Annotated in this window: 110 protein-coding genes, 2 tRNA genes, 1 rRNA gene and 3 riboswitches (1 of these 116 running past the window's edge); of the genes, 30 read left to right on the top strand and 83 right to left on the bottom strand. The window is 46.9% G+C overall.

All coding sequences use genetic code 11. From position 1 onward, the window contains the following. The 4 genes from KNQ11_RS15060 to KNQ11_RS15045 all read right to left on the bottom strand — a co-directional run. On the bottom strand, positions 1-706 hold the 5' portion of the coding sequence (locus tag KNQ11_RS15060; protein ID WP_214772510.1) for a hypothetical protein. 230 nt of this gene lie to the left of the window's left edge; 706 of the gene's 936 nt are visible here — the first part of the coding sequence; the start codon lies at positions 704-706; the stop codon falls past the left edge of the window. Between the two features lie 112 nt (positions 707-818). Then, a complete protein-coding gene (locus tag KNQ11_RS15055) occupies positions 819-1,178 on the bottom strand; it encodes a hypothetical protein (protein ID WP_050678267.1) in 360 nt (119 codons plus the stop codon). A 29-nt stretch (positions 1,179-1,207) separates the two neighbouring features. Beyond that, positions 1,208-1,693: a GNAT family N-acetyltransferase gene (locus KNQ11_RS15050; RefSeq protein ID WP_214772508.1), complete on the bottom strand. Its 486-nt coding sequence runs from the start codon at positions 1,691-1,693 to the stop codon at positions 1,208-1,210. 15 nt (positions 1,694-1,708) lie between these two features. Then, positions 1,709-2,224, bottom strand: a complete 516-nt coding sequence (locus KNQ11_RS15045; RefSeq protein WP_214772506.1) for a GNAT family N-acetyltransferase — start codon at positions 2,222-2,224, stop codon at positions 1,709-1,711. A gap of 248 nt (positions 2,225-2,472) precedes the next feature. On the opposite strand from KNQ11_RS15045, the gene murB reads away from it, so the two are divergent. Next, on the top strand, positions 2,473-3,384 hold the full coding sequence (gene murB / locus KNQ11_RS15040) for a UDP-N-acetylmuramate dehydrogenase (protein WP_035398835.1): 912 nt from the start codon (positions 2,473-2,475) through the stop codon (positions 3,382-3,384). A gap of 55 nt (positions 3,385-3,439) precedes the next feature. Here murB and KNQ11_RS15035 read toward each other — a convergent pair whose 3' ends face one another. Beyond that, a complete protein-coding gene (locus KNQ11_RS15035; RefSeq protein WP_035398837.1) occupies positions 3,440-4,663 on the bottom strand; it encodes an aminopeptidase in 1,224 nt (407 codons plus the stop codon). Between the two features lie 98 nt (positions 4,664-4,761). On the opposite strand from KNQ11_RS15035, the gene KNQ11_RS15030 reads away from it, so the two are divergent. Next, on the top strand, positions 4,762-5,181 hold the full coding sequence (locus tag KNQ11_RS15030; protein WP_023467198.1) for a YkvA family protein: 420 nt from the start codon (positions 4,762-4,764) through the stop codon (positions 5,179-5,181). 36 nt (positions 5,182-5,217) lie between these two features. On the opposite strand, the gene KNQ11_RS15025 is transcribed toward KNQ11_RS15030, so the two are convergent. Further along, on the bottom strand, positions 5,218-6,054 hold the full coding sequence (locus tag KNQ11_RS15025; protein ID WP_214772504.1) for a formate/nitrite transporter family protein: 837 nt from the start codon (positions 6,052-6,054) through the stop codon (positions 5,218-5,220). 183 nt (positions 6,055-6,237) lie between these two features. Further along, on the bottom strand, positions 6,238-6,840 hold the full coding sequence (locus tag KNQ11_RS15020; RefSeq protein ID WP_214772502.1) for a hypothetical protein: 603 nt from the start codon (positions 6,838-6,840) through the stop codon (positions 6,238-6,240). A 136-nt stretch (positions 6,841-6,976) separates the two neighbouring features. Here KNQ11_RS15020 and KNQ11_RS15015 point away from each other — a divergent pair, with 136 nt between their 5' ends. Then, the gene (locus KNQ11_RS15015; RefSeq protein ID WP_029340819.1) at positions 6,977-7,843 is read left to right on the top strand and encodes a YitT family protein; all 867 of its coding nucleotides are present in this window, start codon (positions 6,977-6,979) and stop codon (positions 7,841-7,843) included. 193 nt (positions 7,844-8,036) lie between these two features. Then, positions 8,037-8,675 carry a CHASE3 domain-containing protein gene (locus KNQ11_RS15010; RefSeq protein ID WP_214772500.1) on the top strand — a complete coding sequence of 213 codons (639 nt, stop codon included), beginning with the start codon at positions 8,037-8,039 and terminating at the stop codon, positions 8,673-8,675. Positions 8,676-8,720: 45 nt separating this feature from the next. On the opposite strand, the gene KNQ11_RS15005 is transcribed toward KNQ11_RS15010, so the two are convergent. The 7 genes from KNQ11_RS15005 to KNQ11_RS14975 form a co-directional block, all read right to left on the bottom strand. Then, a complete protein-coding gene (locus KNQ11_RS15005) occupies positions 8,721-9,089 on the bottom strand; it encodes an ArsR/SmtB family transcription factor (RefSeq protein WP_050678101.1) in 369 nt (122 codons plus the stop codon). Positions 9,090-9,144: 55 nt separating this feature from the next. Then, positions 9,145-9,588: a hypothetical protein gene (locus tag KNQ11_RS15000; protein ID WP_353049205.1), complete on the bottom strand. Its 444-nt coding sequence runs from the start codon at positions 9,586-9,588 to the stop codon at positions 9,145-9,147. An 11-nt stretch (positions 9,589-9,599) separates the two neighbouring features. Next, positions 9,600-10,238, bottom strand: coding sequence for a thiamine phosphate synthase (thiE, locus tag KNQ11_RS14995; protein ID WP_214772498.1), 639 nt, complete (start codon positions 10,236-10,238; stop codon positions 9,600-9,602). After that, positions 10,228-10,995 carry a hydroxyethylthiazole kinase gene (thiM, locus tag KNQ11_RS14990; protein WP_149426833.1) on the bottom strand — a complete coding sequence of 256 codons (768 nt, stop codon included), beginning with the start codon at positions 10,993-10,995 and terminating at the stop codon, positions 10,228-10,230. Before thiM ends, thiE begins: the two co-directional genes overlap by 11 nt. Next, positions 10,976-11,779, bottom strand: a complete 804-nt coding sequence (gene thiD / locus KNQ11_RS14985; RefSeq protein WP_214772496.1) for a bifunctional hydroxymethylpyrimidine kinase/phosphomethylpyrimidine kinase — start codon at positions 11,777-11,779, stop codon at positions 10,976-10,978. Before thiD ends, thiM begins: the two co-directional genes overlap by 20 nt. Positions 11,780-11,894: 115 nt before the next feature. Beyond that, a riboswitch (TPP riboswitch) is annotated at positions 11,895-12,005 on the bottom strand. A 63-nt stretch (positions 12,006-12,068) separates the two neighbouring features. Beyond that, a complete protein-coding gene (locus KNQ11_RS14980) occupies positions 12,069-13,346 on the bottom strand; it encodes a murein hydrolase activator EnvC family protein (RefSeq protein WP_149426831.1) in 1,278 nt (425 codons plus the stop codon). A 203-nt stretch (positions 13,347-13,549) separates the two neighbouring features. Further along, entirely contained in the window at positions 13,550-15,001 is a 1,452-nt protein-coding gene (locus KNQ11_RS14975) for a murein hydrolase activator EnvC family protein (protein ID WP_214772494.1), read from the bottom strand. A gap of 263 nt (positions 15,002-15,264) precedes the next feature. On the opposite strand from KNQ11_RS14975, the gene KNQ11_RS14970 reads away from it, so the two are divergent. Further along, positions 15,265-15,675, top strand: coding sequence for a VOC family protein (locus KNQ11_RS14970; protein WP_149426829.1), 411 nt, complete (start codon positions 15,265-15,267; stop codon positions 15,673-15,675). Between the two features lie 46 nt (positions 15,676-15,721). Here the strand turns inward: KNQ11_RS14970 and KNQ11_RS14965 are convergent, their stop codons facing one another. The 6 genes from KNQ11_RS14965 to KNQ11_RS14940 form a co-directional block, all read right to left on the bottom strand. Then, a complete protein-coding gene (locus KNQ11_RS14965) occupies positions 15,722-16,234 on the bottom strand; it encodes a type 1 glutamine amidotransferase domain-containing protein (protein WP_029340809.1) in 513 nt (170 codons plus the stop codon). 26 nt (positions 16,235-16,260) lie between these two features. Further along, positions 16,261-16,434 carry a hypothetical protein gene (locus KNQ11_RS14960; protein ID WP_023467179.1) on the bottom strand — a complete coding sequence of 58 codons (174 nt, stop codon included), beginning with the start codon at positions 16,432-16,434 and terminating at the stop codon, positions 16,261-16,263. 32 nt (positions 16,435-16,466) lie between these two features. Then, the gene (locus KNQ11_RS14955) at positions 16,467-16,901 is read right to left on the bottom strand and encodes an organic hydroperoxide resistance protein (protein WP_023467178.1); all 435 of its coding nucleotides are present in this window, start codon (positions 16,899-16,901) and stop codon (positions 16,467-16,469) included. A gap of 176 nt (positions 16,902-17,077) precedes the next feature. Further along, the gene (locus tag KNQ11_RS14950) at positions 17,078-18,415 is read right to left on the bottom strand and encodes a hemolysin family protein (protein ID WP_047395079.1); all 1,338 of its coding nucleotides are present in this window, start codon (positions 18,413-18,415) and stop codon (positions 17,078-17,080) included. Between the two features lie 192 nt (positions 18,416-18,607). Further along, the gene (locus KNQ11_RS14945) at positions 18,608-19,090 is read right to left on the bottom strand and encodes a DUF456 domain-containing protein (RefSeq protein ID WP_214772492.1); all 483 of its coding nucleotides are present in this window, start codon (positions 19,088-19,090) and stop codon (positions 18,608-18,610) included. A 37-nt stretch (positions 19,091-19,127) separates the two neighbouring features. Next, on the bottom strand, positions 19,128-20,357 hold the full coding sequence (locus tag KNQ11_RS14940) for a DUF2254 domain-containing protein (protein ID WP_149426828.1): 1,230 nt from the start codon (positions 20,355-20,357) through the stop codon (positions 19,128-19,130). A gap of 181 nt (positions 20,358-20,538) precedes the next feature. On the opposite strand from KNQ11_RS14940, the gene KNQ11_RS14935 reads away from it, so the two are divergent. Both KNQ11_RS14935 and KNQ11_RS14930 read left to right on the top strand, forming a co-directional pair. Next, entirely contained in the window at positions 20,539-22,023 is a 1,485-nt protein-coding gene (locus KNQ11_RS14935; protein ID WP_023467170.1) for an aldehyde dehydrogenase family protein, read from the top strand. A gap of 55 nt (positions 22,024-22,078) precedes the next feature. Further along, positions 22,079-22,468: a tautomerase family protein gene (locus KNQ11_RS14930; RefSeq protein WP_029340806.1), complete on the top strand. Its 390-nt coding sequence runs from the start codon at positions 22,079-22,081 to the stop codon at positions 22,466-22,468. Between the two features lie 107 nt (positions 22,469-22,575). Here KNQ11_RS14930 and yidD read toward each other — a convergent pair whose 3' ends face one another. Then, positions 22,576-22,860 (bottom strand): membrane protein insertion efficiency factor YidD, encoded by a 285-nt coding sequence (yidD, locus tag KNQ11_RS14925; protein WP_058703741.1) that lies wholly within the window; start codon positions 22,858-22,860, stop codon positions 22,576-22,578. A 104-nt stretch (positions 22,861-22,964) separates the two neighbouring features. On the opposite strand from yidD, the gene KNQ11_RS14920 reads away from it, so the two are divergent. The 3 genes from KNQ11_RS14920 to KNQ11_RS14910 all read left to right on the top strand — a co-directional run bounded on the left by KNQ11_RS14920 (position 22,965) and on the right by KNQ11_RS14910 (position 26,941). Further along, positions 22,965-23,930, top strand: coding sequence for a quinone oxidoreductase family protein (locus KNQ11_RS14920; protein WP_214725328.1), 966 nt, complete (start codon positions 22,965-22,967; stop codon positions 23,928-23,930). Positions 23,931-24,081: 151 nt separating this feature from the next. Then, the gene (locus tag KNQ11_RS14915; protein WP_214772490.1) at positions 24,082-26,400 is read left to right on the top strand and encodes a YhgE/Pip domain-containing protein; all 2,319 of its coding nucleotides are present in this window, start codon (positions 24,082-24,084) and stop codon (positions 26,398-26,400) included. Then, on the top strand, positions 26,387-26,941 hold the full coding sequence (locus tag KNQ11_RS14910; protein WP_029340803.1) for a TetR/AcrR family transcriptional regulator: 555 nt from the start codon (positions 26,387-26,389) through the stop codon (positions 26,939-26,941). Before KNQ11_RS14915 ends, KNQ11_RS14910 begins: the two co-directional genes overlap by 14 nt. Before the next feature lie 16 nt (positions 26,942-26,957). Here the strand turns inward: KNQ11_RS14910 and KNQ11_RS14905 are convergent, their stop codons facing one another. Continuing rightward, positions 26,958-27,593, bottom strand: coding sequence for a sterol desaturase family protein (locus KNQ11_RS14905; RefSeq protein ID WP_064300847.1), 636 nt, complete (start codon positions 27,591-27,593; stop codon positions 26,958-26,960). A 127-nt stretch (positions 27,594-27,720) separates the two neighbouring features. Here KNQ11_RS14905 and KNQ11_RS14900 point away from each other — a divergent pair, with 127 nt between their 5' ends. Then, a complete protein-coding gene (locus KNQ11_RS14900; RefSeq protein ID WP_050678090.1) occupies positions 27,721-27,999 on the top strand; it encodes a hypothetical protein in 279 nt (92 codons plus the stop codon). Positions 28,000-28,034: 35 nt separating this feature from the next. On the opposite strand, the gene KNQ11_RS14895 is transcribed toward KNQ11_RS14900, so the two are convergent. After that, positions 28,035-28,769: a metallophosphoesterase family protein gene (locus KNQ11_RS14895; protein ID WP_214772488.1), complete on the bottom strand. Its 735-nt coding sequence runs from the start codon at positions 28,767-28,769 to the stop codon at positions 28,035-28,037. Positions 28,770-29,129: 360 nt separating this feature from the next. Here KNQ11_RS14895 and KNQ11_RS14890 point away from each other — a divergent pair, with 360 nt between their 5' ends. Further along, a complete protein-coding gene (locus tag KNQ11_RS14890) occupies positions 29,130-30,152 on the top strand; it encodes a PTS sugar transporter subunit IIC (protein ID WP_214772486.1) in 1,023 nt (340 codons plus the stop codon). Between the two features lie 95 nt (positions 30,153-30,247). On the opposite strand, the gene KNQ11_RS14885 is transcribed toward KNQ11_RS14890, so the two are convergent. Then, positions 30,248-30,320 (bottom strand) — tRNA-Val (locus KNQ11_RS14885). 185 nt (positions 30,321-30,505) lie between these two features. On the opposite strand from KNQ11_RS14885, the gene KNQ11_RS14880 reads away from it, so the two are divergent. Next, the gene (locus tag KNQ11_RS14880) at positions 30,506-33,646 is read left to right on the top strand and encodes an efflux RND transporter permease subunit (protein ID WP_214772484.1); all 3,141 of its coding nucleotides are present in this window, start codon (positions 30,506-30,508) and stop codon (positions 33,644-33,646) included. A 60-nt stretch (positions 33,647-33,706) separates the two neighbouring features. Here KNQ11_RS14880 and KNQ11_RS14875 read toward each other — a convergent pair whose 3' ends face one another. Continuing rightward, positions 33,707-34,183 (bottom strand): hypothetical protein, encoded by a 477-nt coding sequence (locus KNQ11_RS14875; RefSeq protein ID WP_023467153.1) that lies wholly within the window; start codon positions 34,181-34,183, stop codon positions 33,707-33,709. Positions 34,184-34,248: 65 nt separating this feature from the next. Further along, positions 34,249-35,076, bottom strand: coding sequence for a M15 family metallopeptidase (locus tag KNQ11_RS14870; protein ID WP_149426824.1), 828 nt, complete (start codon positions 35,074-35,076; stop codon positions 34,249-34,251). Between the two features lie 217 nt (positions 35,077-35,293). On the opposite strand from KNQ11_RS14870, the gene KNQ11_RS14865 reads away from it, so the two are divergent. Together KNQ11_RS14865 and KNQ11_RS14860 are read left to right on the top strand one after the other, a co-directional pair. Further along, positions 35,294-35,839, top strand: coding sequence for a methyltransferase family protein (locus tag KNQ11_RS14865; protein ID WP_058703732.1), 546 nt, complete (start codon positions 35,294-35,296; stop codon positions 35,837-35,839). A gap of 16 nt (positions 35,840-35,855) precedes the next feature. After that, complete coding sequence (locus KNQ11_RS14860; RefSeq protein WP_069940308.1) at positions 35,856-37,343, top strand: phytoene desaturase family protein; 1,488 nt, start codon at positions 35,856-35,858, stop codon at positions 37,341-37,343. Positions 37,344-37,401: 58 nt separating this feature from the next. Here the strand turns inward: KNQ11_RS14860 and KNQ11_RS14855 are convergent, their stop codons facing one another. The 3 genes from KNQ11_RS14855 to KNQ11_RS14845 are packed head-to-tail and all read right to left on the bottom strand — an operon-like array spanning position 37,402 to position 39,986. Continuing rightward, positions 37,402-37,968, bottom strand: a complete 567-nt coding sequence (locus KNQ11_RS14855) for a histidine phosphatase family protein (protein WP_149426823.1) — start codon at positions 37,966-37,968, stop codon at positions 37,402-37,404. 16 nt (positions 37,969-37,984) lie between these two features. Continuing rightward, the gene (locus KNQ11_RS14850; RefSeq protein ID WP_023467148.1) at positions 37,985-38,635 is read right to left on the bottom strand and encodes a response regulator transcription factor; all 651 of its coding nucleotides are present in this window, start codon (positions 38,633-38,635) and stop codon (positions 37,985-37,987) included. A 1-nt stretch (position 38,636) separates the two neighbouring features. Then, positions 38,637-39,986, bottom strand: a complete 1,350-nt coding sequence (locus tag KNQ11_RS14845) for a HAMP domain-containing sensor histidine kinase (RefSeq protein WP_214772482.1) — start codon at positions 39,984-39,986, stop codon at positions 38,637-38,639. A 147-nt stretch (positions 39,987-40,133) separates the two neighbouring features. Between KNQ11_RS14845 and KNQ11_RS14840 the strand changes: the two genes are divergently transcribed. Continuing rightward, complete coding sequence (locus tag KNQ11_RS14840) at positions 40,134-40,685, top strand: YdhK family protein (RefSeq protein WP_133208512.1); 552 nt, start codon at positions 40,134-40,136, stop codon at positions 40,683-40,685. A gap of 46 nt (positions 40,686-40,731) precedes the next feature. Here KNQ11_RS14840 and KNQ11_RS14835 read toward each other — a convergent pair. Next, positions 40,732-40,804, bottom strand: a tRNA-Val gene (locus tag KNQ11_RS14835). 140 nt (positions 40,805-40,944) lie between these two features. Beyond that, complete coding sequence (locus KNQ11_RS14830) at positions 40,945-41,571, bottom strand: nitroreductase family protein (RefSeq protein WP_214772480.1); 627 nt, start codon at positions 41,569-41,571, stop codon at positions 40,945-40,947. A gap of 185 nt (positions 41,572-41,756) precedes the next feature. On the opposite strand from KNQ11_RS14830, the gene yhfH reads away from it, so the two are divergent. From yhfH to KNQ11_RS14810, 4 genes are all read left to right on the top strand, one after another. Then, positions 41,757-41,903, top strand: coding sequence for a protein YhfH (gene yhfH / locus KNQ11_RS14825; RefSeq protein ID WP_064505459.1), 147 nt, complete (start codon positions 41,757-41,759; stop codon positions 41,901-41,903). Between the two features lie 411 nt (positions 41,904-42,314). Then, entirely contained in the window at positions 42,315-42,941 is a 627-nt protein-coding gene (locus KNQ11_RS14820) for a polysaccharide deacetylase family protein (protein WP_353049820.1), read from the top strand. Between the two features lie 15 nt (positions 42,942-42,956). Next, positions 42,957-43,598, top strand: a complete 642-nt coding sequence (locus KNQ11_RS14815) for a YkyA family protein (protein WP_214772476.1) — start codon at positions 42,957-42,959, stop codon at positions 43,596-43,598. A gap of 100 nt (positions 43,599-43,698) precedes the next feature. Then, positions 43,699-44,601, top strand: coding sequence for an EamA family transporter (locus KNQ11_RS14810; protein ID WP_214772474.1), 903 nt, complete (start codon positions 43,699-43,701; stop codon positions 44,599-44,601). A 21-nt stretch (positions 44,602-44,622) separates the two neighbouring features. On the opposite strand, the gene nagE is transcribed toward KNQ11_RS14810, so the two are convergent. From nagE to KNQ11_RS14795, 3 genes are all read right to left on the bottom strand, one after another. Beyond that, entirely contained in the window at positions 44,623-46,131 is a 1,509-nt protein-coding gene (gene nagE, locus KNQ11_RS14805; protein WP_023467140.1) for an N-acetylglucosamine-specific PTS transporter subunit IIBC, read from the bottom strand. Between the two features lie 217 nt (positions 46,132-46,348). Further along, positions 46,349-46,546 carry a CsbD family protein gene (locus KNQ11_RS14800; protein WP_149426819.1) on the bottom strand — a complete coding sequence of 66 codons (198 nt, stop codon included), beginning with the start codon at positions 46,544-46,546 and terminating at the stop codon, positions 46,349-46,351. A 151-nt stretch (positions 46,547-46,697) separates the two neighbouring features. Beyond that, the gene (locus tag KNQ11_RS14795) at positions 46,698-47,900 is read right to left on the bottom strand and encodes an ornithine--oxo-acid transaminase (protein WP_029340787.1); all 1,203 of its coding nucleotides are present in this window, start codon (positions 47,898-47,900) and stop codon (positions 46,698-46,700) included. 186 nt (positions 47,901-48,086) lie between these two features. Between KNQ11_RS14795 and KNQ11_RS14790 the strand changes: the two genes are divergently transcribed. Further along, complete coding sequence (locus KNQ11_RS14790) at positions 48,087-50,114, top strand: sensor domain-containing protein (protein ID WP_149426818.1); 2,028 nt, start codon at positions 48,087-48,089, stop codon at positions 50,112-50,114. Between the two features lie 57 nt (positions 50,115-50,171). Here KNQ11_RS14790 and KNQ11_RS14785 read toward each other — a convergent pair whose 3' ends face one another. Then, on the bottom strand, positions 50,172-51,569 hold the full coding sequence (locus KNQ11_RS14785; RefSeq protein ID WP_208796388.1) for a basic amino acid/polyamine antiporter: 1,398 nt from the start codon (positions 51,567-51,569) through the stop codon (positions 50,172-50,174). A gap of 110 nt (positions 51,570-51,679) precedes the next feature. On the opposite strand from KNQ11_RS14785, the gene KNQ11_RS14780 reads away from it, so the two are divergent. Both KNQ11_RS14780 and KNQ11_RS14775 read left to right on the top strand, forming a co-directional pair. Continuing rightward, positions 51,680-52,363, top strand: a complete 684-nt coding sequence (locus KNQ11_RS14780; protein WP_149426816.1) for an MgtC/SapB family protein — start codon at positions 51,680-51,682, stop codon at positions 52,361-52,363. Positions 52,364-52,472: 109 nt separating this feature from the next. Then, positions 52,473-54,107: a peptide ABC transporter substrate-binding protein gene (locus tag KNQ11_RS14775; protein ID WP_029340783.1), complete on the top strand. Its 1,635-nt coding sequence runs from the start codon at positions 52,473-52,475 to the stop codon at positions 54,105-54,107. 116 nt (positions 54,108-54,223) lie between these two features. On the opposite strand, the gene KNQ11_RS14770 is transcribed toward KNQ11_RS14775, so the two are convergent. Both KNQ11_RS14770 and ade read right to left on the bottom strand, forming a co-directional pair. Then, the gene (locus KNQ11_RS14770; RefSeq protein WP_023467133.1) at positions 54,224-54,481 is read right to left on the bottom strand and encodes a hypothetical protein; all 258 of its coding nucleotides are present in this window, start codon (positions 54,479-54,481) and stop codon (positions 54,224-54,226) included. A 262-nt stretch (positions 54,482-54,743) separates the two neighbouring features. Beyond that, positions 54,744-56,477, bottom strand: a complete 1,734-nt coding sequence (gene ade, locus KNQ11_RS14765) for an adenine deaminase (RefSeq protein WP_214772472.1) — start codon at positions 56,475-56,477, stop codon at positions 54,744-54,746. Positions 56,478-56,601: 124 nt separating this feature from the next. Between ade and KNQ11_RS14760 the strand changes: the two genes are divergently transcribed. Then, positions 56,602-57,141 (top strand): gamma carbonic anhydrase family protein, encoded by a 540-nt coding sequence (locus tag KNQ11_RS14760; RefSeq protein ID WP_050678069.1) that lies wholly within the window; start codon positions 56,602-56,604, stop codon positions 57,139-57,141. A 111-nt stretch (positions 57,142-57,252) separates the two neighbouring features. Next, on the top strand, positions 57,253-57,438 hold the full coding sequence (locus KNQ11_RS14755; RefSeq protein ID WP_050678068.1) for a hypothetical protein: 186 nt from the start codon (positions 57,253-57,255) through the stop codon (positions 57,436-57,438). A 145-nt stretch (positions 57,439-57,583) separates the two neighbouring features. Here KNQ11_RS14755 and KNQ11_RS14750 read toward each other — a convergent pair whose 3' ends face one another. Both KNQ11_RS14750 and KNQ11_RS14745 read right to left on the bottom strand, forming a co-directional pair. Then, positions 57,584-59,167, bottom strand: coding sequence for an ABC transporter permease/substrate-binding protein (locus KNQ11_RS14750; RefSeq protein WP_029340779.1), 1,584 nt, complete (start codon positions 59,165-59,167; stop codon positions 57,584-57,586). Further along, a complete protein-coding gene (locus tag KNQ11_RS14745) occupies positions 59,164-60,291 on the bottom strand; it encodes an ABC transporter ATP-binding protein (protein ID WP_029340778.1) in 1,128 nt (375 codons plus the stop codon). Before KNQ11_RS14745 ends, KNQ11_RS14750 begins: the two co-directional genes overlap by 4 nt. Before the next feature lie 192 nt (positions 60,292-60,483). On the opposite strand from KNQ11_RS14745, the gene KNQ11_RS14740 reads away from it, so the two are divergent. Further along, positions 60,484-61,479: a LysM peptidoglycan-binding domain-containing protein gene (locus KNQ11_RS14740; protein ID WP_214772470.1), complete on the top strand. Its 996-nt coding sequence runs from the start codon at positions 60,484-60,486 to the stop codon at positions 61,477-61,479. Positions 61,480-61,604: 125 nt separating this feature from the next. Here KNQ11_RS14740 and lysA read toward each other — a convergent pair whose 3' ends face one another. The 12 genes from lysA to KNQ11_RS14680 form a co-directional block, all read right to left on the bottom strand. Further along, positions 61,605-62,921 carry a diaminopimelate decarboxylase gene (gene lysA, locus KNQ11_RS14735; RefSeq protein ID WP_149426811.1) on the bottom strand — a complete coding sequence of 439 codons (1,317 nt, stop codon included), beginning with the start codon at positions 62,919-62,921 and terminating at the stop codon, positions 61,605-61,607. 13 nt (positions 62,922-62,934) lie between these two features. Next, on the bottom strand, positions 62,935-63,993 hold the full coding sequence (alr, locus tag KNQ11_RS14730; protein WP_214772468.1) for an alanine racemase: 1,059 nt from the start codon (positions 63,991-63,993) through the stop codon (positions 62,935-62,937). Further along, complete coding sequence (locus KNQ11_RS14725; RefSeq protein ID WP_029340775.1) at positions 63,990-64,922, bottom strand: branched-chain amino acid transaminase; 933 nt, start codon at positions 64,920-64,922, stop codon at positions 63,990-63,992. Before KNQ11_RS14725 ends, alr begins: the two co-directional genes overlap by 4 nt. A gap of 25 nt (positions 64,923-64,947) precedes the next feature. Next, entirely contained in the window at positions 64,948-65,655 is a 708-nt protein-coding gene (gene dapD / locus KNQ11_RS14720; protein WP_029340774.1) for a 2,3,4,5-tetrahydropyridine-2,6-dicarboxylate N-acetyltransferase, read from the bottom strand. Beyond that, positions 65,642-66,388, bottom strand: coding sequence for a 4-hydroxy-tetrahydrodipicolinate reductase (gene dapB / locus KNQ11_RS14715; RefSeq protein ID WP_047395015.1), 747 nt, complete (start codon positions 66,386-66,388; stop codon positions 65,642-65,644). Before dapB ends, dapD begins: the two co-directional genes overlap by 14 nt. Next, positions 66,385-67,266 carry a 4-hydroxy-tetrahydrodipicolinate synthase gene (gene dapA, locus KNQ11_RS14710; RefSeq protein ID WP_023467119.1) on the bottom strand — a complete coding sequence of 294 codons (882 nt, stop codon included), beginning with the start codon at positions 67,264-67,266 and terminating at the stop codon, positions 66,385-66,387. The genes dapB and dapA overlap by 4 nt, the downstream gene beginning before the upstream one ends. A gap of 17 nt (positions 67,267-67,283) precedes the next feature. Beyond that, a complete protein-coding gene (locus KNQ11_RS14705; protein WP_214772465.1) occupies positions 67,284-68,276 on the bottom strand; it encodes an aspartate-semialdehyde dehydrogenase in 993 nt (330 codons plus the stop codon). Positions 68,277-68,289: 13 nt separating this feature from the next. Next, a complete protein-coding gene (locus KNQ11_RS14700; protein ID WP_047395005.1) occupies positions 68,290-69,489 on the bottom strand; it encodes an aspartate kinase in 1,200 nt (399 codons plus the stop codon). A 113-nt stretch (positions 69,490-69,602) separates the two neighbouring features. Continuing rightward, positions 69,603-69,780: riboswitch (Lysine riboswitch) on the bottom strand. 70 nt (positions 69,781-69,850) lie between these two features. Beyond that, on the bottom strand, positions 69,851-71,221 hold the full coding sequence (argH, locus tag KNQ11_RS14695) for an argininosuccinate lyase (RefSeq protein ID WP_214772457.1): 1,371 nt from the start codon (positions 71,219-71,221) through the stop codon (positions 69,851-69,853). Further along, a complete protein-coding gene (locus KNQ11_RS14690) occupies positions 71,218-72,423 on the bottom strand; it encodes an argininosuccinate synthase (protein WP_050678063.1) in 1,206 nt (401 codons plus the stop codon). The genes argH and KNQ11_RS14690 overlap by 4 nt, the downstream gene beginning before the upstream one ends. Positions 72,424-72,541: 118 nt before the next feature. After that, positions 72,542-72,970, bottom strand: a complete 429-nt coding sequence (locus KNQ11_RS14685) for a GNAT family N-acetyltransferase (protein ID WP_023467111.1) — start codon at positions 72,968-72,970, stop codon at positions 72,542-72,544. Next, positions 72,967-74,115: an alanyl-tRNA editing protein gene (locus tag KNQ11_RS14680; RefSeq protein WP_214772455.1), complete on the bottom strand. Its 1,149-nt coding sequence runs from the start codon at positions 74,113-74,115 to the stop codon at positions 72,967-72,969. Before KNQ11_RS14680 ends, KNQ11_RS14685 begins: the two co-directional genes overlap by 4 nt. Before the next feature lie 128 nt (positions 74,116-74,243). Here KNQ11_RS14680 and phnF point away from each other — a divergent pair, with 128 nt between their 5' ends. Beyond that, the gene (gene phnF / locus KNQ11_RS14675; RefSeq protein WP_029340766.1) at positions 74,244-74,978 is read left to right on the top strand and encodes a phosphonate metabolism transcriptional regulator PhnF; all 735 of its coding nucleotides are present in this window, start codon (positions 74,244-74,246) and stop codon (positions 74,976-74,978) included. Positions 74,979-75,034: 56 nt separating this feature from the next. On the opposite strand, the gene KNQ11_RS14670 is transcribed toward phnF, so the two are convergent. The 5 genes from KNQ11_RS14670 to KNQ11_RS14650 all read right to left on the bottom strand — a co-directional run bounded on the left by KNQ11_RS14670 (position 75,035) and on the right by KNQ11_RS14650 (position 82,456). After that, positions 75,035-76,147 carry an LCP family protein gene (locus KNQ11_RS14670; protein WP_231681811.1) on the bottom strand — a complete coding sequence of 371 codons (1,113 nt, stop codon included), beginning with the start codon at positions 76,145-76,147 and terminating at the stop codon, positions 75,035-75,037. A 299-nt stretch (positions 76,148-76,446) separates the two neighbouring features. Beyond that, positions 76,447-77,208, bottom strand: a complete 762-nt coding sequence (nagB, locus tag KNQ11_RS14665) for a glucosamine-6-phosphate deaminase (protein ID WP_050679000.1) — start codon at positions 77,206-77,208, stop codon at positions 76,447-76,449. After that, positions 77,205-78,362: an N-acetylglucosamine-6-phosphate deacetylase gene (gene nagA / locus KNQ11_RS14660; protein WP_214772453.1), complete on the bottom strand. Its 1,158-nt coding sequence runs from the start codon at positions 78,360-78,362 to the stop codon at positions 77,205-77,207. The genes nagB and nagA overlap by 4 nt, the downstream gene beginning before the upstream one ends. Positions 78,363-78,545: 183 nt before the next feature. Then, positions 78,546-81,104, bottom strand: a complete 2,559-nt coding sequence (gene mprF / locus KNQ11_RS14655; protein WP_214772451.1) for a bifunctional lysylphosphatidylglycerol flippase/synthetase MprF — start codon at positions 81,102-81,104, stop codon at positions 78,546-78,548. Next, positions 81,101-82,456, bottom strand: a complete 1,356-nt coding sequence (locus KNQ11_RS14650) for an MATE family efflux transporter (RefSeq protein WP_023467101.1) — start codon at positions 82,454-82,456, stop codon at positions 81,101-81,103. Before KNQ11_RS14650 ends, mprF begins: the two co-directional genes overlap by 4 nt. Before the next feature lie 92 nt (positions 82,457-82,548). On the opposite strand from KNQ11_RS14650, the gene KNQ11_RS14645 reads away from it, so the two are divergent. Next, positions 82,549-83,337 carry a CHAD domain-containing protein gene (locus KNQ11_RS14645; protein ID WP_149426803.1) on the top strand — a complete coding sequence of 263 codons (789 nt, stop codon included), beginning with the start codon at positions 82,549-82,551 and terminating at the stop codon, positions 83,335-83,337. Here KNQ11_RS14645 and glsA read toward each other — a convergent pair. From glsA to KNQ11_RS14630, 3 genes are all read right to left on the bottom strand, one after another. Then, positions 83,328-84,260: a glutaminase A gene (gene glsA / locus KNQ11_RS14640; protein WP_023467099.1), complete on the bottom strand. Its 933-nt coding sequence runs from the start codon at positions 84,258-84,260 to the stop codon at positions 83,328-83,330. The genes KNQ11_RS14645 and glsA overlap by 10 nt on opposite strands. Positions 84,261-84,387: 127 nt before the next feature. Further along, positions 84,388-86,964: an ATP-dependent chaperone ClpB gene (gene clpB / locus KNQ11_RS14635; protein ID WP_214772449.1), complete on the bottom strand. Its 2,577-nt coding sequence runs from the start codon at positions 86,962-86,964 to the stop codon at positions 84,388-84,390. Positions 86,965-86,970: 6 nt separating this feature from the next. Then, positions 86,971-87,828: a DnaJ C-terminal domain-containing protein gene (locus tag KNQ11_RS14630; RefSeq protein ID WP_050678995.1), complete on the bottom strand. Its 858-nt coding sequence runs from the start codon at positions 87,826-87,828 to the stop codon at positions 86,971-86,973. A 195-nt stretch (positions 87,829-88,023) separates the two neighbouring features. Here KNQ11_RS14630 and KNQ11_RS14625 point away from each other — a divergent pair, with 195 nt between their 5' ends. Beyond that, complete coding sequence (locus KNQ11_RS14625; protein WP_023467094.1) at positions 88,024-88,218, top strand: YwbE family protein; 195 nt, start codon at positions 88,024-88,026, stop codon at positions 88,216-88,218. A gap of 56 nt (positions 88,219-88,274) precedes the next feature. Here the strand turns inward: KNQ11_RS14625 and KNQ11_RS14620 are convergent, their stop codons facing one another. From KNQ11_RS14620 to KNQ11_RS14610, 3 genes are all read right to left on the bottom strand, one after another. After that, complete coding sequence (locus tag KNQ11_RS14620) at positions 88,275-89,450, bottom strand: M20 metallopeptidase family protein (protein WP_214772441.1); 1,176 nt, start codon at positions 89,448-89,450, stop codon at positions 88,275-88,277. Positions 89,451-89,463: 13 nt separating this feature from the next. Further along, positions 89,464-90,318, bottom strand: a complete 855-nt coding sequence (locus tag KNQ11_RS14615; RefSeq protein WP_023467090.1) for a MurR/RpiR family transcriptional regulator — start codon at positions 90,316-90,318, stop codon at positions 89,464-89,466. Positions 90,319-90,589: 271 nt separating this feature from the next. Continuing rightward, complete coding sequence (locus KNQ11_RS14610; protein ID WP_047394974.1) at positions 90,590-91,768, bottom strand: CamS family sex pheromone protein; 1,179 nt, start codon at positions 91,766-91,768, stop codon at positions 90,590-90,592. Positions 91,769-91,902: 134 nt separating this feature from the next. Here KNQ11_RS14610 and KNQ11_RS14605 point away from each other — a divergent pair, with 134 nt between their 5' ends. After that, positions 91,903-92,484 (top strand): class D sortase, encoded by a 582-nt coding sequence (locus KNQ11_RS14605; protein ID WP_214772434.1) that lies wholly within the window; start codon positions 91,903-91,905, stop codon positions 92,482-92,484. 470 nt (positions 92,485-92,954) lie between these two features. Here KNQ11_RS14605 and ligA read toward each other — a convergent pair whose 3' ends face one another. The 21 genes from ligA to rrf all read right to left on the bottom strand — a co-directional run. Next, complete coding sequence (ligA, locus tag KNQ11_RS14600; protein ID WP_047394971.1) at positions 92,955-94,949, bottom strand: NAD-dependent DNA ligase LigA; 1,995 nt, start codon at positions 94,947-94,949, stop codon at positions 92,955-92,957. A 14-nt stretch (positions 94,950-94,963) separates the two neighbouring features. After that, a complete protein-coding gene (gene pcrA / locus KNQ11_RS14595) occupies positions 94,964-97,189 on the bottom strand; it encodes a DNA helicase PcrA (RefSeq protein ID WP_050678990.1) in 2,226 nt (741 codons plus the stop codon). Positions 97,190-97,234: 45 nt separating this feature from the next. Further along, the gene (gene pcrB, locus KNQ11_RS14590) at positions 97,235-97,930 is read right to left on the bottom strand and encodes a heptaprenylglyceryl phosphate synthase (RefSeq protein WP_214772432.1); all 696 of its coding nucleotides are present in this window, start codon (positions 97,928-97,930) and stop codon (positions 97,235-97,237) included. 62 nt (positions 97,931-97,992) lie between these two features. Then, on the bottom strand, positions 97,993-98,217 hold the full coding sequence (locus KNQ11_RS14585; RefSeq protein ID WP_214772430.1) for a hypothetical protein: 225 nt from the start codon (positions 98,215-98,217) through the stop codon (positions 97,993-97,995). Positions 98,218-98,229: 12 nt separating this feature from the next. Then, entirely contained in the window at positions 98,230-99,609 is a 1,380-nt protein-coding gene (locus KNQ11_RS14580; RefSeq protein WP_029340750.1) for a TrkH family potassium uptake protein, read from the bottom strand. Between the two features lie 37 nt (positions 99,610-99,646). Next, positions 99,647-99,961, bottom strand: coding sequence for a YerC/YecD family TrpR-related protein (locus KNQ11_RS14575; RefSeq protein WP_023467078.1), 315 nt, complete (start codon positions 99,959-99,961; stop codon positions 99,647-99,649). 68 nt (positions 99,962-100,029) lie between these two features. Then, complete coding sequence (locus KNQ11_RS14570; RefSeq protein WP_064300875.1) at positions 100,030-101,769, bottom strand: adenine deaminase C-terminal domain-containing protein; 1,740 nt, start codon at positions 101,767-101,769, stop codon at positions 100,030-100,032. Between the two features lie 210 nt (positions 101,770-101,979). Continuing rightward, on the bottom strand, positions 101,980-103,242 hold the full coding sequence (gene purD / locus KNQ11_RS14565) for a phosphoribosylamine--glycine ligase (protein WP_214772428.1): 1,263 nt from the start codon (positions 103,240-103,242) through the stop codon (positions 101,980-101,982). Between the two features lie 15 nt (positions 103,243-103,257). Next, positions 103,258-104,778, bottom strand: a complete 1,521-nt coding sequence (gene purH / locus KNQ11_RS14560; RefSeq protein WP_214772426.1) for a bifunctional phosphoribosylaminoimidazolecarboxamide formyltransferase/IMP cyclohydrolase — start codon at positions 104,776-104,778, stop codon at positions 103,258-103,260. Further along, positions 104,775-105,350 (bottom strand): phosphoribosylglycinamide formyltransferase, encoded by a 576-nt coding sequence (purN, locus tag KNQ11_RS14555; RefSeq protein WP_214772424.1) that lies wholly within the window; start codon positions 105,348-105,350, stop codon positions 104,775-104,777. Before purN ends, purH begins: the two co-directional genes overlap by 4 nt. Next, positions 105,347-106,381 (bottom strand): phosphoribosylformylglycinamidine cyclo-ligase, encoded by a 1,035-nt coding sequence (gene purM, locus KNQ11_RS14550; protein WP_214772422.1) that lies wholly within the window; start codon positions 106,379-106,381, stop codon positions 105,347-105,349. The genes purN and purM overlap by 4 nt, the downstream gene beginning before the upstream one ends. Positions 106,382-106,397: 16 nt before the next feature. Beyond that, on the bottom strand, positions 106,398-107,807 hold the full coding sequence (purF, locus tag KNQ11_RS14545) for an amidophosphoribosyltransferase (RefSeq protein WP_214772414.1): 1,410 nt from the start codon (positions 107,805-107,807) through the stop codon (positions 106,398-106,400). Continuing rightward, a complete protein-coding gene (gene purL / locus KNQ11_RS14540; protein WP_214772413.1) occupies positions 107,783-110,002 on the bottom strand; it encodes a phosphoribosylformylglycinamidine synthase subunit PurL in 2,220 nt (739 codons plus the stop codon). The genes purF and purL overlap by 25 nt, the downstream gene beginning before the upstream one ends. Next, a complete protein-coding gene (purQ, locus tag KNQ11_RS14535; protein ID WP_050678983.1) occupies positions 109,983-110,666 on the bottom strand; it encodes a phosphoribosylformylglycinamidine synthase subunit PurQ in 684 nt (227 codons plus the stop codon). The genes purL and purQ overlap by 20 nt, the downstream gene beginning before the upstream one ends. Continuing rightward, positions 110,663-110,911, bottom strand: a complete 249-nt coding sequence (gene purS / locus KNQ11_RS14530; RefSeq protein WP_023467069.1) for a phosphoribosylformylglycinamidine synthase subunit PurS — start codon at positions 110,909-110,911, stop codon at positions 110,663-110,665. Before purS ends, purQ begins: the two co-directional genes overlap by 4 nt. Next, positions 110,908-111,615, bottom strand: coding sequence for a phosphoribosylaminoimidazolesuccinocarboxamide synthase (gene purC / locus KNQ11_RS14525; protein ID WP_058704942.1), 708 nt, complete (start codon positions 111,613-111,615; stop codon positions 110,908-110,910). Before purC ends, purS begins: the two co-directional genes overlap by 4 nt. Before the next feature lie 59 nt (positions 111,616-111,674). Next, positions 111,675-112,970: an adenylosuccinate lyase gene (gene purB / locus KNQ11_RS14520; protein ID WP_214772411.1), complete on the bottom strand. Its 1,296-nt coding sequence runs from the start codon at positions 112,968-112,970 to the stop codon at positions 111,675-111,677. Then, positions 112,967-114,070, bottom strand: coding sequence for a 5-(carboxyamino)imidazole ribonucleotide synthase (purK, locus tag KNQ11_RS14515; RefSeq protein WP_214772409.1), 1,104 nt, complete (start codon positions 114,068-114,070; stop codon positions 112,967-112,969). Before purK ends, purB begins: the two co-directional genes overlap by 4 nt. Next, positions 114,067-114,558 carry a 5-(carboxyamino)imidazole ribonucleotide mutase gene (gene purE, locus KNQ11_RS14510; RefSeq protein ID WP_050678980.1) on the bottom strand — a complete coding sequence of 164 codons (492 nt, stop codon included), beginning with the start codon at positions 114,556-114,558 and terminating at the stop codon, positions 114,067-114,069. The genes purK and purE overlap by 4 nt, the downstream gene beginning before the upstream one ends. 89 nt (positions 114,559-114,647) lie before the next feature. Beyond that, a riboswitch (purine riboswitch) is annotated at positions 114,648-114,749 on the bottom strand. A gap of 209 nt (positions 114,750-114,958) precedes the next feature. Continuing rightward, positions 114,959-115,156, bottom strand: a complete 198-nt coding sequence (locus KNQ11_RS14505) for an NETI motif-containing protein (protein ID WP_023467064.1) — start codon at positions 115,154-115,156, stop codon at positions 114,959-114,961. Between the two features lie 99 nt (positions 115,157-115,255). Beyond that, positions 115,256-115,343: ribosomal RNA gene (rrf, locus tag KNQ11_RS14500) — 5S ribosomal RNA — on the bottom strand; the annotation flags it as partial.

Raw genomic sequence — 115,343 nt, 5'->3', positions numbered from 1 at the left:
ATAAAGATTGGAACAGTACGGTTTGTCGTCCGATCAGCGCATAAAACGGGAAATAATGTTTAGCATAAACAAACGTCGGCAAATAGGCATCCGCCTCAATCGTCTTTAGTAACAATGGTGAAGCGGGACGTTGTAATCGTTCTGCAAGTCCAACGGTCGCCTTGCATTCGCACAGCTGATCAAGCACTCGAACCGTCAACTCTTCTTCGATATCGAGCAATAAGACGAGATCCAGCAGATTCAATTCATGCGTCTCCATGAATTGATCACTGCGTTGAAGATGCATCGTATAAGTAAAGTCCAGCTTTTCAGCAACAAGTACCCACAACTCGGAATGGCGCGCCGCATATAGACCTACCGGAAAGTGAAGGGGTTGGCGGACGATCGATCGATGCCCTTCAAGTGTATAGACTTGATTGACGTCCAGACCGTATGCTAGCAGCATTTCGAGTAACTGCTGACGATTTTGACACGTGACGAGTGTTTGAAACAGACGATCGACTTCGACGAGTGGTTGTTTCATTTCAAGCGCTATTTTTAAATGAGCAGGTGAATCCTGCTCTAGCGCCCGCTTAATGAATTGTAAGGCCTGTTGTTCCGCATCGTTCAGTTGGGCAACATGTGTCCGAAACATTTCGATGTCAAGTTCCCGGAAGGCTTGTAACGCCGGTGCAATTGATTGATTTTTTATAAAGGGTTTCCACATGATTCCCTCGACCTCCTCATTCCAGTATCTCTTCGTAGTGTACGCAATATCCTACCGTCTTGAAAGCAAAAAATGGAGAATCTTCCGTCGTTTCAGGAAGATCCTCCATTTTTTATTTTTTACCGACTTTTAAATGAGCGTTTCGAAAGACGGCATCTTGTTTTCCTGTCTTTTCAACACTTGTTCCGACAGACCCCAGGTATTCGATTTCATCCTTTGGTTGAATGAACTCGTATGTGATGGCAGGTTCACCCCGAAGTCGAACGTGTATGATTTGTCGATGTCGTAAAGAGAATGATGCGCGCACTTCAAGAAAGGAGGAAGCTGATAAATCATGTTGCCGCTCTAAAATCGTCATCAACTCTTTTTCCGAGTCACGATAGTTTCCCTGCAATTGAGCATACGAAATACCGACTCCTAAAGATAGGATACCGATTAGACTAAGAGCGAAAATGACCAGCACTTTCTTCATGACTGATCCACCTCCGAAAAAAGTTCATTCTACTTATTCATCGGTTCATCCATCGTTGACGTGAAGTCTTTTTTCGAATCCTTTACGTGAAACTGCATGTCCACATGTGGAATATCATCTTCTAAATAAGGGTCGGATACGGTTTCGAAACCAAACGATCCGTAAAACCCTTCTAGGTGTGCTTGTGCCTGTAAGTAGATCGCAGCTTCTTTCTGCAAATGTACCATCGCTTTCTCCATCATTTGTCTCGCTAACCCAACCGATCGGTGATCACGATGAACAGCTACCCGTCCAATCGCTACTCCTTTTGTCGGATGATCATACATCCGAAGGCATCCGACGATTTGACCGCTCTCACTCCGTACGATTAGGTGTGTCGCTTGTTGATCTTGATCATCTAGCTCCGGATACGCGCACTCCTGCTCGACGACGAAGATATCCGTTCGTAATTTCAAAAGTGCATATAAGGTATCAGGTGTCATGTGATGAAAAGACTCGAATTCAAATTCGTACATAAAAAGCTCTCCTCTTTAGTTACGACAAAGTCGTGATAATTGTCCTGCGTAGATCGTGACGGGAATACCTCTAAAAATCGTATCTTTTTCCCAGTTCAGCCCGTTGGCACGAGCGACATTTTGCGAAGCACGATTATCGGGATGAATGATCGAGATGATTCGATCATGCCCTCGATTGAACGCCTCCATCATTAATCGTTTTGCTGCTTCGCGACCATAACCGACTTTCCAGTGCTTTGGTTCGAGCCAATAACCGACTTCTAACTCTTCTTTCCCATCCACTTCCTGCATCAATAATCCGGCAAAGCCAATCGGTTCATTCGTTTCTTTTATGAACAACAGTAAAAAACCAGTTTGTCGCTCATCCGAATATCGCTCCAACTGCCGTTCGAACCACTCTCGTGCCTCATCTTCACTTAAGGCAGTGCCTCCATTGATATAACGCATGACTTGCTCATTTTGGACAAGTGACTTATAAAAACTAAAATCCTCTTCTTCGAACGGTCGCATCCATAAACGTTCACTTTCCATCGTCATCGCCTCCTTCTATACTTCTCTTTTCCCGAGTTCTTTTCGCTTCATTCCTCTTCCTGATCCTGCTTTTCCTGTGACATTTTTCATTACTAATCGATGACATTCACTCCCTAGTGCTTGCAATTCCCGGCATAAGTCGGTATTTTGGGAACAGTATGTTGAACAACGACCGCACGATTAATGTTAAAATATATTTTGAGCGCATGAGCGCTGGGTAGGAATTCACGAAAAGGACTGAGACCATAATGACTGAACAAGTAATGACGGGACTGTATGAAGGCATTTCAAAAGAGTCCGTACTAATCAATGAACCTTTAAAATATCATACGTATACAAAAATGGGAGGAATCGCGGATTTATTCATCATCCCAACTTCTTATGAAGAAACAGCTTTTGTCGTCCGATATGCTTACGAACAAGGTATTCCCTTGACGTTGCTTGGAAACGGATCGAATCTTGTCGTACGTGATGGCGGCATTCGCGGCATTGTCCTCTCCTTTGAGAAGTTAACCGATATCTCGGTCGAAGGACATGAGCTCGTCGCTCAAAGTGGCGCAGCAATCATCGAAGCGTCTCGTGTAGCTTACGCGCATCAGCTCAGCGGTCTTGAATTCGCTTGTGGGATTCCAGGAACGATTGGTGGCGCATTGATCATGAATGCGGGAGCATACGGTGGTGAAGTCAAGGATTGTCTCCATAGCGCTACTGTATTGACACGACAAGGAGAACTATTGAACATTTCACATGATGAGCTCGAACTGGGATACCGGACGAGTTGCTTCTCAAAGAAAGAATACATCATCCTCGAAGGTCGATTTGCGTTAACAGAGGGTGACCCAGCATTGATCAAGGAAGTCATGGATGATTTGACGCATAAGCGAGAAACGAAACAACCACTCGAGTACCCTTCTTGTGGTAGCGTCTTTAAACGTCCAGAAGGCTATTTTGCAGGGAAGCTGATTCAAGATAGCAACTTACAGGGAACACGCATCGGTGGCGCTGAAGTGTCCAAGAAACACGCTGGTTTCATCGTCAACGTCGAGAATGCGTCAGCATCCGACTATATCGCGCTTATTCGTCATGTCCAAGAAACGGTTCAAGAAAAATTCGGTATCTTACTTGAGACAGAAGTGAAAATTATCGGTGAAGAAGCATAACAAGAATCTTACAAGAAAAGGTGAGTTCCGTATTCGGACTCACCTTTTTGTTCGTTTAGATTGACCAGTTTCCGTCACGCATGACTGATTCACGCGTTCCGTCTGCAAGTTCTCCTTCAATCGACAGATCCGCTGATCCAATCATGAAGTCGACATGCGTCATCGAGTCGTTCGCGCCTTGTGCTTCTAATTCTTCTGCTGAAAGGCTTGGACCATTTTCGAGACACGTCGAGTACGCACGACCAATCGCTAAGTGGCACGAAGCATTTTCATCAAACAATGTATTATAGAATAGGATACCCGAGTCAGAAATCGGCGAACGGTGCGGCACGAGCGCAACTTCTCCGAGATAACGTGCACCTTCATCAAGTGAAATCAAGTCATCTAATGCTTCTTGACCCTGTTTCGCTTCCGCTTTAACGATTTTTCCGTTCTCGAACCAGAGTGTGAACTCATCAATCAAGTTCCCACTATAGCTAAGCGGTTTTGTGCTCGAGACGTGTCCGTTGACACCTGTCTTTTTCGGTAACGTGAACACTTCTTCTGTCGGCAGATTCGCGATGAAATCAACACCATCTGCATTCGGACCACCGCCACCTAACCAAACATGACGTTCTGGTAATTCGATTGATAATTCTGTTCCTGGAGCTGTGTAGTGCAATGTTTTGTATTTCTTCTCTGTCAGGAATTTTGCTTTTGAACGCAGATTATGATCATGATCCGCCCATGCAGCGACCGGATCCGCTTGATCGGCACGTGTAGCCTTTAAAATAGCTGACCAGAGCTCTTCAACAGCATTCTCTGAATCAGGGAACACTTTCTTCGCCCAGCTTTCAGAAGGTGCTGCTACGACACACCAGCTGACATTGTCACTCATGACGAACTTCCGCCAATTAGCAAGAGCGACACCGGCTGCTTTATTCGCACGTGCGATTCGGCTCGAGTCCACGCCATTCAATAAATCTGGATCTTCACTGACGACCGATAAGAACGCTGTCTTTTCTTCTGCCAGTTGGTCGTAACGTGCTTTTAACCAATCCGGGAACGTATCAAACGACTCTTCCGGTGCATCGAAATAACGGATTTTCGTCATCTCATCATCTGACCACTGTACATATACTTGCGTAGCTCCTACTTCGTAGGCGACACGCGTGATTTCACGAACGAGCGGCAAATTTTCGATTCCTGCACGCACCTCGAGTTGTTGTCCTGGTTGTAGATTAATTCCCGTACGCACGGCTAAAGACGCGTATTGTTGTAATTCTGCTTGTGTCGGCATTATGTAATCCCCTTTCTTGTATCTTTATTTTCACGAAATAGTTGCAATTTTGCAAGAAATAAGGCGAAACTAGAAAGAGAAGAGAAGGAGGCATCACCATGGAATTCACACCCGGCGATTTTAAATCGGCTTATACGTATTTTCACCGACAGGCACTCGACCTCGTTGGTGATGAAAAAGCACAGCAAGAATTGTTAGTTCGAGCAGAAATCGGACTTGCGCACTTGACGCAAGATATCGCGTCTACAGAAAGCTCGGACATCGAACGCGAGGCAGAACTCGTCCTTTATTTTCAATTAAAACAACTGCTTGAAATGCTTCGTGCTCTCTATCAGAAAAAATTCGAAATGCATGCGGAGCAGGAACAATTGTTATTGACGGCCGTTCTGTACTTCACGTCTCCTGTTGACGCCTTACCGGACGATAACGTCCTCGGGCTCTTCGATGATGCACAAATCGTCGAGACGATTTACGAAGAACTGGCTGCAGACGTCGATCGCTTTCAACATATGGAATGAATGAAAAAAGCAGCTGTCGCGACAGCTGCTTTTTGATTATGCATTTTGTTTCGAAGCAATATGAACAGTTGTCGTGGATTGACGTGATTCATCTACTTCTAATTTTTCTTTATTCAGCCACGTATAGATCATTCCCATGAAGACTGCTCCACCAATGATGTTCCCAGCTAAAGCTGGCAACAGGTTATGCATCGCTCCGGCAAATGTGATCGTATCCGGATGTGGTACGACTAACGCAATGGAGAACAATGCCATATTGGCGATGACGTGATCAAATCCAGAAGCAAAGAATACTGCGACGAGTACCATCATCATCATGATCTGCGCCAACTCATTCTTCATGTTCTTTGGAATGAAAATCGCTAAACAGACCATCCAGTTACAGAAGATAGCTCGTGTGAAGATTTCCCACGTCGTATGGTGGATCTTCGTTTCTGAGACAGAAAATAACCAGTTGTTCATACCAAGCTCTTGGATGATTCCTGTTTGAGAAAAGAGTAGCGCAAACGCTAATCCTCCAAGTCCATTTCCAATCAGACAGATCAACCAGACCTTCATCGTATCCATCTTCGTCGTATAGCCGCGCATCGTCGCCGTCGTGAAATACATCGTATTTCCTGTGAACAGCTCTGCCCCACCGTAAACGATCAGGACGAGTGCCACTCCGAAGGTCAGTCCACCGACAAGTGTCGCAACAGGTGACTCCGCCATATATAGACCGTTAATTGCTTTTAAGGTAAAAATAATTGCAAATCCAATGAAAATTCCTGCTAGCATGGCACGAACTAAGTACTCGAGAGGACGCATTTGTAGCATGCGCGTCGACTTGATTGCTTTATTCCGTAATCCTTCTAATGCTTCTACCTCGTTCATCGTAGAAACCTCTCTTTCTTTTGTTCAACACTTCACAATGTTTGTTCATTTATTATCATACTTCCATCTTAAAAGATGTTCAAGTATTGAATAGACCTGTTTTATCGTTTTTATAAAAGAACGAGATGTAAACGATATCATTGTGTCGAGATTGTGAAAAATGCCTTTTCTTGCTTTATACAACTAATTAGTTTGAATTCGTAGTCGTGATGCGAAGCGTTCAAAGAACGTGTTTCGCCTTGATGCATCGAGCACATAACCATCAATGACAACCCGATTAAAGCGTCTAGAAGATGAAGTAGCTCGTTCGATATCGGTCGGAGTGTAGGCGTCGAATGTTTTCCGGTCCATCGTAAAATCTGCACCTGAATACGGATCCGTGTAGTGAATTTCAAGATCGGTTAAATCAGGAATCGTTGAAAATAAAACAAGCGTATGATGCATCAGAACTTTAGATAACCGAGCCTTCAAAAAATCCTGATTCACTTGTAGTGTTCCGGTATCGGTACCAATCCAAGCTTGTCGCTCTTTTCCTGTCACTTCATAGGCAAGACGTAACGATTCTCCTTCGACATCTACCTGTTTTAATTCTGATGAGAACGGAAGTTGTTCGGCTAATTGACGAACCGCTACCGTATTCATCATCGAGGCACCTACTTGTCTCGCTACAAGATCACCAGCATGCCAAATGGATGATTGATTTTTTTCATTGGGTTGTTCGAAAAGACGAATCCCAACTAGTATTCCTAAGCAGATACAACCAAGAATCCATAACATTTTCTTCATTTTCATCACCTTCCTAAAAAAACGTACCCTTTTTCATCTTTTTTCATAAGAAGGGTTGAAATTTTATGCATATGAGCGTACTCTTGCATGCAGATACTCACAGAAGGAGGAGCATGAGGTCACTCATCATATTGCCATGACTACAACACACCCACAGAAAAAGAGAGTTGAAAAAATCAGTTTCTTAATCATTGGTACGTTGCTGTATTCCCTTTACATCAGCCTACTACTATCTCCAAATGATATCGGATCAGGCGGTATCATGGGGATCACGCTCATTATTCAAGAGCTCTTCCACACGCCAATTGGATTAACGCAATTGCTCTTAAACATTCCCCTCTTCCTTTTAGGTTTCCGTTTCCTACGCAAACGATTCATGTTCTTATCTGGAATTATCGTCATTGCTTCTTCCTTTTTAATTGACTGGATTCCGACTCAAATCGTTCCGGAATCTTTAAACGATCCACTCGTCGCTTCCATCTTTGCTGGTCTAGTCTCTGGTCTTGCAATGGCATTGATCTTCTTCGGTGGTGCTTCAACTGGAGGGCTTGATATTCTCGGAAAGTTTTTCTTTGCTCGTTTTCATAACTGGCCACTTCCTCGTATATTTCTGATGCAAGATCTTGTCATCTACATCCTTGTATGGTGGGTATTTGATCTTAAACACGTTATGTATGCTCTCATCATGAGCTTTGTTCGTGCCAAAGCCCTTCAGACGGTTTACAGTTTCTATTCTGCTTCTAAGCAATGTATCATCATTTGTGAGAAAGCAGATGAAATCAATGAAGTCATTACAAAAGAACTCGGTCGTGGTGTCACGATTCTCGATGCACGTGGAGGATATTCCAACCGAACGAAAAAAATGGTATATGTCGTCGTTCAAAATAATGAAATCGTCCGTTTGCAAGAAATCGTCTCTTCTGTCGAACCGAATGCATTCGTTACATTTTCGGAAATCCACACTGTCTTCGGCAATTACAAGGAACATTCGTATTCGTTTTAACACCAAGCGCAGCTTAGCTGTGCTTTTTTCATCTTCTTAAAACAGCTTCTCGTATTGCATCATCTTTCCTGCTTTTTTATGAGTATTATTCACTTTTTCAGTCATTATCCCTATTCAAAAAATAGACAGGCTTCACTTTTTTTACGATAGTAGTTAAGCTTATGACATGTCTTTTATTTAAAGGAATGATTGCATGCACTCTCTTTGGCGTCAGCGTATTCTGCTGATTTTCTTGGTCAGCTTATTCGCCTCTATCCCGATCATCTATGCGTTATCCGGTTATCGGACGATTGCAACGATGACCGAGCAAATGAAGGATCATGATATACCGTTAATCAATCAGGTAGATCAGTTGGTCGAACACAATCGAGATCGTGCTAATGCGGTTCGTGGTCTCTTATTGTATGAAGATAATCGTTATATCGAACAATATTACTTTTCAACGTCTAAAATCCATGATTTGCGCAATAGTCTGAACCAATCGTCGACTACTCCAGGGACGATTAAAGATCTTCTTCGTCGCAACAATGTCTGGGAGTCCGAGATTGAACGCGTGTTTGTTGTCTATGAACGTCAAAGTCCAACAGCCGCAAAACGTCTTGCTAGACAGTCGACTCAGACGACTCAAACGATTCTCGAAGACTTATCCCGTGTGAAAGATGATTTGTATAAAACGCTTCAAGCCAAATTACAACAATCAGATACTTTAATCGCTACATATAAATGGATGTGTCTTGGTCTCTCCATCCTGTCCTTTTTATTGATTAGTGCCACGGTCTTTTTCTTCCACCACTTCGCTCCAAAAGGATCAGAACAATCGTCTTTAGAATAAACGAAAAGCGCAGCTAAAGCTGCGCTTTTCGTTTATTCTAAAGACTCATTCAGGCATTGCTTTTCCCTCTTGTACATGTTCCATCGCCATATGTACAAGCGATGACACATGATGGTCATCCAAGGAATAATAGACGACTTTACCGTCTTTTCGAAACTTGACGAGTCCTTGTTTCAACAAAGATCGAAGATGATGCGACGCTGTCGCGATCGAACAGTCGACAGAGGCCGAGACATCACAAACGCATAGTTCTTCTTCGATCGTCAGCGCATAAACGATTCGCAGTCGTGTCGCATCCGAAAGAATCTTAAATAGCTTTCCGATTTCAAGCGTCGGAATCGTATCAACGATATGTCCGATTTCAGACGCACGTTGTTCATCAATCGCAATCGTTTCACAACGGGGAATGTCCATGTCCGTCACCTCGTTTCTACTTATATTGCACCATGAGAAACGGGACATTGCAAGTTCAGCGCATTCGTCTGCGAATGAGCCAAAACACGAACCATCCTCCTACGTAATCTCCAATATCCCAGACAATTCGATTTTGATCGACAGCGCGTACGCCGATGTCAATGACTTTCGTGCTTTCTAATCGATTCGTATAACGTTGACGAAGTCGCGTCGGAATCGGTAGATGAAGAAGTGCCCGGTAATAAATATCTAAATGAGTATGTCCCCAAATTTCCGTCGCAATCGAGCTCGTTTTAATATACAACGGACGTTTGTAGCGTCTTTCATACTTTTCTTTCAATAAAAGGGCCATCTCATAAGATATACGATTAGGATGTGGAAATAAGACTTTTCCTAGATGGTAGATCCCCTGATTATCGACTCGAATGATTTGTGGTTCTAACCGATATCGAATCCAATAGCCGCGAAAACGGATCGTCTGCCATTTCAATACAATCACCTCTGAACGGATTATACCCTGTTCTGAAGTGATTGATGCCATTCACGCACAGCATCTGTCATTTGCTGCGCAGCGAGTTGCCGATCTTCTTTAGCAAAAATTTCTGAGATGACGGCATACCCTTCTAGCGGGATAGGCAGAGAAGAGACATTCGTTGCTGTGATTCCACCAATACCGATTAGGGGTAATCGTACAGCTTCCCGAATCGCCTGAAGCATCGTATGCGACATGGAATCAGCGTCCGCTTTGGATGACGTCGTAAATAGAGACCCCACGCCTAAATAAGATGCTCCGTCTCGTTCTGCTTCAATCGCTTGTGCAACGGTTGCTACCGACACACCAATCACGGCATCTGGTAAAAGGCGACGTGCTGCGGTTAAAGGAATGTCTTCTTGTCCGATATGCAAACCAGCTCCGACGAGTAACGCGATATCGATCCGATCATTGATGATCAAAGGAATGTCGTGCCGATCCGTGAGTGCTTTCAACCGAACTGCCTGATCAAAGAATTCCTTTCCTTGCGCTGTTTTTTCCCGTAATTGCACGATCGTTGCACCACCTAAAATGGCTTCCTCAACGACCGTCTCGATCGCGACTTCAGGATGGTACCGACGATCCGTCACTGCATAGATGGAGTAATCAATTGACACGTTCTGTCACCTCCACAAGATCTTGTACCGTCATGAGGCTGATGGCATTGAACAACTCTCGTTTAAAATCACCAAGACCTTGCGCGGAGGCTGCTTGTTCTCCTGCTTTTCCCATGACGAATGTTCCGTGAACAGCCGCCTCAAACGCTGTATATCCTGCACCGAGGAAGCTCGCAATCAAGGAGGCCGTCATGCAGCCCGTACCCGTGATATCTCCTAGACGAGGTGTTCCTACATGTAATTCCATTTCGCGCGTTCCATCCGTGATATAGTCGTTCGGACCTGTCACGACGAGGACAGATTTGTGTTTGCGAGCGAATGCACGAATGCTTTCTCGATCCATCATTGTATCTCCCGCAGCATCGACTCCCTTAGTTCGCCCATCTTCCCCAAGTAACGTCTTGATTTCAGAAGCATTTCCTTTAATGACCGTACACCCGAGATCAATGAGTTCTTTAGAAAAGGCAGTACGTAATGTCGTTGCCCCTGCTCCAACTGGATCAAGAACGATCGGGACATTCAAACGTCCCGCTTCACGTGCTGCGAGTCGTTGAGCTGCTTGCATGTCTGCATCGATCGTACCAATGTTTAAGACAAGAGCTTGTGCGAGTCTAACCATCTCTTCTACTTCACGAATGTCTTCCGCCATGACGGGTGATGCTCCAACAGCGAGTGTGACGTTTGCGCAGTCGTTGATCGTAACCGTGTTCGTCAGATGGTGAATGAGTGGTTTGTGTTCAAGAATGGTCGTAAACATGTGTATCCCTCCAAAGTGAGTGAAAATGATGTGTCGGTCCAATACCTTGTCCGAGAGCAAATCCATGACGAATTGCCTCCGTGACATAGTTTTTCGCCTGTCGTACACTATCTTGTAAATCTTCTCCAAGCGCCATCCGTGCTGCAATCGCTGCAGATAAGGTACAACCAGTTCCATGAGTATGTTGATTGTCTAACCGTTCCGATGTGAAACGGTGTTCCACTTCCCCATCAAACAATAAATCCGTTGCAGCTCCTGAGAGATGTCCACCTTTTAGTAATACTGCCCCTGTCTGTGTAGCCAATTGATGCATCGCCAGTTGCATTTCCTCTAGATTGGTCACTGATTGTCCTGTTAACCGCTCCGCTTCCGGTAAATTCGGTGTAACGAGTGTCGCAAGCGGCAGAAGTTCTGAAATCAATGCTTGTTCAGCTTCCGTCCGCAACAGGGCATGACCACCTTTAGCGACCATGACGGGATCTAATATGATAGGAACTGTCTGTTTGCGGAGATGTCTAGCAATGACTCGAATCGTCTGCGCATTCGAGACCATCCCGATTTTGATCGCATCGACACGAATGTCTGAAAAAATCGACGTTAACTGGGCATCTACGATTTCTGGGGATAACTCTTCCACCGCTTGAACACCCAACGTATTTTGCGCCGTGACGGCTGTCAGGACGCTCATTCCATAAACCCCTAAAGCCGAAAAGGTTTTTAAATCTGCTTGAATCCCAGCTCCACCACCGGAGTCGGATCCTGCAATCGTCAGTACATGTTTCATGTTCTTTTCACCTTCCCATCGAGCAATGTAAGGGAGTCGTGACCGACAAAAAAAGCGTCGACCGCTGTAAAAAAGCAGTCGACGCTATACGAAAGCGTTATATACGCATTCCGGTATCCGTTCGGCTCAACTTTCCTACGCTGGTATTATCCAGTTCAGGTAATAGGGTCGAAAACAGATTGGTTTTCCTCTCAGCCGGATTCCTCCAGCTCCCCTAGTTGCTCAAGTATTCGTTTCGCCTTTACTGTAGCATAGAGAAGAAAAAAAAACGAGCCGAAGCCCGTTTTGATTACAGATATGCTAATGGATTGACTGCATTTAGAGGAGAAGAGGCACTGTATTGATAGCCTCCGACATGTAGTTCGAAATGTAAGTGTGGTCCTGTTGAATTCCCTGTACTACCAAGTGTCCCGACTTGCTGACCTTGAGAGACCGTTTGTCCTGCACGAACCGATAATGAACTCATATGTGCGTAGACAGTCGTGTACACTTGTCCATCGAGGAAGTGAGAAATCATGACATGATTGCCGTAAGGTCCACCACCTGATGCTGTAATGACCGTTCCAGCTGCTGCAGCGACGATTGGAGATCCGACCGAACCACTGAAATCAACACCGTTGTGGAACGTATAACCGTTCGCGCCGCTTGCTGGTCCGAATCCTTGTGACACTCCACCAGAAGACGGTCGAACGAATTTCCCTCCACTCGAAACAACCGGCGGGGCAACAGAATCAGTTGATTCTGAACTCTTACCTGCTTGTTTTGCTGCTTGAGCATTCGCTTTAGCGGCTTTTTCGGCTGCCGCTTTCTCCGCTGCTGCTTTTTCAGCCGCTGCTTTAGCAGCTGCCTTCGCTGCCGCAATTGCACGTTCTTGCGCTTCGAGAGTCGCTTGAAGTTCTTTTGCGTCTAACAGTTCTGTCGTGAACTTCGTCTTCCCTTTTCGTAATTTCTTCAGCGTGGCACTACGTTCTTTCATTTGAAGCTTTAACGCTTTCTTTTGTTCAAGCAATACTTTCTTTTCTTGCATTTGCTCCGCTTTTTTCTCAACGAGCGCTTGTTTTGCTTCTCCTAATTTTTGTTGCGTTGCGATGTAATCCGAAATCATTTTATCGTCTTGCTCAGCGATTTTTTTCCCCGCCATGACACGGCTGAATAAATCACCTAAATCCTTCGATCCAAAAATGACTTCTTCCCATTTAATCGAATTTCCATCGTTCTCTTGGAAAACACGCAAACGATCACCGAGTAGTTCTTCCTGTTTCTGTAACATTTCTTCGTAACGGACGATGTCTGCCTTTAACTCATCGATTCGAACGTTCAACTGTTCGATTTGTTTATTTTTTTCAGAGACTTGGAAAATCTTTTCGTTGATTGCTGCGTCAATTTGATTGATTTGACGTTGCTCTTTTGAGATTTTAGCTTCTTGTTTTTTGATCGCTTTTTCAAGTTTACGTTGTTCAGCGGCATTTTCAGCTTTTTTTTCTTTAATGGTCGCTGCTGCGATCGGTTGTGTTCCTGTTATAAGTAATGCTCCTAAAACAATGGTAGAAATTAGTTTTTTTAGCATATATCGTTTTCCTCACTTATGTTTTTTTCATATTTTATTATAGTATTCAAGTTTCTCTCATATCTGAAATAGATTATAGCACCGTAATCGTTTCAAAAAAATTTCATTTACATTTCAAATGAAAACGGTTTTTTGTAATATACGATTTGTTTTTTGAAAATGACAAAAAAAAGAACCGTTGCATACGCAACGATTCTTTACGATTAAAGCATCGACAATGGATTGACTGAGTTAGCTGGACCAGTTGCACTATAGCTGTATCCACCAACGTGAATTTCGAAGTGGAGGTGTGGTCCTGTTGAATTTCCTGTACTACCTAACGCGCCAATTTGTTGACCTTGGCTGACACGTTGACCAGCACGGGCATTGAGTGAACTCATGTGAGCATATACTGTCGTATATGTCTTCCCGTTCAATTGGTGAGCGATCATGACATGATTTCCGTAAGGTCCGCCACCTGATGCTGTAATGACTGTACCTGTTGCAGCTGCCACGATCGGCGTACCGACTGGACCACCAAAGTCAATTCCGTTATGGAACGTATATCCGTTCTCTCCGCCTGCAGAACCATAACCTTGTGTAACAGTTCCAGCAGTTGGATGAATGAACAGACCACCTGATGATGGTGCTGGTTTTGGTGCAGCTGGTTTTGGTGCAGCTGGTGCTGGAGCAGGCGCAGCTGGTGCTGGTGTAGATGGTTTTGGTGCTGATTGTTTCGTCGAACCAGAAGGTTTTTCCGATTGTGCCGCTTTCTCTTGTGCTGCTTGCTGAGCTGCTGCTTCTTTAGCAGCTTGCTCTTCTGCTGCTTTTTGTGCTGCTGCTTGCGCTGCTTCAGCCTCTGCTCGTGCTTTCGCTTCACGTGCCGCTTGAGCTTGACGCTCTTTTTCGAGTCGAGCTTCACGTTCACGTGCTGCTTTTTCAGCAGCAATCGCTTTTTCTTGCGCAATCAGAATTTGTTGGACTTCTTTTGCATCCATCAATTGTGTTTCGAACTTTTCTTTTTTCTTACGTAGTTCTTTTAAGCGTTTATTCCGCTCTTTTAATTGTGATTCAAGGTCCGCTTGTTGACGTTTTAATTCTTTTTTCTCAACTACCAACTGCGCTTTCTTTTCTTTTACTTCTTGCTGCGCATCCGCTAATTGCTTTTGCGTATTCTGGTAATCCGTGATCATTTTATCATCTTGTTTTGAAATGGATTTCCCTGCCATGACACGGCTTACGAGATCACCAACGTTTTTAGCACCAAAGATGACTTCTTCCCATTTAATTGAGTTTCCATCATTCTCTTGCATGACACGAAGACGATCACCGAGTAGTTTTTCTTGGCGTTTTAGTTTCGCTTTATATTTCTCGATTTCTTTTCCAAGTTCAACGATTTCACGTTCTGTTGCTTTGATTTGACGATCCTTTGTTTCGACAGCAAAGATTTTTTCGTTCAACGCTTCGTCTAGTCGATTGACTTCTTGTTGTGTTTTAGAGATTTTTTGACCTTCTTGATTAACAGAAGACTCTAAGTTTTTTTGCTTTTTAGCATTGTCTTGTTGCTGTTGTTCGTTTTTGGCTTTCTGTTCACTTAAATCGTCAGCTGCTGCAAAATGAGGTGCTGATGAAAGAACCAGTGCGGAAACGATGAGCGACGCGAACGTTTTTTTCATGTAGTATTCCCTCTTTTTCTGTAGTGTATGTTTTATGATTTATCGTAGAGTATTTAAGTTAAATTTAAATTCTGTAATAGTTTTTCTTTTTTATAAGAACGTTTTTGATTATAGCATTCATTCCTCTTCCATAATATTTCAGTGATATTTCATTTTAAATAAATCTTTCCTCTTCTATGTAATAGAAACATTTGGAAGGTAACTCATCGTTGCAACTTTGGAGTGTTTTTGGGAAACTGAAGCGAACAGAAGGAGGATATCATATGAAATTAGACCACACTGGAATTGCCGTTCGCGACATGCAGGAAGCCATTTCATTTTATACAAACGTACTTGGAGGAATTTTAACAAAAGAGTACTCGAATCCTGCGCCTGGTGTCGCTTCCAATATTGCGGTCATCGAGTTCGATGATGCGCACATCGAGTTGTTAACGCCAACAAGTCCGGATAGTCCGATCGCTCGTTTTTTGAAACAACGTGGGAAAGGTGTCCACCACATTGCTTATCGTGTAGAGAATTTAGATCAAGCGATTGAAGAAGCAAAACAACAAGGCTTAACATTTTTAGAAGATACGTATCGAACGACGCCATTCGGACGACGATTGATTTATATGAATCCTCGTCATTCACACGGCGTCATTACGGAACTCTGTGATTATCCAGAAAATCTATAAAAAATCAGCACTGCGTTATCGCAGTGCTGATTTTTGTTCTATACCATTAGCCAAGTTTTGCAACGATTTCCCGATTGAATGCAGGAATATCATCTGGTTGACGACTTGAGACGAAATTATCGTCAACGACGACTTCTTCATCTGCAAAGTCCACACCAGCATTTTCTAAATCGATTCGAATCGATTTATAACCTGTCATTTTTCTTCCTTTGACGATTTTTGCATTAATCATCAATTGTGGTCCATGGCAGATCGAGAAAATCGGTTTTTTCGACATATCGAATTCTTCGACGAATGAGACGAAACGCTCATCTTCTCGAAGTAAATCTGGTGAAAATCCGCCTGGAATCAGGAGAGCATCGTAGTCTGCTGCTGAAGTCTCATCAATCGAGAGATCAACATTTACTTTTGCCTCTTCCTGTTTGCCGACGAGTTCTGCACCTTTCTTAGCACCAATGACCGTGATCTCGTGCCCTGCTTCTTTTAATGCATCAACCGGTCCTGTGAATTCTACATCTTCAAAATGATCGGCGAGTACGACTGCTACTTTTTTAGACATGTGATTCATCCCCCAAGTTGTTTGATTTAAATCGGATCTTCTCCGCGATCTCGTGGAGAAACCGTATCATCTGGCATTTCGTCTTTTCCTTTTAGGATTTCCTTTTGTTGCTCCTCTGTCAGTTTCCGTTCTTTATCCGACAGACGATCCCGTTCATCTTCAAACTCTTCATTTGGACGATCGGTTTCTTTCGGTGCCATGGAAAACCCTCCTTATGATTCGTCGATTATGCTTATAGTGAATCGACGACTTTAACAGAAAGATCGACATCAATGTTGCCACGTGTCGCTTTCGAGTACGGGCAGAAATTGTGTGTCTTCTCTAGTAAATCTTCGGCTTCTTCTTGCGATACGCCGACGACCTCGACGACGAGTTTCGCTGCAATTTTTACACCGTTATCCGCTTCGTCCTGTAAGAGGCTGACTTCTGAATTCGTCCGCGTCTCGACTCGTTTTTTTGCTTGGCGCGCCATCAAATTATAGGCACCATCAAAACAAGCGGCATATCCTGCTGCGAATAACTGTTCCGGGTTTGATGTCGGAATGTCTTCTTTGCCTTTTGTTCCTGGCATGACTAAATCGAGATTGATGACGTTATCGTCTGAAGCGACTTTCCCGTCGCGACCACCGACTGCAGATGCACGTGAAGTAAGAATGACGTTTGACATAATAAAAAACCCCTTTTCCTGTTGAATTAAAAAATGCTTTTTTGCCACATAGACAGTAATACCCGTCAGTGAGGGAGATAAACACAAGAGGTGTCTATCACCTTAGCTGATTCATTTTTTTAGTAGACAAAAAAAGACGATGAACTCGAAGTCCATCGTCTTGCACATTCTATTTCTTATCCGATCTCTTCTGTTGCAGTTTCTTCTCGATCAGGCAATTGAAGATAAATTGATTTGACTTGATGATTATCGACTTCCATGACTTTGATCGTGTATTCCTGATAGCGGAATTCTTGGCCACTCGACACTTCCGTATCCTGTGCCATGACCCAGCCACCAATCGTATCGATGTCTTCTTCTTCGATTCCTAGGTTAAAGCGTTCATTTAGGTCATCAATCAAGACACGGCCTGAGATCCGGTATAATCGCTCATGAATTTGTTCGATATCTGCTTTCTCATCCTTATCGAATTCATCTCGGATTTCTCCAACGATTTCTTCCAATATGTCTTCCATCGTAATCACACCGGCTGTACCACCATACTCATCAATGACGAGTGCCATTGGCGTCCGTTCCACCTGCATTTTCAACATAGCGTCTTGAAGCGGTGAATACTCGGATACAATCGGCAAGTTGTGGATGTAATAGCTTAATGCTTTTCCTTTGTTAGCCATATGATCCGTAAATAATTGTTTTGCATTGATGAAGCCAAGGATTTTATCCTTATCTCCTTCTTCCGCTACTGGGTAACGTGTGAACTGATACTCTTCAACGAGACGAATGATGTCCTCCATCGATGCATCGTTCGAGATCGTGATTAAGTCCGTCCGCGGTAACATGATATCTTTCGCGATCCGCTCATCGAACGAGAAGATGTTCTGCATGTAGGAAAGCTCAGTCTGGTTGATTTCTCCACTCTTATAACTCTGTGTCATGATGATTTTAATCTCTTCTTCAGAATGGACTTCTTCGTGTCCCGCTGGCTCGACGCCAAACAACCGAAGAATGATTCGTGCTGAACCGTTCAATGTCCAGATGAAAGGTTTCATGATTTTACCGAACCAATATAGTGGTGGCGCGAGTAACATCGTGATCGCTTCCGTTTTTTGAATCGCTAAAGATTTTGGAGCAAGTTCTCCAAGCACGACATGAAGAAACGTTACAATCGAGAATGCAAGAACGAACGAAATGATCGTCGAGACGGAGTTCGGAATGTCAATCTCTTCGAACAACATACCGAGAATCGCACCTACCGTTGATTCTCCTAACCACCCGAGACCAAGCGCTGTCACGGTAATTCCAAGTTGACAGGCCGATAAATAATAATCCAAATTCTCAAGTAGCCTCTTCGCCACTTTCGCAGTCTTGCTTCCTTCTGTAATCAACTGATCGATTCGAGACATTCGCATTTTGACGACCGAAAATTCGGCAGCTACAAAAAAAGCGGTTAAGACGATGAGTAGTGCAATGACGAGTAGCCGAATGATGATCGTCGTCGTGTCGAATGTCTCCATTGAGTGTGTACTGTCCAATCGTTTCCCCGAAGAAAGGGGATTCACCTCCATTAATATAAAGCCAGATGCCGAGGCATCTGGTGGTTTACAGCAAAAAGAAGCTTCAGACTTTCAAAGCTTCCCTACTTTTTCATATTCATACTATAACGGAACTTTCATAAAATGTGTACTTGAAGACATCATTTCAGACCGTCAGACGACATAGAGAATAAAGATTACGATCATGAGTAACATCGCGATTCCCTTTAACAAGGCACTTGATAAGATACCAAGGACTGTTCCGATCCCAACTGAAACCGAGGTTTGCCACGTCTTTTTACTAATGATTTTTTCCGTCAAGATGGCAAAGACAAACGGGAAAATTAATAATCCGATACCCGGCAAAATAAATGGTCCCGCAATCAATCCGACTGTCGTTGCAACCTTAGCCGCTTGTGAGCCTCCCCGTCGATCGACGGTGTAGGCGCTAACGAGATAATCGAGTGTAAATAAGAGAATGATGAAAATCGCTTGAATCACCCAAAAACTAATCGATAGTTCAGAGAACCCAAATCCGAATCCATAAATCAAAAAACCAACTACTAAAATCGGCGCACTTGGGATGATCGGATACACGAGACCTGCAAAAGCGACTAGAAAACAGACGACGATCAGACTCCATAACAAGATTGTCACTTTCTATTCCTCCCTTCTTTTGATTCTCTTGCCCTTTTTACGTCGAAGGGGAGACAAAAGTTTCATTCAACGCCCGATGGATTTGATTTTGTAAAAAATCACGATCCCAGTCGTTCATTGTTTCAAAACGTACTTCCGAACAGATGTATGGAATGAACCGTTGAATCGTTTCATAGTGAGCTGGTAAGGCTTGCCGCTTCATCGTTCCAAGCGACTCAAGCATCGTCGCGAGAACTGAAATATCTTCTGCTCCGTAATGTCGTAGTTGATAAAACGTCGTGTATAACAATTGTTGGTAAGTTTCCCTGACGACGATGTGTTGCTGGTCCTTTCCAACAACTAGCACACCATCTGGTATTACGGCATACTGTCGCATTAAGTCACCAATAATCCGAACCGCATGTCTCGCTGTATTCGGATCATTGATTCCTGGAGAAATCGCACGTAAAGCAACTTCACTTAATTTTTCAAGAACAAATGCAAAATCCTGTTCTGAAGATTTCGTCGGTCCAATCAAGATACTTTCATTGATATCCCGGCAAGTTGCCCGTCCGATGGCTTCTCCCTCTGTTACGAATGAGCCGACCGTTCGATCAATATACACGCGGTCTTTCTGATCAAAAACATCATAATCGACTGCTTGAATATATCCGGTTCGAGTTGCCTGAATAAGATGTGGATAATTTGTCGTCATCTTTCTTTCAGTAATCTTTTGTTCTCCTGATCCTAGATGTTCGACTTGTCGTTTCAATAATTCGTTCCCTTCTTCGTGTAATCGATCGAGTAATGTCGTCACGCGAATCGACTGACTGACGATATGAATGAATGCGACGAATGCCACGATCGATATCAACACGACGAGAACGGCTACTGTCGAAGCGACGACGCTCGTCTTCAACGCCGGACGAAGAAAAAAGAGCATCGTCATCGAGTAACTGACCGCTCCAATGAATATGCCGAAAATGTGTTGCACTTGCCGATTCTCGATGAAGTTAGGCAATGTCCGTGGTGAGAATTGTGATGAATAGGTCGTCAATACGACAAGAATGGTTGAGAATGTGAACGTCATCATGGCGAGCAGTCCGGTAAAGACAGAACTATGGATTGTCTGCGCTAAGCCAAGCGTCGTTTGCCAGTCTTTTGGAAACCAGTTTGATATATACACATCTAACCACGTCACGATTCCCGTCAAACCAATCCCAATGAGACCATATAACAATGGCCACCACCAATTGATTTCTCGAGACAGGACTTTCAGCTTCTTCAAAATAAAATTCCTCCTTTTTATAGCACTATATTGATTGAATTCCTGATTTAGAGCGCTTTAAAACCCATCTGACTGACTGACTTTGAGCAATATGTTTGGTCGAAGTGCACGGATGTGTTTTACTTCTTTTCATAACGTGAATAACTTAATTGTTATGAAAACGAATGGGAGATGAAATGATATGGCTCAACAAAACGAAGCAACATTGCATACAGATTTCACGAAGATTTACATTGATGGTCAGTGGCGCACAGGCGCAAGTGACAGCAACATGACGAACACGAATCCTTTCACGGGTGAAGAGCTCTTTACAATCTCTGCAGCGAATCAACAAGATTTAGATGACGCTTATGAAGCGGCTCAAGTCGCTCAAAAAGACTGGGCGAAAGTTCCTGCCTTAAAACGTCAAGGTCTCATCGAAAACTTCTTGAAAGTCTTGTACGAAGAGAAAGAAACGATCATCGAATGGTTGATCAAAGAGTCCGGAAGTACACGCATCAAAGCGGAAGGTGAATTCCTTGCTTCTGTCTTGATCGTCAAGGAAGCTGCGACATTCCCACTTCGGATGCACGGTGAAATTCGTCCATCGGTCGTACCAGGCAAAGAAAACCGGATTTACCGTAAAGCACTTGGTGTCATCGGTGTCATCAGTCCATGGAACTTCCCGTTCCACTTAGCTGTACGGTCGATCGCTACTGCCATTGCCATCGGGAACGCAGTCGTTGTTAAACCGGCTACGGACACACCTGTTTCAGGTGGATTGATTTTTGCTAGTCTATTTGAAAAAGCTGGATTGCCAAAAGGTGTCTTGAATGTCATCGTCGGTCGCGGTTCAGAAATCGGTGATGCTATCGTCGAACATCCTGTACCACGCTTGATTTCATTCACAGGATCCACTGAAGTTGGTCGTCATATCGGTGAACTTGCTGGTAAACACCTGAAGAAAACAGCGCTTGAACTTGGCGGAAACAACGTCTTCGTCGTACTTGATGATGCTGATCTCGATCGTGCGGTCGAATCTGCTGTCTACAGCAAGTTCTATCACCAAGGTCAAATTTGTATGTCGACGAACCGAATTCTCGTCGCTTCTTCGATTCATGATGAATTCGTCGAGAAATACGTCGCTCGTGTAAAAGAGCTACAATACGGTGATCCATCACATGATCGGACACAAGTCGGACCACTCATCAACCAATCACAAGTTGAACGGATTCTTGAAGATCTCGAGAAAACAAAAGCTGCGGGTGCAACCGTTCGTGTCGGTGGCGAAGCAAAAGATAACGTCATCGCACCTACTGTCGTCACTGGTGTTACGAATGATATGCCACTCGCTAAAAATGAAATCTTCGGACCGGTCGCTGTCATCATCCCGTTCGATACGGATGAAGAGGCACTTGAAATCGCGAACTCGCTTCCGTACGGATTGAGCGGCGCTGTCCATGGTTCTTCTATTGAACGCGCGACTGCCTTTGCGCTTGAAGTCGAGACAGGTATGATTCATATCAACGATCAATCGGTCAACGATGAGCCACATATGCCATTTGGTGGTGAAAAAGATTCAGGGCTCGGTCGCTTTAACGGCGAGTGGGTACTTGAAGAATTCTCGACTGTCCAATGGTTATCTGTCATGCACGATCGTCGTCAATACAAACCATTCTTTGAGTAATATAAGAGTAGGGTTTTCCCCTACTCTACATAATTTTGTGAAGGAGTGATTTCACATGCCGTTATTACGATTCGACGTCATTGAAGGACGTTCAGAAGAAGAGTTAAAAACGTTACTCGATACCGCACACGATGCGATGGTCGAAGCATTTGATGTGCCGGAGCGCGATCGTTATCAAATCGTGCATACGCATAAAGCACATGAGATGGTCATTCAAGATACAGGACTCGGATTTGAACGGAGTAAAGATATCGTTCTTATTAGTGTGACGAGTAAAACGCGGACGGAAGAGAAAAAACAACGTCTCTACCAATTACTCGCCGAACGCTTACAAGCAAACTGCGGACTCGCACCGACTGATTTGATGGTGTCGATCGTCGAAAATGATGCAGCCGACTGGAGCTTCGGTCTTGGCGAAGCACAGTTTTTAACGGGTAAACTATGATCGTCTGTAAGTAGAACAAAAGGGAAGTATGTTATCGGTAATTTCCGGTAACATACTTCCCTTTATTTGTTCTTACTTCATTAAACAAGAGAGAACCTTCACATGACTTACTCCTTCGTTTCTTCCGTCTTCTCCCGTGGATTTTCCCGTTGCAGCGGTGCTTTCCAACTAAATTGATCGGGTTCTGGAACGAAGTCAAGGCCTCCTGGGTGGAACGGTTGGCACCGTAACAATCGACGCGTCGTCAAATAACTACCTTTTACCGCACCATGACGTTCAATCGCCTCCATCCCGTAATGGGAGCATGTTGGATAGAATCGACATGTAGCTGGTTTCATGGGAGAGATGACTTTTTGATAAAAACGAATTCCTCCCATTAAGACACGCTTCATACTGTCCCTTCTTTCGTCTTTTTTTCTAGTGTAACGCATCTGTCCATCATTTTCAGATGTTCTGCCTTATACTAAAAGCAGATTTAAAAGAAGGATGTGTTGAGATGAAGGCATTAACTTTCCACGAATTCGGAGGTTCTGATGTATTACGCTTCGAAGACGTACCAACGCCAACAATCACTGAACAGGAAGTTCTGATTGAAATGAAAGCGATCGGTCTGAATTTTGCAGACATCTATCGCCGAAAAGGAAACTATCATTTAGAAGGACAGCCTCCCTATATTTTAGGGTATGAAGGTGCAGGAGTCATCACCGCAATCGGTGCTGCTGTTTCAACGTTCCACGTAGGTCAACGAGTTGCTTTTGCGGACGTTCCGCTTGCGAACGCGGAGTACGTCGCAGCACCCGTCGATAAATTGATTCCGCTTCCTGATGGTATCTCATACGAAACAGCAGCTTCTGTCTTATTACAAGGGTTAACAGCGCATTATTTAACTCGAGATAGCTATCATGTCCAACCGGGAGATGTCGTCTTAGTGCATGCAGCCGCCGGTGGCGTTGGTCAGTTGTTGACACAGCTCATTCGTTTACTTGGCGCAACCCCGATTGGATTGACGTCTTCTCCTGAGAAAGCACAGATCGCTAAAACTGCTGGCTGTGAATCTGTCTATTTATATTCCGAGAACTGGGTCGAGCACGTGCTCGCGCAAACTTCTGGTAAAGGAGTTGATGTGGTCTACGAATCCATTGGTTCTACCTTAATGGATAGTTTCCATGTGACAAAAGTCCATGGAACGGTTGTCTTCTATGGTATGGCAGGCGGCGATCCCGTATCTGTCGATCCTCGCTTTTTGATGGATACGTCCAAAACATTGACGGGTGGTGACCTTTGGAACGTATTAACATCTTCTGAAGAACGAATCCGTAGATCTGGTGAATTATTTGATTGGATTCTATCCAATCATCTCACCCTGTCTTCTCCTACAACATTCAGATTATCTGATGGCAAAGCAGCACATGACTTTTTAGAAAGTCGACGCAGTACAGGAAAACTACTTTTGCTTCCTTAACTCGTTTTTCCAAGACGGCTCCCTGCGAGTCGTCTTTTTTATGTGAAATTAGAATTATCGATTGATTTTTTTTAATGAAGAGAGTAAAGTAAATCTCATCAAAACCTAAAACCCAAATAAGTTTTGAGTTTTAGAAAGGGGATTTGTATTTATGTTTCGCTCAGAATGGAAGAAATTGAAGAGTCCGATGATGATTGTTGTCATTCTCGCCCTCATCCTCGTACCGTTTCTCTACAACTCCATCTTCTTATCTGCATTCTGGGACCCATACGGTCAAACAGAAGATATCAAGGTCGCTATCGTCAACGAAGACAAGGCGACGAAGTTTAAAGGAGAGAAAGTCGACATCGGGGATCAATTCGTCGACAAACTCAAAAAAAATGATGATTTTGATTGGCAGTTCTTATCTAAGGACAAAGCCGAAAAAGAATTACGTGACGGCAAAATCTATATGACGGTCGTCATCCCGAAGAACTTCTCTAAAAATGCAACGACACTACTCGATGATCATCCGAAGAAGATTGAGTTGGAGTATTACTTGAATCCAGCCAAAAACTACTCGGGCACACAAATTTCGAGTACGGCTGCAAAACAATTAAACGAAAAGATCCGAAAATCCGTGACGAAACAATACAGTAGTGCGATTTTCGGTGCGTTAAAGAAAATTGCAAACGGTATGGAAAAGGCATCGGACGGTTCTTCTAAACTAGAAGATGGCAACCATAAAACAGCGGATGGTGCCAAAACACTAGCAACGAACCTTGGAAAACTTGCGGATGGCAGTCTGACACTGTCCGAAAAACTGGGGGAAGCCAATCAAGGTTCGAAAAAACTCAGTGACGGCGTCACGACACTCGACGAAAAGACTGCCCTCTTCGCCCAAAAAACGGGTGAGTTGTCTTCTGGGTTGAACACGCTAGACGAAAATGGTGGCAAATTACAAGCCGGTGCTGCACAACTAGAAGACGGAGCAACGAAACTCAGCGGTGGCTCGACACAAGTCCGTCAAGGGGCAGAACAACTGGCTGCAGGTACGGCTCAGCTTAATGAAAAAATTCCTCAATTGACGGATGGATTAAATCAATTGGATGAAAAAGCACAAGCTGCCAACGCCTTTTTAACGCAACTTAATCAAGATGCTGAAAAAGCGAAACAAGATTTACGAGCACGTCGTGAGGCCCTTGAAGCAAACGTTGCGCAACTAAAAGAAGTCATTTCTGCTTCTGAACAGTTATCGGATGAAGAAAAACAAACGTTACTCGGTTCTATCGGTTCATTAGAAGAAAACATCCAAAATCTCGCCGCCCAAGAAGGCGCGATTGATCAGAGTCTTGCTCAAGCAACGGACGCGACGAAGAAGATTGGTCAACTGGCTGCAGGTGGTCAACAAGTCGAATCAGCTGTATCACAACTGAACGCAGGTCAAGTGAAACTCGTCGACGGTGCGAAACAAGTCGAGTCTGGTGCACAACAATTAGCAAGTGGTCAACAAACATTCAATGAAAAACTCGGTCAATATACTGCGGGTGTGCATAAAGCTGCAACAGGTGGCGCACAACTGGCTGACGGGGCTAATCAGCTTTCAGATGGCACACATCAACTCCAAACAGGTGCTAGCGCGTTAAATAACGGGTTAGGACAATTGGCTTCTGGTTCAACTACGATTACGGACGGAATCGGCAAAACGACCGATGGGGCTTCGAAAATCGCGGATGCCAATACAAAACTTGAAGATGGTGCTAAAACATTGAAGGATGAGCTCAGCAAAGGGGCTAAAGACGCAACCGTCAAGCCGACGAAAGAGCGGGATAATATGCTGGCAGAACCCGTCGTCTTAAAAGAACATGACTATTCGACGGTCAACAACTACGGTTCTGGTTTATCAGCTTACATCCTTAGTATCGCCTTGTTCGCAGGTGCCTTGATGTTCTCGTCTGTCTATCAGATTCGTCCAGAACATGGCGAAAGTCTGACATGGCGCTTCCTTGTCGGTAAATTATCACTCATCTTACCGATTGGAGCCTTACAAGGTGTCGCAGCGGTCACAGCCATCGTCTATGTCCTCGATGCTGATGTCGCGAGTGTTCCTGCGCTCTATGGATTTGCTGCCTTAACAGGTATGACGTTCATTACGATTCTGTTCACGCTCGCGATGCTACTCGGTCGCGTCGGACAGTTCCTTGCCTTCCTACTACTTCTGCTTCAAATCGGTGGTAGTGGTGGTACGTTCCCAGTCGAGATGACGCCAAGCTTCTTCCAAGCCATTCATACGTTCTTACCAATGACGTATTCAGTCGGCGGATTCCGTGAAGCGCTTGGACTTGGTGTGACAGACGCCCTCATTTCAAACAGTCAAGTCCTTGCGACCATCTTAGTCGTCGCGTTGATCATCAGCTTCGTTGGAGGGCTCGGAGCCAAGCGAATTTTACTCTCAACGAAAGTGAGACGAAAACAACATGACACAGTCTGATAAAGAAACATTGATACTGGACTCAGCGATGGCTTGTTTTTCTGAACTTGGTTATAAAGGTACGACGATTGAGCGTGTCGCCCGACGCGCTCATGTCGGGAAACCGACCGTCTATCAATTGTTCGAAAGTAAACTCAACCTGTTCGAATCACTCGTAACACGTGTGCTGCAAGAGATGAAAGAAGAAGCAGAACGCGCTTACGTCGAACATGCGACGGTAGAAGAAAATAAGCAAGCAATGATCGACGCTATCGTCTATCATCAGCAACAACATTTGTTCATTCTTCAAATCATCGAAGAAACACGTAATCTTAAATTACAAGAAATGCAAGAACTACGGACACGTATCGAACGACATGTCGTCGAATATCTTAAAACGCTACTCGAGACTCGCCTTGGACAAGATGATCGTGACGTACCAGTCGATGTCACCGCCTTTCTGATTTTCCGGACGTACATTGCGTTAATTGCCGAATGGCCATTGATTGCTCGACCGTTAGAATTAGATACGATTCGTCGTGCCATGCTACGCATTTTATGAATCAAAAAACCGCCGGTCAGCTGATTGGCGGTTTTTCATATTCTCGATTTTTTTCTAAATTCCGTGCCGTTTGACTAGAAGTAACTGTTTTCTCATCTTTCAAAGTGCCAAACAACCAGTCCCCCATCGGATTTGATACACCAAACCAATAGTGTTCATTTTTGAAATGATGTAGTAGATGCGTCTTTTTCATCCATTTTCCAAAGCGTGTTCTCGGTTTCAGCGGAACGTGTGCCACGTAATGTTTCCATTCATACACAAGCAACATGACGATCAATCCACTCGCGGCTGCAGCTGTCGAAACGACAGATTGCGTCAGAAGATAGGTCAGAGCCGCAAAGAAACCAAGATTCGGCAAGGAATACCAGACCGGTAAAAACAACAGATGCAGTTCATTCGGATGCGCATGATGATCGTAATGAAGTCGCTTCAACAACTTTCGTCCAAGCATATTTTTAGGCGGTGGTAAATGGAACAAAAAACGATGCGTCAGGTATTCACTGAAACTAAAGACGATCAGTCCAAGACAAAAGAACAGTAAAATCGACCAATGAAAAGGCTGAGCAATGGTATAACTACTTATTCCAATCAGTAGTACGAGCATGATCAAAATATCCGGAAATAGAAAAAAACGGCGATAGATGTCTGACATAGATGCCCTCTCCTTTCTTTTTTCGTTACAGCGTCTAATCGTACGTTCATCGATTCGTCATGTTTTTTTACTTCAAGTCGTGTAATCATTCTCACTCTTTCCCTTATACTAAATAGGGAATGGAGTGATGATCGCTTTGAGTTTATCGACCGGAATCATCTTCGTGTTACTCGCCTATACACTCATGTCGCTCTACGACATGTGGCAGGTATATCGGACAACTAGCAAGCTTTGGATGTTTGTATTATTTCTTGCAACATTGATCAGTCTCATCGTTGCCTTTTTTGTGGCCCCTGTCCTTGCGCTATTCTTTTACTGGTCACGCCATCCATTGAAACGAAACATCGGTATCGTGTTACTGATTGTCGTGTGCCTCATCTCAATTACGACGAAGCTATCTGCTTAATCGACTTCCTTCATGAACTACTCATGAAGGTTTTTTCATGTCCTACTACCGAAGAAGAGACGGCGCATCAACTCACGTTCCGGCATCTCCGTCGTATTGAGGACGTCTAAAAATGGTCGATCATCATATAGAATCTTCAGGATTTCTGAACGGACTTGATCCTTCTCCCAATCGATAATTGCTACTGGAGCAATAGCTGTTTCCTGACATCCAAGTGCACCTGGATTAATAAAGAGCGTTTGCTCTGTCTCGACTTGTTGCGCTGGATGATGGTGACCGAATCCAATGATCCGCGCCTCACTTCCAGCAAACAGGACGGATAAGTTTTCTTTCGTTCCATCCACCGCTTGCTTTAACGGCTCTTCACCAATCTTCTTCGTCTGGTCGGCATAAGCATAGTGCGTCAGGTGCATCGTTTGTTCCTGATGCATGATATTTAAGACACGCGGTAATCGTTCCAAATACTTTTGATTTTCTTGCGTCAACGTATCCGCAATCCATTGGTGGTGCTCTTTAGCATGGCGGTAACTATCGGGATAGTTCTCCCCATGGATTAAAGCAAGGACACATTCATCATGATTCCCAGAAATCGTTTGAATATCAGGTCGTTGCTTCAATAGATCAATGACTTCATTATGCTCTGGTCCAATGCCGACAAGATCACCGAGACAATAGACGGCATCGATATCTGGTTGTTGATCAAGATAGGACAATACCGCACGTAATGCTGATGCATTGCCATGAATATCTGTAAAAAGCATCACTTTCATGTAAACGCCTCCATTGTTGTTAAATTAGGATTTCCCGATGATACCGTGAATTCCTGTCAGATTTCAGGAAAAAATAAATTGTCAGAAAATATTGATTATTATTCAAGAGCGTGTTAGGCTTAGAAAAATTCACAGAGAGGGGCACGATCGAATGATTCCGACGCAACAGCCATTTAACCAAGTTGGACGACTGATTATTCTATGCATGAGGGACTGAAAACTTTTCCGATGATGAAACGGAAATGATTTTTGGGCCCTTCTTTCGATGCATCGAATGAGGCGCCCGCACAGAATGAGTGGCGCCTATCCCAAAAACGGATAGGCTTTTTTCATGGCAAAAAATAGAGATAGATAGAGAGGATGACAACGTTGAAAGAATATGCGATGGATCGAATGGTAAAAGTATCAGCTGGAATGGCAAATGCCGTTCTTGTAACACTCGGTGTCGGACTCCTGATTGAGACGCTCGGAAATCTTCTACATATCCAAATGCTACTGACGATTGGTGGTGTCGCAAAAGTACTACTCGCACCTGCGCTTGGTGCCGGTATTGCCTTTCAGCTCGGAGGAAACACACTTGTCCTGTTCAGCGCGATGATCGCAGCGACGATCGGTGGTGCCGCTCTTCAATCGACTGCTTCTGGACTCGTTCTTGTACCCGGTCAGCCAATCAGTGCGTTACTCGCAGCTGCTGTCGCTGTATACGTCGGAAAACGCATGACTGGAAAAACGAAATTTGACATGATGGCCATCCCGATGAGTGCTGTCCTTGCTGGTGGCGTGACTGGAATCGGTGCTGCTGCTGTCACGACACCACTCCTTACAAAATTCAGTGCCATGATCACGGCTTCAGTCGAGTCTTCTCCTATTGCTACATCTCTTGTCATTGCACTCATCTTTAGTGTCTTATTGATGTCTCCTGCTTCGTCCGCTGCACTGGCTATCGCTTTGCAACTTGATCCTGTAGCAAGTGCCGCTGCGCTCATTGGCTGTTCCGCTCAATTCGTCGGCTTTACGTTGATGGCATATCGTCAGACGGATCCAGGTGGTTTGATTGCTTCATTCTTTGTAACACCTAAAGTACAATTCCCGAATATCGTTAAAAATCCACGTCTTGTCGTTGCACCGTTTCTCGCAGCGATGATTTCAGCTCCTGTCGCGACGCTTCTACTCTCTTTGAAAGTACCGTACGAACTCGCAGGACTTGGATTAAATTCGATGATTGCTCCACTCAATATCTTCGTCAACCAAGGTCCTCAGGCGTTCCTCGTCTTCTTCTTGACTGGTGTCGTTCTACCTGGCGTCTTGACGCTCGTCTTCTATCGATTGACGACCGTCGCAGGGTGGACGAAGCGCGGCGATCTTCATCTCGAAATTCAATAAAACAATTTACCTCCCTTCCAACTATTCCTGATTGATTTCGGGAATAGTTTTTTAACGCAAAAAAATCGCTCCTTCGAAAAGGAACGATTTCGGTATGATTCTGACTGGGCTCGAACCAGCGACCTCTACCCTGTCAAGGTAGCGCTCTCCCAGCTGAGCTACAGAATCATGCTGTGTTGTTACTGGGTATGTTTTTATTATAGCAGCATATCGAAAAGTGTAAAGCCTTTTTCATAAAAAAATTTATCTTTTTTCAAAAAGATCTTTTTAAATAAAAACAGTTTTAAAGTTGCGGGTTCTATGAGTGTCCTCTACTATGTAAATAAGCACATATAAAAGAAAGGAGCGTTCATATGAACTTTTTAACCCGATTTAGTTTGAAGAACTCGGTTGCTGTCTTCATCATTGCAATCCTATTGATTTTAGGAGGCGTGTATTCCTTCTCACAATTAAAAGTCGACCAGTTCCCGGAAATCGAGTTTCCTCAGATTTCAATCGAAGCGGTTTACCCTGGTGCATCACCTGACGATGTCGATAAACAAGTCGTCTCAAAGCTTGAAACTTCTCTAAAAGGAATTGAAGGGGCTACCAAGCTAACAAGTTCTTCTTATGAAAGTATCGGTATCTTAAACATCGAATTCCCGTTCAATACTGATATGGATAAGGTCGAACAACAAATCGATGCTGCCATCCAAGATGCGAATCTACCGGAGGAAGCAACGACGAAATTGAATCGTTTGTCATTTGGTTCATTCCCGATCTATAACATCTCTTTCTTTAGTAAGGATGGTAAAGACATCGAAAAAATCCTAAAGGAAGATATCGAACCTGAACTTAATAAGATTCCAGGAATCAACAGCGTTTCGGTTGGTGGCTATAAGGATGATCTCGTTCAAATCACCGTCGATAAGGAGAAAGCGACGGAAGCGGGTCTCTCGCTCTCGAGCATCAAGGAACAAATCAATGGAAAGTATGTCTCGTTCCCATCTGGTCAGCTATCAGAAAACGATTCGAAAATTCCGATTCGCGTTGAGGAAAAACTAGAAAATCTAGATAAACTCAAAAATCTACAATTGACACCTGCTGCAGGTGCGACTAGTTCATCAAGTAACGGTCAAACAGGTGGTTCATCTGCTGGCGGTCCACCACAAGGTGCAACGCAAGGTCCACCAAGTACAACAGGTGGAGCAGCTGCAGATCAGGCGTCTGAACCTGCAGAACCGATTCGCCTAGAGGATATCGCAAAAATCGAAGCCGTCTCACAACAAAGTGAAAAAACGCGTTACGATTTAAAAGATTCCTTATCGATGGCAATCACGAAAAAACAAGATGCCAATACAGTCGAAATCGCAGATGAAGTCACGAAGATTCTCAATAAATATGACGACCAAGTCGACTATACGATTGGGATTGATTCAGCGAAGGATATCGAGGAGTCCGTTGCGACACTCGTCAAAGAAGGATTACTTGGTGCCCTCTTCGCATCACTCGCTGTTCTGTTATTCTTGCGGAATATCCGCGCGACGATCATCGCCATCGTCTCGATTCCATTATCATTACTCATCGCCGCTATCTTCTTGAACTGGCAAGATATCTCCCTGAACATCATGACACTTGGTGGGATGGCTGTTGCAGTCGGTCGTGTTGTCGATGATAGTATCGTTGTCATCGAGAACATCTTCCGGCGCGTCCGAAAATCCGAATCCGGTATGACGGATGAGATCATCGAACAATCGACAAAAGAGATTCTAAAAGCAATCACGTCATCTACGCTGACGACCGTCGTCGTCTTCCTACCGATTGGATTTGTCGGTGGTATTACTGGTAAGTTCTTCTTACCGTTCGCTTTGACGATTATTTTCTCATTACTTGCTTCACTACTCGTTGCGATCACGATCGTACCGATTCTCGCGAAGTTTGCATTCAAGAAGGTACCAGCGGAAGAAAAAGAAGGCGCTCTCCAACGTTGGTATGGCAAGCTGATTGAAAAATCACTCTCGCACAAGGCGATCATCTTGGTCGTATCGTTCATCCTTCTCGGTGGTTCCCTTGCGATCGTACCGCGTCTCGGCTTTACGTTCATTCCGAACGAAGCATCGAAGACCTTGACGGCATCGCTTGAACTTCCGGCTGCCACATCACTTGAAAAAACAAGTGACGTCTCGTTTGAGATGGAAAAAATGTTTGATAAAGAAAAAGCCATTGCTGACGTGACGACTTCTGTCGGAGCGCGTGACTTCACGACAGGCTTACGTCTCGATAATAAAGCAAGTTACTTCTTGAATCTAAAAGACGGTGTAAACGTCGAGAAAACGATCAAGTCACTTGAAACACAGATGGAAGACATCGCTCAAGATGAAAACGTCGATGTCAAAATCAGTGTGGCTGAACTATCAACAGGTGGTCCTCCGTCGAATAACAACGTCGATGTCGACTTGTTCTCGAACGACCTCGAAGCCCTTCAAGAGGCGGCAAAACTCGTCGAGGATAACATGTCGAAAAATAATGATTTGAAATATATCACGAACAACTTCAGCGAAAAACAAAAGCAGTATCTCGTAGAAATCGATCCTGAGAAAGCAAGTGATCGCGGACTATCTGGTTTCCAGATTCTCGGTACCGTTAACGATCAAACGAAGCCAGTTACGGTCGGAACGCTCAATCTCGACAATAAGGATCAAGACGTACAATTATCTTATGAAGAAGGACTCGTCTCGAAAGAAGATCTCGAAGACGTCCAACTCTTCTCAGCAAACGGTCCTGTCGCATTGAAAGATGTCGCGAACGTCAATGAAGTCGAGACTTTCACATCGATTCAGAAACTCGACGGAAAAGTATATGCTCGCGTATCTGGACAAGTCAAAGGAGACGACGTTCAAAACGTATCGAATTCCGTAAAAGCTGACGTCGAAAAAATCGATTTACCAGACGGTGTCTCATTGACAAGTGGTGGCGGAAATGACGATACGGTTGAAATCTTCCAATCACTTGGAATTGCGATCGTCGTTGCAATCGGACTTGTTTACCTGACAATGTTGATTACGTTCGGAAAAGCTCGGATTCCATTCATCATCTTGTCTTCTCTGATCTTTGTTCCGATCGGTTCACTCGTCACGCTCTTCCTTGCGAATGAACCATTGTCTGTCAGTGTCATGATCGGCTTCCTGATGTTGATCGGAATCGTCACCACGAACGCAATCGTTCTCGTAGACCGCATCGGTCAAAACGTCGGACGTGGTATGCCGATTCGCGAATCATTGATTGAAGCTGGTAAAACGCGATTACGCCCAATCCTGATGACCGCATTTGCAACAATCATGGCATTGGTACCACTCGCATTAACCACTTCTTCAGGAACATTGATCTCAAAAGGTCTTGCCTTGACGGTCATCGGTGGATTAACGACCTCTACGTTGTTGACACTTATCATCGTTCCTGTCGTCTATGAATTGTTCTTCTTCAAAAAAGCAAAAAAAGAACGTACGACTAAGTAAATGCACATGAAAGAAGCCTATCGCTTGGATCGCGATAGGCTTCTTTTCATTCTATCAGGCTTACGACTCTAACTGTTCATCCGTTCGTTCCAACGTACCATCATGTTGCGCCACTAATCCGTCGAGGACGGATGGTTCAAACTCTTCACCGATCGCGATGATTCCTGTTTGCCCAGGCGGAATGACGCCGAGTGTTCGTTTGAATGTTTCTTGGATTTCTTGATTTTCCTTCATGTCTTTCGATCCACCAATCAGCATACCCGTCATCGAACCAAGCAAGATGCCAAACGGTCCACCTAAGATACCAACGGCCATTCCGATCAATGAACCTTTGACGGCACGATTCGATCCACTTAGGTCTACAGCATCTTCAAACGAAAAAGCACCATTCTCATTTCGCTTGATGACGGCAATCTGTTCGAAATCGACTTGACCTCGCGCATGATATTTCTTCAATTCACTGAACACTTGATAGGATGTCGCTTCTTCTTTGAACGTAAACGTCATGATGTGATGTTTCGCATCTTTTTTTGCCATTCGTTCCACCTCTTTCACCTGAGACGAATAACCGACTAAGCCAACATCCTCTATTTACCATGTTTTTAAGGAGTCGAAACCTTTACTGGTTTCCATGGTGCGAGGTGGAAATACTCCTCCATTGTTAATCCACTGACTTTTAGACGAGCGGCAAGCGTTGCTCCGACATACCGATAGTGCCAGCTCTCATACGTATACCCCGTCCAAGATTCTTTACCAGATGGATAGCGGAGATGGAAACCGTAGCGGTGAGCATTCGCAAACAACCATTTTGCCTCTTTTGTTTTGGAAAAGCTAAACGTGGCGTATTTTGTTGAATCAGCGCCTCCGATATCAAACGCAAGACCTGTTTGGTGTTCACTTTTCCCAGGTTCTGCACTATACGTACTCGCCTTCTCATAACCATCCCGCGCAACATATTTATCAAACAACGTTTTTTGATAGGCATAGGAGCGATATGTACTAAACGCAACGAGCGTAATTCCCTCTTTTTTAGCCGCTACACGCATTTTCTCAAACGCTGCTCTTGCTTGTTGATTCTCACCAGGAGCGTACGTCGCGCGGAGCGCTAAGTTCTTATTCGCGATGAGGGTCTTACCGATCCGTTTCCCACCGATTTGTTCATCCGTCAGTAGATACTTCGTACTCGCATAACCAATCTTCGTACCATATTGTACTTTTGACCACGTACCGACTTTTGAAAGTTCCGTCACATAGATCCCCGTCGGAATAACCGCAAGACTCGGTTGATCAATCGATGCTCCTTTACGCAAATGAAGAGATGTCTTTGCTTGCCGATAAGTAGAAGTCGATGCTTCGACTGTTGGTATATACACTGATGTACAGGCCGCTGTTAATGTCAACGTCGTGATGAGTGTCGTGATGTATTTCATGAATCGTATATCTCCTTTAATGCATGTTCTAATCTGCATCCATATTTTAGATTAGAATACCATTCTTTTTTTCAAACAGGGTTCTTTCGGAATGCTTGTCATGAAAATGAAGTATTTCTGAAGTTTTCTAAATGTAGCTTAAGGACGAATTACAATGGGTAAATAACGATGTATGCGTTTTCGAAACATGATTCTGATGTAGAAAGGAGTAGCGTACGTGTCACTTTGGGAATGGATTTTCAGTATTGGTAGCATCTGCTGGATTGGTGAGATGATTCGTTTCCGGAATCGCTCCGAGTCTAAGTCAGGCGCAGCAGAACAAGTGAGTTTTTATTTGATTTTCCTTGTCCTAAGCGGAACGATCGTCTGCGCTTTCCTCTTTGCGAATGAAACCGTTTCTTCTGTCATGCGCATCTCTTCATGCATTTTGTTATGGTGTGGTGTTTCCTTGCGCTTATGGGGAATTCTCCACTTAAAGCAACAGTTCACTCGTCATGTCGTCGTGGCGTCTGGTGATCAGCTCGTCAGTAGCGGTCCTTATCGCTTTTTACGTCACCCGTTATACAGTGGATTGTTGTTGATTACGATGAGCTTCCCCCTGTTCACCGGTCAGTCCGGACTCTTCATTCTCTCTGGACTTCTGATGTTCATTTTCTTGCTCTACCGGATTCGAATCGAGGAAGCGATGTTAACGAAAGGTTTTGGACCTGCCTATACGGTATGGGCTGCGAAACGAAAACGATTGATTCCATTCATCTACTAAAGGAGAAGTGATTCATTTGAAGAAACGCGCAATTGTCATTGGAGCAGGTCTTGCTGGTATGTCTGCTGCCATTCGTTTGGCTGGAGATGGTTATGCAGTCACGATGCTTGAAAAGAATGCAAACGTCGGAGGGAAACTGAATCAACGGAGTGGAAAGGGATTTACTTTCGATACCGGTCCTTCCATCTTAACGATGCCTTGGGTACTCGAACAACTCTTCTCAAGCGTTCATCGTAACTTGGATGATTACTTAGAAATCGAGCGCATTGAACCGCAATGGCGTACATTCTTTGAGGATGGAACAAAAATCGATGTCAAAGGTGACTTACCTGGAATGCTTGAAGAAGTCGAACAAGTCTCGTCACGGGCTGATTTCGTTGAATTGTTCCGGTACTCCAAACAAATGTACGACTTGTGCCTCGACAGTTTTTATAAATACAGTCTCGAAGATTTAAAGGACTTAAAAAAATACCATACGATGTCTGATTTATTAAAGATGGACCCGATGAATACGGTCGCGACCGGAACAAAGAAACATCTCAATGATCCGTATCTCGAACAGCTGTTCAACTATATGGTCATGTATGTTGGTTCCAACCCGTATCAGGCACCTGCTGTCTTCAATCAGATGATTTACGTTCAAATGGGACTCGGCATCTATTATGTCAAAGGTGGTATGTACCAAATCGCGCGTGCCATGAAACGGTTGCTTGATGAGCTCCGTGTCACGGTTCATCTCAACTCACCCGTTGAACAAATCGTCCTTGAAAATAAAAAAGCGGTTGGCGTCTTATCAAACGGAACGTTTCATGCAGCCGACATCGTCGTTTCAAACCTTGAGGTCATCCCGACTTACGAACGGATCGTACCGGAGAAAAAAGCTCGAAAACAGGCAAAAAAATTACAAGCGTCGTTTGCCCCTTCCGTTTCAGGTCTTGTCCTGCTGCTCGGTGTAAATCGTGAGTATCGCGGGCTAGCGCATCATAATTTCTTTTTCTCGGAAAATCCAGAGCGTGAATTCGCCCAAATGTTCAAAGAAGGTACCCCTCCTGAGGATCCGACGATTTACGTCGGAGTCTCGTCAAAATCCGACGCCTCCCAAGCTCCTGAAGGGAAGGATAACTTATTCGTCTTGACACACGTTCCACCGCTAACACTTCAAAAAGGTGAGGTCGACTGGGATGCGTACCGTGAAGTCGTTCTCGATAAACTGGAGCGGATGGGACTTCATGGACTTCGAGAATCGATCGAGTTTGAATATCGCTTTACCCCAGAAGATTTGAAGGAATTATACGGTCCAAACGGTGGATCGATTTATGGTGTCGCAGCCGACCGGAAGAAAAATGGTGGATTCAAGATTCCATCGAAGAGTGACTTGTACGAAGGACTTTATTTCGTCGGTGGTTCGACACACCCAGGCGGCGGTGTACCGATGGTCACATTGTCCGGTCAACTGACGGCTGACTTGATCCGAAAACATGAAGGTGCTGTTCCTACACCTTAAGATTTCTCCAATTACAAAAGAGACGGAAACTGATTCACGCATCAGTTCCGTCTCTTTTTTACTTTGTATTCGTCAAAAGTGGTACGACGTGAATGTCCGCCTTTTCTCCTGATTTCACATCCATTCGACATACGGCTGGCATCGGTAAGGACTTCCAAAATGCGTAATCGAATGTCGGATCAAATGTTTCTAAAAGTAGCACCATGATATTTCCGTGTGTTCCAAGAACGACTGTTTCGTCAGGATGCTTCTCCACTAATTCGTCGATGAATGGTCGAATGCGTTGCGACGCTTCTTTGTTCGTTTCGCCTCCATACGGATTTTCATTCGGATGTTGCCATACATATGTGACCGCTCCTTGAAAATCGTCAAGCTCTCCCGGTGCCAACAATCGCTCTCGTAGTTCCTCTACCTCAATGATTGGTTGTTGACGTGCCTCCGCGAGCGGTGCAATCGTCTCGATTGCCCGTTGATACGGGCTACTGTAGAATCTGTCGATTGGAATCCCTTTAAACGTTTCAAGTAAACGTATCGCATCTGCCTGTCCTGCATCGGAAAGTGACCGCTTCCGTTCATCTGGTGAATATGTCGAGTGTGCGTGCCGTACGAAATAGAGTGTCGTCATGTTTTGATTTTCCCCTTTATTGGTGTGTCCAGCGGTATCCGATTCCGCGAACTGTTTCGAGATGCTGTTCAATCGGAAAACCGCAAACACGTAGTTTTTCTCTTAAATGTCTGATATGCGAGTCGATCGTCCGCTCGTCTACAGACGCTTCCGCTCCCCATAACATCGTCGTTAGTTGATCGCGCGTCCAAACACGTCGTGGAGAATCTAAAAATACACCTAACAACTCAAATTCCGTTTTCGTTAACGAAATCTTTTGTTGGAGGTAACTACAACGATAGCTTTCCCGGTCATAGGATAGACCATCATACTGTTGCTGTAATAAAACTTCCATTCGCCCGATCAGTTCCCCTTCTTGAATCGGTTTTGATATGTAATCATTCGCTCCTACTTCTCGTGTCCGAATGATGTCTTCCCGTTGATTCCGAGCCGTAACCATCAAGATCGGGATGTTAGAGTGTTCTCGAATGAGACGACAACATGTCCAGCCATCCATATCCGGCATCATGACATCTAGTAAAATCAGGTCGAATACGTGCTGACGGCAGAGATCAAGAGCTTGTTGCGCAGAATCCACAAGCTGACACGTGTACCCATACGGCTGAATATACAGTTTGAGCAGTTCAAGCATTCTTGGTTCATCATCTACGATCAATACATGCGGCATTTTATTTCTCCTTCCACTGCAGTGTCACTTGTGTTCCATGTCCAAGTTGACTCTTGATGTTCAATTCTGCACCATGTGTCTGAGCAATTGCTTCAACGATGGAGAGTCCGATTCCAGTTCCTCCATGTTTTCGAGAACGAGATGCTTCCGTTCGGTAGAGCCGTTTCGTTACATGAGGTAAAGATTCTACAGCGATCCCTTCTCCTGTATCTTCGATTTGAATGAAAGCCCCTACTGCGTTGACACCATAACGAACGATAATTTTTCCCGACGTCGTATGTCGCCGTGCATTTTCAATGATATTCACGATCATCTGACGGAGCTGCTGAGCGTCACCCATCACTTCTAATCGCTCACCTTCTATCTCGAACGAAACATTTTCTTGTTCGATGTCTGGACGCATCAATCGTATCACTTGATGAATCAAGTCTTCGACATCGACAGGTTTTCGCTCCATCATAAAAGCATTGGCGTCAATTCGTGCTAGCCAAAACAATTGCTCAATCCATTCATTCATTTGCTGACTTTCTTCTCGAATGATCGTAATGTAGCGTTGTTGTTCATCCGGCGTCAACGTTTGGCGTTCGAGAATATCCGCGTATCCCTTTATATATGTCAAGGGTGTTCGTAGTTCATGAGATACGGTTGCTAAAAATTCGGATCGTTCCCGATTCAAAAAATCGAGATCTTGTTTTAATTGCTGAATCGAACACGCCAATTGTCCCAGTTCATCTTTTCGATCAATCGGCAACTCTCCACCTTCCCCATCCAATAGACGCGCTGTCGCTTTTTCCATCTGAATCAACGGACGAGAAATGAGTCGGGTCGTCCAAATGCTTGCCGCACCTGCTAATAAAAGCGCTAGCAGACCCACTTGGAGAAACTGCTGTTTCAACGGATCAAGTACGTGATCTACGATTGCTTTAGAAGCGAACATGAAGACATGACCACGATGTTCCCCGTCAATGTTGATGGGACTGTCCGTCATTAAAAAGTCACGCATCGTCACGATTTTTCCTTGTTGACGGTAATCAAAATCCGTATGCTCTAACATGCTCTTCATCTCATTCGACAAAGGTCGTGACGCTTCGAGTTGTTTTCCATCTGCATCAGTGATCACCACAGTAAACGATGAATCTGCTTCCATCATGCTGACATGGCGCATCGTCGTTTGGTCATAGGAATCGACAAGGACATCACGGTGTGTATTTCCTCGGTTCAGTAAACCGTCTACTACTTCCTGCGTTCGTGTTTGAGACAACTGATAATACAATGTCCCAAACAACACACTGCCACAAATTAAAAATGCCGCAAGCACGATTCCTCCGACTGAGTATGAAATACGACGCATGACGATTCCTCCTTTTTCTCTCCACTTTTAGTATAGCTAAAAAAAACGCGATCGACGCAGGCAAACGAAACTGTCACCTCATCTGCACACGATTTGCATATACGCTGGGTATAGTAAAGAAGACTAGTGACTTCAGGAGGGTTTTATATGAAAAAATCATTGACATTAACCGCACTTGCTCTTAGTTCTACGCTTTGGCTCGGTGCATGTGGATCCGCCAATAACGATGGAAGTAATAGTGACTCACACGATATGTCTCATGGAGATATGATGCATTCGAGCGACGGAAAGCTACCATCCGGTTTAAAGGAAGCCAGTGATCCGACTTATCCGAAAGGAAGCAACGTCACGTTGACGACGGATCATATGGACGGTATGGACGGAGCTAAAGCAACGATTGCGGGAGCTTACGATACCGTCGTCTATGCGATCAGTTACAAACCGACTACTGGTGGAAAGATGGTGAAGAATCATAAATGGGTCATTCAGGAAGAACTCGATCCCGTTCCAACTAAACCACTGCAAGTTGGTGATGAAACGACTGTCAAAGCGGATCATATGAAAGGTATGGATGGAGCAAAAGCGACGATTGATGAAGTAAAGGAAACGACGGTCTACATGGTGAACTATGAACCGACGGACGGTGGAGAGATGGTGAAAAACCATAAATGGGTCACAGAGGATGAGATAAAGAAATAATAAAAAAAGCCCGCTTTTCCTATAAAGGAAAAGCGGGCTTTCGGTATGATTCTGACTGGGCTCGAACCAGCGACCTCTACCCTGTCAAGGTAGCGCTCTCCCAGCTGAGCTACAGAATCATGTTTGCAGTACGTTATGTACTTGCTAGGACATGTATTAATATATCAAGAAACTAAAAGGCTGACAAGTCTTTTTCCGAAAAAAAAATAAAAAAATTTAAAATGGGGGAATCAACCCCGCTTCCCCCATTTTGAATGACTTACAGGAAGGTTGATACTCGATCAATCGGTAAACGTAGTGCCGGACGTTTTTTCGCATCTTCAACCGCTTTTCCGACAGCAATTAGCATGACCGGTACATACCGTGACTCGGTGATGAACGTTTCCGCAAAACGTTGATGATCAAATCCACCCATTGCGAGTGTTGATAATCCACGCGCTTCTGCCGCAAGCATCAATTGCATCGCAGCAAGGCTCGCATTCGACATAGCCGCGTCGCGTCCATACGCCTCACTTTGATAAGCGCCTTCTACCTGTGCCTTGATCGAATCAAACAGATCCTCTGTCATGCCACCTGCTTCCACTGCTGGCCCGTACACCGGATTGTAGTTTCGATTAGCTTGAACATCACCTAAGATCGCAATGACTGCTGAAGCCGAAGTGATAGCCGGCTGATTGTATGCGATCGGTGCAAGCTGCTGCTTCGCTTCTTCCGAATGAAAGACCGTGAAATGCCAGTGTTGCAAATTCCAAGCACTCGGCGCGGCTGTCGTCCATTCTAATAGTTCTTCTACTTCCTGTTTTGAAAGCTTGAACGTTTCGTCGTAATGACGAACGGAACGTCTTTCTGTTAAGACACGTATTGTATCAAGTGTTGCCTGTGTCATGTGTAAATCCCCCTTATCATTATCAGATTACTTAGATATCGTAGCATGTCTCTTTTTCATTGTCCTCTATCAGTACTTCAAATGAATTAACTGTTATAAAACAATAGTTGACATTCAATTTCTGTACTAATACAATAAAATCAAGAAAAAAGATCATTGCGTTTACTTTGAAGGAGGAAAAACACATGGAACAACCCCTTTACCAAGAAGCATCTGCTGCATTCTATCGTGAGCTTCCCGTCAAGACGTGTGCCCATTGCGGAAAAGAGATGGATGAACAATGTGAATCCTATCAAACGGAATGCGATGAGTGTGCTGTAACAGAACACTAATAACACATGAAACAATCACTTACTTAGTGGTTGTTTTTTTATTTCTTTTAAACTCTTTCTAAATAAATCGATATTTTTTAGAAAAATCGATTTTCCGTCATCTTTTTGTCATCTGTTTGTTACAAAAGAAACAGTCAGAATGTTACATTATCTGTATATGATATTTTTTGACAAAAGGAGCGACAGACAACGATGGATCCATTTACCTCAAGCCACGCTAGCGAACTCGGTCCACGACCGCGTACAAAAAAAAGAAAGTTTTTCCCTCGATTTTTCTTACTTCTCACACTTGTTTTTCTCGGAGTTGGGGGATATGTCGCTTATCGATACGTTTTTACTCCTGAACAGCAATCCATTACGACAGGTAAATCCATTACTGAAGTACCTGTCGTCAATATGGAAAAAGCACGCGTGGAAAAATGGAATGGTGTGACGAAAAAAGTCGCTTATTTAACATTCGAGGATGGTCCATCCGCATTAACACCGGACTTACTTCGAACATTGGATCAACTTCAGACTCGTGCCACTTTCTTTTATCTCGGATCACAAGTAGATGCTTTTCCGCAAGAAGTCAAAGCTGCTGCTAAAGCTGGACACTATATCGGATTACACGGGGAAACACACGATTACGATACATTGTACGAAAAAGGAAAGTATGTCTCAGAGATGCAAAGTGTTCAGAAGAAAATCCATGAGTTGACGAAGCTAACACCACATTTGACACGACCACCTTATGGCTCTGATCCCGGCATCACGAAAAAAATGGCATCTGCCATTCATTCAGCAGACTTCCGTGTGTGGGACTGGTCAATCGATTCAATGGACTGGTATTACAAAGATAGTGCAAAAGAAGTAGCGAATACGGTCATTCGGCGAGCAGAGCGTCCGTTTGAAATCATACTCTTACATGAACAACCACAAGCCATCAAGGCACTTCCAGCCATTGTTACCGGACTTCAGAAAAAAGGCTATCAATTCGCGATTTATGATGAAGATTTCCATATTCCGTACAACTTCGCGCAACACTCGAATTTATAAGGAGTTACTATCCAGATGAAAAAAACATTCGTAGCAGTACTGTTCCTGTCGAGCTTTGGACTCGCTGCCTGTTCCAACGATTCACCAGCCTCTCTTCATGAACAGCTAGAGCAACAAGTGAAAGGTGAAGAGAAGGCATTCACGCTAGCTGATCAACGTGCTCGTAAGGATGAAATTTCAGTTAATACGTACCAAGCCGTTCTTGATGCAGGTGCTGAAGAAATCAAACGCTCTCAAAATGAACGAGAGGAATTAGAAGCCTTAAATGACGAACGGCTTGTTTTATTGAAACAAGAAGAAACGTTACGTAAGGAAACGTACGCTGCACTCGATCTTGAAGAATTGAAGGATGCTGTCAACCAACTTGATGGTAAAGCAAAAACAGAAGGAACTGCCTTAGTGACAATCATCAAGGAACGCCAGCAGACATTTCAAACGTTCTCGAAAACGTATCGACAAGCGATGGACGCTGAAAAGAAAGTGCTTTCACGCTTGACGAAAAAACCGGATTTCGTTAAGATTGATGAGTCAACAGCGGATTTAAATCGTTTAACACGGAAAGCTACCGCGTCATTAAAGAAGTGGAATGCGCTGACCGTTCAGTATAATCAAACGAAAACCCAGCTGTATCGTTTGCTCGACACATCAACTCAATAAATCACACAGGTTGCAACCAAACCCTGTCCAAAAAACCTGGACAAGGCCCTGTTGCAACCTTTTTTGTGTGGTTTTTATTAAAAATGGAGGGAATTTATTCATGCATCGTTCAAAAGCAACCTTATTCGTTCTGATTGGCGCTATCAGTTATGGTGTCCTCTCAACGATCGTCAAACTCGCTTATGCCGCTGGATTTAACTCAGCAGCCGTTTCAGGTAGTCAATTTTTCTTCGGCTGGCTCATGATTTTCGGACTTGCCTTATTTACGAAAAATCTTCGTCTCGATCTCAAGACAGCTGGTCTGCTCATGCTGATCGGTATCTCAAGTGGTACAACCGGTTATCTGTACTATCAAAGTCTTCAGACTGTATCCGCATCCGTTGCGATCATTCTCTTATTCCAATTTACTTGGATCGGTGTCGTCATCGATGCGCTCGCATTCAGACGTTTACCTACTCGCGCGCATTTCCTGTCCGCGATTCTACTGATTGGCGGAGCCATTCTTGCGAGTGCCGCTTACTCGAGTCCACTCGATTTACGTGGAACATTATTCGGTCTTGGAGCAGCTGTCAGCTTCTCAATTTTCTTACTCGCTAGTGGACGCATCGCCAATCATTTACCCGTCATCAAGAAAAGTTTTTATATGATGACAGGTGGTCTTGCTTTCGTCATGACCATGTATCCACCGACGACATTCTTGTCCTCTGCGAACTTCGAAAATGGACTTCTGTTATACGCGATTCCGCTCGGTCTGTTCGCGTTGATTTTACCACCACTCTTATTTGCTGCTGGCGCCCCTCATCTTTCCCCAGCAAGCGTTTCTTTACTTGGAGCGGCTGAACTACCGACAGCAGTCATCTGTTCTGTCTTAATTTTAGGAGAACATCTGATGAGTTCCCAATGGATCGGGATCGTCATCATCTTGATCGGAATCTTTTATCCAATCTATCGCTCAAGCAAAACAGCAGCTGTTGCGAACGTACAGCAAAACGACCTTTCCTGAGCTCAGGAAAGGTCGTTTTCTTTACTTCTGTCGTTTCATCGCATCCGCAACGAACTCGACGTCCGTGCCGATGATGATTTGCACGCTAGTCGCCCCCATCTTCATGACACCTTTTGCTCCAGCCGCTTTAATCGCTGCTTCGTCAATGATGCTTGGATCTTTGACTTGAAGACGTAAACGTGTCGCACAGTTGTCAATCGACGTGACATTTTCTGTTCCTTTTAGTCCCGCAAAGATGCGTGCTGCTTGTTGCTCATATTTATCGTCTGAATCTGTCAAAACGACTCCCGTGTCTGTGACGAGCGATTCATCTTCACGACCTGGTGTCTTCAGATCAAATTTCGTGATCATGAAGTAGAACAGGAAGTAATAGACGACCGCGAACGCGAGACCAACCGGGATGAGAAGTAATGGTTTTGTGGCAATCCCGAAGTTTAAGGCGTAATCAATGAAACCAGCCGAGAAGGAGAAGCCATGTAAAATACCGAGTAAGTTAACGATTGCCATCGATAGACCAGTTAAAACCGCATGAATGACATATAAAACAGGTGATAAGAACATGAACGAGAACTCGATTGGTTCCGTGATCCCTGTCAAGAAGGACGTCAGTCCAAGACCAATCATCGCTCCAGCAACTGCTTTTCGATTTTCTTTACGCGCAGCCATAACGATCGCAAAAGCTGCAGCCGGTAAGGCGAACATCATGATTGGGAAGAAGCCTGCTTGATAAATCCCAGCTGTCGGATCTCCAGCGAAGAAGCGCGCGATGTCACCGTTCGCGACCGTACCATCTGCTTTTTCATATGAACCGAAGACGAACCAGAAAATATTATTTAAGACGTGGTGTAAGCCGACAGGAATCAAGAGACGGTTAAAGAATCCAAACAGAGCAGCGCCTCCTGCACCAAGACCAACCATCCATTCACCAGCACCGTTGATGCCTTGCTCGATGAACGGCCAGACATAACCAAAGATGAAAGCAAGTACGAGCATGACCGCTGATGTAATGATTGGAACGAAACGACGACCACCAAAGAATGCTAACCAATCCGGTAACTTAATGTTATAGAACCGATTGTATAGAAGTCCTGCGACGATACCCGCGATGATTCCACCGAATACCGCCATATTAACGGTCGAACCGAGTGTCGCCTGATTCGCGATCGAACCAAGTGTCGCTCCGTCGACCTTAGTCGAGGAATCATTGACGATCGCAGCGATCGCATCATACTTCGCCTGAATCTGTGCGCTGGAATAATCCTTGTTCATCGAGTCGACGCCATTTTTTAAGACAAGATACCCGATGGCCCCAGCAAGACCCGCTGCTCCACTCGCATCGATCGATAGACCAATCGCGACACCAATGGCAAAAATCAATGGCAGGTTATCAAAAATAGCCCCTCCTGCTGCTACCATCAACGGAATATCAAGCATATCCGCCGAACCTAACCGGAGCACGATTCCCGCAGCCGGTAGTACTGCGATTGGTAGCATCAAGGCTTTACCAATTCGTTGTAGAAACTGCAACATACCTTTCACCCTTTCCTGAATAAAACGATAATGACAGAACAATGTAAACGCTTTTACGTTTTTTATTATTCCACATAAACAACTAAATGACTAGACCTTTATACAAATTATTTCTCATCTTTTTAGGTGATATAAAATTTCATTATAGCAGACACTAAAAACCGGACTAGAGTGATTACTCAGTCCGGATTTATTTATTTATTTAGTTAAGACAGTATTAGCGACGATTCGTATCTTCGAAATTTTGTTGGACGTTACCGACGGTTTTCTTCGCCTCACCTTTTACTTGATCTTTTTTACCTTCGCGTTCTGTTGATTTATCACCTGTTGCTTTCCCGAGCGCTTCTTTCGCTTTACCTGCTACTTTATCGACGAGACCATCTGCTTTTTTATTGAGACCACTGTTGTTTGACATAACCATTACCCCCGTTTAAAAGTTTTTTTTGCGATAGTTGTCTGTTCCCTTGTCACTGATTTTCAAACGTTTCCTGAAGAAAAACCAACACTCATCCAAACAAAAACAACAGTGAACATCTCGTCCACTGTTGTTCGATGAATCTATTCATTTACTGGGCGACGGAAACACCTAACACTTGTTCAATCCGTTCGAACGCCCAATCCAATTCTTCTTTTGTAATGACGAGCGGTGGTGCAAAGCGAATGACTGTCTCATGTGTTTCTTTACAGAGCAAGCCTTTTTCTTTCAACGCTTCGCAATATGGTCGCGCTGCTTCTGTCAACTCAACACCAATGAATAATCCACGACCACGTACTTCTTTGATCATCGGGTTGTTGATTTGTTTTAGTTTCTCCATGAAGTACGTACCGAGTTCGAGTGAACGTTCCGGTAACTTTTCGTCTTCTAATACTTCAAGTGAAGCAATCGAGACGGCACACGCAAGTGGATTACCACCAAATGTCGAGCCGTGTGAACCTGGATTAAAGACAGAAAGGACATCTTTATTCGCGGCAACACACGAGATTGGGAATACACCACCACCCAGTGCTTTACCAAGAATGTACATGTCTGGTGTTACCTCGTCCCAATCAGAAGCAAACCATTTACCGGAACGACCGAGTCCAGACTGAATCTCATCCGATACGAGCAACACATTCTGCGCACGACAAACTTCTTGTGCGTCCTTCAAGAAACCATCATAAGGAATTAAGATGCCCGCTTCGCCTTGAATCGGTTCCAAGATGAATGCCGCTGTATTTTCAGTGATCGCCTGTTTTAATGCCTCAAGATCGCCATATGGAATCGTCTTGATTCCAGGAAGAAGCGGTCCAAATCCCCGTTGGTATTCTGCTTCCGTTGACATCGAGACGGCTGTCATCGTCCGACCATGGAAGTTTCCTTCACAAACGATGATTTCAGCATCACCTGGAATTTGTTTGACTTCATATGCCCAGCGTCGTGCTGCTTTTACTGCTGTCTCGACAGCTTCCGCACCTGTATTCATTGGTAACACCATGTCTTTACCCGTCAATTGTGCTACTTTTTCATAGAAAAAGCCAAGTTGATCATTGTGGAAAGCACGTGACGTCAATGTAATCTTGTCTGCCTGACGTTTTAAGGCGTCGATGATCTTTGGATGACGATGTCCTTGGTTAACGGCTGAATAGGCACTTAGCATATCCATATAGCGACGTCCTTCAGGATCCGTAACGAAGACACCCTCAGCCTCTGAGATGACGATTGGGAGTGGATGGTAGTTATGTGCTCCGAACTGTTCTGTCTGTTGAATGATTTTCTCTGTTTGATTCATCGAAATTCCCCCTCATAACTCTTTAGAAAACGCTTTCAATGTTATTATAGCAGATTCTTTCACAGAATCTTCATCTAAAAAGTATCCGAGCGAAAGGATTCTAATGCGTAAGAATTGAATATATTGGGAAAAGACAAGAGAAGTGAACCGTCATCTCTTTTCAATATAAAGGAGCGTGCGCACGTAATGGACCGTTCGACCATTGATTCCTATGAAGTCGTCATTCAAGAATTCCCTTTACCCGCTTTCATATTGAATACTGACTTGACCATCCGCTCTTGGAATGAGCTAGCCGCACAGCAATGGGGCTGGACACAACAAGAAGTCGTGGGTCAGACTGTTCCACTTCTTGAACGGGAAGACATGGCATTCAGCCAGCAGATTTGGCATGCCTTCTTGGAGCGCCGTCAATCCGTCCAATTACCGAATGCCTCCTTATTGCATAAGACGGGCACTTCTGTAACGTCAACTCTCCTTTTGTCTCCTTTACTTGATGATACAGGAACTGTCATTGCCGCTTTTGCTTGCTGTATCCCTTCAGCTGAGCAACAAACGAATATGAAACCACTCTTCCAAGGATTGATGGATTTGCGTCATGCCTTCGATCAGATTGCTTCTGTCGCCGTCTTCGACGCACGAGGAACGATCACGTACGTGAATGATCAACTCATCGATGTGACAGGATATTGCTCTGAGATGCTTCTCAACCAGCCTTGGTCACTCATCCTAGATCCATCCAGTCCCGTCGTTTCGGGGATTCGTGCACAACTTCGTGAACGAAAAGCATGGTCTGGTCGCCTTAGCCTCACTTCGCAAACGGGCGAACGAAAACATCTCCAAGCGACGCTCATTCCGATCTATGATGCGAACGGCGTTCGCTTCCAACATTTGTTCATCGGGAACGACATCACGGAAACAACAGCACTTGAAGAAGAACTCGATTTTTTAGTACATCATCATGAGATGACGCATTTATTAAATAAACGAGGATTTTTACGCGAAGGCGAAGCATTATTCCGTTCTGCCGCGTCGCATGATCCGATTGCGCTCATCTTGTTCGATATCGATCGTTTCAAAGTCATCAACGATTCGTTTGGAACACATGTCGGCGATCAACTACTTCAAGCGATGGCAACACGCCTTTTGCAACATACGACAGGTGTACTCGCCTTTCATCCGACGAGTGATCTATTTGGTGTCTTGTTACCTGCACCGTCGAGCAATCTGCTTTTCCAATATGCTCGAAAACTACAACAAGCACTGCAGCGTCCTTATTATATCAACGGTCATTCATTGATCGTTTCTTGTACGTTCGGGATCACGGTCTATCCGTCCGAAGCCAAAACATTGGAAGATTTATATCGCCGGTCGGAAACAGCTCTATACGCAGGAAAATCGATTGGTACTGGAACGATCCAGTATTTAACGCACGAGATGGACACACAATTCACACGGAAAATCCAACTCGAGCGCTCCCTTTTCACAGCACTCGAAGATCAATCCCTTTATCTTGCTTATCAACCAATCATTGAACTTCAGACACAAGCCGTCAAAGGCTTCGAAGCGTTATTACGCTGGAATCACACGGCACTCGGGAGCATTCCACCAGATGAGTTCATCCCACTCGCTGAAGAAGCTTCACTGATCACACCTATCAACAACTGGGTCATCATCGAAGCATGTGAACAGCTCGCAAAATGGCAACAGACGATTGACCCTGAACTGACGATCGCAATCAATATCTCACCGCATCAGTTCCAAAGCGACTCCTTTATTCGAACGCTGCAACATATCGTAACGGAGCGACTCGTTTCACCATCTTCCGTTACGCTGGAGATGACAGAGAATATTGCAATCTTACAGACACAACGAACGGTCGAACGCATGCACCTCATCAAGTCGCTCGGCTTCCGTTTATCAATCGATGATTTCGGTACTGGTTATTCTTCTTTACAGTATCTCAGTGCTTTTCCAATCGACGAATTAAAAATCGATAAAGTATTCATTGATGGTCTGGCGACAAATGATCATGCTTTGCTCGATTCCATCATTCAACTCGGTCGCAATCTAGAGTTGAATCTTGTCGCTGAAGGTGTTGAGACAGAACACGCGTTAGATTATCTAAAAACGACATCATGTCAGCATATGCAAGGATTTATTTTCTCTGAACCTCTATCTGTACAGGATGTCGAAAAGAGATTCTTAACACCTTAATCAAAAAAGAAGTCACGGTGGATAACAATCACCGTGACTTCTTTTGCATAGAGTTTCTTACAATTGAATTTCTCCTACAACCATTCCGTAAACAGCTACTCCTGCTAAGACAACGAGAATCATACTGGCAATCCACTCATAACGTGACATGCCCGTCCGTTGCTGTTCTCGCTCTGCTAACGCATATGCGAGAATCCCTGGCGCATAGACTAATGCCGCGATGACGATGTACCAGATACCCGACGCATAGACGAGCCAAATTGAATACGCTGATGCGATGACAGAGAAAAGTAACATTTTCTGATTGCGCTCTTCTCGCGATGTCCGAATGCTATACAACGCTGACAATAAATATGGCAATAACGCACAAATCCCAGCGATACTCGACAGGACAAGATAGGTTTGTGCTGAGAAGAGTGCGATTCCAGCGACGACCTGTGTCGCGATTTGTGTAATCAACAGCGCACCGACTGGAGCACCTTTCCGGTTCGTTTTTGCGAATGCTTTCGGAAATGCGCCGTCTTTTGCAACGAGATACGAAATCTCCGATGCGAGAATCGTCCATCCGAGAAGTGCGCCGGATAGTGAGATAATCAAACCAATCATGATGATCGTCGCACCGACCGGTCCGATCGCTGCCTCTAATACATACGCCATCGTCGGTTCTTTTAATCCAGCTAGTTGTTCTTGACTGAGCACTCCGAGTGATAAAACGGAAATTAAGATATAGATGACAAGAACGCCAACAAGTCCTGTTACTGTCGCCTTCCCGACATCACTTCGGTTTTTGGCACGGCTTGATAAGACGACAGCACCTTCGATACCGACGAAAGCCCATAGTGTGACGAGCATCGTTCCTTTTACTTGATCAAAAATCGAACCGAGTTCTGTTCCCTCTCCCCAGATATCCAAATTAAACGTTTTGATATTAAAAGCAATTCCTACTAGAAGAATGAAAATCAAGATTGGAACGAGCTTTGCGATCGTCGTAATCAAATTGACCAGCGTCGCTTCCTTGATTCCGCTCGAGACGAGCCAGAACAATCCCCAGATGACGACTATACTCATCAAAAGAAGGAATATTCGATTTTCTGCTGCGAAAATCGGGAAGAAATAACTAATCGCATTGAACACGAGCGTGATATTCGCAACTGTTCCGATCCACGCCGATACCCAGTATCCCCAAGCGCTGTTAAAACCGACGAAACGTCCGAACCCTTCACGCGCGTAGGCATAGATACCGCCTTCAAGCTCTGGTTTACTATTGGCGAGATGTTGGAATACTAGCGCGAGCATGATCATGCCAATCCCCGTTATACTCCACCCGATGAGGATAGGCCCTGCACTTGCACTTTGGGCCATTGCACCAGGAAGGTTAAAAGCTCCTCCACCGACCATGGAACCGATGACCATTGCAGCGAGCGCAAAGAATCCGATTTTTTGTTGATTCATGATGAGACACTTCCTTTTTCGTATATCTATTACATCTTACGTATATTCATTCGAAAGACACAAAAGTCATTATAACAAATCACCTTTTAAAGTAAAGAAAGGATTTGAGACAAATGAACTGGATTCATGTATTTCAGCTCGAAGACCTTCTAAAACTCCTGTTAGCCGCTACGCTTGGAATTTTCATCGGATTCGAGCGTGAAATCAAAAATAAACCGGTTGGTATACGCACTAGCCTCGTAATTACCCTGATCAGTTGCTTGTTAACCATCGTTTCCATCAAATCGGTCTTACTCTACCATGACATGGCGACGAATGTTCAGATGGATCCGATGCGTCTCGTCGCCCAAATCATTACCGGAATCGGTTTTATCGGCGCTGGTGTCATCTTACGTCGACCGCATGATATCGTCAGCGGATTAACGACTGCCGCTATTATTTGGAGTGCAAGCGGGATTGGAATCGCTGTCGGTGCAGGTTTCATCTGGGAGTCGATTTTTCTCGTTCTCTTTCTCTTCCTCTTACTGGAAGGTTTAACTCGGATGATGGGACGTATCAACAATAGTCGGTTCGAAGCAAATGTCCTCGTTGCGCATCTCTTACTTCCTTCCGGACTTGATCCGACGGACATCGTTCTTGCTCTTGAGCGTAAAGGTGTCCGTATTACGAATATGCGTTTACGTGGTAATCCCGTTCGATTGACGTTACGAATGTATTCCCCGCATAAGCTGACCTTATTCCTACTTTATGACTATTTGAAATCGCTTGGAATTGAGGATATAGACCTTGATCAGTGAGAATTATCTGAAAATTTATGTTGCATTTTTAATCACTTTCACTTAAATTAACAATATGTTCACATTTTTCTGAAATATTTAACACTAACTCTCGGGGGGTCATCGTTCCATGAATAAACCATCGAAAATCGCTTTTGCTGGACTTTCCAGCATCGCGCTTCTTGCTGTCGCTGCATGCGGGCAAGGAAATGACGAAAACACAAGCGGATCAGATTCGAAAAACAAAAAAAAGGAAGTCACACTCGTTTCGACGACGGATGTACCTCAGCTAGATCCGACGAAAACGACGGACTCGACTTCCATCATCGTCACGAACAACGTCTTTGAAGGGCTATATCGTCTTGATGGAGATAACAAACCAACACCTGGAATCGCGGAAAGCGTCGAAGTGTCGGAAGATAAAAAAACATACACATTCAAACTGCGTAAAGATGCGAAGTGGTCAGATGGATCAGCCGTCACAGCAGATGATTTCATCTATGCTTGGAAACGCGCACTTGATCCGAAGACAGCAGCAGAATACGCGTACATTTTACAAGATTTAAAGAACGCCAACAAAATCATGGCTGGCGACGCTGAACTTGATGAGCTCGGTGTCAAGAAAGTCGACGATCAAACACTTGAAGTCCAACTTGAAGCTCCAGCACCTTATTTCCTTGGTTTGACAAGTTTCCCAACTTACTTACCATTAAAACAATCATTCGTCGAAGATAAAGGCGATAAGTTCGCGACAAGTGTTGATACAATGGTCTTCAACGGACCTTTCGTCCTCGATAAGTGGCAAGCAAATGCTGGCTGGACATACAAGAAAAATCCAGATTACTGGGATAAAGCGAATGTCAAGATGGATAAAATCGATGTCAAGGTCGTCAAAGAAATCTCAACTGGCGTCAACCTGTTCGAAGCGAAAGAAGTCGACTTCGCACCAATTACGTCTGAGTTCGTTTCGCAGTATGAAAAATCAGATGATTACAAGACACGTCCAGATGCTCGGATCAACTTCCTTCGCTTTAACCAAAAGAATAAAGCTTTGAAAAATAAGAACATCCGAAAAGCGCTCGCGCTTGGTTTTGAAAAGCAAGGGATTACAGATGTCATCCTAAACGATGGATCAAAACCAGCAAACTTCATCGTCGCGAAAGACTTCACGTTTACACCAGATGGGGAAGACTTCCGCGCGAAATATCCAGATCTTCAAAGCTACGATGCTGACGCCGCGAAAAAAGCTTGGGATGCTGGCTTGAAGGAACTTGGTGTGAAAACAGTTGAACTCAGCATGCTCTCACGAGATGAAGATGCCTTTAAGAAGGTTTCTGAGTACTTAAAAGGAGATCTTGAGAAGCACCTGCCTGGTTTGACGATCAAAATCAAACAACAACCATTCAAAAACTTCCTCGAACTCGAATCGAAGGGAGATTACGATATCTCTGCGGCTGGTTGGGGACCTGACTACCAGGATCCAATGACGTTCCTCGATATGTGGTTAACGGATGGAAGCTTCAACCGGATGGAATACTCGAACAAAAAGTTCGATGATCTCATTAAAGGAGCAAAACAACAAGCAGATGAAGCGAAACGTTGGTCGGACATGCAAGAAGCTGAAAAAATGCTGTTGACAGAAGACTACGCCATCGCACCAATCTACCAAAAAGGGGAAGCTTACTTACAACGGACAAACATTGATAAATTGTACCGTCACCCATTCGGTGCCGATATGAGCTTTAAATGGATGGAAGTAAAATAACCCTTTAAAACATTGATGAACAAGTAGCGGACCTCGTTCCCTACTTGTTTTTTTATTTCCAGACGACATTCTCAAAAAACAACAAAGACCCCTTCTGACGGAGCCATCGGGGGTCTTTACTGTGCAATTTGTTTGTAAAAAGCAATCTCTTCATCCTGTCCTTCCTCAACTGCTCGGAAGAATTCAGCGAAGTATGCATAAAGAACGGTGCGTTCCTCATATGTCGGTCGAGCTTGACGAATGACGGAGAATGCAAGATTTCGCAACTGACGTTTCGTTCGTCGATGTGTCGGTAGGGCATGAAATTGACGCGTGAATGAACGGTAGACATCCGCAATCAAGGCTTCATGTCCTTCAAAATAGGTCTTATCCATAATGATGATCTCCTTTCTAACCTTGTTGTCCTACTGTTTTCTACGACCCTTCTAGATAAAAGTTTCATAGAAAGTGAGATTTCTCACAAACGATATAGAACTTACTATAACAAGCTTTCCAAAATGATTCAACATCCAAACTATTAAGTTTCATTAAGGAATTTTAGCTGTTTTGTAAAGTGGCTTTTTTTGATTTTATCGTAACTCGATTGATAGAAAAACGGTCTGAGTCCCGGAATGAGACTCAGACTCGCGACGGACATCAGTCTGCTTGTACTGAAATATGCTGAAAGTGTTTTACGTCGAATAATCCACTGTCGGTCAGCTTCAACTCCGGAATGACCGGTAAGCAAAGGAATGACATCGTCAAATAGGGATTAAAGGAGCGATCCGCCTCTAACACATCGAGGGCATCATTCAATGCTTCGAGTGTATCTCCAACTTCTTGGAAGGGACGATTCGTCATCAGTCCAGCGATTTCAAGCGGTAACTCAGCAAGTACCTCTTGCCCATTGACAGCAATGACTCCTCCACCCGCTTGGACGAGACGTTCCGCAGCCAGTTGCATTTCCTCATCCGACGCGCCAACGATGACGAGGTTGTGCGAATCATGGGCAACAGTCGCCGCAATCGCTCCGCGTTTCATCTTGAAACCTTTGACAATCCCGACTGCCGAGAAGGATGTGCCGTGATGCCGTTCAATGACAGCGATCTTTAAGAGATCCTGCTCCGGCACAGGCATGAAATGCCCGTCTTGAAGTGGAACGTCGAGAATCAAGTGCTCGGTGACGATGCTTTTTGGAATGACTCCGATCACATGCGCCCGTGCTGATTCAAGTGGCAGCGCAAATACTTCCGGCGTAATCGGTTTTGTATTCAATGCACCTCGTAACGATTCTGGAACATGCGCGCGCCGTACTGTTCGGGTCGTTTTTCCTGCTCGTGCGACACACTCACCTTGAATATAAACCTCGTCAATCACGACGTTATCGGCATCGGATAACAGGACGAAGTCCGCCCGGCGTCCCGGCACGATAGCTCCACGATCGTCCAGACGATAGGCATTCGTCGCATGCAACGATGCCATCGCATATGCTGTCTCGCGTTTAATCCCATGACGAATCGCATAGCGGATATTATAGTCGATCGTACCTTCGCGTAATGTATCGTCCAAATGTTTATCATCCGTACAGAAGAGGAAACGGCTCGCATTGCTTTCCGTCACAGCATCGAGTACTTCTTTTAAGTTTCGAGCTGCCGAACCTTCCCGTACTTCGACATACAGACCACGACGTGCTCGGGCGATCGCATCTTCCTTACTGACAGATTCATGATCCGTTCGAATTCCGGCGACACCATAAATGTTAATTTCGCGTGGTCCGAGTCCCGCCGCATGACCATCGACCAGTTTTCCTGCGTCTTCGATCTGTTTAATTTTTTTGAGCATATCGTGATCGGCTCGTTCGACCGCTGGATAATCCATGACTTCTCCCAAACCATGGACACCAGGATGATCGACGAACGGTGCAAGTGCCGCCGCATCAAGAGATGCTCCCGCGTGTTCAAACGAAGTGGCCGGTACGCAGCTCGGTAGCATCATGCGGACATCAAGGGCGAGACCTTCAGCATCGTCTAGCATGAAGGATAATCCTTCCGCTCCTTTGACATTCGCGATCTCATGCGGATCGGCGATGATCGTCGTGACACCTAATGGTAGAATCGCTTGCTCATACTCACTCGGTGGCACCATCGATGATTCAATATGGACGTGGGCATCGACGAAACTTGGTGCGATGAAAAGTCCTTCTCCCGGACGATTCTCGATTCCCTCATACCCCTCTCCGACAGCAGCAATATAGCCTGAATCAATCACTACATCTGCTGTATATGTCTCACGTGTCATGACATCAATGACTGAAATATTCTGATAGACGACGGCTGCTTTCTCTTTTTTTGCAGCAATCGCGATCAATCGTTCACGCACTGTTTGTTCCATCCTGTCTCCTCCTGTTGTAAGCGTATTTTTACCATCTTACAATTAGTTTGGAAGCTGTTGCAATTTATTTTTTGTAACGTCAAGATGAAAGAGTATCGATTTAATGTCTGAGGGGGAAAAACGCATGAAATATCGTGTCGGTTCACTTGTTCCAAACATCGATCCATCCGTTTATTTAGCAGACGGATCTAAAGTCATCGGAGAGGTCACGATCGGAAAAGACTCATCTGTCTGGTTCAATACGGTCATACGCGGAGATGAAGGTCCGATTCACATCGGGGAACGCGTCAACATCCAAGATGGTTCGATGATTCATCAGTATGAAGGATATCCGACCATCATTGAAGATGAAGTGACGATTGGTCATATGGCGATGATTCACGGCGGAATCATTCGAAAAGGAGCGTTAATCGGAATGTCGGCGACGATCCTCGATGAAGCCGAAATCGGAGAAGGAGCATTCGTTGCTGCGGGGAGCCTTGTTCCGCCAAAAATGAAGGTACCTGCCGGCGCGATGGTCATGGGTGTTCCTGCAAAAATCGTCCGGGATATCAGTGACCATGATCGATTCATCATGGAACGAACAGTCCGAAAATACGTGAAACGAGGTCAGCAGTATGCTGACAGTTGTGAAGCTATTACAGAGGATATGACAAGTTTGTGAGAACGTTTACAAAGTTCACAGGTTCTTAATACCTCCCCTCTTCCGTCTTTACAATTCTTTCGTACACTAGAGGTGTAAGAGATGAATCAAGACACAGAGAGGGGATTTTACATGATTCCAGTATACGAAGAACGCATCATGTCTGATTTGTTTTCATCTACGAATAACCCAAGTTACGGTTTGCCGACGTTACCCGAATCAGAAACAGATTGGTTGACAGTCGAGATTCAAGCACGTATCGTTAAAGATGCCGAGCACCGCCTTGGAACATTAAACCGAGAGGAAGAACGTGTATGATTCAGCAACGCACTGTTCGCGCTTGGCTCGCTAGTCGCATCAAAAAATAATTTAATCACTTGATTACGTATTTTCCAAAACGATATAGCGCGTCAGCGCGCATACCAAAAGAGCCGAAGCGGATTCCCGCCTCGGCTCTATCTGTTTATTTTGAAATTAATCCTTCTTCGATCAAGAAATCACGCGCGACTTTTTCAGGACGCTGTTTCTCGACATCTGCTTTGTAATTCAATTCTTGCATCTTCTCATCCGTAATCTTATCTTTTAACGTGTTGAGGACTTTCTTCAGCTCCGGATGTTCTTCAAGTGTTTCTTGACGAACAAGCGGTACCGCATAGTATGGTGGGAAGAACTTTTTATCGTCTTCTAGCACTGTTAAATCGAATTTTTGTAACAAACCATCTGTTGAGAAGCTATCGATGACGTTCGTTCGACCATTCGTCAATGCTGTATAACGGAGTCCTCCATCGACTGGTTGTACATCTTGGAATTTCATGTCCGGATACTTTTTCTTCAGACCAAGATAACCATCTTCCCGGTTCGCGAATTCGATTGTTGATCCGAGAATCAAACGATCACTGACTTTTGACATGTCTGATACCGTCTTCAAGTCATATTTTTCGATATCTTCTTTCGTCATGGCGAGGGCGTACGTATTGTTGAAACCGATTGGGTCCAGGACGTCGACCTGACTTTTCTCAGGAATCATCTTCCCGACTTTTGCATAGACTGTTTCTGGATCCGTCTCGACGTCTTGCTTGAGCACGTCGATCAACAAAGTACCTGTGTACTCGACATACGCGTCGATTTCCCCTTTTTCAAGCGCCCCGTAAGCGACTTTCGTCCCCCCGAGGTTCAATTGACGTTCGACTTCTAAATCCGTTTTATCTTCGATTAAATCCGCTAACATATTTCCAAGAATCAATTGTTCCGTAAAGTTCTTCGATCCGATGACGATCTTATCTTCCTTGAGGAAAGAGTAAGCGACCGTTCCACCGATTAATAAGAAGACGATACTTGCAATCGCGATCTTACGTCCAGCTGGCATCGCCTTACGACGCTTCCGTGCCTTATTCTTGATCCGACCATCTGCAAGTGGAATCCCATTTGGCGCCACGGAGTATTCAATCCGACTGACGACGAAGTCGATGACGAGTGCTAAAATACCGGCTGGAATTGCTCCGGCAAGAATCTGGTTATTATCAACTGTTTGAATACCTGAGAAGACAAGGTAACCAAGACCACCGGCACCGATGAATGCTGAGATTGTCATTAAACCAACAGCTGTAACGGCTGAAATTCGAATCCCTGCCATCATGATCGGCAAGGCAAGTGGAATCTGAACCTTACTGAGGATTTGCCGATCCGTTAAACCAATTCCTTTGGCTGCTTCGAGCGTGTCCCCTGGAATGCTCGACAGACCCGTGTACGTATTTTTAACGATTGGCAAGAGTGAATAGAGCACGACCATGATGATCGCTGGTGTCGATCCGATACCAATGAACGGAATCAAGAAACCAAGTAAGGCAAGACTCGGAACGGCTTGCACGACACTCGTCAGCGCAAGGACAGGTTTCGCGAACTTTTGGTAACGGGTGATCAGAATTCCGATCGGAATCCCGAGAACGACCGCGATGACGACGGCAAAGACCGTCAGCTGTAAGTGCTCTAGCAATAAATCACCGATCTGATCGGTATTATTTTTTACATAATCAAAGAATCCGTTCATTGGACTTCCTCCTCATGAATGAATTGCTCACTCAAGACGGAAAGTAAGCTACTACGTGTAATCAACCCTCTGAGTTTTCCTGTTGCATCCGTTACTGGTAGATAACCAGTCTCTTCCTGATTCATGACTTCAAGAACATCGAGTAATGAATCGTGTTCATTGACGGCGATGATTTCGCCCTCCATCACTTCTTCGATCCGTTGGCTCTTATCCGGAATCGTCTGGATGTTCTTCAACTTAATCAGCCCTTGTAAGACGCGGTCACGATCGGTGATCAACAGGCTGTCGACTTTGCGTCCACGCATGATTTCAATTCCCTGCAACAACGTCCGTTTGCCACTGATTGAAACTGGGTCCTCGATCATGATATCTTCTGCCTTGATGAATTCTGGACTACTCCAGATTTTATTTTTTCCGATGAACGATTCGACATATTCATCTTTTGGATGACGCAAGATTTCTTCTGGAGTATCGAACTGGACGATTTCCCCATCACGCATGATACATATCCGATCCGCTAACTTGATCGCTTCATCCATATCATGGGTGACGAAAACGATCGTCTTTTTCACTTCTTCCTGCAAGTTAAAAAGTTCTTCCTGTAGATCGTTACGGGTAACGGGATCGAGTGCACTGAACGGCTCATCCATCAAAATGACATCAGGATCATTCATTAAAGCTCGTGCGAAACCAACACGCTGTTGCTGCCCACCACTGAGTTCGCTTGGATAACGATCGATGAATTGCTTTGGATCAAGCCCGACCATCGTCAACAGTTGTTCTGTCCGTTGATCCATCTCATCGTGGTTCTTCCCCTCAAGCCCAGCAATCAATTGAATGTTTTCCCGGACCGTCATGTGAGGGAACAAGCCGGTTTGCTGAATGACATATCCCATATGACGTCTTAATTCGATCGTATCCGTCTTCATGATGTCCTTCCCGTTGACCAAAATCGTGCCTGAAGAAGGTTCGATCAGTCGATTGATCATCTTAAGTGACGTCGTTTTCCCACAGCCACTTGGTCCGATGAAAACAACGAGTTCACCCTTTTGAATCTCGAGCGATAAGCCTTTCAAGACGACATTGTCCTTAAACTGCTTACCGACGTTTTTGAATTCGATCATTCCTTCTCACTCCTTTTTACTATTTCCATATATTATGGTTTCCCAAAAAGATTACGGTTTAAACAAATTTTCTGTAATTTAGTTTTATTTCTTTGCAAAACGGGAATTTCTTAGTTCTTTTTTTAAAATAAAGGGAATACCTTAATAAAGAGTACTTGTAAAGCATGTTTTTGATGAAGGAGGTACTAGACGATGAACATCAAGAAACCTACCATCATGATGATCGGATTACTTCTCCTTAGTCCACTTTCGATTCCTTCACAGGTTAATGCGGCGAGCTCTACGTTTGTGACGAAAGGAACGACGACACAAAAAGTCGTCGCATTGACGTTTGATGACGGTTCAGATGGGACGAACATTGCAAAAATCTTAAGTATCTTGAAAAGTAACCAAGTGAAAGCGACTTTCTTTTTGACAGGCAGTGGTGCAAACAATCATCCTCAATCGATCAAGAACATCACAACCGCCTCTCCTACACACCAAATCGGCAATCACTCGTATTCGCATCCGGATTTTACGACCTTAACAGCAAGCCAGATGACGAGTGAATTATCCCGAACAGAATCTCTCATCCGGTCCTTGACCGGAAAAACGACGAAACCAATTTTCCGAGCGCCGTTCGGTGCAAGTAATAGTAACGTATTGAGTGCCGTTGGGGCGGCAGGTTATACGAAAACGATTCAATGGAATATCGATACGACGGATTGGAAAGGCATCTCTTCAACAGCCATCTTGGATCGTGTATTACCAAAAGTCGTTCCCGGATCGATTATTCTGATGCATACCGGTGCTGGTGCGAAAGGAACACCGACCGCCTTGCCGACGATGATTTCAAAACTAAAAGCAAAAGGCTATTCGTTCGTCACGATTTCAGAACTGTTACGGTCACCGACTTCAACCGGTACGACGTATACCGTCAAAGCTGGCGATACACTCTATTCCATCGCCCGCAAATACAACGTCTCGGTCTCTGCCCTCGCGAGTGCGAATAACATCACGAACTGGAATCTGTTGAACGTCGGTCAAGTCTTGAAAATTCCAACAACGACTTATACGGTTAAAGCCGGTGATACACTTTACTCGATTGCGACACGATATGGTGTCACCGTCACAGCATTGATGCAGGCAAACAACATTACGAATCCGAACCTCTTGCTCGTTGGACAAGTCTTAAAAATTCCAAACTGAATCTGCTGATCACAACAAAAAAAAACGATCCCTCTCTATTCAAGAGAAGAATCGCTTTAGATCGTATGCATGAAACCGGCGCGATAGCGTCGGTTTTTTTGTCCTTTCGTTTGACCCCGCACCTCTTACGACTCTGATCGGACACCGTTGATCCCAAGATCACACTGAATCAAATCCGCATACGTTTGTCGACGGACGACTTCACGGGATTCCCCGTCCCGAACGAAAACGAGTGCCGGACGTAAGAACTGGTTATAGTTGCTTGCCATCGAAAAGTTATATGCTCCTGTCCCAAAGACAGCAAGTGTATCGCCACCGTTCGGTGTGACCAACTGTGCTTTTTCAGCGACGAGATCCCCTGATTCACAAGCTGCTCCAACGACCGTCACTTCGGTCGTCTCACCACTCATCCGGTTTGCGATGACCGTTTCATACACGGCACCGTAAAGTGCTGGGCGAATGTTATCTGTCATTCCGCCATCGACCGAAAGATATGTTCGGACGCCTTCAATTTCTTTGATGGCCCCGACCGTATACAGTGTCGTTCCTGCATTCGCAACGACCCAGCGCCCTGGCTCGATCCCGATTCGCGGACGTTCGATGCCGAGTCGCTCCGTTTCCGTCTCGATGACATCCATGACGCGTGCAATCGTCGCTTCAAAATCAAGCGGCTGATCGTCCTGTGTATAGGCAATACCGAAGCCACCGCCAACATTGACTTCGCTGACTGTGAAGCCATGGTGCGCACGAATCGTTTCGACAAAGCCCATCATCGTCCGAGCTGTCTGTTCGAACAGTGACGGATCTTGGATTTGCGAACCAACATGACAATGGATGCCAAGTAACGACAGATGTTCCGATGCTAAAATTGCCTCGATCGCGTCCAAGTAATCTGACGCATGTGTTGAGAAACCGAATTTCGTATCGACGCCACCTGTCTGGATTTTCGCATGCGCTCCCCCGATGACTTGTGGCACGATCCGGATCAGGACATGGACCGTTTGACCAGCTTGCGCTGCGATGGCTTCCAGTTGTGCAATTTCGGCAAAGTGATCGATGACGATCCGTCCGACACCTTGCTCAACGGCATATTGAAGATCAGCCGTCGATTTATTCGAACCATGGAAATAGATCCGTTCTGCCGGAACCCCGGATTGACGGGCGATGAAGAGTTCCCCGCCTGTGACGACATCGATTCCAAGACCATGACGAACGACTTGTTCATATACGGCACTGACAGTCAGAGCTTTAGAAGCAAAGGAAGCATACGTGTTCGGATACTTATCAAGGAAGTGTTCCCGGACGGTCGCTAATCGATCCGTCAGCTCCCGCTCTGCCATCACGTACAATGGTGTTCCGTACTGTGCTGCAAGATCGGTCGCTGCGACACCATCGATGTGCAACGTGTTGTTTTCTTCTGTCAGGTATTGACTTCCATACATAATAAGTTCCTCCTTATAGATACTGATGCGTCAAACGCCACGACCGGGCGCACATCTGCTCTGAATTGTTCGCTGCTCCTGTCCGGGTGATATCGTCAATTTCAACGCCATCCCCGTATAGCACGACCTCGTCTCCGACCTCAATCGTCCCATCGACAGCGACGAACGTATGACTCATGAATAATTTATTGATGACCGGATAAGGTTTTTCTTTAATATGAACAGGCAACGCGGCACGCCCACGGACTACACCGTCTCCATATCCGACGGGTAAGATAGCAATCCGCATCGGTTCTGTACTCGTAAAGTTCGTCCCGTATCCCACATGCTCACCCGGTCCAATTTCGCGAATTTCAACGACCTCCGTCGTCATCCGTAGCGAAGGAACGAGCCAGTCCATCTTTTCAATCGGTGAATAGCCGAATAAGAAGATGCCAGGGCGGACATAGTTACAAAATGCGAGACGCGGATCGTGTTTGACGATCGTCGCACTGTTTTCCGAGTGCATATACGTAAACGTATGGCGCTTTCGTAACACATCGGCAATGGCGACGAAACGTTCGACTTGTCCATCGTGATCCGCATCCGGTTCATCGGCAAGTGGAAAGTGTGTATATAAACCTGTTAAATCAAGCGAATCTGCTTGCGCAAGCGCAAGGACAGCTTCCGCCTCTTGAAGCGAACTGACACCAAAACGATTCATCCCGACGTTGATCTTCAAATGTAACTCGATTCCCTGCAGCTGTTTACTGTTTAGGGCGAGCCATTCTAGCGATGAGACACCGAGTGCGATTCCGAAACGTCGTGCTGTTTCAAAATCCTCCGTCGGATTCATCACCAGTACATAACTGTCTGGAAAATTCGTTTTGATTTCAATGGCTTCATACAACTCAGCGACAGCAAAGTGATGCACATCAGACGCCGTCAGCGTTTCGACCATCTCGAGCATGCCTAAGTTGTACGCATTGTTCTTGACCACGGCAAAAATACGTTTACGTGATCGAGCGAAGACCGATGCGACGTTCTGTCGCACCGCCTTCCGATCGATCGTGACGAGTGTACGCGTCGTCATTCTGCGACAGCTGGTGTCACGTACGTCAACCAATCCGCGTATTGCGGCAATTGACCTGTGACGGCTTGACGGTAAAGACCGAGCAACTCATCTGCGACGTTCCGTGTTCCGCCGTTGATTGAGATGTGATCGATTTCACCGACACTCGTGATTTCAGCAGCTGTTCCTGTTAAGAAGATCTCATCTGCGACATACAACTCATCGCGTCCGATGTGACGTTCAACAACAGGATAGCCTTGATCTTGTGCCAAACGGATGATAACTTGGCGTGTGATACCGTCGAGTACTGAACAATCAAGTGACGGTGTATGAATCGTTCCGTTTTTAAGAAGGAAGAGGTTCGCAACACTCGCTTCACTAACGTTTCCGTTCATGTCGAGCGCGATTGCTTCGTCAAATCCATCACGAATCGCTTCACCTTTTAAGAGTTGTGAGTTCATATAGTTCGCAGCCGCTTTCGCTTGCATCGGCATCATCGTTGATGAGACACGGCGGTATGACGCGACTTTGGCACGGATGCCAGCGCCTTTATCGAAGTATTCCCCAAGCTCCCAGCAAGAGATCCCGACATGAACCGTCGTATCTTTCGCCATCAATGCTTGCCATGGCGTACCGAGGAACACGAATGGACGGATATAACAAGATTCGAATCCGTTTTTCGCAACTAGATCAATCGTCGCCTGGACGAGTTCATCAACCGTATACGGAATCGTGACGTGGTAATACGCACAACTGCGGAAGAGACGTTCGATATGTTCCTTCAATTGGAAAATCGCCGGTCCGTCCGGTGTCGCGTAAGCACGAATTCCTTCAAAGAATCCACTACCATAGTGAATCGCATGTGACATGACGCTCGTGTTCGCATCTTTCGGATCATGAAAGACTCCATCTAACCAAATTGCTTCTCCATACTGTGTATCCACTGCCATGTGTTTTCCTCCTCTTCGACGTCAATCAGAGTGAACGTAAATCATCCACCAATTGCGTCTTCTCTTCTGTTTTCGCATCTTTCTGTTTAATGACACGTGCAGGTGTTCCGGCAACGACGCTTCCAGCAGGTACGTCTTCTGTGACGACACTACCAGCAGCGACGACGGCATCTTTACCAACTTTGACCCCTTCGAGGATGACTGCATTCGCACCGATCAAGACACCGTCTTCAATGATGACAGGTGTTTTTGAAGGTGGTTCGAGGACACCCGCGACCACTGCACCTGCGCCGACATGAACGTTTTTCCCAATCGTCCCACGTGCACCGACGACAGCGTTCATATCAATCATTGTACCATCTCCGATTGATGCACCGATATTGATGATGGCACCCATCATGACGACCGCGTTATCACCGATGACGACATGATCACGAATCCATGAACCTGGTTCGATGCGCGCATTCAAGTGACGTGTATCAAGCATTGGTACCGCACTGTTGCGACGGTCATACTCCACGTGAACATCTGTGATGCGATCTGAATACTTTTCTAAGAAAGTAGCCGCAAGTCCTGCATCCGCGAAGAAAATCTTTGATTCATCTGATCCGAACGCTGTAGCGCCTTCGATCGTCAAGCCCGCCAAATCGCCGTTGACGTAAAGTTTTACCGGTGTTTGTTTTTTAGCATCTTTAATGAATTTAGCAATTTCGTAAGCATCAGTGAGTAACATGTGAATCCTCCTGTGTGTAGAGCGTCTCTAATGTATAGAGTCCCGCTGTTTTTTGAATGAGTGCTTCAGCTGCTTTAATCGCACCAGAAGCAAATACTTTTTTCGATAACGCCGTATGTTTGATTTCAATCAATTCGTCGACACCTGCGAATAAGACTTCGTGTTCACCGAAGATCGTTCCACCGCGCATCGCATGCATCCCGATCTCGTTCGTCTCTCGCTTTTGCCGCGTCTGTGATCGGTCATACACCGGTGTCACGTCACGTGCCGTCTGAATCGTTTGCAATAACAACTCAGCCGTTCCGCTTGGAGCATCGACTTTTTGGTTGTGATGTTTCTCGAGCAATTCGATGTCATACGCCCCTGCTAGTGGCACAAGTGTCTTCAGCAGTTGCTGCACCATCGCGATGCCGTACGACATATTGTACGACTGGAAGATTGGAATTTCTTTCGCAGCGTCCTTGATCGATGTCAGTTCCGCTTCTGAAAAACCAGTCGTTGCAATGACGAGTGGTGTTTTTGTCGCCAGCCCGTATGCGAGCAGATCCGGTAGCAAACTCGGATGGGAGAAGTCGATGATCGCATCGACCGTCTCTGACATCTCCGTTAGCTCGGCATATGAAGCGATCGTATCGGATGACTTCGTCCGGTCAACGATCGCCACGACACTTTGTGGTGCGAGTTCGACGACGTATTGTCCTGTCGCCCCATAACCGTGTAACGCGAGTTTCATCGAACCACTCCTTTGTAAGCCCGCATCGTTTCGAGTAAGTGGGCATGTCCCGCTTCCGATTGACGGACGAGCGGCAAGCGCGGCGCACCGACAGCAAAGCCAAGTTCTTCAAGCGATGCTTTGACTGGAATCGGATTAACGTCACTGAACAAGGCACCGATGACCGGTAACAAGTCTGCCTGAATCCGGCGAGCTGTGACGAGATCTTGTGCGAGTAACGCCTCAGCAAGTGCTTGTGTCTCTGCTGGGTACGGGTTCGAAAGAACTGAGATGACGCCTTGTGCCCCCCATGCCATGTACGGCAGGATTTGATCATCATTTCCACAGAAGACCGCGAAATCTTCCGGAATCGCCGCCATCAGTTCACCCATGAAGCTGACGTCTCCACTCGCCTCCTTAAACGCTTGGATTCGTGGATGACGTGCTAACGTCACTGCTGTTTCGACTGCGATCGCAACTCCTGTCCGCGATGGAACGTTGTACAGCATGATTGGTAATTCGGTTGCATCAGCGACCGCCGTGAAATGTGCGACGAGACCCGCTTGCGATGTTTTATTGTAGTACGGTGTGACGAGCATCGCTGCGTCCGCACCGAGGCGCTCTGCGAGTAACGTCTTCTCGATTGTTGCTGCCGTGTTGTTCGAACCCGTTCCGGCAATGACTGGTACTCGTCCTGCCGTGATTTGAACGGCAGTCGTCAGTAGTTGTTCGAATTCCGTGTTCGTCAGTGTCGATCCTTCTCCTGTCGTTCCTCCGACGACAAGCGCCTGAATTCCTGCTGCGAGTTGTTGCTCGATCAAGCGTTCGAATACGTGTAGATCCAACTCGCCTGCTTCATTAAATGGTGTGACGAGCGCTGTACCTGCTCCTTTGAACATGAAGAACTCCTCCTTTTTTATGAATGAATCGACTGTTCGATTGCTTGGCGTGCGACTTGTACGGCATTCGAGGCGGCACCTTTTCGAATGTTGTCGGCTACACACCAGAGATGGAACGTGTTCGCGAGACTATCATCTTGTCGAATCCGACCGACGTAGACGTCGTCCGTACCACTTGCATCGAGTGGCATCGGATAACGCGTATTCGCGACATCATCGATGAGGACGACGCCCGGTGCGCCTTCAAGTGCTTCACGGATCGCTGCAACCGTCGTCGGCTGCGTAAACGTGACGTTGATCGCAACCGAGTGAGAATTCGTGACTGGAACACGCACACATGTCGCACTGACTGGTAGTGCTGGAAGATTGAAGATTTTCCGTGTTTCGTCAATCATCTTCTGCTCTTCTTTCGTATAGCCGTTCTCAAGGAACACATCGATATGTGGCAAGATGTTATCGTGAATCGGATGCGGATAATTGACGGGCTCTTCTCCGCGTGCTCCACGTGCCAGATCCTCGATTCCTTTTTGACCAGAACCGGATACGGCCTGATACGTCGTATAGTTGACACGCTCGAATCCCAGTGACTGGAGCGGTGCTAAGGCGACGACGGATTGAATCGTCGAACAGTTCGGATTTGCGATCAAGCGGTCCGTCACTTGAATCGCTTGTGGATTGACTTCTGGCACGACAAGCGGAATCGTCTCCTGCATCCGGAAAGCACTTGAATTATCAACGACGAGTGTTCCGTTTTCAGCTAGTAACGGGGCATATTGTTCACTGATCGTTCCGCCCGCCGCGAACAACGCGACGTCAATCTCGTCTTCCGTGATACTTGGTGTCAGTGCTTGGATCGTAATGGCTTCTTCCTTGAACTGTACCGTGTTCCCTGCTGAACGAGCAGAAGCGTAAGCGGACAGGCGGCTGACCGGGAAGTCCAGTTCGGCTAGTACTTGTAACATTTTTTGACCGACGGCGCCGGTTGCTCCAATGACTGCTACATGATACATCCTATTTTCCTCCTTATAACTCGAACGCGTTTGCAATCGCTGCAACCGTCCGTTCAATATCTGCTTGTGCAATCGTGTATGAGATGCTGATTTCTGAAGTCGTAACTTGATAGAACGGAATGTTCTCCGCTCGGAAGATTGCGAACAACTTCGAAGCGACACCTGTTGCATCCCGCATCCCGATGCCGACGACAGATAACTTCGCGTGCTGATTGTGGCGGTCGACCTTGACTGTCGTGAAGCGATCCATGATGTCTTTCAATGCTTCATCGAGGAACTCTTCCTCATCGAGTGGACATGAGAACGATAAGAAGATGTCACTGTCGAACGTCGTTTGACTGATCATGTCGATGTTGACGTGGCGATTGGATAACAGTTCGAAGATATCGGCTACTGCTGCGTTCGTTTGCGGTACGTGTTTGATTGATACCGTCAAGACGTTCTTCGTCACACTGACACTCGTCACCGCTTTTTGTTCCATTGTTTCCGTCGCTTCCATGATCCATGTTCCCCTTTTCGATTCAAGTGTTTTCCCGACGAAGATGTGTACGCCGTATTTTTTTCCTAGTTCGACACTCCGCATTTCCATGACCTTCGACCCGAGGGCGCTCATCTCCATCATCTCATCATATGAGATGTGCGGAATCGGTTGAGCAGCAGCATGGATTCGCGGATCAGCTGTATAGACACCGTCGACATCGGTATAGATTTCGCACCGTTTATCAAGGACTGCCGCAAGGGCAACTGCCGTTGTATCCGACCCACCCCGTCCAAGCGTCGTGACATCACCGAGTTCGTTGACACCTTGGAATCCGGCGACGATGACGACATCGTACGTTTCGAGTTTTTGTCGTAACAGATCTCCATCGATCTGTTTGATCTTACTTTTCGTATGCACGCCCATCGTGCTGATTCCTGCTTGAGCGCCTGTTTGTGATAATGCTTTGACACCGAGCGAGTTGAGGGCGATGCTGAGTAATGAAATCGTCTGTTCTTCTCCGATGGCAAGCAGTCGATCGAGTTCTCTTCGCTCGGGGCGATCCGTGATGGCTTGCGCCTGAGCGATCAAAGAATCTGTCATCTTGCCCATCGCCGAAACGACGACGACGAGTTTTTCACCTTCGGCTGCGCGACTCTTCAAATAATTCGCAATAGACTGAATCTGTTCGACAGTCGCAACCGAGCTTCCACCAAATTTAAGTACAGTTGTCACAATCCTATCTCCTTTGTCCCGATACAGAAAAAAAACGACGGGCCGGTAGGAGCGTTCCTACGGCCCGTCGTTATCACGATCGGACAAACGAAGACAAAGTCATTCGTTCTTTTACGTAAGATAGCGCTCCGAAACATCGGTTTCGGCAGTACAACGGATCTTAACCGTTGTACCAGCAAACAAGAAGAAGCATCTTCTCGTTCACTTCGGCGGACTTCCCCTTTCACATCATTCGGCATGCTTGCCTTCAAGAATGATGCTACTCATGTCATCCGCGCCTCTATCTGTCGGTTGTTAGTTACAGTTATAGCAGACATCTTTTGTTAAATCCAGTCATTTGACTGTTTTTTTTCAAAATTCGTCAATTCGCAAGATGCTGTTTCGCGAGTTCGAGTTGCTCCGACACGGCAGCAAACCCTGTCCCGCCGTAGCTAGTCCGGCGTGCTACTGCTTGAACCGGATCGAGGAGCGGATAGACGTCTTCCTTGATATCAGGATGGAACGTTTGATACGTCTCGAGGTTCAAATCCTTCAGGAAACAACCGTTCTGCACACAGTAAAGGACGGCTTTGCCGACGATTTCATGCGCTTCCCGGAACGGTATGCCTTTCGTTACAAGGTAGTCGGCGAGTTCCGTTGCATTCGAGAAGTCTTGCATTGTCGCCTTCTTGAGCGCTTCGGTCTTAAACGTCGCAGATTCAATCATTCCGGTGAAGATTTGAACGGATTGGAGAACGGTATCTGCTGTATCGAAGACCCCTTCCTTATCCTCTTGCATGTCTTTGTTGTAAGCGAGTGGTAATGCCTTCATCGTCGTCAAGAAGCCCATCAGATTGCCGTAGACGCGCCCCGTTTTCCCACGAATCAATTCAGCGAAATCAGGATTTTTCTTCTGTGGCATCATGCTCGACCCTGTCGAGAAAGCATCAGACAACTCGATGAAGCCAAATTCTTGCGATGCCCAGATGATGATTTCTTCACAAAAACGCGAGAGATGCATCATGACGGTCGAGGCGATCCCGAGGTATTCGATGACGAAATCGCGGTCGGAGACAGCGTCGAGACTGTTCGGATAGATTGACTCAAAACCGAGCAACTCGGCAGAACGGAAACGATCGATTGGGAATGTCGTCCCTGCGAGCGCGCCTGCCCCGAGCGGTGATTTCCGGATCCGCTTTTGATTATCCGTCAACCGTTCGACATCACGTTCGAACATCCAGAAATAAGCGAGCAAGTGATGCGCAAGCGAGATCGGTTGTGCCCGTTGCAAATGTGTATAACCTGGCATGACCGTCTCGATATGTTGCTCAGCTTGTTCCGTGATAACCGATTGGAGCTCGCGTAATGCCGTCGTCAACGCTTCAACATGTTGTTCCATCCATAGATGTAAATCCGTTGCGACCTGGTCATTTCGGCTCCGTGCCGTATGCAGTTTTCCTGCAACCGGACCAATCTGTTCCGTCAATAGACGCTCGAGATTCATATGAATGTCTTCATCTGCTAGCGTATACACATGATCCGCTAACGTCGTTTCCAGTTGCTTCAGTCCTTGCTCGATTTGTGTCCACTCGTCTTGAGCGAGGATCCCTTGTTCAAATAGCATCTGCGCGTGTGCGAGACTGCCTTTTAAATCGACGCTCGCTAATTTTTGATCGAACGTGATCGATGCTCCGAAGGCTTCCGCTTGAGCGGAAGCACTTTCCGTAAAACGTCCACCCCAGAGTTTGGTCATTTCGTTACACCCGCCTGACGATGTACGCTCGCATGAGTCGAAACGGCAAGTCCGTGTAATTTGATGAAGCCTTTTGCTGCTTCATGATCGAACGCGTCTTCTTTCGTATACGTCGCAAGTTTCTCATCGTAGAGTGAGACAGCGGACTGACGACCTGTCACGGTTGCGTTTCCTTTGAACAGTTTAACGCGAACTTCTCCTGTGACGTCCTGTTGTGTCGCCGTCAGGAATGCTTTCAAGCCTTTTGTCAATGGTGCATGGAAGAGACCGTTATAGATCGTTTCTGCGTATTGTTTGCTGAGTAGTGGTTTGAAATGCGCGACGTCCTTCGTCAATGTAATCGTCTCGAGTGCAGCGTGAGCTTTGAGTAAAACCGTTGCTCCTGGGCACTCATAGACTTCCCGCGATTTGATACCGACGAGACGGTTCTCGACGTGGTCGATCCGTCCGACCCCATGTGCACCAGCGATGATGTTCAGTTCCGTGATCAGTTTCGCCAGTGGATATGTTGTTCCGTTGATCGAGACCGGAACACCTGCTTCAAAGCCAATGATGACTTCTTCTGCCTGATCCGGTGCGTCTTCTGGCGCTACTGTTAACGCGTAAGCGTCTTGTGGTGGCTCTGTCCAAGGGTTTTCTAGGACGCCACACTCGTTACTCCGTCCCCAGAGGTTCATGTCGATTGAGTATGGGCTGTCGAGGTTGATCGGGATCGGCACGTTGTTTTCTTTCGCATAGGCGATCTCTTCTTCCCGTGACCATTTCCATTCCCGAACCGGTGCGATGACTTCGAGTGATGGATCAAGTGCTGCGACCGAAACTTCGAACCGGACTTGGTCGTTCCCTTTTCCGGTACATCCGTGAGCAACCGCTGTTGCACCATGTTGATGCGCGACTTCGACGAGCTTTTCTGCGATCAACGGACGCGAAAGCGCTGAAATCAACGGATAGGCATTTTCGTAATGCGCGCCATATTGAAGTGCCGGTAATACGAAGTCTTGTGCGAATTCTTCTTTTACATCGAGGACGATCGATTCGATCGCACCGACGAGGAGTGCTTTTTCTTTAATGACGGATAAATCTTTTCCTTCTCCGACATCCATGCATAAGGCAATGACGTCATAGTCCTTGCTCAACCATTTAATGGCTACCGATGTATCAAGTCCCCCAGAGTACGCTAAGATCAATTTTTGTTTCGACATGTATAATTCCCTCCTGGTTTTAAATTCATCTGTCTGTATAAAAATTCATTATGAATTATATATATACATAGAAAACAAAAAAAAGAAACCCTTTTTGCAGGATTTCTTTCAAAATGACTTACATTTTTTTCTCCATCGTTCGGTGCGGGATGCCCGCATCATCGAATTCATCGGAGACGATCGTATACCCGAGTCCTTGATAAAACGGGATCGCTTGAACTTGTGCGCCGAGTGTTAGCAATTGCTTCCCTTCGCGACGTGCGACTCGTTCCATCGCCTGCATCAACTCGCCACCGTATCCTTTTCCTCGCGCTGTCGCTAGCGTCGCGACACGCTCTACCTTCATCCGTTGGTCGTCATATGGACGGGTACGACCCGTTGCGACCGGTCGACTCTGCTCATCGAGGACAAGCAGATGAATCGCTGTCTCATCGTGTGTATCGTATTCAAGATGACGTGGTACGCCTTGCTCCTCGACGAAGACACGCTCCCGGATCATCCGGACGGCTTGATGTTGTTCTGCTGTACGTACTTGAATGACTGTCATGACTGATATTCCTCCCGTAATCGATCGACATATGCCATCGCATCATCCCGATTCGTAAATTGTGCCTGTGCCTGAACCGCACTTCCTCCGCCTCGCCCGTTAAATGTTTGGACATGTGCTTTAGCGAACTTCCCGAGATGGGGTTCACCTGGACTACTCATCAGTAACTTGTTCGTCGTCGCATTCCAGACGACGCCGACGCGTCCCGCTTCTTGAATCGCTTTAGCAAGCTGCTCGGATATTTTGATTTCTTCATCCAGATGTTCAAACACAAGAATGCCTTCTTGTTGTTCTAAAGCGTGAGCGAGTGTGAACGTTGCGAGTTGTTCCTGGGCGTATTCGACCTGTTTCGTTAAGCGTTTCTGCTCTTCTTGTAACGCTTGGACGGCTTCTAGCATTTGAACTGGTTTGACCGACAAGGCTTGCGCCGCTTCCCGTAAGGCTCGTCGTTCTGCCTGAACGAGTTGGTATGCCCGTTCCTTCGCGACATAGGACAGACGAATATTTCCACGAATCCGCTCGACTCCGGTAAAGAGAATCGACTCGAGCTGTGCCGTCGAATCAAGATGCGTCCCACCACAGGCACTATAATCGAGTGTGCCGATTTGAACGACACGAATTCGTCCTTCAACTTGTGGTGTTTTTCGTAATGGTAAGCGTAGCGCTTCCGCCTCGTCATACTCTGTCGCCGTGATCGGTAATCCTTGTTCAATCACATGTCGTAATCGTCGATCCAGCTGTTCTTGTTGCATAGTTGTCCATTCAGGTGTCTCGATATCAAGCGTCGAGACCTCACTTCCCGTCCGAAAACTGAGTGTCTTGATATTTGATTCATCTTGTAGGATTGCAGAGATGACATGTTGTGCCGTATGCTGCGCCGCATGATCGATTCGGACTGCGTCATCTACGATACCGGTGACGTCACCTGTGAGCGGCGTCGCCAGTTGGTGCCAGACGACACCGTCTTCGATTTGAACGTCAAGGACCGGTTGGTCGTTCAATGTTCCACGATCCGCCGGCTGTCCACCGCTCTCCGGATAGAAGTAACTTTTCTCTAAAGCAACCCAATAACCATCTACTTGTTTTGTTGCACGAATGGATGTCTGAAAGGTTCGGACATCGGATTCTATTTGTTCGGGGCGCATACCTCGACCACCTTTCTCTGTCAGTTTCACTCTGTATTATGCCATATTTCATCCAGAATCGTTTGTCGGCTTGCCTTTTTCCTAGTACACTAGACGAAAGACTACCGATCGCGAAGGGACGAAATGCCGTGATTCAGCATATCAATAAAAATTCACCACTCCCCATCTACTATCAAATCGAAGCTGCCTTAAAACAACAAATCGAAAGCGGTGTTCTTCAACCTGGCGATCTGATCCCGTCCGAGCGCGAATTTGCGGAAGCGCACCAAATCAGCCGAATGACGGTCCGACAAGCCATTTCAAACTTGGTCAACGCCGGTTACTTGATTCGTCAAAAAGGACGTGGAACATTCGTCGCGAATAAAAAAATCGTCATGCAACTGTCTGGATTGACGAGTTTCTCGGAAGAGATGGAGCACTTAGGTTTAGAACCGACGAGTGCGCTACTTTCCTATCAAATCATCGACGCCTCGATGACGATTGCCAATAAGCTACGGATTCGCGAAGGGGCATCGGTGTATGAACTGAAACGTTTACGAATTGCTGATGAGCAAGCGCTTGCCCTTGAGACCGTCTATATCCCGGAACAGCTCTTACCTGGACTCGATCAAGACGTCGCGACCGCATCGCTCTATGCATTTGCAGAAGCGAGCGGATTAAATCTTGGGCGTGCGAGTCAAACGTTCGAATCACGCCTGGCAACGAAGGAAGAGGCGGGCCATCTTGGTCTATCGACCGCTTCGCCTGTCTTATCTGTCGAGCAACTGACGTATCTTACAACGGAGCAACCGTTTGAATATGTCATCTCTGCTTACCGAGGAGACCGCTATACCTTCACCGTCGAAATGGAACGACAACGCTAAAAATCCCCTTGTATCGTCGTATAGTGACAATGATACAAGGGGATTTTTAGCGTATATTATTGAGCAGGAACGGCTTCTGTTTCCGTCACTGGTTCTTCTGTCGTGCTTTGTGCCGGGTCTGTCTCTTCCTTGATCGGTTCGACTTCTTGACCTTGCATCGCTTTTGCTAAGTTACTTTTCACTTGCTCCAATTGATTCGGATCGAGGTGATACTCCCATTTCCCGCTGATACCAATATAACCTTCTCCAGCGAGTTGGTACTCCGTCGTGTTACGTAACGCTGCTGTGAAATCTGCTAAGCGTGTATAATCGTTCGGACCTAAATTCGTTTCGACGTTATCACCGACAGCATCCAAAATATCACGGTATGCACTGAGGGAACGGAAACTTGCCGCTTCTTTGGCGACCGCTTGAATGACTTGCATCTGTTTTTGACCGCGTCCGATATCACCGAGCGGATCATCATGACGGTTCCGGACGTAAGCAAGTGCTTGCTCTCCTGTTAAATGTTGCATACCTTTATCAACAGTGACAGTACCGGCTTTACGTTTTGAATCTTGCTCTTTGAACGCATATCGTACATCGATGTCTACGCCGTCCAATGCATCAATCAATTGAACGAATCCTTGGAAATTAACTTTAACGACGTGATCGATTTGAATACCGAGCAGGTTTTCTGTCGTTTCACGCGCTAATTTAATCCCATTATAGGAATTCGATTTATCCATCGAACCGAAGTAATGGGCATGGGTGATTTTATCTTGCTCAACACCTGTCTTACCATAAGGTACATCGTATTTCGAATAATCGATGTTCACGAGTGAATCACGCGGAATACTCGTCAACACTAATTGTTCCGTTTTTTTATTTAAGATCCCGACGATCATGACATCTGATCGCGCCGGTTCATTTCGTTCTTTACTTTTTTTCGTTTCATCCGTTCCAAGAATCAAGAACGATTCAGACGGAACATCATCATATTTAGAGCTCACCTTCGAGCCGGGAATGTTAATCTGCGTCTTTGCCAATGTTTCTTGCGTTTTAATAAAAACAGCTCCAGCATATCCAGAACCGATGATTGTGACAAGCAGGACGAGTGCAGCGATGACTTTCATGAACATCTTGCCAGCACTTGGCTGTCTCTTTCGTGCGGATCGCGTTTCCATCATGTAAACCCTCATTTTCATGTAAATTTTCCGTAAAGTTCGCTAATCTCCATTATCCGGACATTTAATGAAATGTCAATTTACGTTTCGGTTAAAGAAATCGTATGGAATCGTTGCACTGAAAAAATCATGGATCCTTAGTGCGCTGTATCATGAGATTGAATGATCTTGGTATATGTCCTGTTGATACCTTTCTATCTAAATAACAAATCGCTTGAGACTAGGCTCAACAGAATCAAAAAAAGGAATAGAGTCAATCCAATGATTGTCTCTATCCCTTTTGATTCATCGCTCTTCCATCGTCATACTTTCATGAAATTCAGATATGCCGCCCGTCCTGTACGTTTAGCGTCATCTGACAATAAAGATGCAGCTTCTTCGTCCAAGATCACCATGACATCAGCATGACGCTTGAGTACAGTTGCTGGACAATCCGTTGTTGCGACACCTTCCATCATATCGCGAACCGCTTCTGCCTTCCGTTCACTAGAAGCAACGAGAAGGATTTTCTTCGCTTCCATGATCGTACCGATTCCCATCGTGATCGCCTTCGTCGGTACTTCTTCTAATCGATCAAAGAATCGTTGGTTCGCTTCTCGTGTCGACTCTGTCAATTCCGTTACGTGTGTCTTAGCATCGAACGGTGTACCTGGTTCATTGAAGGCGATGTGTCCATTCGCTCCGATTCCAAGTAATTGAATGTCGATTCCTCGATTGCGGACGAGCGCTTCATATCGTTCACTTTCGCGCACGGGATCTTCTGTGTCCCCGATTGGAACGAATGATTCCTTAAACGCGACATCTTTGAATAGATGCTCTTGCATGAACGTATGATAACTTTGTGGATGCTCTGGGCTGAGACCGACATATTCGTCTAGATTAACCGTCGTCACATGTCGACAATCGAGCGAATCCTTCCGCCATTCTTCATAAACGCCGACCGGTGAACTTCCCGTTGCCAGTCCTACCGTCAAACCTTCCGGGTGACGCTCAATTTCCTGTTTCAAAAATTGATAGGCCACCTGTGCTAATTCTTCTCCTTTTTCTACGATCATCCATTTCATGAGGTAGACTCCTTTCCGTTCGTGATCCGGTGTCGCGTACCACGATGAATCGTTTCTTGAATGTGTAGCGCTTCGTCGAGCAGGACGATGTCCGCATCCTTGCCGACCGAGAGGCTACCCTTTTGAGTCAATTGAAGTTCTTTTGCCGCATTGACCGATGTCATGCGGACCGCTTCTTCGAGCGAACAGCCTGTATAGGCGATGATATTCCGTAAGGCGGTGTCCATCGTTAAGACACTTCCAGCTAAGCTACCGTTTTCAAGACGTGCCGCACCGTCTCGAACGAATACAGCCTGACCACCTAACTCATATTCACCATCAGCTAATCCTTTTGCACGCATCGCATCCGTGATGACGATCAGTCGATCTGCGCCTTTCATTCGGTAGGCGAAGTCGACCATTTCTGGCGCACTGTGAATCCCATCCGGAATGATCTCCGCATAGACGTCTGGTGTCAGGAGGCAATATCCGACCGTGCCTGGTTCCCGGTGATGAAGTGCCCGCATTTGATTGTAGAGGTGGGTACCATGCGTGACGTGACCGGCTTGGTTTTGGGCATACGTCGCGTCTGTATGTCCGGCTGACGGAATCGCACCCGTCAAGCGCACCGCTTCTTCGAACGCCCGTGCTCCCGGGCGTTCCGGAGCGTATGTGACGAGCTTGATCGTGTTCCCTGCTGCTTTTTGCCATTTCAAGAACTGCTCGACATCCGGTTCGACGATATGTTCGTGAGGCTGTGCACCCGCATAATCCGGATTGATGAATGGTCCTTCAAGATGAACGCCGACGATCGTCGTATCGTCTTGCGCTACGACTTCTCGGACCGTCTCAAGCGCGCGTGTGATATTTCCCCAGTCCTGAGTAATCGTCGTCGCTAAAAATGATGTCACACCTTCTTGTAACATCTGTCGGCTGAAATGACGCAACCTCTCGGCATCTCCATCCATGACATCGACATCATATCCCCCATGAATATGCACATCGATCATTCCCGGAATGAGTGATTGATACTGCGCATCGATCATCTCTTCTCCTGCGATTTCCTCGAATTTCGACATGGGTCCAATCGCCTCGATTGTTCGGTCAAAACGAATGAAGCCGTCTTCAATCGTCTGCTCTCCCGTGTAAATCCGAGCATTGATGATCACTGTCATCTGGCATCTTCCTTTCTCTATCCGTTCCATGACTTGCTTCCGTATCTAGTATAACGCGATTAATTCTAGTTGTATAGACCTTTGTACATTTAAAGGAAATTATAAAAGGACGATCCCGCATATCCGTAGATATAGGGTCGCCCTTTGTATACCCGTCGATTGCCGACTTCATGCGTCAGTCGATCATGGTAATAAAATCCGGTCTTTCTTTCGAGAAATCAGACGCGTTGCTTTTAAGATTGCCATCGGTAACGATTGACGCTTGCGGTAAGCAAGATATCGTCCTTCCCATTTTGGATCGTACTTTTCTTTGTATCGTCGTAGACCGGTGAAACTATACATGTAGCGAATATTATTGAAGACATCCGCTGCCACACGTTCTTGCCAGAAGGACGTCTCGTCCTCTCCGACGGACGAAAGCGGAGCCATTCCCATGTTGAACGTATGGTAGCCTTCATCTTTCGCATACTCGAATAGTCGGATGAACATCGCATCCATGATTCCATTCGGTCCATCTGGTCGAAAACGCATCAAGTCAATCGATAGGACCCCTTCTTGGTAAGCAGGCATGAATGTCATGAACCCGATCAATCGTCCTTCCGCTTCACGCATGATGCCGATCGGTGCCCGGTTTAAATAAGGTTCGTGGAAGTAACCGAGCGAGAAACCTTTCTCGGACTTCCCTCCTAACCATTCGTCGGAGACCTCTTGTAGTTCTGCTAATAGAGTTCCTGAAATAGGTGGCTCGACTACTTCGAACGTCATGCCCTCTCGTTCAAAGCGATTTTTAATCGACCGAAGTCCAGCTCGTTTTTTTCCTGATACAGTGAAAGATGGAATATCAACGATCGCTTCTTCACCAAGTTTGAAGAAGTTGAAGCCAAAATCATGATAGAGAGACATATTTTGCGCTTGAATTTGATAGATGTTCGGAATATATCCAAGATCTTCGACGCGACGCAAGAAAGACGCGATGACTTGTGAATGCTCCTTCGGATCTCCACTAGGGTCGCCAAGGACCATGATCCGATTGCCGGTCTGACTGAACTGGATGAATGAACGTCCTGTTTCGGAGAAGAAGAAACGTTTATCACCTAGAAACGCGAGATGGCTTAAATAATTCCCACCCTGCTCACGCAACACCAACTCGATCTTTTCAGCATCGAATCGCTCACCGAGAACCGGTTGATTGAATGTATTGAATAAGCGGATGAAGACGAGAACATACACGAGCGCAAAGATAGAGGCACTCGCTGCAAACATGAAAATTTCATGTGCCGGATACACTTTTGTTCCGTCTGCTGATCCGAGTGTATAGAAGGCGTATCCAAAAAAGACGAATCCTCCAATGTACAATAGACCAGCGAAGGCAACCCGGATGAACCGTGTCGTCGTAATGAGCGTTCGTTCTCGGTGAAATGCTTTTCGCGACATCAGTAGCAAGACGAGGACGATGATGACGGCAAGGAAGGAAATCAAGTTAAAACCACGAAGTGCCATTCCAATCAACGCGAAAAAAGATGCCCCGTACATCATATATAACGACCGTTTTGTTCGACGATACAGTGCTGTCGATAAGAGGACGAACAATAAGCCGCCCATCAAGAAGAAACTATTCGCGAGTAACAGCGCTTCATGCGGTAATTTCGATTCCAAATATTCATATTGCGTCGAGACAGGTGGTAAAATCGCCAATCCCCAGATCGTGATCCCGGCAACGAGTGTGATCAATGCGAGTGTGAAATGACGAATTTTACTGAGGAATCGCAGTTGTAAGCGCCAAATGACGCCCCCGACCTCCATCGATGGACCAACGATCGGTTTGTCTTCGATCATCTTGACGACCGGACCGCTGAACTCCCGAGCTGAGAAAATGACACCGATCAGGAACGGAATCAAGTAGTAGACAAGACGGTAGATCAATAATCCTGTCAAGACGATGCCTTCCTCGACACCCGCACGCTGCATGCCGATCAAAAACACTAAGTCAAACGAACCAAACCCACCCGGTACCATCGAGATCAAACCGGCTGTCGCAGCGATGATGAAAACACCGATGACTTTTGAGAAACTAACATCCGTTCCGAGCGCTGCCAAGATCAGATAGACGACAACGCCAGCACTGAACCATTCTGCGAGTGAAACGAGTGAATATAACGCAATCGATTTCGGATGGATGCTACTATTGCCTCGTCGAAACGAGAACAGCAGATAGAGTGGAAAGAAGAATGCGACACCAATGATGACGGGCCACAGCCATTTTTTTAAATCGAGCACTTCAAACGCCGGAAAAACGTGTAGAAGCGATAAGGCAGATAAGATGGACAATCCACTGATCAACGTCGGTGCCATCCAGCCGATCGCCTTCAACAAACGACCGCCTTCAACGAATGGTCGATAAAGAGCGGAGCGGATCGCCATCCCAGCGAGACCGCCGAATCCGATGATGCCGTTAAAGGAGTTCGCAATCCAGGATGCTCGGAAAATTAGTCCGATCGGTACTTTCGCCTCCAATGAACGTAATAAGAAGAAGTCATAAAAGAACATCGTCGAGACTGCCGCAAGACCTGCGAGAATCAACAGGATGAATTGCCAAGATGGGACTTGACGAATCGCTTGAATCGATTCCTGTAGCGACAAACTACGCAATTCGTTTTGTCCTTGATAAAAAATGAATCCAATCAAGACGATCGGCAAGATGATCTTCACAATCGTCATGATGCGTTGTTTTGAGAATTTCAAGCTGCCAGCCTCCTTGATTTACGGATTAAATGCATAAGACGAACAAGTAGTAGTGTTGCTCCGACCGCAAGACCGATGATCAATCCCCACCAGTAACCATCTGGTCCGAGCGTCGTATAGCGTTCGAGATAAAAACCTAATGGTAGTCCAATGACCCAGTAGGCAGCAATCGTCAACAAGAAGGTGACGTTGACATCCTTGAATCCACGTAATGCACCTTGCGTCGGTGCAGCAACGGCATCCGACAGTTGAAAGAAAATCGCTAAAATCATGAAATGTGCGGCTGCTTCGATGACTTGAGGATCACGACTATATAAAGCGGCAAGTTCTTCATTCTTTAAGTACAACAAGATCCCGGAGAACAAGGAGACGGCAACACACATCGTCAATCCAATGACGACGTACTGGACAGCGTCCTTAATCCGTTTGGCACCGACCTCAAAACCGACTGTGATCGTCAAAGCGGACGCAGCAGATAATGGGATCATATAGACGAACGAAGCGAAGTTGATGGCCGCTTGATAGGCACCGATGATGACATCGCCGTACGCTCCGAGCAGCAACGTGACCGCCGAGAAAATACTGACTTCAGAAAAAATCGCTAGACCAATCGGAGCACCGAGTAGAATCAATTCCTTGATTCGCTTCATATCTGGACGGTAAAAGCGCCGCAGAATCCCAAGGCGTTGAAATAATTCTCCTTTGAAGACGACAGCGATGATCGCTAGACAGAGAATCCAGTACGTGATGGCAGTCGCAACTCCCGCGCCCACTCCACCAAGTTCCGGAAAACCGAAGTTTCCGAAGATGAATAGATAATTGAAAAGGACGTTAATGGGTAAAGAGATTAGTAGTAAGACCATCGTGATATTTGATTTACCTAATGAATCGACGAGTGTTCGTAAAACGAAGAAAACGAACATCGGTACGATCCCGAGTGCTAACATCACGAGATAATTTCGCGCGACTTCACGCGCCTCTGCTGATAACTCCATCCGTTCGAGAATCGGATTGACAGCAATAAGTCCGATGACGACAGTCAAACCAATGATCACGACAGCAACGTACAACGCCTGCATGACGATCCGTTTGACTTCCCGCTCGCGTTTTGCTCCCATCGCTTGGGAAACGAGCGGTGCGACGGCAAGTAGAATACCGGTCAGTCCTGTGTAGACGGGTGCCCAGAGACTTGCTCCGACCCCGACGCCTGCTAAATCAGCAGAACCATATCGACCGGCCATGACCGTATCGAAAAAACTAATTAAGTAAAACGCGACTTGCGTTACGAGGATCGGAAAGAAAATTTTCATGAATTGCTTCATCTTTCCTGAGAACGTAACTGTTTCTAACATGTTTCCACCACATTTCAGGAGGTGTCCTCCTTAATTTTAAAACCTAGCACTCTTGAACTCTTACGAAAATAATCCGAGGAGGGATTCATCTCATGAACCATCGAGATACTGAAAAGCTGACTTTCGAACTGCTTGAGACATGGTCGACCTTCAATCATTATGCCAAAGAGGCTCAAACGTTTGAAAATCCGGAAGATGTCCATCAAGCGCGGATTCGGTTACGGAAACTAATCACATTCGCCCGATTGGTCGATTTAACGGAGGAACCCGTTTATTTGATTTGGAAGCGGCTGATGCATGCTTTCGGCGAAGTCCGTGACCTCGACGTACAACTCGAAGCAACCTCAAACAAAACAGAAATCGATCAGTTATTCGCGAACCATGTCGCTCTGCAACTTCAAGGGAAACGTTCGACTTTAATCGAGACGATGCATCTCTTGATCTCCAATGAACTGGATCGATCCGTTCGTCGCTTTTTAGCCGGTCCAATGACAAAGCGCCTCAAACGGATGTCAGAAAAAGAGCTGATTCAGGCCGCTGAGAAACGCTATGAAAAAAAACGTGAACAATTTGAAAAAGTGCAACGAAAGGATGGAACGAAGCGTGTCGAACGGATGCATGAATTACGGCTTGCTACAAAAGCATACCGTTATACGGTCGAGTATCTTCGTCCCTACACGCATCAACCGAAGTCTGCTGTCGATCGTCTAAAGGCAACCCAGACACGACTCGGACACATCAATGACACGTATCAGCGATTAGAAAGATGGCGCTCTTTCGAGGTTCCATCTGCTTATCAAGAAGAACGTTTGCGTCAGATCAAGCGGTTAGAGGACGAACTACGTTCTGCGCTTGATCAGATTGAAATCGCTCATGGATGACGTTGAACGAGTAATTCCAGCATCTTTGTTCCGGCAATCGAGTTCCCTTTGGCATCAAGCGATGGTCCAAAGACACCGATTCCGAGATCGGCCATATCGAAATCACTTCGACCGCAAGCAACGACTGCACCGGAAACACCACTTTTTCCTGGAAGCCCGACTTGGACGGAAAATTCTCCAGATGCATCGTACATGCCACACGTCGTCATGATTGCTCGAATGATTCGTGCGTTCCGACGTGAAATGACTTGGCGTCCTGATGGCGTCTTACCGGATGTACTCAAAATTTTCCCCATCATGGCAAGTCCTTTACAGTTCGTCAAAATCGCACATTGTTTCGTATAGACGTCGATGATTTCTTCGACATTGCCTTCGATGACACCGTGATAGCGCATGAAGTAGAGCAACGCCCGATTCAAATCCGTCGTTTCGAATTCTGATTCAGCGACATCTGCGTCATATTTTACCATTTCTACTTCAATATCCAATAGCTTTGCGATGAATTGACGCAATTGAAGTAATTTATCGGCAGCATCCGTTCCCGGTAGCATACTCGTCACGGCTAGTGCCCCTGCATTGATCATTGGATTGAGCGGTTTTGTCGGAATCGTCTCTTCAAGTTTTGCGATCGAATTGAACGCATCGCCTGTCGGTTCCATCCCGACTTTTGAAAAAACATAATCTTCTCCGAATGTCTCGAGAACGAATGCGAGCGTGATGATCTTCGATACACTCTGTAGTGTAAACATCGTATCCGCATCACCTGCCGAAACGAACGTCCCGTCGGCATTACAGACGGCGATTCCGAGTTGTGTCGGATCAACCTTCGCAAGCTCTGGGATATAACTGGCGACTTGTCCAAGCACTGTATACGGACGGCATTCTTCAATCAACTCCTCGAGTTGGGCTTGTGTAACATTCATGGCGTTCCCTCTTTCTCTTTTTTTCTAGCTTATCACGCATCTGACGAATACGGATATGGTTCTTCCGTAAACGCTACAAGGAGTCGACTCGTTTCAGCTGAGTCGACTCCTTTTTCTAGCATCTGCTTCATCCGTGGACGACTAGTTCGCCGTCTTCTACGTCAATCGCAATCCGGGCGCCATCTTGAATCGCCCCACTGATCAAGGCACGGGCAAGTTTCGTCTCAATCGTTCGTTGCATATAACGATTGATTGGACGCGCCCCGTATTGTGGTTCGAAGGCTTCTTCGAAAATCAACGTCTTCGCAGCATCCGTGACATCAATCGTAATGCCACGTCCAGATAAACGTGAACTCATTTTCTCGACCGCTTTGTCGATGATTCGTTCGATTTCCGTCCGGTGGAGTGGATGGAATAAAATCGTATCATCGATCCGGTTCAAGAACTCCGGTCGGAAGTGGCGCTTCAGTTCTTGGCGAACGGCTTCCTCTTCCGCTGCATCGATGACACCATCTTTGGCGGCTTCAAGCAGGATCGGTGCTCCGATGTTTGACGTCATGATGACGATCGTGTTTTTGAAGTCGACGACCCGTCCTTGCGCATCCGTCAATCGACCATCGTCGAGCAACTGAAGCAAGATATTAAAGACGTCGCCGTGCGCTTTTTCGATCTCATCGAACAACAGAACCGAATACGGACTCCGTCGAACGGCTTCCGTCAATTGACCGCCTTCTTCATAACCGACATATCCTGGAGGCGCACCGACGAGACGGGAGACATTGTGTTTTTCCATATACTCCGACATATCGATGCGGACGATGTGATCTTCACTATCGAACATCGCTGCCGCTAAGGCTTTGGCGAGTTCTGTCTTCCCGACCCCTGTCGGACCGAGGAACAAGAACGAGCCAATCGGGCGGTTCGGATCCTTGATGCCCGCGCGCGCTCGAATGACAGCGTCCGCGACGAGACGGACCGCTTCGTCTTGACCGAAGACACGCTCATGAAGCGTATCTTCAAGATAAAGTAATTTTTCCCGTTCGCCCTGCGCAAGCCGCGTCACTGGAATGCCGGTCCATTTCGAAACGATGTCGGATATCTCTTCTTCCGTCACCGCTTCTCGAACGAGTTCGTGTGAGACGTGTTCAGATGACTCTTCCGCGACTTTCAGCCGTGCCTCAAGATCCGGAATTTGACCGTACTTGATTTCCGATGCTCGGTTCAAATCATAGCGTCCTTCCGCTTCTTGTAACACCAGTTTCGCCTTCTCAAGATCCGCACGTAACTGCTGGACACTTTGCGAACTCTCTTTTTCCCGTTCCCATCGCGTCCGCAGCGCACTCTCGTCTTCCCGGACAGAGCTGAGCTCTTGCTGTAAGACGGCAAGTCGTTTCCGGGATGCTTCATCCGTTTCTTTTTTTAACGCCGCTTCTTCGATTTCGAGCTGCATGACCCGACGAACGAGTGAATCGAGCTCAGCTGGCATCGACTCCATATCGGTCCGAATCATCGCACATGCTTCATCGACGAGATCAATCGCCTTATCCGGCATGAACCGGTCCGTGATATACCGATCGGATAACATCGCCGCCGCGACGAGCGCATTATCATGAATCCGTACACCGTGGTGAATCTCAAATCGTTCTTTTAGTCCACGCAGAATGGAAATCGTATCCTCGACATCCGGTTCCGCGACGAGGACTTGTTGGAAGCGACGTTCGAGCGCCGGGTCCTTTTCGATATACTTCCGGTACTCATCTAGCGTCGTCGCACCGATACAGTGCAATTCTCCTCGCGCAAGCATCGGCTTGAGCATGTTTCCGGCATCCATTGCGCCGTCCGTCTTCCCAGCACCGACGATTGTATGCAGCTCATCGATGAATAAGAGAATCTGTCCTTCGGCTTCCTTGACTTCATTCAAGACTGCCTGCAGGCGTTCTTCGAACTCACCCCGATACTTCGCACCAGCGACGAGCGCACTCATGTCTAAACTGAACAACTGCTTGTTCTTCAGACTCTCCGGTACATCCCCTCGGACGATCCGTTGCGCGAGTCCTTCAACGATTGCCGTTTTCCCGACGCCGGGTTCTCCAATCAAGACGGGATTGTTTTTTGTCTTCCGACTCAAAATCCGGATGACACGTCGAATCTCATCATCACGGCCGATGACCGGGTCTGTTTTCCCAGACCGGAAATCCGCTACGAGATCACGTCCGTATTTTTTCAGCACATCAAACGTCTCTTCGGGATTTTTCGTCGTGACCTTCCGATTGCCTCGCATACTGACGATCGCTTCCCGGAGTGTCTCTTCCGTAATGCCTTGACGACGTAAATATTGAGCTGCTGGACTTGATTGTTTGATCAATGCTAGCAATAAGTGTTCGACGGAGACATAGTCATCCTGCATGAGACGTGCTTCCGTCTCTGCTTCCGTCAACACGTTCAGCAACGAGCTACCGATCCGAGGCGTCGTCGCCTGGGACAAAGCAGGAAGTTTACCAATCGCCTCGTCAATCGCTCCATTCAATGTCTCAATCCGTTGATTCAGCTTTTCAAAGACGACTCGTGCAATCCCTTCTTCTTGAGCAAGTAAGGCAAGTAACAAATGCCATTCTGTGATTTCACTATGACGACGTTGTTTCGCGATCGCTTGGGCAGAGACGATTCCCTCGTGTGCCCGATCCGTTAAACGTTCAAAATCCATCCTTGATCACTCCTTCACTGCAAGTTGACGTTCCCACTCTTCATAAAAGGCACGGTCCATCTCAGGTAACTTGACTTCGAGTTGGACAAGTAACGCCCCACGATGACCATTCGCTTGACTCAGACCACGATTTGGAATCCGGAGTCGTGCTCCTGGTTTCGTGCCCGGTTTGACTTTCAGTTTGATTCGTTTCCCTTCAAGCGTATCTGCGACGACTTCGCCTCCGAGCACAAGCGTCGTCGGATGAACACGGACGGTTGAAATGACGTCTTGGTCGACCCGTCGGAACTGATCGTCATCCTTCAAGTGAATCGTCACGTAAACATCTCCCGCGACACCTTGTCGGTTACGCATTGAACTTTTTCCACGTAAGCGAACTTTTTTACCGTCATAGACGTCTTTCGGAAGCGTCAGCTGGATCGAACCCGTCGCAAGACGCACCGTGACTTTTTCGTTCGTACTGAGATGACTGAGTGGGACCGTCAATTCAAGCTCTTCATCGGTCGACACTTCTTCCTGACTAAAGAACGAACCGAACATATCTTCAAATCCGAACGATTGTCCAGGTCGTGTCCGTCCACCACCTCCGAACTGTCGGAACAGATCTTCGTAATCTCCAGCGCCACCAGCTCCAGCGCCTGCCATCTGGTCGAAGTTACTGCCGTATCGATCATACTTCGCTCGTTTTTCCTCATCTCCAAGCACATCGAAGGCTTCTTGGATATCCTTGAAACGCTGGTCCGCACTCGCCTCTTTATTGACGTCTGGGTGATACTGCTTCGCCAATTTGCGGTACGCGCGCTTAATATCTTGATTCGATGCATCCTTTGCGACACCGAGTGTTTGGTAGTAGTCTTTTGCCATTCGAATTCACTTCCTTTTCCTATACTTCATTACCTTAATTATAAAAGTCGTATCTTAATTGGTCAAATATAGTCAAACTTTTTTCTGACATTCTGTTCTCTTTTCACTTTACGTCCTTGCGACAAACAAGTTTCACCGACTGAACCATGTTATACTGATAGCCAAACAGGAAATGAACGATGGGAGGATTTACAGATGGATGGTAAAACACGTAAAAATATTACGCCTGGTCTTAAAGTCAGCATCGTGTTGAAGCAAGATCAACGAACAGGTAAACGAACAGAAGGAATCGTCAAAGACCTTCTCACGAAATCTCCGCAACATCCACACGGGATTAAAGTACGCTTGGAAGACGGTCAAGTCGGTCGTGTTCAAGAAATTTTAGGATAAAAAGACAGCAATCGCTCGCCCTGATTCCTTTTCGGAGTCAAGACGAGCGATTTTTTTCATGCTTTAGTCGCTTGTTCTAAATACCGCCACGTCGCTTCGACAAGAATACGCGCTGCATCAAGCATCGCTGGCTCCTTAAAATCAAACTGCGGATGATGATGCGGTGGATACGAAGCATCTCCCGCTCCTGTAAAGAAGAACGCGCCCGGTATGTGTTGCAGATAATAAGCAAAATCCTCGCCACCCATCGTCGGTTCGATCTCAAATACACGCTCGTCTCCTAGAACTTCTCGTGCGACAGATTCAATCAATGCGGTGGGTGCAGCATGGTTGATGACAGCTGGATAGCCTTTTTCGTATGTAAAGTGATACGTTGCTCCGACTGCTTCACAGATTCCTTTGATCGTTCGCTCCATCCGCTCGATGATATCGTCCGCTGTCGCTTCATCAAACGTCCGGACCGTTCCTGTCAACGTCGCTTGATCTGCGATGACATTAAACGTATTCCCCGCATGTAATGTTCCGACGGTCACGACTGCCGGCTCCAGTGGATTGAGTTGACGACTGACGATTGATTGTAATTCCTTAACGATCGTTGCCCCGAGTAAGACAGCATCAATCGTCTCATGTGGTTTCGCACCGTGTCCGCCTTTTCCATATAAGGTCAGCTCGAACTTATCAGCCGCTGCCATGATCGGACCGGTCCGAACACCGACATGTCCTAAATCGATTGTTGACCAAAGATGCGTTCCGAAGATGGCATCGACCCCTTCGAGACAACCGTCCGCAATCATATCGCGTGCACCGCCCGGAACGACTTCTTCCGCATGTTGATGAATCAAGACGACGTTCCCCGGTAATGATTCTCTCTGTTGCATGAGCGTCTCTGCGACGGCCAACAGCGTTGCCGTATGACCATCGTGACCGCATGCATGCATCACACCCGGAACCGTCGACCGGTACGCGACCTCTTTGGCGTCAGCAATCGGTAAGGCATCAAAGTCAGCACGTAACGCGACGGTCTTCCCCGGTTTTCCTCCACGAATATACCCGACGACACCACGTCCGCCGACCTCCGTCCTGACTTCGATTCCGAGCGCTTTTAAATGTTTCGCGATATAACGCGGTGTCTCGACTTCGTGAAACGACAACTCTGGGTGCTGATGTAAATAACGACGGCGCTCGACCATTTCTGGATACAACGCGTCTAGTCCGGCAGTTCGTTCTGACATATATGTATCCCCCTTATTTCTTTTGATGCAGTGTCTTAACGCTTTCCCGCGTGTATTGGAGGCGTTCGAGTGTGTCTTCATAATGTCCCGCAGCATACGATAAGAACAAGACATCGATCGCAAATAGTTGGGCGAGACGCGAACTGAGCGCTGCACTACGAAGCGGCGCTTCCGGTGCGCGGGATGTCCAAAGCGCGATATCCGCGAGTTGGCTGATCCGATTGTCCCCGAAACGTGTCAGACTGATGACCCTCAGCCCTTGGATTTTCGCCAAACGGATCAACTCGACGACCTCTTCCGTTTCTCCGCTGTAGGAAATCGCAAAGAAGACATCTTCTTTACGTGCATTCGCTAAAATCGTTGCAAGTAGATGCTGGTCCGTTTCTTGAATCGCCAGTTTCCCGACACGCGTCCATTTTTGAGCAGCGTCTTCAGCTACGACATGCGATGCCCCAATCCCGTAAAAATAAATCGCGCGTGCCTGATCAATCACATCAATCGCATCCGCAATCCGTTCATCATTCAACTGCTTCGCAGTATCCTGTAATGCTTGAATGCTGTTACTAAGCGTTTTTTCAATCAAGTCGACAGGACGTTCATCCTTTTCGATATCGTGATACCCTTTTAAATCCGTCCGTGCTGTATCGGCAGAGATGCGCATCCGCAACTCCGGGTATCCCTTTAATCCGAGCGCGCGGCAAAAGCGGACAACTGCAGCGGCACTTGTATCTGATTCCTCTGCAAGTTGGTGAATCGTCATGCGCGCAATTTGGTTCATATGCGTCAAGACATAGTCTGCGACTTTTCGTGAGGATGATGGTAGTTCCTCTCGAACTGCACCGATTTGTGAATAGATACCGCCTTTCATCTACATCTCTCCTTTATCCTCTTCTTTTTAAAAGAACTGACGATTCATTACTTACCGCGTCGTTCCTGTGTGTAGAACTGTTCTTCTTTCATTATGCTCTCTCCGACTGGCTTTCGTAAATCTAAAAAATGGGAAAGTGAAACAAAATACCATTCTTCTTCCATACCCTTCCTTTCTGATTCATATGCTTCTCTCTTCCAGCGTCCGTTCTACAAAAAAAGCGACATTCCGTCCATTGGAGGAATGTCGCTACATAAAGTGAATGGAGAAATCAGCGAATCTTGACGATTGGTTTCTTTGTATCCGGATCGAGGAACAGCATCGCTTCCGTATCCCCGTTCAAGTTCGTCACAGTGATCGTCGTTGGAATGTTTCGATTATACTCCCAACGATTCTCAAGCAGATACGTCACGTACTGAACGAATGCAACGAGTTCTGCTTTTCCGTAAAATTGAACGGGAATCTTCATCTCAAGCTTTTTCAGTTCATCTTCTTGATAGAAGCCTTCTCCCATCATACCGGTGTAGTTCGGGAAGTAGTCTTCTAGACGGTCTTTGAATAAATCGAACTTCGCTGCATCATCTCGCACATCATTCGTCGCGCGTGCTGACGGGTAGTAATAATAGCGTTCATTGTAGTTTTTCCAGTCGTTCGCACTGATTTGATTCCCGCGACCGATGAAGGCAGACGAGAGATAGTGACCGGAAACCGGTGACCCTTCTTTTTCCTGGAGGTAGAGGGCGACGTGAATCGGTGTCGTCTTCATCCCTTGTGTCTTACGCATCTTCTTGACTAAATCATTCGCCATCCGCTTTCCTTCAGCAACGACTTTCTTTTCATCAAGTTTAACAGTATAGGTCGGTCCATAGTTTTCATCTTGGAACACATACTCACTATTTAAGACAAGCGCAATCGACGTGCCACCGAGTTCGAGTTTCTTATCTTCTTCAAGCATGTAGTCTTGCTCTAAGATATGCGATAGAATCATAGGTGACTTTTGGTTTTTTTCTTTATACGACTTACCAGACGTATAGGCTGGGTTCAGACCTTCAGGATCGCTGACGCCATCGCCTGCTTTTCCTTTTCGCAACAACCATTTCGCGATTTGGTCGGCTTCGAGTAACTGACCTTCTTGGTAATAGTATTTTTCCGGATCAAAAAACTGTGTCGAATGACGCATTAAACCCGTTTCGATTTCATCGAGCTCAAGACGTGAACTGACACGTTTTTGTGTCATTCCACGTGCGACACTTGGACGAAACGGCAAGACCGTCCGGTAGTACGAATCCGTCGTATCAATGGCTGGACTGACGACGGCTTGGACTTCCTTACCTTGTTCACTTTCAGTAATGACTTCTTTTGTATCGCTACTTGGCGAAAGGTCGAACGAACAAGCACCTAAAAATAACGTGCTCGATAACGTCAACGCTACTGCTGTTTTATAGTTCATCTCTATTTGCACCCCATGTTTTTAAATCGTTCTCTTTATCATAACAGAATCGTTTTCCATCGGGGAAGGACAAGTTTTCCCCTGATTTTCAAAAAAGATGATGCGCCTTAGCGTATCCGAAAGGACTTTTTCTCATGACACGTCGTAAATTCATCGGTCTGCTTTTTTTACTGGCAGGCATCGCCCTTATTGCTTGGCCCTTCATCAGTGACTATCAGCGTGAACAGGAAGCAGCAAATTTAAAGGAACAATGGACCAAAAGTTTGAAGACCGTTGATGCGAAAGAGACGAAACAACCGCTCGCAAAATCAGGTGTTGGACTGCTCTCGATTCCAAGCATTGATTTTGAGCAAGTCATCTTAGAGGGTTCGACGACAGCGGTCTTAGACCGTAGTATCGGTCATATTCCAGAAACCGGATCACCCGGAAAAGGCAATTATGCGCTCGCCGGACACCGAAGTTTCACGGAAGGACTTCACTTCAATCGTCTGCCTGACGTCAAAAAAGGCGATACCGTTATCGTCACGACAAAAACACATCGGTATACGTACCGCATCACGTCCAGTCGTCTTGTCACACCGACGACATTGTCCGTTCTCGACCAATCCGTCGCTTCCCCAACCATCACATTGATCACCTGTGATCCACCAGAAACGGCAACGAATCGTCTCATCAAACAAGGTACTTTGATTCGGAGCGAGACGATTGCTTCGTAACAAGGATGAACACGAATAAAGGAAGGCGGATTTCTGCCTTCCTTTCAGATTATAGACAAAAAGAAGGATGACTCAAAAAATGACGCGTCTTTTCACGCCCTTTCCTCAGGCGAGACACAAGCCGGTTTTCCCGCTCCATTCGAGCAGAAAAACGGGTCTCGTTTGTCTCTGACAGCGCAAAATCGCGCTTTTTCCTGTAGGAGTGGCGTATGACGCGTCATTCTTTTTTATCCCCGGAAGAAAGATCAGAGAAGCGTTTTGTTCCCTCGACATCGCTTCCTAGGGAAAAACAAGCAAGAGCGACCCTGCAGCGAAGCGAAGCGGCGCGATGCTTGTCCCAGGAAAACGATGCGAGACGAACAAAAAAAGCGCAATCCTTCTCGTTAGAGAAAAATTGCACACTATCTTCAGTTTCAAAGGAAGGCGGAATTCCGCCTTCCTTTTTGTTTGATCGTTCTCATTCATTCTTCTCACGCTTCGTGTTTAGCTAATTCTTCTAACAGACGCGCTTCATCCCAAATTTCGATACCAAGCGATTCCGCTTTCGTCAGTTTAGAGCCTGCCTTTTCCCCTGCGACGAGTACGTCCGTCTTTTTACTGACACTTCCTGTCACATCGGCTCCGAGTGCTTCGAGTCGTTTACCGGCCTCTGACCGTTTTAAGCTCTCGAGCGTCCCCGTCAAGACGATCGTTTTGCCGCCGAGCGGTGCATTCGTCTGATCGACCCGTTCACCAAGGAAACGTTGATTGACGCCGAGTTGTTCCAAATCACGAATCAATGCCTGTGCTTCCGGATGCTCGAAGTACTTCACGATTGAATCTGCGATTTTCCCCCCAATGCCATCGATTGCGACAATCTCATCGTAGCTTGCAGCCGCAATCCCTGCTAACGAATCAAAACGTTCCGCTAAGAGATACGCCGCTTTTTGACCGACGAGTCGGATTCCGAGACCAAATAAGAGACGCTCGACCGAGTTCTGTTTCGAGGCTTCGATCGCCGCAAGTAATTTATCGACGGACGTCTCACCCATGCGGTCAAACGTCAATAATTCCTCACGATCGAGTCGATATAAATCGGCAATCGTCCGGATCGCTTCATGATCATACAATTGACGAACGACTTTTTCACCGAGACCGTCAATGTTCATCGCTTGACGCGAAACGAAGTGAATGATGCCTTCCATCAATTGCGCTGGGCATTCCGGACTGACACAGCGGATGTCGACTTCACCTTCGAGACGGACAAGTTCCGACTGACAGGCCGGACAATGTGTCGGGAAGACGATCGGTGTCTCTTCCCCCGTTCGCTCTGCCGTGACGACTTGTACGACTGCCGGGATGACATCGCCCGCTTTTTTAATGATGACCGAGTCCTGAAGGCGGATATCTTTTTCAGCGATGAAGTCGGCGTTGTGTAGTGTCGCATATGTTACCGTCGATCCCGCGACGACGACCGGTGCAAAACGGGCACGAGGCGTGACTTTCCCGGTCCGACCGACACTGAAATCAACGTCTTCGACTGTTGTCATGACTTCTTCCGCCGCGAACTTATAGGCTGTCGCGAAGCGGGGACTTTTTGCTGTGAAGCCGAGCTCTTCCTGATCATCGTATCGATCGACTTTCAAGACGATTCCGTCGATCTCATATGGCAGGCTCGCGCGCGCTTCCGTCCAATGTGCGATGTAGGCAAGAATCTCTTCCACCGTCTCACACGTCTGCATATGTTGATTGGTCGGTAACCCAAGTGAGGCAAGTTGTGCCATCGCTTCGCTATGTGAACGGGCCGTCAACGTATTGACACCGACGCCATACACGAATAACGACAGATTACGCGACGCTGTGATTGACGAATCCAGCTGACGCAGACTACCTGCGGCCGCGTTACGCGGATTCGCGAACAATGTCTCTTCTCGGCTAGCCCGGTCTTCATTCAAGCGTTCGAACGATTGTTTCGGCATGTAAGCCTCACCGCGGACTTCGACCGTCTCTTCCGCCTGCAAACGAAGCGGTAACGCTTTGATCGTCCGTAGATTCTGCGTGATGTTTTCGCCGACTGTTCCATCGCCACGCGTCGCCCCACGGACGAATCGCCCGTCTTCGTATTTCAGCGAGATGGCAAGTCCATCGAATTTCAGTTCGGCGACATACGTCGTCGAACGTCCGAGCGACCGCTCAATCCGAGCGACCCATTCGCGAATTTCCGTCTCATCAAAGACGTTTCCGAGCGACAGCATCGGTAAATCATGCGTCACCTTCTCGAACGCTTCGAGCGGTGCCGCGCCGACGCGTTGCGTCGGCGAATCCGGTGTAATCAGTTCTGGATGCTCTGTTTCTAACTCCGTCAGTTCACGAAGCAGTTGATCGTACGTCGCATCCGGTACCGTTGGTTGATCCAGTACGTAGTATTCGTAGCTGTATCGGTTCAATGTTTGACGAATCTCATCTATACGCTGGCTTGCGTCCATCTGTGGACCTCCCGTCATACCTTTTTAATCGGTGCGAATTTCGCGAGCAATCGTTTGATTCCGACTGCTGGGAATGCGATATCGATTTCAAGATTATCCCCTTCACCACGAGTCTGGACGACTGTACCAAGTCCCCATTTCCCGTGCTCTGCCTTATCTCCGACCGACCAACCGAGCGTTTCCGCACCTGACGTCTTCATTGCTGTCGGTTTGCTGATCGAGCGACCGATGACGGCTTTGCCTTGCGGAACAGGGCGGTCTTCCCATGGGAGTGGCTTCGCTTTTTTACCGGTCCGCTCGATGACGACTTCCGGCAGCTCTGCTAGGAACCGTGATTCTTGGTTCGCATTCGTTCGTCCGTACAGGGAGCGCATCCGCGCGTGTGACAAGTAAAGGCGTTTCTCAGCACGTGTGATCCCGACGTACGCGAGGCGACGTTCTTCTTCCATCTCGTCTTCATCTTGAAGCGAGCGGCTATGTGGGAACAATCCTTCCTCCATCCCAATCAAGAAGACGACAGGGAACTCGAGTCCTTTTGCCGAGTGAAGCGTCATCAACGTGACTTGTTCTTCCGGATCCGTCTCGTCGAGTGAATCAACATCGGCGACGAGTGTCAAATCGGTCAAGAAGGCGATGATCGTCCGGTCTTCTGGATCGGCTTTCGCCGTCTCCTTCTCGAAGTTTTGCGCAACAGTGATGAACTCGTTGATGTTCTCGAGACGACTCTGCGCTTCAAGTGTCTTATCTTCCTTCAGCACTTGACGATAGCCTGATTTTTCGAGCACTTCTTCGACTAGTTCCGACAGGCTGATGAATTCTTGCATTTGGCTGAGTCCGAGAATCATCGTCCGGAAATCCGTCAGCTTCGCTGCCGTCTTTGGTGCGATACTCGACAATTCGATATCGCGAATCGCTTCCATCAATGACACACCTTGTAAGTCGGCGAAATCACGCAGCTTATCAATCGTCGTCGCACCAATCCCGCGTTTTGGTTCGTTGACGATCCGCGCGAAGGACAGGTCTTCATCCGGATTCGAAATCAATCGGAGATAAGCAAGCACGTCCTTGATCTCTTTACGATCGTAGAACTTCGTGCCGCCGATCATTTTGTACGGAACGTTCGACTTAAGAAGCGTTTCCTCAATGGCACGCGATTGTGCATTCGTCCGGTACAGAATCGCGATATCGCTCAGTTTCATCCCGTAACGAAGTGAGTTCCGAATCTCCTGGACGATATAAAAGGCTTCTTCCCGCTCATTCTCCGCCGTATGAACGACGAGCTTCTCGCCTTCATCATTATCCGTCCAAAGTTTCTTATCTTTGCGTGTCGAGTTGTTTTGGATGACATGGTTGGCTGCTTCCAAGATTCGTTTGGAAGAACGGTAGTTTTGCTCGAGTAAGATGACAGCTGCATTCGGATAGTCCTCTTCGAACGAGAGGATGTTCGCGATGTCAGCACCACGCCAGCGATAGATCGACTGATCCGAGTCTCCAACGACACAGAGATTCTGATGTCCCGATGCTAACAGGTTGACGAGATCATACTGGGCTTTGTTCGTATCTTGATACTCATCGACATGAATGTAGCGGAATTTCTTCTGATAGTAAGCAAGGACATCCGGACTCTTCTTGAACAATTCCGTCGTTTTTCCGATCAAATCATCAAAGTCGAGCGCGTTGTTCCGGCGTAAGACCGCTTCATATCCTTTATAGATTTCAGCAACTGTCTTTTCATACGGGCTCGTCACGATCGAGGCGTAGAATTCAGCACTGCGTAATTCATTTTTCTGTGACGAGATGATCGTCAGCATCGAACGTGGATCCCATTTTTTTGGATCCAAGTTTTGTTCCTTTAAGACGAGCTTGATCGCCGACTGCTGATCACTTGAATCAAGAATCGTGAAGTTACGATCGTATCCAAGCTGATCGATGTCGCGACGTAACATCCGGACGCACATCGAGTGGAAGGTCGAGACCCAAATATCGTTCGCGACACCACCGACCAAACGACCGATCCGGTCTCGCATTTCCCGCGCCGCCTTGTTCGTGAACGTAATCGCGAGGATGTTCCACGGTGCGACTTGTTTAGCCGCCATCAAATAAGCGACCCGATGTGTCAGGACGCGTGTCTTCCCGGAACCGGCTCCTGCCATGATCAGCAGTGGACCTTCCGTATGCTTGACTGCTCTTGCTTGCTCAGGGTTTAGTCCACTGACGAGCTGTTCACTCAAATTAAACATATCAATAGCCTCATTTCTTATATTCCGAACTTTTGTTCCTATATTTTATCGTGTCGCTGCGACAGTCGCAAGCGCTGCTTTTAAATCCTCATAAATGACGTTCCCGACGACGATCGTATCCGCATACTGCAGCATCTCACGCGCTCGCTCCTCGGAATCGATTCCTCCACCGTAAAACAGGCGTGCCTGTTTCAAGACATCGCGAACGGCTGCTACTCGTTCCGGTTCTCCGTAAATGCCGCTGTATTCGAGATACACGACCGGTAGACGGAAGACGCTATCCGCTAACTGCGCATAAGCGACGGTCTCATCTAATGTTAGCGGTTTTGCTTGTGTCACACGCGCGACCTTCGCATCAGGATTCAGGACGATATACCCTTCCCCGACAAGATCAGCGTGCGCCAGCATATGACCGACTTGTTCTAACGCCTCGACTTGTTTTTCAACGACGTACTCTAATGTTCCCGCATTCAGGACTGTCGGTGTCAGATACGTATCAAATCCCATCGTTGCGGCTTCGAGTTCAGAAATCTCGAGTGCCACTGCGACTGGATACCGGCGCAAACGCATCAAGAGATCAAGCGTCGCATCGAGTGTGATGTCATCTGTTCCACCGACAAGAATCGCATCCGTTCCGGACGTCGCAATCGCCTGCAGGCTAGCATCATCAATTGGTTTTGCTGGATCTAGTTTAAAGACATGTCGCCATTCATTAAAAGGTAATAACACGGTTCGTCCCATCCTCTCTTTCTCATTCCACATTCAGTATAAAACAAAAAACCATCTCGCGCAGGGCGAGATGGTCAGACGTGTGTCCGTCGTTTCGTCAAGAGTGACGCCAGTAACAACGCAAAGACAGCATATACCGGCACGAACGCCCACGTTTCTGCCAAAAAGAAGCCGAGTACCGGGACGTCCAGTAACGGTGAATCCGGTGAACAGAGTGCTCGACCGTTTACGAGCGCCAAAAACGGTAAGACAGGAACAGCAAAGATATAGGCGAAGTTGATCCAAAAGGCACGTTTCATAAAAGAGCCTCCTTATCCGATGATGACGGATTCCTTCGGATAGTTGTAGTTACGTTTCGGTTGGTTCGCTTTCAAGAGAAGAACGAACGAGATGACACCGATTCGACCGATGAACATCAGCACAGACAACGTCCATTTTCCGATATCCGATAATTGATCCGTGATGCCGAGCGATAGACCGGTCGTTCCGAACGCTGAACAGGCTTCAAAAAACAGCACGAGGAACGGGGCATCTTCGACAAGCAATAAGACGATCAATCCGACCATCGTCACACCAGTCGAGACGACGATGACGACGAAGGCTTTCCAGATGTCCGACTGACCAATCTCACGACCAAAGATTTTGATGCCGTATTCGCCTCGGATGAAGGCGATGACACTCAAGACGGCGACCGCGAACGTCGTCGTTCGAATCCCCCCACCAACGGAAGACGGTGACGCCCCGATGAACATCAAGAGCGACAGGACGAAAATCGACGCTTGTGAGAAGGAGGTGATGTCGACCGTCGTCAATCCCCCGTTTCGGGTCGTGACGGATTGGAACAAGGCGTCGACGAGCTTCTCATCGATCGGTAAACCTTTAAAGGATTGGTTCCATTCAAATAGCAGCAATGCTACCGTTCCGAATAGGACGAGAATGAAGAACGTTGACGCCGTTAATTTTGTAAACAGTGAAAAATGATACGGTTGACGTGTCGCTTGGCGTGTCGCCCGGTACGAGATGTAGCGCCGGACTTCGACGAGTACCGGAAAGCCGATCGCCCCAAGTGTCAGTAACAAAATTTGCATGAAGACGACGAACAAATCACCACGAAACGGTAGTAACGATTCACCCGTGATATCAAAACCAGCATTCGTCGTCGCACTGACCGATCCGAACAGTCCTTGGAGCATCGCTTCACCTAGTGTCGGAAAATATTTCGTATAGTACAGCCCGAGAATCAATGCCCCGATCAATTCAATCGAGACGATGATCAAGATGACTTCCCGAATGTATTTGACGACCCCTTGCATCGTCGTCTGGTTCTGATCTCGGACGACGAGTTGGCGTTCCCGAAAGCCGATTCGTTTTCCGAGAATGACCCACATCGCGATATGAAGCGACATCAAACCGATTCCGCTGACTTGCACTAAAATCATGATCATGAAGTAGCCGAACGTCGTGAAGGTTTCTGAGACCGAGACCGTCGTCAAACCAGTGACACTGACACAACTGACCGCCATGAAGACGAGGTCCGTGAAATCCCAGTTGTAGTCTCCCTTGGTCGACCACGGCAGACCGAGCATGATGATTCCGATGATGACTGCAACGAAATAGATGATGACGAGCGACTGGATGGGCGTCAGCCTTCGAATGAAATGCTGAATTTTATGTTGTAACGCAAAATCCAATATGACACGCCCCCCTTCATAGAAGTAGCGGATAACATTAGTTATCCGCTACTTCTTGCTCGATAAGACCTAGGCGGGCAAGCGCCAGATCATAACCGCCCGAACCGTAGTTCAAGCAACGTTTGACACGCGAGATCGTTGCTGTTGAAGCACCGGTCGCCTTTTCGATTTTGTGATACGTATTGCCTTCACGTAATTGACGTGCGACTTCAAGACGTTGGGCGAGCGCCTGGATTTCGTTGACGGTCGCTAAGTCTTCGAACAACGTATAACAATCTTCTAATGAATCCATCTTCATGATGGCTGTAAATAACTGATCCAATTCTTTTCCACGCAATTTATCGAGTTGCATCTTGTGACTCCCTTTCCCATTCAATTGCTCTTTAATAGTTTAAAGCGCGACGTTTTAAAATTCAAGCATCATCGCAAAATCGCTGGGAAAAGGACTTTTTTCCGAAGGACTTCGTATATTCCCTGCGGTGTGATCCGCACATATGGCAAGTGAGTGGACGCTAGGAATAGCAACGTATAGACAGGATCTTCAAACGCATAACCGCGTTCGAACAATGCTTCCCGTAGAGCGGTTTCCTGAACGATCAAATCTTCGAGTGGCAAGTCGGACGTCTGCCCCATCAAGGTCAACGGAACTTCAGCGATGACTTCTCCGTCCTCGACGAGAACGATTCCGCCGCCGAACGCTTTCATTCGATCAAACGCGACTTGCATGTCTCGTTTCGATTTACCGATCATCAAGATATCACCGCTAATCGAGTACGAACTGACGAGACCACCGACTTGTGTCGCAAAGTTTTTCAGAACGGTATTCAGTCGCCACTTCCCTTCCCGGTCGAGTAACATCAGGAAGGATTCATCACATCCTGCCGGTAGCACAGGCACACTTGTATCGTGTTCGACTTGATAGAGCTTCATGATGACGGAATTGACCATCTCAAGACCAACCGGCATGCTAAACGAAAAATCCTGTTCCGTTAAGGAAACCTGGACTTCCGAGCGTGGCATGAGCGCATAGACAGCATCGAGCGCTTCTGCCGGGTAACAGGGGATGTCGGCTTGACGGACCCATGTGCCGCGCGCAAGTACGGCGACAGGTGTCGGTGCATCTTTTGCCTCAAGGAAATTGAGATGCGCGATTCGTCCTGGTGCGATACTCCCGAGTAGATGATCGAGATTAAAATGACGCGCTGCATTGTACGACGCGATCCGGTACGCTTCTTCGACCGGGATGCCTGCCTCGAGCATCAATCGGATCGTCTCATCCATCATGCCTGCCTTATAAAAGGACGGCGTTGAACCATCTGTCGTCACGAGTACCTTATCGAACTGCGTCAACCCTGCTTCGACGAGACCTTTAAAGATATCCGGTAGATCTGGACGAATCGATGAATAACGAATTGTCGTCGTGTAGCCAAGTTCAAGACGTGTCATCGCTTCTTCGACCGTCATCGCTTCGTGATCGCTCGTCACGCCATACAGCGCCATCTTCGTCAGCGTCTTCGCTGAAGCACCAGGGAAATGACCTTCGATCGGTTTTCCGAGTTTGATCGCATCCTGCATCCAATGGAGCAATTCATCGTCCCCTTGCGAGAGACGTGGCCATCCCGTCAACTCACCTGCTTGGATGACTTGTGGATGCTTGAGCCACGCTTGAATCCGGCGATTATCGATCGATATACTGTCGGCATCAAGCTCGGTTTGTGCGTCGAGTCGTGCCCACCAGTACATCGAGGTCGGTAAGTCTGCTAGCGCCTCGACTTGAGCAAACGCTTGCTCCGTCGGCTCTAATAATAACAACATATTGTCGTTGACGAGCGTCGATGTTCCCCGCTCTGCTGCGAATTTTGCAAGACTCGCTGGATTGTAAAGTTGGAACGGATGGGCATGGGGTTCAATGTAACCGGGTACGATATATTGACCTGTCGCATCATGGTACGCATCGGCTTGTTCCGGCATCTCTGGACCGACATAGACGATCCGGTCGCCACTAATCCAGATATTCGCCGTCCGCCATGCTTTGACACCATGATTCAGGTAAGTGGCATTCTGTATGACAAGTGTCGGTGCAAGCTTTCCGCTGATGACCGCTTGGTGTGTTCGTACTTCAGATTTCGTCCAAGGGGATCTTCCACAATTTTTTTTCACGAAAGCTCGACCTCCTTTGTTTTATTGAAAACGCTTTCTTATAGTTCTTATACTAAAATGTTGCTAAGTAAGTTTCAAGAAGTTTTGCCCCGTTCCGGATTCATTTGGTCAAAATAACACAAATTCGCCATGGAAGACAAATCTTTTCGTGCACTTCGCCAAGAAACAAAAAACCAGACGAGGCTCCTTCGAGCACGTCTGGTTCAGATATCATGATTCATGCGAGGCACGAAAGGCTTTTTGAGCGATATCAGTTCGGTAAAAGAATGGTTGATCCGTCACGTCTGGTAAGTTCGCATAGACCTGTTCGACAGCCTGCTCGATCGTCTCGGCACGGCTGACACATACGAGGACACGTCCACCAGCTGAGACAAGTTGATCGTCTCGTTCTGCCGTGCCGGCATGAAAGACGAGAAGACCGTTCCCGATCTGATCAAGTGGAATCGCTTGTCCCGTTTTTGGCGCTTCCGGATATCCTTCTGCTGCGACGACGACACCGACAGCTGCTTGATCCGTCCAAACGACTTCTGGTATCTGTCCGTCCATCAGCGGCATGATGACATCAAGCAACGGCGTCTCTAAGCGCGGAAGAATGACCTCTGTTTCCGGATCACCGAACCGGGCATTGAACTCGATGACGAATGGTCCTTGTTTCGTCAGCATCAGACCGGCATAGAGGAAGCCGGTGAACGGAATTCCTTCGCTTGCCATCTGATCGACGAGCGGCTGAATGATGCGATCAACAGCTTCTGTCGTCAACGCTGCTTCGTCCCACTGAGGAAGCGGAGAATACGCGCCCATGCCTCCTGTGTTCGGACCTAAGTCACCGTCAAACGCCCGTTTATGATCTTGCGACAATACCATCGGGATGACCGTCTCTTCGTGCACGAATGCCATCAACGAACACTCTTCCCCGATCAGGCATTCTTCGATGACGACGCGGCTTTGTTGACCGTATTCTCCGGCAAACGTATCGTGGATTGCAACAAGCGCCTGGTCCACGGTTTCTGCGACCGTGACTCCTTTTCCGGCAGCAAGTCCATCGGCTTTGATGACGATCGGTGCACCCGCTTTGCGAACATACGCCTCTGCATCTGCTGCTGAAGTAAAGACGGCGTGAGCAGCGGTCGGAATACCGGCACGCTCCATCAATTCTTTCGCGAACTGCTTACTTCCTTCGATCGCTGCCGCTTCCCGTGTTGGTCCGAAGATTTGCAGTCCCGCTGCCTGAAAGGCGTTAACGACTCCGAGAACAAGTGGTCCTTCTGGTCCGACAATCGTCCAATCGATCTGTTCGTCTTGTGCGAACGCCACGAGTTCATCGATAGCATCTTCGGCGATCGGAACACATGTGGCTTGTGTCATCCCGGCATTCCCAGGCGCAGCATACACGGTCTCGATCCGTTCATCCTGTGCCAGCTTCCAGACGAGCGCGTGTTCACGCCCTCCTTTACCAATCACCAATACCTTCATTCAAATCGCCTCCACTTAGTGTTTGAAATGTCGAACGTTCGTAAAGACCATCGTAATGCCATGTTTGTTACACGCATCGATCGACTCTTGGTCACGAATCGAGCCGCCTGGTTGAATAATTGCTGTAATGCCAGCTGCTGCTGCCGCTTCGACCGTATCACCCATTGGGAAGAAAGCATCGGAAGCAAGGGACGCGCCAACTGCTTTTTCTCCGGCTTGCGTAATCGCGATGTTCGCTGAACCAACACGGTTCATCTGTCCTGCACCAACACCGACCGTCACTTCGTCCTTCGCGAGAACGATGGCATTCGACTTGACGTGTTTGACGGCGCGCCATGCGAGTTTCAAGTCCTCCCATTCCGCTGCTGTCGGTTTGCGGTCTGTCACGACACGTGCTGCTGCATCATCAAGCGTCTCATCGTCACTGTCTTGGACGAGCATGCCGCCAGCGACTGCCGTATAACGGATCGCTTGGACACGCTTGACGTCGAGTTCAAGCAGACGGATGTTCTTTTTCGCTGACAACAAGGCGAATGCTTCTTCTGTGAAGGATGGAGCGATGATGATCTCAAGGAAGATACCGCTCAATTGTTCTGCTGTCTCTAGGTCAACTTCACGGTTCAAGGCGACGATGCCACCGAAAATCGACACTGGATCGGCTGCATGAGCGCGGCGGAATGCCTCTCCGATCGTTGGACCGACGGCAACACCACATGGGTTCATGTGTTTGACGACGACAGCTGCTGCTTCGCGGAACTCGTCGAGAATTTCAAGTGCAGCGTTCGCATCTTGAATGTTGTTATACGACAACTCTTTACCGTGCAACTGTTTCGCTGAAGCGAGAGATGCTCCACGGTAAATCGGTGTTTTATAGAAGGCTGCTTCTTGGTGTGGATTTTCTCCGTAACGGAGATCTTGGACTTTCTCAAGCGTGATCGTCAACTGATCGGGGAACTTCTCACCTGTTTGCGTCAAGAAATAATCCGCGATCAACGCATCGTACGCCGCTGTATGCCGGAAGGCTTTCGCCGCAAGACGTTGACGTGTCTCAAACGTCGTACCGCCTTCACGAATCTCAGCAACGACCGTTTCGTAATCAACTGGGTCGACGACGACCGTGACAGCTGCGTGGTTTTTCGCTGCTGAACGCAACATGCTTGGTCCACCGATATCGATGTTCTCGATCGCATCGGCATAGGCGACGTCTTCTTGTAAGACCGTCTGCTTGAACGGATACAGATTGACGACGACGAAATCAATCGGTTGAATCTGTTGCGCAGCCATCTGCTCACGATGGGATTCAAGATCACGACGACCGAGTAATCCACCATGAACCATTGGATGGAGCGTCTTGACACGCCCATCGAGCATTTCTGGGAATTGTGTGACTTCACTGATACCAATGACCGGAAGCCCAGCTTCCTCTAATGCTTGATGTGTTCCGCCTGTCGAGACGAGCTCGATACCTGCTTCATGGAACGCTCGTCCTAATTCGACGATTCCTGTTTTATCCGACACACTAATTAACGCTCTCATACGTTTGCCTCCTCTTTCATCCACTCTTCGATGACTTGCGGATACAGTCTATGTTCGACACGCTGAATCGCTTGTTGCAATGTTTCACGCGTCATCTCTTCTGTAATCCGGACGGATTCTTGGGCCATGATCGGTCCTGTGTCCATGCCTTCATCGACTATATGAATTGTAACACCTGTGATTTTAACTCCGCCACGAAATGCTTGACCGATCGCATCTTTTCCCGGGAAGGCCGGAAGTAGCGACGGGTGGATGTTGACGATCCGCCCTGCGTATCGTCCGAGCAACTCTTCCCCGATCAATCGCATATAGCCGGCGAGAATGATCCGTTCAACGCCTTTTGCTTCAAGACGGGCAATGATTTCCCGCTCAAAACTCGGTTTATCCGGATAGTCCTTCGCCCGAAAGACGAAGACGTCACATCCGCGTCGTTTCGCCCGTTCAATGACTGCTGCGTCCGGTTGATCGCAGACGATCAGTTCAATCGAGGCATGTAACGTTCCTGCCTCGATTGCTTCAAAAAGTGCTTCGACATTACTACCGCTTCCTGATGCAAAACAGGCAATCTTCATGCGTCGACTCCTTGAATTCGAACACCTTCTTGATCGGTCACGTGACCAATCACGTACGCCGTCTCATTTTCACGAGCGAGGCGTGCTGTTACTTCCGCGACATCTTCTGGTTTGACGATCAACATGAAACCAATCCCCATGTTGAAGACATTATACATGTCATGTCGTGGAAGGTCACCCGCTTGCTCGAGCCAGTCGAAGACTGGTAACGTCGGCCACTTTTTCGGGTCGAACGATGCGCCGAGCCCTTCTGGCAAGACGCGTGGTACGTTCTCGTAGAATCCCCCACCCGTAATATGAACCATCGCTTGGATCTTTTCCGTCTCAAGGGCTGCTTTGACCGCTTCGACATAGATACGTGTTGGCATGAGGAGCGCATTTCCGAGCGTATGACCGAGCATCATGACTTCATCTTCGTATCGGAGGCCACTGTCGGCGACGATTTTACGAACAAGTGAGAACCCATTTGAATGGACGCCGGACGAAGCGAGACCGAGAATAACATCTCCCGCTGCGACGTTATCACCTGTGATCAATTTTTGTTTCTCGACGGCACCTACAGCGAACCCGGCGATATCATATTCGCCGTCCGCATACATCCCTGGCATTTCCGCTGTTTCGCCGCCGATTAACGTACATCCCGCCTGGACGCAACCTTCTGCGACACCTGCGACGATCCGTTCGATCTTCGCCGGAATTGCCTGACCGAGCGCGATGTAGTCAAGGAAATAAAGTGGTTCCGCGCCTTGGACGATGATATCGTTCACACACATCGCGACACAGTCGATCCCAATCGTATCGTGTTGTTCCAGTGCGAAGGCGAGCTTGAGCTTCGTACCGACACCGTCTGTCCCACTGACAAGGACCGGTTCTTTCAACTGCAATTGGCTGAGGTCGAACATCGCACCAAAGCTACCGAGTCCCGTCAATACTTCTTTGCGCATCGAACGGGCGACGTGTTTTTTCATTCGGGTGACTGACTCATATCCTGCTGTCAGACTCACACCTGCTGCTTCGTAATGTTTGCTCATGTTCTTCCCCCATCTATCAAAGTTTAGCTTCTAACTCGAGCGAACCGAGCGGTGTCGGATACTCTCCTGTGAAGCAAGCGGTACATTGTCCTTTTAACGGTCCATCGAACGGGCGATCGATGGCATCGACCATGCCCGGTACAGTCAAGAATTCAAGTGAATCCGCACCGATTTCCTGACGGATTTCTTCCGGCATCAACCGAGCAGAGATCAGTTCTTCCTTCGATGAAGTATCAATCCCGTAATAACATGGATTCGTAATTGGTGGTGCCGTGATGCGGACGTGCACTTCCGTCGCACCGGCTTCACGTAATAAACCGACGATCCGGCGACTCGTCGTTCCCCGGACGATTGAATCATCGACCATGATGACACGCTTTCCTTGCACGACGCCACGTAGCGCGGACAACTTCATTTTGACCCCACGTTCCCGTAACTCTTGTGACGGCTGGATGAACGTCCGTCCGACATACCGGTTCTTGATCAATCCCATTTCATATGGAATCCCACTCGCTTCCGCGTAACCGATCGCTGCCGAAATACTTGAATCCGGCACTCCGGTAACGACGTCTGCTTCGATCGGTGCTTCTTCATACATCTTTTTCCCGAGTGCTTTGCGGGCCGTATGGACGTTGACGCCATCAATGATTGAATCCGGACGTGAGAAGTAGATGTATTCCATCGAACACATCGCCCGTTCACGTGGTTCCATGTATTGACGAGACGACATACCGTGTTCTGTGATCGTTACGAGCTCCCCTGGCTCAATATCACGAATGAACTCCGCGCCGACGATATCAAAGGCACATGTTTCTGACGCGAATACGATGCCGCCGTCTGGTGTCTTCCCGAGTGACAATGGACGCAGTCCGTGTGGATCAACTGCCACGAATAACGTGTCTTCCGTTAAGAAAAGGAAGGCGAACGCCCCGACGAGACGCGCGAGACTGTCAGCAATCCGGTCTTCGAGTGTGTCGAGCTTACTGCGTTTGACGAGATGGGCGACGACTTCCGTATCACTCGTCGTCTGAAAGATGGCACCTTCTGCTTCTAACAGGTGCTTCAGTGAATCGGCGTTGACGAGGTTTCCGTTATGTGCGAGGGCGAGATCTCCCGTCCGCGATTTGAAATGCAGCGGTTGAGTATTCTCAAGCGTGTTTCCACCTGCTGTCGAATACCGGACATGTCCGATCGCGTGATGTCCTTTCAGATTCGTCAGTGTCTCTTCCGAAAAGACTTCCGTTACGAGTCCTTGCCCGCGGTGCGGGAAGAGGTCGTCACCGTCACTCGTGACGATGCCTGCCCCTTCCTGTCCCCGGTGTTGCAAACTGTGCAAGCCGTAATAGGCGAGTTGCGCTGCATTCGGTTGTCCGAAGATCCCGAAGACGCCACACTCCTCATTTAGTCCTTTGATGTCATATAACACGCGATTGCTCCTTCCCAGTCTTCCTGTAAGGTCGAACGGTCTGCTTCGATCCGTGTCTCTACCGTTTCGATGACGAGAAGCTCATCGTTCGTGACGACACCGATCGCTTGAGCACCAGTCCGTTGTTCGAATGCTGTGACGTGCGCTTGTGGCACCGTGACGACGAAGCGTGATTGCGATTCACTGAACAGGTGTAACGTTGGTCCGTTGAACTGAACCGTCAACCCGAGATCCGTTCCAAACGTCATCTCAGCGAGAGCGATGGCGAGACCACCTTCTGACACATCATGCATCGCATTGACTTCACCTGCTTGTACTGCCTGCTGTAACAATTGTAAGCGTGCGTGTTCGACGGCTAAATCAATCTGTGGTGCGCGACCGAATGATTTACCGAATTGCATATATTGAAGCTCACTGCCACCAAACTCGTCTGTTGTTTCTCCTAATAGATAGATCTGGTCACCAGCTTGTTTGACGTGTTGCGTTGTGATCCATTCGGTTTGCTCGTGTAAGCCAACCATTCCGACGACCGGTGTCGGGTGAACCGCTTGACCGGCTGACTCGTTGTAGAGTGAGACGTTTCCACCGATGACAGGTGTCTCAAGGACACGACATGCTTCGGCCATACCGGCTGTTGCTTGCTGCAACTGCCAGAAGCCTTCTGGTTTATCCGGATTTCCGAAGTTCAGGCAATCCGTGATGGCGAGTGGTGTCGCCCCACTCGCGACGATATTACGGGCTGCTTCTGCAACCGCAATCTGTCCACCGACATATGGATCCAAGTAGACGAAGCGGCTGTTACAGTCGGTCGTCATCGCGAGCGCTTTGTTCGTGCCGCGGACACGAATGACGGCTGCGTCTGATCCTGGTGCGACGACGGTCGATGTCTGGACCATATGATCGTACTGATCGTAGACCCAACGTTTTGAAGCGATCGTCGGCTGACGTAGTAGCGCCCGCCATGTCTCAACGACGTCTTCAACGACTGGAAGCGTCTCTTCCATCGCTTGGAATTCTTCATAATACGCAGGGACGCGAGATGGTTTTTCATAGACTGGTGCTTCTTCCGCTAACGCGTCGACCGGAACTTCTGCGACGATATCCCCGTGATGGATCAAACGTAAGACTTTCTCTTCAATGACTTCTCCAACGTGAACGGCATGGAGTCCCCATTTGCTGACGATTGCTTCGATCTCTGCTTCGCGACCACGCTTGACGACGAGTAACATCCGCTCCTGTGATTCCGAGAGCATCATTTCGTAGGCAGTCATCCCTGTTTCTCGTTGCGGAACGTCATCGAGGTGCATCTCGATGCCCATACCGGCTTTTGAAGCCATCTCTGCTGAAGACGATGTCAGTCCAGCAGCACCCATGTCCTGCATTCCGACCAGTGCCGGGTGCCCGACGATTTCAAGACAAGCTTCAATCAATAGCTTCTCCATGAATGGATCACCGACTTGAACAGCCGGACGTTTTGCTTCCGTATCCTCTCCGAGATCCTCCGAGGCAAACGTCGCACCATGAATTCCGTCGCGTCCAGTAGCTGCACCGACGTACATGACTGAGTTGCCGACACCTTTTGCCTGACCTTTTTGAATATCCGCATGGTTGATTAAACCGATACACATCGCGTTGACGAGTGGATTGCCTTCATACGAGCGATCAAATCCGATTTCGCCACCGATCGTTGGGATCCCGACACAGTTGCCATAACCCGCGATCCCAGCGACGACTTGTTCGAACAGTTGATTGACACGTGGTGTACCGAGATGACCGAAACGGAGCGAGTTCATGAGTGCGACCGGTCGTGCGCCCATCGAGAAGATGTCACGAATGATTCCGCCGACGCCTGTCGCAGCCCCTTGATACGGTTCAACAGCGGATGGATGGTTGTGGCTTTCGATCTTAAAGACGACTGCCTGCTCATCGCCGATATCAACGACACCTGCACCTTCCCCTGGTCCTTGTAAGACACGTGGTCCAGTCGTCGGGAATTGACGGAGGACGGGTTTAGATGTCTTGTATGAACAATGCTCGGACCACATGACTGAGAACAATCCTGTTTCCGTATAGTTCGGTTGGCGTCCGAGTAAATCGACAACCATCTGGTATTCTGTATCACTCAAGCCCATCGTGGCATAGACGCGTTGCTCTTGAATCAATTCTGGTGTTGGTTCAGACTGTTGTTTTAGCATGGTGTGCCCCCTGTTTGACGAGTGAAGTAAAGAGTTTTAGTCCATCTGTTCCGCCGGTCAAGAGTTCGACCGCTCGTTCCGGGTGTGGCATCATCCCAAGAACGTTGCCGGCTTTGTTCGTGATTCCGGCGATATCGCCGCGCGAGCCGTTCGGATTGTCGACATATGTGAAGGCGATTTGTCCGTTCGTTTGCAGCATCGCGTAAGTCGCATCGTCGCAGTAGTAGTTTCCTTCACCATGCGCGATCGGAATCGAAATCGTCTCGCCTGGCAGGTAATCCGATGTAAAACGTGTCTTTGTATTCTCAACCTTTAGTTCAACCGTCCGGCACATGAACTTCAAGCCGTTGTTTCGGTGCAAGACACCTGGTAAGAGTCCCGCTTCGACAAGGATCTGGAATCCGTTACATACCCCGAGGACCGTTTTCCCTTCTGCCGCAAAACGTTTGACTTCTTCCATGATCGGTGAGAAGCGCGCGATCGCGCCGCAACGAAGGTAATCACCGTAGGAGAATCCGCCCGGTAACAGGACGCCGTCGTAGCCTTCAAGTGATGTTTCGGTATGGAAGACATATTCCGCTTCTTCTCCGAGAGCATCCTTGACCGCATGGTACATATCTAAATCACAGTTCGATCCCGGAAAGACGATGACCGCGAACTTCATGCTGGCGTCACCTCTTCGATCGTAATCTGGTAATCTTCCATCACCGTGTTGACGAGTAGTTTTTGACACATCTCATGAATCATCGCTTCTGTCGTTTCCGTCTCAACGAGCAGTTCAATCTGTTTTCCGATTCGGACACTCTCGACACCCGTAAAACCAAGCTGTTGCAATCCGCCTTTTACAGCAACTCCTTGTGGATCTAAAATGCTTTCCCGTAATGCGATCGATACGATGACTTTTTTCATTGTGTGTTTCCCCCTAGGCGATTGAATAGTGTTTGGTAAGTCTCTGTCAGTGAACCGATATTGCGACGGAAGACATCTTTATCGAGATGTTCTCCTGTCGCCTGATCCCACAAGCGACATGTATCAGGTGAAATCTCATCTGCTAGTAGAATCGTTCCGTCTGCCGTCTTGCCGTACTCCAATTTAAAATCAATCAACGTGATTCCGTTTTGACGGAAGTAAGGTTGCAAGACTTCATTCACGCGAAGTGCCTTGTCCGACAACTGTTTCAACTCTTCAGAAGTCGCAATCTTCAGTAAATTGATGTGTGATGAGGTGACGAGTGGATCGCCTAACGTATCATCTTTATAGTAGAACTCAACGATTGGTGTTTCGAGCACCGTACCTTCTTCGATACCGAGCCGTTTACTCAAGCTTCCCGCGACGACGTTTCTGACGACGACTTCGAGTGGAATGATGGTGACACGACGTACGAGCTGTTCGCGCTCCGAGACACGTTCAATGAAATGTGTCGGAATGCCCGCTTGTTCGAGGATTTCAAAGAAATGACTCGTCAATCGGTTGTTTAATTCGCCTTTTCCAGCAAAGACTTCTTTTTTCTCGCCGTTGAATGCCGTGGCTTCGTCTTTATAGACGATCCGGAGCACATCCTGCTCCTGCGTCGTGTACAATCGTTTTGCTTTTCCTTCATAAAGTGGTTGCATCGCTTTCGTCCCCCATGATCCTAAGATGTAGACGGGGCAAGTGCCCCGTCTCAGGTTGATTAGTTCAAGCCACACCGTTCAAAGATTTCATCGACACGACTCGTATGATACGTCGGATCGAAACACGCATCGAGCTCTTCTTCTGTGAAAAGCTGTTGAATGTCCTGTTCTTGCCACAATAAGTCACGGAACATGATTTGTTCTTCCCACGCCTGCATCGCACGCGGTTGAACGAAATCATACGCTGCTTCACGCGACCAACCTTTTTCGATTAAAGCGAGTAAGACATGTCCAGAGAAGATGACGCCGAACGTCTGGTCCATGTTCCGCTTCATGTTGTCCGGGAAGACCGTCAAGTTCTTCACGATGTTTCCGAAACGGTTCAACATATAGTTGAGTAGTCCTGTCGCATCCGGAAGAATGATACGTTCTGCCGAAGAATGCGAGATATCCCGTTCGTGCCAGAGTGAGACGTTCTCGTATGCCGTCACCATGTGTCCACGGATGACTCGAGCAAGACCTGTCATGTTCTCTGAACCGATCGGATTTCGCTTGTGCGGCATCGCCGATGATCCTTTTTGACCTTTAGCGAAGAATTCTTCGACTTCACGTGTTTCCGTTTTTTGCAGACCTCGGATTTCCGTTGCCATCTTTTCGATCGATGTCGCGATCAAAGCAAGCGTCGACATGTAGTGTGCATGACGATCACGTTGTAACGTTTGCGTTGAGACCGGAGCGGGCTTTGTCCCTAACTTTTCGCAGACATACTTTTCAATGAACGGATCGATGTTCGCGAATGTTCCGACGGCACCCGACATCTTGCCGTATTCGACCGTCTCACGCGCTGCTTCGAAACGAACTTTATTCCGCTTCATCTCTTCATACCAAAGCGCTAGTTTCAGACCGAACGTCGTCGGTTCTGCATGTACGCCATGTGTGCGTCCCATCATGACCGTATATTTATGTTCGTTCGCTTTGATTTTTAAGATTTCGATGAACCGATCGAGATCTGCAGCAAGAATGTCGTTTGCTTGCTTCAACAGATACGAGAGTGCGGTATCGACGACATCCGTTGACGTGAGTCCGTAATGCACCCACTTGCGTTCTTCTCCGAGTGTTTCAGAGACGGCACGCGTGAAGGCGATGACATCATGACGTGTCTCTTGCTCGATTTCAAGGATGCGGTTGACATCAAATGAGGCATTGTCCCAAAGCAACTGGACGTCCTCTTTCGGGATGACACCTAGTTCACTCCATGCTTCACATGCAAGAATCTCGACTTTTAACCAAGCCTCGAATTTGTTTTGTTCGGTCCAGATTGCTTTCATCTCAGGACGTGTATACCGTTCGATCATTGAACTGTCTCCTTCCATATCGACAGGCGTTCGACTTCTGCCAAAGCATCGTCGACGGTATCCGCAAGAATGTTCAAATGGCCCATCTTGCGTCCTGTCTTGGCTTCTGCTTTTCCATATAAGTGAACTTTCGTCCGAGCGTTTAGTCTCGGTAGTTCCTCGTATAATGCTGTGACATACTGACCCAGGATGTTCGCCATGACGACCGGTGTCGTCAGACGGGTATCACCGAGTGGGAGACCACTGATGGCACGGATATGTTGCTCGAATTGGGATGTTTCGCAAGCATCAATCGAATAGTGACCCGAATTGTGTGGTCGGGGTGCTAGTTCATTGACGATTAGTCGAGAACCAACGACAAACAACTCGATGGCCAGTGTACCAATCAACCCGACGGCATCCGCAATCGATTCAGCGAGCGCAATTGCTTCTTGTTCGAGCGATTCAGAAATGCGTGCCGGTACAATCGAGAGATGCAAAATGTTCTCTTGGTGAATGTTCTCACTGACTGGGAAGACACGTGTTTCTGTTGCGCTTCGAGTGACGATGACGGAAATTTCCTGATCAAACGGTAACCACTGCTCCGCAACATACTCTGTCGGTTCGAATCGTTCGATTGCCGCTTGGAACTGTTCTTCCGTCCGGATGACGGTCTGTCCTTTTCCGTCATAGCCGAATCGTGCTGTCTTCAAGACGAACGGTAACCCGAGTCGCTGTTTTGCTTCCTCTAAGTCAGAAGGATGCGTCACCGGATAGTACGGAGCGACAGAGTGTCCAATGCGTTCAATCATCTCTTTTTCCCGTACCCGATGTTGCGTTTGAAAGAGGAGATCCGTTCCGTGAATCAGTTTCGTCCCGATCGCTTCAGCGACTTCCGTCGAGATGTTCTCGAATTCGTAGGTGACGACATCTGATTCAGCTGCGAGCTGTTTCGCTGCCTCGACATCCGTAAAGGGAGCTTTAATATGTTGATCCGCCACTTGCGCACATGGTGCGTTGTCCGTTGGATCGAGTGTCAGAATCTCAAAGCCCATCTCACGGGCGGACAGTGCCATCATCCGACCAAGTTGACCGCCACCTAGTATCCCGATTCGTTTCATAACAGGTTTCCTCCAGATGCAATGACGTCTCCTTCTAGTTCGACTCGCATATGATCGAGCTTGCGGGCAAGTCGTTCATCTTGAATCGAAAGAATTTGAGCAGCTAGCAATCCGGCGTTTTTTGCGCCTGCTTCTCCGATGGCAACCGTTGCGACCGGTACACCACCTGGCATTTGAACGATCGAGAGCAAGGAATCAATTCCTTGGAGCGCTCTACTTTTCACAGGAACACCGACGACGGGTAATGTCGTTTTAGCGGCTACCATGCCCGGTAGATGAGCAGCACCGCCTGCACCGGCAATGATGACCTTCAGTCCTCGTTCACGTGCTGATTCAGCATAACGAAACATTAGATCCGGTGTCCGGTGTGCGGAAACGACTTTCTTTTCGTAAGGAATCTCAAGTTGCTCCAACACATCACATGTATGTTTCATCGTTTCCCAATCCGATTGACTTCCCATGATGACGCCGACTTCTGCATTTCCCATCGCTGTTTCCTCCTTTGTGCATAAAAAAAGCCCAAACCACGGCTAAAAGGGTGGCTTAGGGTATAAAAAGGTACGCCAAAGAAATATCGACGAACATCCATATACCCCATAGTCCAACGATTTAGGGTCGTTGGGTAGAAACTTGCAAGCCATATCCCTGCTATTATACGAGGTGTTTATATTCAATCATCCTGTCACGACTTCATCTTAACAAGTCCATCCCAAGGCGTCAACCAAAGGCGAACAATTTAATTGTCTGAAAATTTATCGTTCGGTTTTAAAAGTAGTTTTTCTGATTTCATCTAGTGTCCATTCGGAGTTTATTTTCTTGAAAGGCATCACATGGAATCAAGCACTAAAAAAAGCACCCTCCACATGATTCGGAGGATGCTCTAGGCAGTTATTCGTTCTCTTTCACTTTGCAATCGAAGACGATTTGCTGACGAATTGGATACGGTTCGCCATTAGCGTCTAATCCAAAGATCGGTTCTTCTCGTCGGACCGTCGGGCGGTATCCCATGGCATCGATACGATCCAAACAGGCACCAATCGTCTCGTTCTCTTCGACGGCTACGCGTAGTTTCGTTTTTTTCGCCATATCCCTGTTCAGTCCCTTCATTAAAATGGATACATGTCTTTCTACAAAAAGACACAAAAAAGCGGCGGCCCTTGAGCGCATGCTCCAGAACCACCGTTTGCCTGGCAACGTCCTATCCTCACAGGGGGAAGCCCCCAACTACTTTCGGCGTTCAAGTGCTTAACTTCCGTGTTCGGCATGGGAACGG

This window comes from Exiguobacterium sp. s39, from assembly GCF_018618925.1.
GTDB classification, from domain to species: domain Bacteria; phylum Bacillota; class Bacilli; order Exiguobacteriales; family Exiguobacteriaceae; genus Exiguobacterium_A; species Exiguobacterium_A abrahamii.
The sequence above is the reverse complement of the archived record's forward strand: the minus strand, read 5'-3'. Positions and strand labels throughout refer to the sequence as shown.

Coding starts and splice junctions, on each gene's coding strand:
- KNQ11_RS14670 (WP_231681811.1), bottom strand. CDS start 76,147: ATGATGGAAACGCGATCCGCACGAAAGAGACAGCCAAGTGCTGGCAAG.
- KNQ11_RS14955 (WP_023467178.1), bottom strand. CDS start 16,901: ATGTCAAACGTCATTCTTACTTCACGTGCATCTGCAGTCGGTGGTCGC.
- KNQ11_RS14815 (WP_214772476.1), top strand. CDS start 42,957: ATGAAAAAAACATTCGTAGCAGTACTGTTCCTGTCGAGCTTTGGACTC.
- nagE (WP_023467140.1), bottom strand. CDS start 46,131: ATGTTGCAGTTTCTACAACGAATTGGTAAAGCCTTGATGCTACCAATC.
- KNQ11_RS14960 (WP_023467179.1), bottom strand. CDS start 16,434: ATGGCACCGAAAGAAACCGATCGTCCAAATGAAGAGTTTGAAGATGAA.
- KNQ11_RS14810 (WP_214772474.1), top strand. CDS start 43,699: ATGCATCGTTCAAAAGCAACCTTATTCGTTCTGATTGGCGCTATCAGT.
- KNQ11_RS14605 (WP_214772434.1), top strand. CDS start 91,903: ATGACACGTCGTAAATTCATCGGTCTGCTTTTTTTACTGGCAGGCATC.
- KNQ11_RS14795 (WP_029340787.1), bottom strand. CDS start 47,900: ATGAATCAAACAGAGAAAATCATTCAACAGACAGAACAGTTCGGAGCA.
- dapB (WP_047395015.1), bottom strand. CDS start 66,388: ATGAAACTCGCGTTACACGGTTATGGGGCGACAGGACAATACGTCGTC.
- KNQ11_RS14645 (WP_149426803.1), top strand. CDS start 82,549: ATGAACCATCGAGATACTGAAAAGCTGACTTTCGAACTGCTTGAGACA.
- nagB (WP_050679000.1), bottom strand. CDS start 77,208: ATGAAATGGATGATCGTAGAAAAAGGAGAAGAATTAGCACAGGTGGCC.
- KNQ11_RS14685 (WP_023467111.1), bottom strand. CDS start 72,970: ATGACAGTCATTCAAGTACGTACAGCAGAACAACATCAAGCCGTCCGG.
- KNQ11_RS14830 (WP_214772480.1), bottom strand. CDS start 41,571: ATGACACAGGCAACACTTGATACAATACGTGTCTTAACAGAAAGACGT.
- yidD (WP_058703741.1), bottom strand. CDS start 22,860: ATGAAGCGTGTCTTAATGGGAGGAATTCGTTTTTATCAAAAAGTCATC.
- KNQ11_RS14705 (WP_214772465.1), bottom strand. CDS start 68,276: ATGTATCATGTAGCAGTCATTGGAGCAACCGGCGCCGTCGGTCAAAAA.
- KNQ11_RS14615 (WP_023467090.1), bottom strand. CDS start 90,318: ATGAAAGGCGGTATCTATTCACAAATCGGTGCAGTTCGAGAGGAACTA.
- KNQ11_RS14920 (WP_214725328.1), top strand. CDS start 22,965: ATGAAGGCATTAACTTTCCACGAATTCGGAGGTTCTGATGTATTACGC.
- purD (WP_214772428.1), bottom strand. CDS start 103,242: ATGAAGGTATTGGTGATTGGTAAAGGAGGGCGTGAACACGCGCTCGTC.
- pcrB (WP_214772432.1), bottom strand. CDS start 97,930: ATGGGACGAACCGTGTTATTACCTTTTAATGAATGGCGACATGTCTTT.
- yhfH (WP_064505459.1), top strand. CDS start 41,757: ATGGAACAACCCCTTTACCAAGAAGCATCTGCTGCATTCTATCGTGAG.
- KNQ11_RS14650 (WP_023467101.1), bottom strand. CDS start 82,456: ATGTTAGAAACAGTTACGTTCTCAGGAAAGATGAAGCAATTCATGAAA.
- pcrA (WP_050678990.1), bottom strand. CDS start 97,189: ATGTTTAATTTGAGTGAACAGCTCGTCAGTGGACTAAACCCTGAGCAA.
- KNQ11_RS14745 (WP_029340778.1), bottom strand. CDS start 60,291: ATGATCGAATTCAAAAACGTCGGTAAGCAGTTTAAGGACAATGTCGTC.
- KNQ11_RS14780 (WP_149426816.1), top strand. CDS start 51,680: ATGAACTGGATTCATGTATTTCAGCTCGAAGACCTTCTAAAACTCCTG.
- thiD (WP_214772496.1), bottom strand. CDS start 11,779: ATGAAACATGTACTGACGATTGCAGGATCCGACTCCGGTGGTGGAGCT.
- KNQ11_RS14505 (WP_023467064.1), bottom strand. CDS start 115,156: ATGGCGAAAAAAACGAAACTACGCGTAGCCGTCGAAGAGAACGAGACG.
- KNQ11_RS14610 (WP_047394974.1), bottom strand. CDS start 91,768: ATGAACTATAAAACAGCAGTAGCGTTGACGTTATCGAGCACGTTATTT.
- KNQ11_RS14980 (WP_149426831.1), bottom strand. CDS start 13,346: ATGCTAAAAAAACTAATTTCTACCATTGTTTTAGGAGCATTACTTATA.
- KNQ11_RS14750 (WP_029340779.1), bottom strand. CDS start 59,167: ATGAACGGATTCTTTGATTATGTAAAAAATAATACCGATCAGATCGGT.
- KNQ11_RS14790 (WP_149426818.1), top strand. CDS start 48,087: ATGGACCGTTCGACCATTGATTCCTATGAAGTCGTCATTCAAGAATTC.
- KNQ11_RS14585 (WP_214772430.1), bottom strand. CDS start 98,217: ATGAAACGTGCCTTTTGGATCAACTTCGCCTATATCTTTGCTGTTCCT.
- KNQ11_RS15010 (WP_214772500.1), top strand. CDS start 8,037: ATGCACTCTCTTTGGCGTCAGCGTATTCTGCTGATTTTCTTGGTCAGC.
- argH (WP_214772457.1), bottom strand. CDS start 71,221: ATGACCAAACTCTGGGGTGGACGTTTTACGGAAAGTGCTTCCGCTCAA.
- KNQ11_RS14725 (WP_029340775.1), bottom strand. CDS start 64,922: ATGGCAGTGGATACACAGTATGGAGAAGCAATTTGGTTAGATGGAGTC.
- purH (WP_214772426.1), bottom strand. CDS start 104,778: ATGAGAGCGTTAATTAGTGTGTCGGATAAAACAGGAATCGTCGAATTA.
- KNQ11_RS14935 (WP_023467170.1), top strand. CDS start 20,539: ATGGCTCAACAAAACGAAGCAACATTGCATACAGATTTCACGAAGATT.
- KNQ11_RS14895 (WP_214772488.1), bottom strand. CDS start 28,769: ATGAAAGTGATGCTTTTTACAGATATTCATGGCAATGCATCAGCATTA.
- KNQ11_RS14975 (WP_214772494.1), bottom strand. CDS start 15,001: ATGAAAAAAACGTTCGCGTCGCTCATCGTTTCCGCACTGGTTCTTTCA.
- KNQ11_RS15045 (WP_214772506.1), bottom strand. CDS start 2,224: ATGGAAAGTGAACGTTTATGGATGCGACCGTTCGAAGAAGAGGATTTT.
- KNQ11_RS14915 (WP_214772490.1), top strand. CDS start 24,082: ATGTTTCGCTCAGAATGGAAGAAATTGAAGAGTCCGATGATGATTGTT.
- KNQ11_RS14880 (WP_214772484.1), top strand. CDS start 30,506: ATGAACTTTTTAACCCGATTTAGTTTGAAGAACTCGGTTGCTGTCTTC.
- KNQ11_RS14760 (WP_050678069.1), top strand. CDS start 56,602: ATGAAATATCGTGTCGGTTCACTTGTTCCAAACATCGATCCATCCGTT.
- clpB (WP_214772449.1), bottom strand. CDS start 86,964: ATGGATTTTGAACGTTTAACGGATCGGGCACACGAGGGAATCGTCTCT.
- KNQ11_RS14855 (WP_149426823.1), bottom strand. CDS start 37,968: ATGACGACACTCTATTTCGTACGGCACGCACACTCGACATATTCACCA.
- KNQ11_RS14755 (WP_050678068.1), top strand. CDS start 57,253: ATGATTCCAGTATACGAAGAACGCATCATGTCTGATTTGTTTTCATCT.
- KNQ11_RS14965 (WP_029340809.1), bottom strand. CDS start 16,234: ATGTCTAAAAAAGTAGCAGTCGTACTCGCCGATCATTTTGAAGATGTA.
- KNQ11_RS14770 (WP_023467133.1), bottom strand. CDS start 54,481: ATGGATAAGACCTATTTTGAAGGACATGAAGCCTTGATTGCGGATGTC.
- KNQ11_RS14845 (WP_214772482.1), bottom strand. CDS start 39,986: ATGCGTCGTATTTCATACTCAGTCGGAGGAATCGTGCTTGCGGCATTT.
- purM (WP_214772422.1), bottom strand. CDS start 106,381: ATGAGCAAACATTACGAAGCAGCAGGTGTGAGTCTGACAGCAGGATAT.
- glsA (WP_023467099.1), bottom strand. CDS start 84,260: ATGAATGTTACACAAGCCCAACTCGAGGAGTTGATTGAAGAATGCCGT.
- KNQ11_RS14950 (WP_047395079.1), bottom strand. CDS start 18,415: ATGGAGACATTCGACACGACGACGATCATCATTCGGCTACTCGTCATT.
- murB (WP_035398835.1), top strand. CDS start 2,473: ATGACTGAACAAGTAATGACGGGACTGTATGAAGGCATTTCAAAAGAG.
- KNQ11_RS14690 (WP_050678063.1), bottom strand. CDS start 72,423: ATGTCGAAACAAAAATTGATCTTAGCGTACTCTGGGGGACTTGATACA.
- purS (WP_023467069.1), bottom strand. CDS start 110,911: ATGAAAAAAGTCATCGTATCGATCGCATTACGGGAAAGCATTTTAGAT.
- dapD (WP_029340774.1), bottom strand. CDS start 65,655: ATGTTACTCACTGATGCTTACGAAATTGCTAAATTCATTAAAGATGCT.
- KNQ11_RS15055 (WP_050678267.1), bottom strand. CDS start 1,178: ATGAAGAAAGTGCTGGTCATTTTCGCTCTTAGTCTAATCGGTATCCTA.
- KNQ11_RS15015 (WP_029340819.1), top strand. CDS start 6,977: ATGACTACAACACACCCACAGAAAAAGAGAGTTGAAAAAATCAGTTTC.
- KNQ11_RS15025 (WP_214772504.1), bottom strand. CDS start 6,054: ATGAACGAGGTAGAAGCATTAGAAGGATTACGGAATAAAGCAATCAAG.
- thiM (WP_149426833.1), bottom strand. CDS start 10,995: ATGTTTACGACCATTCTTGAACACAAACCACTCATTCACCATCTGACG.
- purL (WP_214772413.1), bottom strand. CDS start 110,002: ATGCTAAAACAACAGTCTGAACCAACACCAGAATTGATTCAAGAGCAA.
- KNQ11_RS14890 (WP_214772486.1), top strand. CDS start 29,130: ATGACAACGTTGAAAGAATATGCGATGGATCGAATGGTAAAAGTATCA.
- KNQ11_RS14630 (WP_050678995.1), bottom strand. CDS start 87,828: ATGGCAAAAGACTACTACCAAACACTCGGTGTCGCAAAGGATGCATCG.
- KNQ11_RS14900 (WP_050678090.1), top strand. CDS start 27,721: ATGATCGCTTTGAGTTTATCGACCGGAATCATCTTCGTGTTACTCGCC.
- KNQ11_RS15050 (WP_214772508.1), bottom strand. CDS start 1,693: ATGTACGAATTTGAATTCGAGTCTTTTCATCACATGACACCTGATACC.
- KNQ11_RS14740 (WP_214772470.1), top strand. CDS start 60,484: ATGAACATCAAGAAACCTACCATCATGATGATCGGATTACTTCTCCTT.
- KNQ11_RS14775 (WP_029340783.1), top strand. CDS start 52,473: ATGAATAAACCATCGAAAATCGCTTTTGCTGGACTTTCCAGCATCGCG.
- ade (WP_214772472.1), bottom strand. CDS start 56,477: ATGGAACAAACAGTGCGTGAACGATTGATCGCGATTGCTGCAAAAAAA.
- KNQ11_RS14625 (WP_023467094.1), top strand. CDS start 88,024: ATGGATGGTAAAACACGTAAAAATATTACGCCTGGTCTTAAAGTCAGC.
- KNQ11_RS14930 (WP_029340806.1), top strand. CDS start 22,079: ATGCCGTTATTACGATTCGACGTCATTGAAGGACGTTCAGAAGAAGAG.
- KNQ11_RS14870 (WP_149426824.1), bottom strand. CDS start 35,076: ATGAAATACATCACGACACTCATCACGACGTTGACATTAACAGCGGCC.
- purN (WP_214772424.1), bottom strand. CDS start 105,350: ATGAAGATTGCCTGTTTTGCATCAGGAAGCGGTAGTAATGTCGAAGCA.
- nagA (WP_214772453.1), bottom strand. CDS start 78,362: ATGACAGTGATCATCAATGCTCGGATTTACACGGGAGAGCAGACGATT.
- KNQ11_RS14575 (WP_023467078.1), bottom strand. CDS start 99,961: ATGCAACTCGATAAATTGCGTGGAAAAGAATTGGATCAGTTATTTACA.
- KNQ11_RS15020 (WP_214772502.1), bottom strand. CDS start 6,840: ATGAAGAAAATGTTATGGATTCTTGGTTGTATCTGCTTAGGAATACTA.
- purE (WP_050678980.1), bottom strand. CDS start 114,558: ATGGGAAATGCAGAAGTCGGCGTCATCATGGGAAGTCAATCGGATTGG.
- KNQ11_RS15005 (WP_050678101.1), bottom strand. CDS start 9,089: ATGGACATTCCCCGTTGTGAAACGATTGCGATTGATGAACAACGTGCG.
- alr (WP_214772468.1), bottom strand. CDS start 63,993: ATGACGACGCGTACACTCGTCACGATCGATCGGAAGGCGGTGCGACAG.
- purC (WP_058704942.1), bottom strand. CDS start 111,615: ATGCAACCACTTTATGAAGGAAAAGCAAAACGATTGTACACGACGCAG.
- KNQ11_RS14620 (WP_214772441.1), bottom strand. CDS start 89,450: ATGTCAGAACGAACTGCCGGACTAGACGCGTTGTATCCAGAAATGGTC.
- KNQ11_RS15035 (WP_035398837.1), bottom strand. CDS start 4,663: ATGCCGACACAAGCAGAATTACAACAATACGCGTCTTTAGCCGTGCGT.
- KNQ11_RS14875 (WP_023467153.1), bottom strand. CDS start 34,183: ATGGCAAAAAAAGATGCGAAACATCACATCATGACGTTTACGTTCAAA.
- KNQ11_RS14800 (WP_149426819.1), bottom strand. CDS start 46,546: ATGTCAAACAACAGTGGTCTCAATAAAAAAGCAGATGGTCTCGTCGAT.
- KNQ11_RS14910 (WP_029340803.1), top strand. CDS start 26,387: ATGACACAGTCTGATAAAGAAACATTGATACTGGACTCAGCGATGGCT.
- dapA (WP_023467119.1), bottom strand. CDS start 67,266: ATGTTCAAAGGAGCAGGTACAGCGCTCGTCACACCATTTAATGAAGCA.
- KNQ11_RS14840 (WP_133208512.1), top strand. CDS start 40,134: ATGAAAAAATCATTGACATTAACCGCACTTGCTCTTAGTTCTACGCTT.
- KNQ11_RS14970 (WP_149426829.1), top strand. CDS start 15,265: ATGAAATTAGACCACACTGGAATTGCCGTTCGCGACATGCAGGAAGCC.
- purK (WP_214772409.1), bottom strand. CDS start 114,070: ATGAAACGAATCGGGATACTAGGTGGCGGTCAACTTGGTCGGATGATG.
- purB (WP_214772411.1), bottom strand. CDS start 112,970: ATGATCGAACGGTATACACGTCCTGAGATGAAAGCAATCTGGACCGAA.
- KNQ11_RS14905 (WP_064300847.1), bottom strand. CDS start 27,593: ATGTCAGACATCTATCGCCGTTTTTTTCTATTTCCGGATATTTTGATC.
- KNQ11_RS14850 (WP_023467148.1), bottom strand. CDS start 38,635: ATGCCGCATGTATTGATCGTAGATGATGAACCAAGAATGCTTGAACTG.
- KNQ11_RS15030 (WP_023467198.1), top strand. CDS start 4,762: ATGGAATTCACACCCGGCGATTTTAAATCGGCTTATACGTATTTTCAC.
- ligA (WP_047394971.1), bottom strand. CDS start 94,949: ATGGACGCAAGCCAGCGTATAGATGAGATTCGTCAAACATTGAACCGA.
- lysA (WP_149426811.1), bottom strand. CDS start 62,921: ATGTATGGAAGTCAATACCTGACAGAAGAAAACAACACGTTGCACATC.
- purQ (WP_050678983.1), bottom strand. CDS start 110,666: ATGAAGTTCGCGGTCATCGTCTTTCCGGGATCGAACTGTGATTTAGAT.
- KNQ11_RS14680 (WP_214772455.1), bottom strand. CDS start 74,115: ATGCGCCCCGAACAAATAGAATCCGATGTCCGAACCTTTCAGACATCC.